Raw genomic sequence first — 110,307 nt, forward strand, 5'->3', positions numbered from 1 at the left:
CCCTCCAGCGCCGATGGTACTTGAACCGCAGGGTTCTGGGAGAGTAGGACGTCGCCAAGCAAACTGAAGAAGCACTACTGATATTTAATATATCGGTGGTGCTTTTTTTTATTTCGAATGATTTAACATAGAGTAACACTGAAATTAACTATGGAGAAGAGCCGTTTACTGTTTTTTTACCCAGTCCATCATATAATGGCAAAAGTGCGCTGTTGTGAGGAGTCATAGGGGCTCTTCTTTGTTAGTGAACATCAAGTTAGCAGATTAACAAACGATTTCACAGTTATGGGGGCCTACGGAACAGCTGCCTAGATGATAGTATATGAACTAATCTGTGCACTAAATGTTGTGTAAACGCATTAATTGTGGCGCTTAGGAGCTGCCAATGTCTTGCACAACGCTAAATTAAGCTTGGTTTGGAGGAACTGGACAGACATGAAGGAAATTCTGTTGAATGATCTGAAATGGGAAGTCAAAGGCTACTGGCCCTGGGTGCCACTCAAGGGCACAAGTATGGAACTGGGACAGGAATTGATGGGCGTTACGGAATGGATGTCGGCTACTGTACCTGGAGGCGTCCATTATGACCTTTATAAACATGGGTGGATTTCCCATCCATATTTTGATCTGAATAGTCTGCACTGTGAATGGGTGGAGAATCGATGGTGGGTATACCGAACGACGATAACCCGGCCTGATCAAAGCGGTACTCGCATCGAACTGGTTTTTAAGGGCTTGGATTATGAGGCAGCAGTGTACGCCGATCATATACTTTTGGGCGAGCACAAAGGGATGTATACGCCTGCCGTATTTGATGTAACGGATTTGCTGGCTCAGAGAGAAACAGTGGAAATTTCCGTGCTGCTGAAGCAAGCGCCTGATGAAATGGGCCAAATCGGCAAAACATCCGCTACCTTTACACAAAAAAGCCGGTTTAATTATAAATGGGATTTTTCTACCCGGCTGGTTAACGTCGGGATCTGGGATGATGTCATGCTGCGCGTCCACCAGGATTTCTCTTTTGGAGAAATATCGGTTACGGCGGATGTAAAGGTGGATGAACAGAAGCCTGAAGAGATCATCGGTTTAATTCACGTTCAGGCTGAAATTAACACGCATGTAAATCGTAATGAAGAGCAGATGCTAACAGCACAAATGATCTGCAGTAACCCGGACGGAAGCGTTCAGTTAATAAAGTTGATTCCTGTCCATAACACTGTGTATAACGGAGAAGCTCTGCAGGCAGAATTATGCATACCACAGCCGCGGCTATGGTATCCGAATGGATATGGCGAACATCCCCTGTATAACCTTGAATTGAAGCTGCTTACAGAGGACGGAACGGAGCTGGATTCCCGTCAATATAGGACGGGTATCCGTAGTCTAGAGTATAGACATAATGAGGGAAGTCCTTCGGACGCCTTGCCTTATACCATAGTTATTAATGGGGAGCGTATTTACATGAAAGGAGTAAATATGACACCGCTGGATCATCTTTATGGCAATGTGACTGTTGAGCAATATGAAATGATGATTCGTTTAATGAAGGCTGCCCATATTAATCTCGTTCGGATTTGGGGTGGCGGTATTATTGAGAAAAAGGCTTTTTACGATCTGTGCGACGAGAATGGCATTATGGTTTGGCAGGAATTTATCCAATCCAGCTCCGGCGTAGACAACATACCATCCAAGCTGCCGGAGTTCCTTGAATTGCTGGGCAAGACTGCCCGTACTGCACTTTGTGATAAGCGCAATCATGTCTCGTTAACCATTTGGAGCGGCGGCAACGAATTGATGAGTGAACCTAATAAGCCCTCGGACTATAGCGATTCCAATTTGGCGATGCTAAAGGAACTCGTTGAACAGTATGATCCGGCACGCCTGTTCCTGCCCACCTCTGCCTCGGGACCGGTAGAGTATATCACAGAGGAGAAGGGCTTGGGACATGATGTTCATGGACATTGGAAATATATGGGGAATCCAACTCATTATGAGCTCTACGGCAGCAATGACAATATGCTGCATAGTGAGTTTGGCGTTGACGGCCTCAGTTCTATCAAAAGCCTTGCAAAATTTCTTAATGAAGACAATCTGAGACCTGTTTCGATGGAGGACAGTGCCGTTTGGCGGCATCACGGGGAATGGTGGGATACGCTCAGCCGCGATGAGGAGCTGTTCGGCAGCATGAAGGAGGTTAGGCAGTTTTCCGCCTGCAGCCAGTGGATTCAGGCGGAAGGGATCCGTTTCGTCCTGGAAGCCAACCTTCGCCGCAAGTTCCAGAACAGCGGCAGCATCATATGGCAGCTCAATGAGCCATGGCCAAATGTATCATGCACGAATCTCGTCGATTATTATGGGGAGACGAAAATGGCCTACCATTGGGTCAAGCAAGCGTTTCGTCCACTTCATGTTTCGCTGGATTACCGCAGTTTGCAGGCTTGTCCTGGAACAAGATTTCAAGGAAACGTTTATGTGCATAGCCGGGGTGCTGAGCATAACGAAATCAATGCCGAGATACTAAATGCGCAAGGACAGGTCTTGCATCGTCAGGTTTTTGAGGTGGAAGGAAACGATGACAGAGCAGTTAACGTCGGAATGCTGGAGTTTACAGTACCTGAGCTTGAAGATGCTCTGCTGTTCATTAGGTTCTCCTTCCTCGATGCTGAAGGAAGACATCAGGAGAATCTTTACGTGTTTTCTACTTCCAAGGAGCAGCCTTATGCTCCCGCACTTGCAATTGAAGGCGGCAGTCTGAACGTACAGCTTGAGGAGCCATGGCAGGCGATCGGCAATTTGCAAGGAGCTTGGAAGTCATGTTACAAGATTACCAATACGGGAAGTGAAGCTGTGCTTCACATTCATCCGGAAGAGATCACGGACAAGTATTGGATGGAAGCCGACGAGCAGTTCTTCACCTTATTTCCGGGCGAATCAAGGATGGTATCTGTATCCTGTTTCCCCAAACGAGCCGGTGGATTTCTAGCGCAAGAGAATTATCAAATAAATGACGGACAGCCGCAAATCAGGTTTCTTTCCTTCCTGACTGACTAAAATGGAGAGAAAGTATAGGAGTGTTGCATGATGAGCAAGTTGCTATGCTTTGTGCCGGGTCACTTTGTTCCTTTGAGCATCTTCGTCAGGGAGGCGGCATCCGCATCGATTGCCTTGCCCGTAAACAGAGGGATTGCCGAGTATTTAAGGAAGCATCAGGCGGAACTGCAGATTGCTTGCTTTATAAACGGAAATGTGACTTATCGGGATGCGGTATGGTCTTCTGTACTTGAGGATACAGTTGAGGTAAAGGTTCAAATGGGGATCCAAGGAGCGGAAGGAGACACAGAATCCACAGAAGCCACAGAAGCCACAGAAGCCACAGAAGCCACAGAAGCCACAGAAGACATAGAAGACATAGAGGGTGTATTCACGCTTGTTAGTCCGCTGCTCATCAATGATTTCCCTATAGTGACGCATTGGGACAATGATCTTGAGACAGGGATGGGAGGCTTTCGATATGGAGGCACCGATGGCATCGGGAGGATACGGATGAATGAATCCGGCGAAGATGTCGTCACAGAGCATGAAGAATTGTTTAACCCAGATAAGAGCAGCCCTTATGTATACAATACTAAGAAGTTTGATCTGTTCGGCAGCAGGCCGGAGAAGGAGCGCTTGAAGGCTCCGGCATATGAGAGCTATATCGGTGACCGGTACAGCCTGCACGCTGTCGACGATTTGGTCGCTGTGTCGTTAAGTGACCGGATACTCCGCTCCTTCGGTTATCCCGTTGTCTTTCATAATGACTCAACGGAGGGCAGGGATTTTGTGAGCGATGCTCCTGTCATCCAAGTGGTCAATAGCAGTCTGCTGCAGACCGATACGGGCTGCTATAGTCTCGCTTCTTACATCCTGCCGCCTTATTGGAATGCGGATCTGGATGGGTATCCTCTATTGTTCAACGGTTATTACGATGCCAATGAGAATATGTTCAGTACCGTCGGGCCTTCCTTTATCGAAATCATATGCAATACGCTGGCCAGAACCGGCAAAGGGCTGGTCGGGGTTATTTGGAACGGAGGAGGCTCGATTGGAAGCCGTTCATTACAGGAGTCAGCATATGGAGGAATAGCCGCAGCAATAGATAAAGCCCGGATAAAATATGGCGTGGACGCCGAAAAGGTAGTCACGGTAGGAGGGTCGCGCGGAGGTTTGACTGCACTGCGGGCCGCTGCCAATCCTCAGCGCTTTCCTTACCGGGTGCGCTATGCCTTATGCTATGCGCCGCCGCTCATTTTGAATGATCCTGCCCAGGAATACGCCGACGGATCCTGTCCTTTGGTTTGGCATGTCGCGGTGACGGATACCGGTTATCATGATGCTTGGCACAAAGATTGGAGAGAACCGGGGACTGGCAGGACGGGGATCGAAGCCTTGATGCATATTTTGGCCGGGGAGAGCGCCCCGGATGTTATCGCTGAAAAGATCAGCACGGAGTCGGAATTTTTCCTTACCGCACTTCAAGAGAGCGGTGCGAATGTCCTGCTGAATCATGGCACGCATGACGCTTTTACACTTAGCCGCTTCAGCTTCTCCTTTGCTGCTTTGGCCCGGAGCTACGGTATTCCGCTGCGTCACGAGATTGGGTACCGCTTCGGCCATAACAATTGCACCAATCTCTATCAGCAAGCGGGGCAATGTCTGGAGGCGCTGCTGGAGGAACGGGAGCTCGTCTTCTCCGGTACGGTGCATTATCGCAGACGCGGGCCGGCGGAAGCGGATTGGGAGAAGGCGGAGCGTTTTGCCCCCTTGCTTCAGCCGGTGTTCCTGGAAGCGCCAAAATTTCTAATCAAGGAAGGCTCGGTCTTCTGGACGCTGTATGGTGAACCGGGAATGGAATTCCGTCTGGAATTGACTAGCCTTCAGGACAATGTCTGGGAGCGGGAACAGAAGGCACTATGCCAAGAGACATATTTGCTTGCAGCAGGTGTCTTGCCAAGCCGTGAGCATCCTCTGAGCATCTGTTCCTGGCTTGATGGCTGGAGCCGGCTTCCTGCCGGATTAAGCCGAGGTTATTATTTGTACGAGCTGCATTATAGATTGGCAGGAGAGCAGGACTGGATAAAGATATCCCCGAGCAGAGTTCCGCAGCCTGGGGTGGAGCCATTAGCTGTAGTGCGTATTTTGGATGAGCAGCCCGACCCGGCAGGGGAAGAATGGAGGGCACAGAGTGCTGCCCGCTGTATTAGTTGGGGGCTCAGCGAGGCGTAGAGAATAGTTAGAGCTATATAAGTTGAACAGGGGCGATGTCCGCCATGATTGATGAGCGGGCACTCGCTTCTTTTTCATTATTCGGAGCAAAGCAAGTAGCTTTACAAACGCTTTCGCAGGGTTACCGGATTTCAGCATCTAACCGGAAACGCTATCATTTTAGGTGATACAAATAGATGCTGTTTTGCCGAAGTAATCAGTTGCTTTGGAGGAAGGATGGATAGGAATGACAAGGAAGAACAACTTCGTAAGACAAATGCTCAGGGACTGGTCGTCCTGGGTCTTGATTCTGCCAACGCTTTTTGCATTTTTCTTTTTCTCCTGGCAGCCGCTCGTCAAAGGGATTTTTCTCTCTTTTTTCAAGACAGAGGGCTATGAGGCCGTAAGCTTTATCGGGTTGCAGAACTATAGAGATGTTATACAAAATTCGGCGTTTCAGCAGACTCTGCTTAACTCGTTCATGTATGTACTCTGGTCGCTCATTATCGGATTTGTCGTTCCGATTATCGTGGCTGTACTGATCAATGAATTGCGGCATGGGAAATCCTTCTTCCGGTTCGCTGTCTTTTTTCCCTGTATGGTTCCTGGTATAGCGGCCTCTATGCTGTGGATGTTCCTGTTTGAACCGGGAAAAGGAGGCGTCCTGAACATGCTGCTAAGTGCTGTAGGCTTGCCTATACAGCAGTGGCTGCAGAACCCCAATATGACGATTATGCTCATTATTTTTACGATTACATGGCGCAACTTCGGCGGTACCGTTCTGTTGTATCTAGCCAGCCTGCAGAGTATTAACAGCGATCTCTACGAGGCGGCTTCGCTGGACGGTGCGAACGTGTGGCGGAGATTCCGTAGTATTACCCTTCCGCAAATATCCGGCATGATCGGGCTGATGTTAATCCTCCAGGTTAGCGGCGTGTTCCAAATCTTCAATGAACCTCTGGTCATGACCGAGGGAGGCCCTAACAATGCTTCCATGACATTAATGCTGCAAAGCTATTATTATGCATTCCGCAGCTTCCAGGCGGGCCATTCGATGGCGCTGGGCGTTATTACTTTTCTTATCTTGATGGTATTGACGGTTGTCTACTTCAAGATGGATAAGAAATTAAACAGGGAGTAGAGTCTATATGAAAACAAAAGAGAATCTCGGCATTATCGGCAATATAGAGTATAAATCCCCTGGGATTCGCGTGTTGTACTGGAGCATATTCGTATTGATGGTTGCGATCGCCGCCATCTGTATTTTGCCTCCGGTATGGATCATGGTATCGAGTCTCAAGGACATCAAGGAGTTCTACTCCATCCCTCCTACGCTGATTCCAAGGACGTTCAACATCGGCAAGCTATGGGATACGTGGCAGGAATTCAACTTTTTGAACTATTATTTGAACACGGGATATCTTGCGCTCGGTTCGATTATCTTCTGCCTTACCTTCAACGGTTTGGCCGGATATTTCTTCTCCAAGCTGAAGCCGAGAGGGAGCACTTTGCTGTTCGTCCTGATCGTATGGACGGTGATGATTCCGAATACGGTAGGTATGGTTCCGCTGTTTAGCAACATTATCGATTTTCCGATACTGCATCTCAATTTAACGAATACATTTTGGCCGATGTGGTTTATGGCTGCGGTTAACCCGGTCGTAATCCTTATTTTCAAGAACTTCTTCGATGCGATTCCGCAGTCGCTGCTGGAGGCGGCAAAAATTGACGGGGCTACGACCATCGGCATCTTTATTCGTGTCATTCTTCCGCTCAGCACACCGGTTATGGGCACGATCACGATCTTGACGATGAACAGTGTCTGGCAGGATTTCTTCTGGCCGTTTATGGTGCTGAAGGAGCAATCGACCTGGTCCGTCATTGTCGCAATTTATAATTTGAAGGCATCCTTGCCGCAGGACATACAATTTATCGCTTTGACCTTTGCTATTTTGCCGCCTATCATTTTATTTATCTTCTTCCAGAAGTACATTATGACGGGCCAATCGATGGGGGGCAGCATCAAGGGTTAACATGACCCGATTTCAAACCATTTCACAGCATTGCCCCGTAGGGCGTGAAGCGGCTTCATGATAAGATGTTCTCAGCTTGAAAGAAAGCGCTTTATAAAGATTTTTGCAATTTACATTAAGACAGGGGGATTTACATTGAAAAAAGGATATGCCAAAAAGCTGATTGGAACGCTAGCTCTCACCTTGGTTCTTACCACGGCTCTTGCCGGCTGCGGCGGCTCTAACGCCAAAGAGGCCAATAACGGAAATGCGGGCAGCGATAAGGGGAACGCATCGGAAACCAAGCAAGTCACGATCAAGGTAAGTAACTGGCCAAAGCCAAACGAGGAAGCCAAGATCAAGCAGTATGAGCAAATCATGGCGCAGATGAGTACCAATTATCCGGAGATTACGGTGGAGAAGGATGAATGGGGCTATGATGTCAGCTCCTTCCTCCCGAAAGCGGCCAGCGGACAGCTGCCAACTCTGTATGAAACCTACTTTACAGAGACAAGCAAAATCATTAATGCGAATTACGCAGCCGATATTACGGACATGATGAAGGAATACGGCTATGACAAGGCGATTAACCCTGATTTGCTGAAGCTGGTCACCAAGGATGGCAAGTATTACGGCATTCCTAAAGACGGCTACAACATTGCTATGATGTACAACATCAACCTGTTCAAAGAAGCAGGGTTGGTGGATGAGAACGGAGTGCCTAAATTCCCGAAAACGTATGAGGAGCTGGCAACGACCGCCCAGACCATCAAGGAGAAGACAGGGAAGGCGGGAATGTTCCTTCCAACCAAGAGCGGACAAGGCGGCTGGATGTTCATGAACATCGCATGGGCCTACGGTGCGGAATTTGAGAAGCAGGTTGACGGCAAATGGCAGGCCGTATTCAATTCGCCGGAAGCGGTAGCGGCACTGCAATATGTGAAGGATTTGAAGTGGAAGTATGATGTGCTGCCGGATAACAATCTGGTAGACGTTACTAACGACATGTTCCGCATGTTTGGCACAGATCAGGTAGCTATGAGCTTCGGCAATATCGACTGGCTGCCGATGATTCAGCAGCAGACGAAGATGTCTAAGGACAATGTTGCCATGTCTGCTCTTCCGATCGGACCGATCGGGGAACCGGTCACATTGCTGGGCGGCGGTCTGTACATGTTCTCACCGAATGCAACGCCTGAGCAAATCGATGCCGGATTTAAATGGCTGAAGACCTATGGCTTTACCCCTGAGTCGAGCGAAGAGGCGCTTAGCGGCTGGGACATCGAGAAGAAGACCCTGGCTGACCAGGATCTGATCGTAGGACCGCATGGCCTCCGTATTTGGACCGATGAGAAACGGATTGCGGAAGAGGATAAAATCCTAGGTAAATACAGCAATGTGAACCTGGACTTGTTCCGTGATTATATGGACAACGGCAGTAAAGGAATGCGGGCAGAAGAGCCGGTGAATGCCCAGGAACTGTATCAGAAGCTGGATATTGCCCTGCAGACCGTACTGACCGATAAAAATGCCGATCCGCAGAAAATTCTTGATAAGGCTGTTGAGGAATTCCAACGCGACTATCTCGACAAGGTGCAATAATAATGAAGTAAACCGTATACCGCTGCGCCTCAAGGCTTTCTTGAGGCGCGCTTTGCATATAACTACATTTAACTTAAGGAGTGCTGGCATTCATGGCAATCAAGGAATGGGATGATTGGAGCGGTGGGTGGATTTGGCCACCCGCGAACCAGGGCTTGGCTGCTAAAGAGCAGCGGCATGAGCTGGTGTATTTCCGTAAAGTCTTTCATCTGCCGGAACAGGGAGTATACCAATTGAAGCTGGCGTTGACGGCTGACAGCCGCTACAGGCTTTATATAAATGGACAGCGCCTTTGGGCAGGTCCTTGTAAAGGGCATGCCCATGTACAGTATTATGAGCAGTTATGTCTTGAAGAGCATTTACGGCCGGGAGTGAACGTGCTAGCTGTTGCGGTTGTACATTATGCAGGAACCGCTCCCTTTGAGATGGGCGAGGACGGGCCATTATCGATCTGGCGCTCTCAGCAGGGCGGTTTGCTGCTGGAGGCGGAGGTGACGGATGAAGCCGGCCGGGTGGTGGAGCGGCTGCACAGCGATCCTTCATGGAAATGCCAGCGCCACCAAGGCTACCGGCTGCAGCCGTTTCCTATTATGCGCTGGATGGGCGGATTGGAGCGGGTTGTTAACGACATCGCTTATCGGGAGTGGACGCAGCCGGAATATGATGATAGTGCGTGGACAGCCGCCGAAACGGTTTCGCCTATTAGGGATGAATATGGCCAGTTAACGCCATGGCAGCTAGAACGGCGGCCTATTCCGCTTTTGTATGAGGAAGAGCGATTATTTCAACATGTAATCCGTTCCGGCAAGGGAGAAGATAATGCTATGCCCACAGGTGACTGGCCTGAAGCGCTTGAACTCTTCTTGGATCGTCCTGCAGCTCCGGTAGAGGGAATCCATGTCCATGCAGGAGAGCGGATATGGCTGGAACTGGATGCAGGCGAGCTGACGACAGGATATTTGCAGCTTATGCTGCAGGGTGGCGCCGGCAGCCGGATTACCTTGCTGTATGCGGAATGCTATGAGGAAGACACGGGGGAGGACGAAATCCGCCGTAAGGGAGTCCGCGATCATTTCAAAGGCCGCGTGCTGCGCGGGGGATATGATACGTTCTTCCCGGCAGGTTATGGAACGGCCGCACATCAGGAAATCTACGAACCGTTCTGGTTCCGCACCTTCCGCTATGTGAGGCTGGAGGTGCAGGCCGGGGCGGAGCCGTTGACGGTTGCAGGGATAAGCTATAGGGAGACAGGATACCCTATGCAGCTGCAAGCAAGCTTCCACTGCTCGGACGAAAGATATAACCGGCTATGGGAACTGAGCGTACGTACTTTGCAGCGCTGTATGCATGAAACTTATGAGGATACGCCTTATTATGAGCAGCTGCAGTATACGATGGATACCCGGCTGATGATGAAATTTACGTATTTGCTGTCAGGAGACGACCGGCTTGCCAGGAGGAGCATGGATGATTACAGGGCATCGCAGCTTCCGGACGGGATGCTGCAAAGCAGGTATCCATCTGTTCTTCCGCAGGTCATCCCCTCCTTCTCGCTGTATTGGATCGGCATGATTTATGATCATTATCAATATTTTGGCGATATAGATTTAGTAAGACGATATCGGCCGGCAATGCTGTCCGTGTTGGACTGGTTCGGGCAGCGTTTGACGCCGCAAGGCCTTGTAGGAAGGACGCCGCGGCAATATTGGCATTATTTCGACTGGGTAGAGGAATGGGATTTGGGGGCACCCTCATGTACGGAGAGCTCTCCGGCAACGCTGCTCAGTTTGATGTATGCTGCTGCGCTAGGAACCGCAGCCGAGCTGTTCGCAGCGGGGGGCTGGACACAGATTGCTGAGGAGATGCTTGAACGGAAGGCTGCTGTTAACGAGGCAGTAAGATCCTATTGCCGCTCGGAAAATGACCTTCTGTTCCGCGATAGCCCGGAGGCGGGAGAAGAGTCGCAATTCAGCCAGCATACGCAGGTATGGGCTATTCTTGCAGGCACGGTAGATGAGGCGGAGGCTGGGAAGCTGCTGGAGGCCGTTCTAAATGACCGCTCATTAGCCAGACTTTCTCTGCCGATGAGTTATTATCTGTTCCGCGCGTTGGAGCGAAGCGGACAATATGACAGCTCCTTCATACTGTGGGAGCGCTGGATGAAGCAGCTCGAGCTAGGTCTGACTACCTTGCCTGAGATCGATTCCGTCGCAACAAGGAGTGATTGCCATGCATGGAGCGCACTGCCGCTGTCTGAATTTAGCACAGGGATATTGGGGGTAAAGTCAGGAAGAAACGGGATTACCGTGGAGCCTCATTGCGGATCTTTACATCAGGCCAGCGGAGCCGTCATGACGGGATCCGGGCTCGTCTCCGTAAGCTGGAAGCTTCATTCCAGTCAGGAAAAGGAATCTAATACATTCTGGCTTAGAGCAGACTGGAGCCCTGGAGTGGCAATTACGTTCATACTTCCGAATGGAGAAATTCATCTTAATGATCGCGGAGCCTTTGAGAGAACGATCGCCATTGCTCGCACGGGCTGATATGATAATGATAACGCACAGCATGATCGCGGAGGGGAAGAGATAATCGATGTTTAGATCGTTCGGCCGCAACATCCGTATAGTTCTGATCCTGTTTATTACCGTCTATATTATCGTGTCCAGCCTGATCTTGTTCCGAACGATGGAGAAGCGAAGCCTGGGGATGCTGCGCCAGTTCTCGGTTCAATATACGGGGCAGCAGCATAAAAATGCGCTGCTATTTATGAATTGGCTGGAGGAGACCTCCAAGCTGATCTCCAACAATCAAGTCGTTCAGACCGCTCTCGGGAAAGAGGCTTATGATCCGGTGGTTTCTCCGATTTTGGAGGGGATACGCTCCTCCAGCGGTGATATACTCGGGATCTATGTCTGGGGAGAGGCCGGCGGCACATACTCATCGATAAACGTCTCCGGGCTGCTTTCATTTCAGGAGATGAAGCAGGAACGGGGGATGGAGCAGTTTTTGCAGAATAAACAGAGAACTGCACGCTGGATCGTGGAGAACAGGAGCAAGCTAATGAGCTCAGCCACGGATCTCCGCGACAGGCTGCTGCTGGAAGTAAAGATTCAAAATTCCGATGGCGCTGTACTCGGCTTGCTCTGTCTGGAAGTAGATCTAAACAAGCTGTACGATTTCTATCTCTCCGGCGACAACACGATCTACGGAGGCAATGAGGTATATCTGCTGACGGAAACGGGCGAGCTGCTGAGCCCGATCGATCCAGGGAAGGAGCGTATGCAGGAGATTAGAGCAGCGCTTATGTCACCGGTAACTCCGGCTGAGGAAGAGGTTCAGGAACTGGCAATCGACAGCATTCAGGAAAATAATGCCCAGGTACACAAGGCAGGAGAAGGCTTGATCCTGCTGTACAATTTGCCGGATTCCGCTGACAGAATCGCAACCTATATATCCGCAGCGAGCATGAACGCCGAGCTGCGCACGCTTAAATATATATTAGTAGGACTGAATATCGCTATTTTTGCTGCTTTCTGTGTGCTTATCTTCATGCTGAGCGGGAGTATAACCGTGCCTATGAAGCAGTTGCTGCAGAAGATCAACTCTACGATGAAAAACTAAAGGGTTCTCCCCTAGCAGACAAGTCTGCTTATGGGAAAACCCTCCCCAAGCTGATCAAAACCGTGGTTCCCTGACCGGGGGTGCTGGAAATACGCAAACCGTATTGGGAACCATATTCCAATTTGATCCGCTCATCAACATTGCGCAATCCATAACCGCTCTGGAACAGGACATCCTGCGCAGACTTAACGAGCGCATTGCCTGTCTCAAATCCTACCCCATCGTCCGTAACCGTGAAGCGGACTTCATCATTAAGCAGCTCACCCCTGATCCAGATCCGTCCCTTTCCACGCTTCTCGCTGATGCCATGCTTGATGGCATTCTCGGCAATCGGCTGGAGAATCAGCTTCAGAATCCGAACCTTTAAGAGCGCTTCATCGATTTCGTATTCGATCTCGAATTTATCCGGGAAGCGCATTTGTTCAATGGTGACAAAGCTCTGCACGAGGCGGATTTCTTCTTCTACGGTTACGAATTTTGCCCCTTTATGCAGGCTGATCCGGAAGAATGTAGCCAGGGAAGAAATAAGCCGCTCAATATCAGGCTGCTTCTTCAGCCGGGCGATCCAGGAGATCGCATCCAAGGTATTGTATAAGAAATGCGGGTTGATTTGCGATTGCAGCGCGGTCAGCTCTGCCTTGCGCTGCTTCTCTTTTTCTTCGTCCTTCTCCAGCATCAATTGGTTGATCCGCTCGACCATCTGGTAGTAGCTGTTCTCTAGCTGGCTGATTTCATCAGCCTGCTGCTTCTGCTCGGCCACCACGGCCAAATCCTTTTTGCCGAATAGACTCAGCTTCTTCTTCAATTTCAGCAGCGGTTTAGTAATCCTGGCTGCGAGATAGAAAGAGAGAATCAGCATGACGACAAAGGTTATGCTGGCGAAAGCAAGCGCGTTACGATTGCTCTTCGTAATTCCCGAGAACAGCTTCTGGCTCGAAATTACGCTTATGAATTCCCAGTCGACCCCAAGCGTCTTCAGTCTGGCATTTAGGGGATACGTAGCAATGACATAGGAACTCCCGTTGTCCGAATAGGTTCGATAGCCTTCCTTCTTCTCGCTCCGCAGAGGCTCGTCCTCAGCGAGAAAGTTGCCCAGCAGCCGCTTGTCGGGATGGGAAATGATCCGATGATTTGAGGTCAGGAAGGAATAACCGATTCCCGAAAAGCTGGAGGAGTAGAGAGCGGCCAGAGATTCCTCCCGGACATAGATAATAACTACTCCGATATTTTGCCCCGTGTTGAAGTTGCGGAACTGCTGTCCGAAAGGGATATAGGCTTTTCCGCTGCCGTCGCGTTTAATCTCGCCAACGACCGGTACAGGGCTCTCCTTAATCCTTTTTATAAACAGTGGATCAGGCACTTCCAGCATCTGTTCCTTCGACTTATGCGAATAGAGCATACCGTCATGGGTGCTGATGATGACATTTCCCGCGAGCTCGTTCTGCGAGAGCATATGATCGATGATAGTTCCGATCCGGGCTTCTTTATCCGGTTCCGGCAGGGCATTGTCATTAATGACTTCATAGATTTCACTGTTCACAAGAAAGCGGAGAAACAGCATTTGAATATCGTCGACCATCAGTTCCACACTAAGGCCAACCTCGCGTTGGGTTTGCACGACGTGGCGGTACAGATCCTTCTTCAAATAGGAGTAGGAATATACATTGAAAATGATCAGCATGAGAATAAGATGAAGCGACAGTCCGGTCAGCAGGACAAAGACGATGCGGCCTTTGATTTTCAATCTGCGCATCAAGGCGTAAATTCGCTCTGTAATTGTAGGTTTATCCATAGGTTTTGGCATATTCACTTGGCGGCATCCCCGTCATTCTCTTAAATATTTGGCTGAAATATTTAGAATCGGTAAAGCCGACCTGGTTCCCTACTTCATAAACTCTGTACATCGGGTTGCGCAGAATCCGCTTGGCCTCCTCGATCCGGTATTCCGTCAGGCATTCATAGAACGTTTTGTTCAATTCCTTGCGGAATAGATGCATCAGATGGGTGGGACTGACAAATACCGCATTTGCCACCATTTCTACGGTAATATTCTCTGAATAATGTTCTCTAATATAAGCCAGAGCTTCTCTGACTTCACGCCGGCATCGGGCGCCGGCATCTTCATCGCCGTAGAGTACGCGCTCGATACCGGAGGATGCCCGCTGCGCTGCAGCCATGGATTGTCTGTATGCCCCTTCCAAATCAGTCCATTGGCAGGCCGGCTGGCCGATACCGACACTAACGCTTTGGCCGATATGCTGTATGCACCATTCGTACAATTGCTGTCCTAATTTCCGGACGGATGCTACTGTATCCTCCATCTCTTTGGCCCGAATAACAATTACCCAGTGAAGATTGTGGTCGTAGAACAGGCTTAACAGCTCGAAGGAATACTCCTGCAAGAAACTCATAGCGGCGGCCTCCAAGGCTGATATTTCAATAGAAGCTTCTGATCGCTGGTTGTCAGGGGAGATGGCTATGGTCAAAGGGATGATCGCATCGTCTGGCTCCAGTTTAAGCTCCAGGAGAACCGCTTTCTCGGCAATGATGCTCTCTCCTATCAGCTGTCCGTGCAATAAATCTTGCCAGAATTGTTTGGAGATGGAGTCAATCTCTTTGCTAAGCTGCGTGTATCGGCGGGTATGAAGCTTTTTCTCCATAATTTCATTGCCGACGCTTTGTACAGTTGCTGCAAGTTCTTCTATATTAATAGGCTTCAACAGATAGGTGGAAGCGCCATAACGAAGCGCTGCCTGCGCATATTGAAATTCATCATAGCCGCTAAGCACAACGATGCCGACGAGAGGATCCTTCTCTCTGATTTTCTCGATGAATTCCAGCCCATTCATATAAGGCATACGGACATCCGTGATGATCACGTCAGGATGGTGCAGAAGCGCAAGCTCCAGTCCTTCTTCACCATTGCTGGCTTCGCCGACAATTTCCACATTGTAATCCGCCCAGTCAATCGTTTGAATAATACCCATGCGTACCAGATATTCATCATCTACTACAAGCGCTTTCAACATGTCTCTCACCTCTGGTTTGTTCGTCGGTATTACAGCTATTATAAACTCTTATCGCAAGGATTAGGAGTGGAAACTCCAGAGGCTGCAGGATCACAAACCAAATCACAGGATATCCCCCCGATCGCGGACATGAGCAAGCTTTTCGGGAGTCCCGCAGTTCCCTTCAAACTCCATATGATAGGCTAGGTCGTGTGTCTGGCAATCGGCCAGCTTCACAAACCGTTTCATAGGATTCCATCCTAACCTCCAAGAATAGCCTTGTGATAGACTGTAACCGTGTCAAAGGCGTAAGCGCTTTTACACTTTTATTTTCATACTGATTATCAGGATTCAGGAGGGGTTTCGATTGATACAGGATACATTCATACCGTTCGGGTTTCAATATTACCGTTCGCCAACGCCATTTAAGGATCAGTGGGAGAACGATTTGCGCAGCATTGCAGAGCAGGGCTTCAATTGTGTGAAGTATTGGGTACAATGGCGATCCAGCGGTGCGAAGGAGGGAGTCTACCAGTTTGATGATATTCAGGAACTAATGGATATCGCGCATCGTAACGGATTAAAGATGGTATTAAACGTTATTTTCGATGTGGCTCCGGCCTGGTTCTTCAGAAAATACCCTGATTCCAAGATGATTGCTGCCGACGGCTCTATCGTTGAGCCGAGAGCGATTAACTGCCGCCAGATCGGCGGGGCTCCGGGACCGTGTTATCATCACGACATCGCTGCAAAGGAAAAGGGAAAATTTCTGTCGGAGGCGGTAAAGGCCTTCAAGGATCATCCGGCTCTATGGGTTTGGGACTTATGGAACGAGCCGGAGTTGACCACTTCCATCAAACGTAAGCTGTCCTTTGATAACCAGGTTTGTTATTGCGACAATTCACTGCTTGCATTTCAAGCGTGGCTGAAGAATAAATACGGGACACTAACGGCCTTCAACGAGGCCTGGCAGCGGAATTACCGAGCCTGGGAAGAGGTCGAGGCGCCGCGTGGACAGGCAGTGTTTAATGATCTGGTGGACTGGCGCCTATTCATGTCCGATACGCTGACAGAGGAATTGCGGAACCGCGTGGATATCGTAAAGGAACTGGATCCGGTGCATCCGGTCATGGTGCATACCGTGCCGGCTCCTATTTTCAATATGATTACGGCGGGCTCGGATGATTTCAAGCTGGCGGAGCCCTGCGATCTGATGGGCAATAGTCTCGGCTCCTCGGCCTGGTCCGCGGATTTGCTCATTTCTGCGGCCAAAGGCAAGCCAGTTATCAATTCGGAAATTCATGCCCTTCCAGGGAATACGGCAATGAAGCCGGGCAAACCGGACTTGCAGGAGATGAAGCGGCATATTCTGATTCCGTTAGCCCGCGGCATCGCGGGATATTTGTTCTGGCAGTACCGGCCGGAAATATTGGGACAGGAGGCTCCGGCCTGGGGAAGTGTATATCTGGACGGCAGTCCGACTCCTTGGTACGAAGATATGGGCGAGCTGAACAGGCTTATACAGGCCAATAAGGAAGAATTGCTGCTCGCGCAGCGGCGCAGTGACGGGATGGCCATCCTCTATAGCCCGCAGAATCAGATTGCTAACTTTGCGGCCCATGATCATCTGGATACTTATAATCATTCGGTGCAAGGCGTTCACAAGCTGCTGCACGAGCTTAATTATAATGTCGAATTTCTGCATGAGTCGGATATTACGAAGGAGACGCTGGCGAAGTACCGCTGCCTATGGATGCCATATCCGCTGTATTTAAATCAAAGTATGTGTGACGCTCTCCGCCAATGGGTGGATCAGGGCGGCATCCTTATCTCCGAATGCTCCTTCGGGGCGCTGCAGGCAGAGAACGGCTGTCACAGCTACACCGTGCCCGGCTACGGCTATGATAAGGTATTCGGTGTGCGGGAATCGTGGATTCATTCCGTGGAGAATCTTGATCATAGCTACCACCAGGTCGCATTCGCATCAAGTGCAGCCATTCCGCTTCGGAATATGATGGCCGACGGGCAGGAGGAAGGGCTGGCAGCAGGTACCAGAACAGCGCATGGCTCTTACTATATTTCCGATCTCGAGCTGGAGAGCCATGTGAAGGTGCTGGCAGAATATAGCGACAGCAGCCTGCCCGCGGTAACCAGAGCGGCTTACGGCAGCGGCCATGCGGTATATATAGGCACTTTGCTGGCCGCTTCCTATTGGCAGGATAGCCATACGGGAACGCTGCAGCTGGTTCGTGATTTGCTGCAGAGCGAGCTGAGGCTTCTTCCTCAGGTCAATGTCAGCGTCAATGTCAGCGGCGGGGTTCGGGCCGATTTGGCCAAATGGGAAGATAAAGAGGGGGCAGGCGCGTTTCTTTATGTTCATAACGAAGGGCAGAAGGCGGCTTCGGCCGTGATTATGCTGCCTGATGTCTATACTTTTGTAGAGCCATGGTTTGAGGACGGCAGCGCTACATTGCGGAGAGACTCAAGCGATTTGTACAAGACTTGCCTTGATGCTTATATCGAGCCCGGGGATGTGCAAGTGTTCCGTTTGTCTTAAAGAGGTTGTTTAAAAAGTCCCCCTTTGATAAGAAAACCTCTAACGAGGCCATTCAAGGATGAGCGACCGCGATTCAAAGGTAGGTTTTCTTGCGATATAGAATTTCATCAGCGCAGCAAGATAACTTATAAATTCTATATCTAACACGAAGTAGCACAGGTAGCTTAATCGACATCGAATCTTGAATTCAGCCGGGCCTAAGCAAATGCTTACGAAGTATGTTTCCTCCGGAAACATCTCAGGTGCTCACGTACCCAAAACAAGCATATGCTTTCGAAGTCGTTTTCTGCGAAAACGTGTAGCTCCGCTCCTCAGCCCCTAGCTTCATCCAACTGAAGCGTTTGGAAAAAACGCACATCGGGAGCATAAGCTTCGGTACTGAAAGTCTGACTTTTTAAACACGCACTTAAATCATTTGTCTTATTAAGACATTTGAACAACCTCTAAAAGGAGCGATTGCTTTGGCTTTATTGAACTATGTGAATACATTGCAGGGGACGGACTCCGATTTCCGTTATTCCGGCGGCAATACTTTGCCGCTCGTCTCGATGCCCTTTGGCATGGCGGCATGGAGCCCGCAGACGAATGAGGAAGGCGGCGGATGGTTCTTCCATCCCCGCCATCGGCATTTTGAAGGATTAAGGCTGACGCATCAACCGAGCCCGTGGATTGGGGACTACGGTCACTTGACCATTTTGCCGCAGACCGGTCCTCTGGCATTGCGCCCTCAAGCACGTTCTTCCTCCTTCAAGCCGGAAGATATGACAGTCTCGCCTCACTATTTCAGCGTATTCCTGCAGCGTTACCGTACTACGCTGGAACTGACGCCAACGGAGCGCTGTGCGGCAGTGAGAATGGCGTTTGAGGATGGCCGGCAGGCAAGGCTGATCATTTCTCCCTTGAAGGGGGAGTCCTATATTTCGATACAGCCTGAAAGCCGAAAAATAACCGGCTTTACCAGGGGGAACACGGGCGGTGTGCCTGACAATTTTGCTATGTATTTTGTGTTTCAGTTTGATACGGACTTCGATATGGAGGAATCAGGGATATTTGATCGGGATTTCGCCCTTACCGGACGCTGTGAGGACATCGGTGAGCGGCTGGGGGCCTGCGTTGGGCTTCGCGTTCCGGCTTCAGGCTTGGTCGAAGTCAGATGCGGAACCTCCTTTATTAGCGAGGAGCAAGCACTGCTTAATCTGGAGCAGGAGATAGCAGGAAGCAGCTTTGACGATGTCCAGCGCCAGGCAGCAATAAGCTGGGAGAACCGGTTAGGACGGATTGAGGTTGAGGGTGGAAGCGAAGAGGAGATGCGCACCTTCTACAGCTGTATGTACCGTATTTGCCTGTTTCCAAGAATCTGGCATGAGTATAATGCAGAGGGAGAACGGGTGCATTTCAGTCCGTTTAATGGAGAGATCTGTAAGGGCCCGATGTATTCGGATATGGGGCTATGGGATATATACCGTACGAGCCTGCCGTTATATAGCGTGCTGTTTCCTTCCCTGCTCGGAGAAATGATGGAGGCTTGGGGAAATGCCTACCGGGAAAGCGGATGGCTTCCGAAGTGGCTGTCTCCGGGAGAACGAAGCGCCATGCCGGGCACGCTGATCGATGCTGCAATCGCTGACGCCGTAGTGAAGGGAATTGGAGGCTTCGACGTTAATTTGCTGTATGAAGGGCTGCTGAAGCATGCGGATCAGTCCGCTGACAACGAGAAGCTGGGCAGACGAGGGCTGGAAATGTACAAGCGGTATGGTTACTTGCCGCATGATCATTTCTCGGAAAGTGTGAGTAATACACTGGATTATATTTACGGGGATTTCTGTATTGCCCAGATCGCCAGAGCGCTTGGCAAGCAGGATGATTATGAGCGCTTTATGGCCCGCGCACAGAACTATAAGCTGTTGTTCGATCAGTCCAGCGGATTTATGAGGGGACGTCATGCGGATGGGACGTGGCAGGAAAATTTCGATCCGCTGGAATGGGGGGATCCGTTCTGTGAAGGCGGTGCCTGGCAGGGAAGCTGGGCAGTTCCTCATGATTTCGAAGGATTAGCGGAATTAATGGGAGGAGAAGCAGCTTTTGCCGAGCGGCTTGATCAATTGATGTCTAGCGAGCCAGTGTTCAAGGTGGGCTCCTATGGCATGGAGATCCACGAAATGTCGGAAATGGCGGCGGCCGGCTTTGGACAATTCGCCATCAGCAATCAGCCTAGCTTTCATATCCCTTATATTTATGCGAGATTAGGAGACTTAAGCAAAACTCAGCTATGGGTTCGCAGAGCGATGGCCGAGCTGTTCAACAGCAGTCCAGGCGGCTTTCCGGGGGATGAGGATAACGGCAGCATGGGAGCCTGGTACATTTGGAGCGCGGTAGGCCTTTATCCGCTCAGTCCGGGCATTCCGGAGTATATTATCGGCAGCCCGCTGTTTGGCAAGGCCACCATCCATCTGGAGGATGGGCGCCAAATGGTCGTTGAAGCGGAGAATAATAGCCCTTCGCATATGTTCAGTGAGTCGATTCGCTGGAACGGGTCACTGTGGCGGCATCACTCTTTGCCGCATGAGGAGCTGGTAGGCGGGGGAGTTCTGAATTTCAGAATGTCAGGCGAACCTTCCTGATCATAAATGAATTGATGCAGCGGCCCGGACATGCTCCGGGCTGTTTTGATGTAAATGGGAATGATTGATGGTCTGCCCGCTCCAAATCATGAAATGACAAACCATTTCACAGCATTGCCGCCTGTTATTTTTAGCTGAGGATGTCTAATATCGAGTCATGGAAGCGCTTAATCCTCGTTGGGAAGGAGGCTATTAGATTTTGCCAGAGTATGCGGATTCCTTTTTCGTATGATTCAAACTGAAAATTATCCATATTTAGGGGGGATTTAAGTGTCAAAAAAGTATGCGAGCAGAACGATTCTTGCATTTCTAATAGGGCTGCTCATGATTCCATCCGTCTCAGCATCGGCTGCCACAGATCAAATCAACGATGAATTTGCAAATTCGGATTTGCTGTATTCTTCAACGGCCGGATGGACATTCGATGGCAGCAACCCGGCTTATTTTTCCGGTGATAGCACGAGAATGGTCAGGACATCGACCGCGACTGAGAGCATCGTCTATCATTTGAGCGATATTCAGTCGTATGCTGTCCGGGTTCACTATTTCATAGGAGCAACTGCGGAAATTAAATTTTACGGTTCAGGGGATGCCGCCGAATGGACGGAGATATCCTCTGTTCATGATCAGGCTACAGCTGTAAGCAATGGCTGGTACAAGACGACTTACTCACCGGCGGCAGCTATTCCGGCAGGGATCCATTATCTCAAGATCGAGGTCAGCGGAGATACCAGCGAATGGGCGCTGCAGCTCGGGGCTGCTGCCATCACTAAACAGCCTGATGCGAATGAACCTGACAGCATGACCGATAGCGCTGATGATTGGAGCAGATCTTATTCTCATTCATCCAACATGGTCATCGATATGAGCAATCCCGAGTATTTTAACGGGGATCAATCCAGGTTTACTAGAAGCTCAACTGCAGCCGGAGAAGTTGTTTATTTCATGGAGAGCTTGTCTCAGTTTAAGGCTAAAGTTTACTTATTCGGCGAGGCCGATGTTGACAAGGTGAAATTCTATTCTTCAGCAGACGGGACATCCTGGGGGCTTGCAGGGACGAGCAGGTCGAATCCTCAGCCGACGCTGTATGGATGGAACCTGATGGAGTACAGATCGGCTTCTTCACTGCCCTCCGGTACAAAATATCTCAAGGTCGAGTTTACTGATTCAACGGACGGATGGGCTACCCAGCTTGGGGAAATTACTTTGAGCACGGATTCTGAAGTCGTTAATCCTGATTCCGAAATTCAATCGTTGGCGATAAACAGCGCTGCATTGGGCAAAGAGATGAGATTGAACGTATATCTTCCTCCTGGCTACAGCGCGAACCAGTCGTACCCAACCTTGTACTTGTTTCACGGATTTCAGGGGAATGAGAACGGCTGGATTAACGGATTGCAGGTGCGGGAGACGGCTGATGCATTGCTAAGCCAGGGCCTCATTTCCCCGATGATTATTATTTCACCGCAAATGGACAACAGCTTCGGTATTAATTCGGCCGCGGAATATTCGTTGGAAAACCCGAGTGATCCAGTCAATTCTCTGTATAACGGCAGGTATGAGGACTATATTTTTCAGGATTTGATCCCTTATATTGATTCTCATTACTCAACAATAGCGACGAAGGAGAGCCGGTATGTCGGCGGGCTGTCGATGGGAGGTTTTATTGCCCTGCATTCTGCGTTTACGCATCCGGATATGATCAGCAAAGTAGGCGGGACCAGCGCGGCAGTCGTGATCAACGACGGCTCCCTTACCCAGCAGCAATATTCATGGCTGTATCCTGATGAAGCGACACGTCTTGCCCGTGATCCGCTGGCCCTCGCTCAGAGTCAGGATCTGGCGGGGATGAAGGTGTATCTGGATTGCGGCAGCTCGGATTCCTACCACTTCTATCGCGGCAATGAGCAGTTGGCCCAGATTTTAGACCAGCGCGGCATTTCGAATGAATACCATCTCTATCCTGGCGGTCATACGTATGAATATTGGCTGAGCAATGTTCGCGCTCTGCTGTTGTTCTTTGGCGGTAGTTCGACGTGAGAGAGGCAATGATTGGCAATAAAAAAAGATTATTTACCCTAATTGCTGTCTTTGCCGGTATTGCAGCAAGTCTCTTGCTGACCAGGGCGGTGATCGTAAAAGGTTCGTCCTCCCAGACCGTTCTCTTATCGGTGAATAGCCGGGAAATCAGCGCTGAGGAGTTTAGCTGGCATTTGAATCTGAACCGGGCGCTTGTAGCTGATTATTTCAGACAGACCTACGGGGCAGAGTATTCCGATGAGTTCTGGACCACCCCGTATTCTGGCGAAACTCCGCTGCAGAAGCTGGTAGACGAGACCAAGACGCAGTTAATAAGACAGCAGATTGAACAGCAGTTGGCCCAGCGGGCCGGGCTTGCCGTAAGCAGCAGCTTCGAGGAGTTCCTGCAAGGAATGGACGATGAGAATGCCAGACGCAGCAAAGCGGCAGCAAGCAATGAAGTCGTGTACGGTCCTGTTCATTTGGAAGCTCAGGCTTACTACAGCTATTACATGAGCAATTTGGAGAACGCGACCATAGAGGCGATGATCCGTAACCAGATGATTGCACTTACAGAGGAACAGTTGGTGCAGGAGTATGAGAGAAATAAAGCGGCGAAATACACTTTTCGCGGGGCAATTCATCTGGAATGGGCGACTCTATCCTATGGATCAGGAACGGAGTATAAGGATAAGCAGAGCGCAGTAGAAAGGATGAAGCTCCTGCAGGACGCAGTTTCCAAAGGAGCGGTTTTCCGTCAAAAGGCGGAAGAGCTGGGATTAAATATTGGCGAGGCACAGGTGACGAATGCTTCACGCCGGACAGCCATGCTGGAAAATCCGTTCATTTTACAGACGGCAGAACAGCTGAGCCAAGGGCAAATAAGCGGCATTATCGAAGAGAACGGAGCCGTGCATCTGCTTCATTGTACAGGGGTAGGGGAAGACATTGTTCAGCCGTTTGAGCAGGTGAAGGATCAAATCGCTCTCCAGCTGGCGCAGAAGGAGTTCCAGTCGACCATCGAACGGGGAACTGACGAAGCTGCAATCGAGTGGAATAATTCATTAGCCATGCGTCTGGCATACAAGGTTAGGTAAGCTGCGTTTCATATCTTTCAAAGGGGAATAGGATAACGATGTTAAAAAAAATGAAGATAGCGATGCTTGCGGTAATCATACTCTGCACGATAGGATTTCCGCCTATGAATGTATCCGCGCATCCGGAGGTAACGGTTACTGAAGATTTCTCCGTTTTGCCTGAAGAAGGATACCGTTCTGAGAATTGGATTGTTGACAGCAGCAACCCTCAATTTTTTGACAGTGATGATACGAGGTTGGTAAGGACGTCAACCAATACGGAATATGTTGTGCTTCATATGGATGATATACAATCATTTGAGCTTCAAGCCTACTATTTCTCAGGGTCGACGGGGGTGGTCAAGTTCTATGGATCGCCTGACGCAGTGTCATGGAGTGATATTCCCAATCAATCTGACAACCCGGCGGCAACAGACTCAGGATGGTACGGAATTGTATACACGCCTTCAGAGGCGCTGCCAGCGGATACGAATTATTTGAAAATTGAGCTTAGCGGAGATATCGAAGCCTGGATGATGCAGCTTGGCAGCATATTGCTATCTAACATATCGAAGGCGGAGCAAACGCTCCATGACGAGCTTGCAGACTTCTCGCAAATGGATTCATATAGCGGGAATTGGACAATAGCCGATAGTGACCAGGAATTTTTCGGCGGCGATAGCACCAGACTGGTAAGAACGTCCGTAAATGAGGAATATATCATATACCATTTGCACAATATACGGAATTTTTCCGCCCGCTTGCATTCTTTTTCGGGATCTACCGGGACTATGAAATTTTACGGGTCTTCGGATGCATCGAATTGGACGGAGCTGGCGGCAGGTCATGATCATCCGGAGTCTACCGGTGATCTTGCCTGGGCGGGGGCAAATTATTCGCCTGCTGAAGCGCTGCCGGCAGATATTCATTATTTGAAAGTAGAGTTGAGCGGAGATAGTGAGAACTGGCTGATGCAGCTTGGTTCAGTTATGCTCTCGAACGTTCCGCCCAGTGGCGGAGGCACCGGAGGATTAGGAGATTATTATATCGATTCAGTAGGCGGAAGCGATAGTAATGACGGCCGGACAGAAGCCACTGCCTGGAGAACTTTCGCCAACGTGAACAATACAACCTTTGCTGCCGGGGACCGGATCTTATTGAAAAAGGGCGGAATTTGGAACGAGCAATTGTTCCCAAAAGGGAGCGGAACAAGTGAAGCGCCTATCACCATCTCTTCCTACGGGAGCGGAAACAGGCCGATTATTAACGGCGGAGGGATGGCCGGCGCCGCCGTATACCTGCGCAACTCATCATATTGGGTAATTAAGGATCTGGAAGTAACCAATTCCGCGCCGGAACGGGGAAATACTTATCGAGAAGGGATTATGGTTGAGAATGCAAATGGCGGCACATTAAGCGGCATTCAAATTTTAGATAACTATGTACATGATGTATCCAGCAGCTTCAGATATCCTACAGTTTCGGGTGCTGAAGGAGGGCCTCATGCTTTTGGCGGCATTTCCGTCTATGTCGGGGGAACGATGCCAACCGATAAGTTCGATGGCGTCCTCATTCAGGGCAATATGGTCGAGCGGATCGGCCGCACTGGGATCGTAGTATGGGATCAGCGCTTTAACGGTACCGACTATGCCTCTACGAATGTGATCATCCGTGAGAATTATGTGAAACAGGCGGATAGCGATGGCATCTTAACCTTCGGTGTTGATGGGGGCCTGATCGAGCATAATGTCGCGGAGGGCGGCGGCAACTATTCGGAGCCGGGTGAGTTTAACGGTTCCGCGGCGATTTGGCCAACGCGGGGCAAGAATAATGTTGTCCAGTTCAATGAATCGTTTAATACCAATAAACCGGAAGGGGACGGCCAGGGATTCAATCTGGATATCGATTCGACGGACAGTATCGTGCAGTATAACTACAGCCATGACAACAAAGGCGGATTCATGCTGTTTGTTGACGCCAGCTTGACGCCCGATGTTCTGGTCGGCTCCTCGAATAGCGTAGTCAGGTACAACATTAGTCAGAATGATTTGACTCATACCTTTAATTTCGCAGGCGGAGTTACGCCGGGTACACAAATTTATAACAATACGATATATATCGGCACCGGACAGAATACAAAAATTATCGACCATGAATGGGATGAAGCCGGGAATATAAATGCTCCGTACTCATTTAAGAACAATCTTGTGTATAACCTGGGTCAGGGCAGCTACAATCTGCCGGGAGTGAATGGTGTATTTGAACACAATTTGCTGTACGGCAATCACCCTGCCAATGAACCGGAGGATCCTTATAAAATTACGGCAAATCCGCTGCTGGTCGCCCAAGGAACCGGAGCTATTGGAATCAACTCGGTGGACGGCTACAAGCTAAGAGAAGGCTCGCCTGCACTTGGCGCCGGCGTTGTCATTGATAATAATGGAGGCCAGGACTATTGGGGCAATCCGGTATCCGCTGCGGAAGCGCCAAATATCGGTGCCTATAATGGTCCCGGTCTCGATCCGGCGACATTGCCGGAACCGCCGATCGATGATTTGAAATTATATTACCAGGGCTTAAATGTTGTACCTTATATGGCTGATGGGAGCGGTCTGGACAAATCGCTTCAGCTTAAGTTCACGAACAGCTCTGATACGGACGAGTTGATGATTACGAATATCACCTGGTCTGTCGGTGAAGGGAGCAGCGTACTAAGCGGCACAGACACGAATGTACCTTCGGTTGCTCCCAGGTCACAATCGTCCTACTCCATCCCTTTGAAGGGATTGGAGGAAGGCGTCAAATATCCATTGGAGCTGAAGATTGACATTGCCGGATATGAGCCGGTTCATATGGAACGCGATATTGATTTTAACCGCATTTTGCATCAAACCGATGAACAGCAGCCGGTCATGATTAATCTGGCTGATGGCTACAACCTGATTACCGGCTATAACGGAGAACATGATCTGAGCGGTCAGGTACAGCTGCGTTGGGATTCAGTTAATTTCTACCTTACAGCAGCTATCCAGGACGATGTTTTCAGCTATAATTCCTCGGACATGAATATTTGGCAGAATGACAGCATTCAGTTCAGCCTTGCTCCAGGAGTTCCCGGAGACAGCCAGTCCTGGTTTGAATACGGCATTTCGCAGACTCCAGAGGGTTCCCAGATTTACCGCTGGATTTCCATGCAGGGTGGAGCGACCGGCTTGGTCTCAAAAGGGACGCTGAACGTAACAAGAGACGAAACTAGTAAAATTACATTGTATGAGCTTGCTCTGCCCTGGAGCGAAGTATATCCGATTCGAGCTGCAGTCAACCAGACATTAAGCTTCTCGATGCTTGTGAATGACAATGACGGGGCTGGCCGTAAAGGCTATATTGAGTGGGGATCCGGGATTGGCGGTGCGAAGGACTCGTCCCTCTTCCGTACTTTTCAGCTGATGAGCCCAGATCATGGGACGGGGCTTGACAGCAACGCCGATTTAACTGCCCTCAGTATTGATGGCGTGATGCTGCCGGATTTCGATCCTAAAACATTGACCTATAAATTTACTGTGCCTTATACCAAGACAAAGGTATCTGTAACAGGAATAACGTCTGATCCTAGGGCAGCTATGAAAGTGTCAGGCGGCAGTAATCTGGATGTCGGCAGCAATCCAATAACAGTAACCGTTACATCCAGTGACGGTACGGTGACCAAGACCTACACTGTGAATGTGGTGCGGGAAGTAAGTGGTGGCGGTACTGGCGGCAATGGAGGTGGTACCGGAGGTAATAATTCAGTCGGGAATAATGGTGGTACAAACAGTGGAAATAATAGTGGAAAAAACAGTGGTAGCAACAGTGGCGGTAACAGCAGCACCGCAAATGGTCCGAACCGAATCGAGCCCGGCAGCATCCAGATTCAAGCGCCATCCAGCGCAGACGATGCAGACGGTATGGTGCATGTGAATGTTCCTAGCGAGGAGATGAAGGCAGCGCTCGAACATTCGCAGGATGGCTCATTAATGATTCAAGTTCTGGATACAAAAGGGGAGGCGCGAAATACTGCCGTTCATATTCCTGCAGACCAACTGATGAATAAGGTTACATCCCTTGGGGTGAGGGCAAATGGCGTAACGGTATCTTTTCCGGTCGACTCTCTGGCGGGCAAGCTTCGTGCGGACTCGAAGCAGCTTGATCTATCCATCGTCAGAGTAGAATCCTCCCAATTGCCAGGAAGTATAGCTGATAAACTGCAGGGTCATCCCGTATATTTGATCAAACTCGCGGTTGATGGAGAGGAAATAGACTACATTAATGACAATGGCGCATCTATAATGAAGGTGGCGATAGAATATGAGCCAAAGCCTGGCGAGGCCCCACATCAAATTGTTATCTACTCTAGCGGGGATAACGGCCGGCTGGAAGTCATCCAACATGCAAAATATGATTCCCGAACGGGAGTGATTACATTCCAGACTAAAGGCTTCGGCCAATATGCTGTAGCCTATTCTGGAATTCGCTTCTCTGATCTGAATCCAGGCTCTGCTGCAATGATCGAGGCATTGGCATCCCGCGAAATTGTAAGAGGGGTCGGCGGCGATAAGTTTGAGCCTAATCGGCACATTAGAAGAGGTGAGTTTGCGCAATTGCTTGCTTCGGTAATGGAATTGCCGGTACTGGCCAAGGAGGAGGTTTCTGCGAGAACCTTTAAGGATGTTAATCCGGAGCACTGGTATTTTCAAATCGTCTCATCGTTGCAGCGTTTAGGGGTAATCCAGGGGAGAAGCGACGACACATTTGGTGCGCTGGATCCAGTTACCCGGGAAGAGATGGCGGCCATTGTCTATCGCGCATTGGATCACATTGCATACAGACCGGGGCAGGGCAATAGTGAGTTCACCTTCAAGGATGAAGGACAAATCGCAGATTATTCTTTCGAGGCTGTAAAAGGGCTGCAGCAAGCCGGGATTATTCATGGGTATGCCGACGGCTCCTTTAAACCTAAAGGATTAACGACGCGTATGGAAGCGGCCACGATGATCTACAATTTAACGGGACTGCAGTTTTAAATACTTTTAAAAAGTAATATAGTTAATTTTTAATGGGATAAAGAGTGCATTTCTGCATAAATTTGCGGGATGTGCTCTTTTTTCACTTCCGAATGCTGCCGAACCGGGGAAGGGAGGAAGTGAGCGTGCAAAGGGATGCAACTGTAATAGTTTGCCTCTTTATAAAAGATACGTGTACTAAATATAAATCATACAGTTAGTTTTTCTAAATATGCCTGAATCCTTGTAATAGCTGCAAACTAAATGTAGGTTCTCCAGTTAGCTCCCCTCCATACGATAAAAAACCGTCAACTAACTGCAAATACATCTAGATCATCCTTACGATAGAACCGCTCCCCTCCATCCAATCAGCGAAGACTTCATTAGCTGCGTGAGAGGGAGAGCAAACTCTACTAATCTGCCTGCGTGAGAAGAGGAGTAAGCTTTTCTAATCTGCGTTATTCACAAAAGCCCTACGGCTTTACTCACAACTAGCTTGTCATTTACCAATACCTGGTTCACCTAAGGCTTCCTGAGTGATCCCGTATATGTTAATGATAAATATCCCGCACATGTTTAGAAATAACGTTTTGCCCCTGCATATGCGGCACCATAATAGTCATCCCCGAAGATGTATTCCAGCTGGACTCCGTCCCTCGGATCCGTATCGGCGTTAATCATTAAATCGTTTCCTATATATATCGCAACGTGAGTGATTGTTTTTGAGCCATGCTCTTTAAAAAATACGAGATCCCCTTTTCTTAATTGATCTTTTGGTACATAGGTTCCATATTGGTATTGCCAATTGGACGTACGGGGCAACTTGATACCGGCTTTGCCATACACGTATTGAGTGAATGACGAACAATCCAATGCAGCCCACGGTTTTTCCGCGCCCCAAACATAAGGAACATCAAACTGATCTCTTGCTACGGCGATAATGTAATCTGCTTTTTCCTCCCAACTCGCCTTCGGGGATATCGAGGGTGGGGCGGTGGGGATATTGATCACTAGACCGGGAAAAATGTGTTGTGGATTTTCTACTTTGGGATTGGCTTCAAGCAAATAGGAAAGCGGAATCCCATTTTTCTGGGCAATGTTCCAAAACGTATCGCCAGCTTGTATCCTATAAGTGGTTCGGGACACCTCGCTCGCTGGGATTAATCCGGGCGCCGATTTATGACCGTGAGGAAGGCTGATCAATAAACCTCTCCAAATATTTTTCGGATTAACTAGGGAATTGATCTTTTGCAACTCGGACACATCTACATGAAATTCCTTGGCGATCGACGAAAACGTCTCGTTACCCTTAGCCGTGTATTGATCGTATGGAACCGCAAAGCAGGTTTGTGGGAGGACTGTACTTGCAAATACAGCTGTGGCGATAATTAGCTTTTTCAAATGAACTCCTCCGTTTATTTTTTTATAGAATTTCCTGATCTATGTTGCTTATCCAGAGAATTCTCTACGAATTAAGTAAAAGAGGGCTTATGACGAAAATGGCCACAAATTGCCGCTTTAACGATCGGGGCGAGTTATACGATCCGGGAAAGAAGGGAAGTGCCGTCGACATTATTTTGATGGGAGCCAGTACAGCTTTAGTCGTCAGTGTTCCTCTTGGAATGCACCTTTTCAGAACGCTTTCTTGAATAACTTCGCCTCCTCAGGTTAAACTGAAAGTATAAGGCACCTCTTGGCAAAGCTTAAAAATGTGTTATAATAAAGTCAAAGTCAAAGAAAGTCAAAGTCAACAAACGGTAGCCATAAACGAATTATACGGATAACTTTGCCGGATGAGGCGGCATTTCGTGTCGGCTTCACGTTTGAGCATGGGAGGGATGGTGGATTGCGTAATATCTCTGATATTATCGAACGATATCTAAAGGGTATTTTGCATGAAAGTCCTGAAGGAACCGTTGAAATTCAACGCAATGATCTGGCTGACCAGTTTTCCTGTGTTCCATCGCAAATTAATTACGTAATCAGTACAAGGTTTACTTTGGAGAAAGGATACCTGGTGGAAAGTAAGCGAGGTGGCGGTGGTTACATCAGAATCCGGCGGATCGAGCTGCCTGGCCCGATTAGCCTGCACACACATCTACATCAGACGATTGGCGATGAGATGGGTCAAACGGCTGCAGAAGGGCTAATATATCAATTGGAGGAAGCCCGTTTCTTGAACAGCCGGGAGGCAGCACTCATGCGAGCAGCCGTTTCCAGAGAAGTATTAATGATTAAACTGCCTGAACGCGATCGAGTCCGGGCAAGGTTAATGAAGGCCATGTTGATATCACTATTAGGTTAATGAGTCTATCCGTAAGGGAGGGGACGTTCTATGCATTGTCAGGAATGCGGCAAACGACCTGCAACACTGCATTTTACCAAGATTGTGAACGGTGAGAAAACTGAATTTCACATTTGTGAAGCCTGTGCCAGAGAGAAGGGAGAGCTTATCCCAGGAACATCGGGTGGATTTTCCATCCATAACCTGTTATCCGGGCTGCTTGATTTCACTCCCGGCAACCATGCTCAAGGCAGCAAAGCTCCTGAGAACCTTCGTTGCGAAGAGTGCGGGCTGACCTATTCCCAATTTAGTAAAATTGGGCGCTTTGGATGCAGCTCCTGTTATAAATATTTCAATGACCGTCTTGATCCGCTATTCAAAAGAGTGCACGGCAACACGGTACATGTGGGCAAAGTTCCTAAAAGAGTGGGCAGCCACATTCAAGTCAAACGTAAGCTCGATGATCTTCGCAAGGAGCTGCAGTATCGGATTCATCAGGAAGAGTTCGAGGAAGCGGCAGCCCTTCGGGATCAAATCCGCGAGCTTGAGAAGAACATTTCCGCAGAGTAGGAGGAGTGGGCAATGGCAAATCTTCGGTTTACAGAACAACCGCTTAGCGAATGGATGAGAAGCGGAGGCAAGGAGTCCGAAATCGTCATTAGCAGCCGTGTCCGAATTGCGCGAAATTTGCTGAACAGACCGTTTCCTATGCTGGCCACCAACCAGCAGTCTGAGGATGTGCTGAATCAGCTGGAAAGCGTATTGGAAGACGAGCGGATGCAGCAATTCGGGCAATTGTCGCCGATCCTTCTCGCGGATTTGGATGAACTGGATAAAAAAGTGCTTGTAGAGAAGCACCTCATTAGTCCGAATTTGGCTAACGAGTCCAGAAGCGGCGCCGTATTTATAAGTGAAGACGAAAGCTTAAGCATCATGGTGAATGAAGAGGATCACCTGAGAATCCAGTGTCTTTTTCCTGGGCTCCAGATCGATGAAGCTTGGGAGAAAGCGACCTCGGTGGATGATATTTTTGAAGCGCATGTCGATTATGCCTTTGATGATAATCGCGGCTTTCTTACCAGCTGCCCGACGAATGTGGGAACAGGGCTAAGGGCTTCCGTTATGATGCATTTGCCGGCGCTTGTCCTGACCCAGCAAATTAATCGGATCCTTTCCGCCGTATCCCAGGTTGGTTTGACGGTTCGCGGCATTTATGGCGAAGGCAGCGAAGCAACGGGGAACTTGTTTCAAATCTCAAATCAGATTACACTGGGACAAAGCGAATCTGAAATTATTGAAAATTTGTACAGCGTCGTCATGCAAATTATTGAGCATGAGAAGTCGGCCAGAGAGAGGTTGCTGTCAGAATCCCGCCTGCGGATGAACGATCGCGTCATGCGTTCCTATGGCATATTGTTATATGCAGCGATCATGGATTCCAAAGAAGCGGCGCAGCGGCTGTCCGATGTCAGACTCGGTGTGGATCTGGGGTTGATCGATACGTTGTCTGTACAGGTACTGAATGAATTGAATGTCATGACCCAGCCTGGTTTTTTACAGAAAAAATTTCAGGTCAGCATGTCTCCGGGCGAACGCGATATGTATCGCGCTAAGCTGATCCGGGAGAAATTGGGTAAATAAGAAACAACATTCATGGAGGTGTAGGAGTATGATGTTTGGAAGATTTACGGAGCGTGCCCAGAAGGTATTGGCACTTGCCCAAGAAGAAGCCGTACGGCTTGGGCATAACAATATTGGAACAGAGCATATTTTGCTTGGATTGATTCGTGAGGGTGAAGGAATCGCAGCTAAAGCTTTAATCGGTCTCGGACTCGGTCTGGAGAAAATTCAGGATGAAGTAGAGACTTTAATCGGACGCGGCCAAGAGCAGCCAGCGAATATTGCATATACACCGAGAGCCAAGAAGGTCATTGAACTATCCATGGATGAGGCGCGTAAGCTAGGCCATACCTATGTAGGTACAGAGCACATTCTGCTCGGCCTGATTCGCGAGGGTGAGGGCGTCGCTGCACGTGTGCTGAACAATTTGGGCATCAGCCTGAACAAAGCCCGCCAGCAAGTGCTGCAGCTGCTTGGTAGCAGCGAGGCGGTATCCAGCCATCATGGTACTCCGGCCAATGTAAATACGCCAACGCTAGACAGCTTGGCTCGCGATTTGACGGAGTCGGCCAAAGAGAGCAACCTTGACCCGGTTATCGGCAGAAGCAAAGAAATCGAACGAGTCATTCAGGTACTCAGCCGCCGGACGAAGAACAATCCGGTGCTGATCGGTGAGCCTGGTGTCGGTAAGACTGCAATAGCCGAGGGCTTGGCCCAGAAAATCATTAATAACGAAATCCCTGAGACCCTGCGCGATAAAAGAGTAATGACGCTCGATATGGGCTCTGTCGTAGCAGGCACCAAATATCGCGGTGAATTTGAAGACCGTTTGAAGAAAATTATGGACGAAATCCGCCAAGCCGGGAATATCATCCTGTTTATTGACGAGCTGCACACTTTGATCGGCGCAGGCGGAGCGGAAGGCGCCATTGATGCCTCCAACATCCTGAAGCCGGCGCTTGCCCGCGGTGAGCTGCAATGCATCGGGGCGACGACATTGGATGAGTATCGTAAGTACATCGAGAAGGATGCTGCGCTTGAGCGCCGGTTCCAGCCGATTACGGTCGATCAGCCGTCCGTAGATGAAGCGATTCAAATTTTGCACGGACTTCGCGATCGTTATGAGGCCCATCACCGTGTGAAAATTACCGACGAGGCGATTGAACAGGCGGTTAAGCTGTCTGATCGGTATATTCAGGATCGGTTCCTGCCGGATAAAGCCATCGACTTGATCGATGAGGCCGGTTCGAAGGTAAGGCTCAATTCTTACACGGTACCGCCTAACTTGAAGCAGCTGGAGAACCGTCTTGAAGATATTCGCAAAGAGAAGGACGCAGCCGTGCAAAGCCAGGAATTCGAGAAAGCTGCGGCGCTGCGCGATACGGAACAGAAAATCCGCGAAGAGCTGGATGTAACGAAGAACCAATGGAAAGAGAAGCAAGGCCGCACGGATTCCGAGGTAACGCCGGAGGATATCGCACAGGTTGTAGCCAGCTGGACCGGCATTCCGGTAAGCAAGCTGAAGGAAGAAGAGACGGAAAGATTGCTCAATATGGAGCAAATTCTGCATGAACGCGTCATTGGGCAGGACGAAGCGGTGAAGGCGGTCAGCCGAGCGATTCGCCGGGCACGTGCCGGATTGAAGGATCCGAAGCGTCCGATGGGCTCCTTTATCTTCCTAGGCCCTACAGGGGTCGGTAAAACGGAGCTGGCGCGCGCGCTCGCCGAAGCGATGTTCGGTGATGAGAATGCCGTTATTCGGATCGACATGTCGGAGTATATGGAGAAGCACTCCACCGCTCGTCTCGTAGGTGCGCCTCCAGGATATGTAGGTTACGAAGAAGGGGGACAACTCACGGAGAAAGTCCGCCGCAAACCTTACTCCGTCGTTCTTTTGGATGAAATAGAGAAGGCCCACCCAGAAGTGTTCAATATCCTGCTGCAGGTGCTTGAGGATGGTCGATTGACAGATTCCAAGGGGCGCGTAGTGGACTTCCGCAATACATTAATCATCCTTACCTCGAACGTCGGGGCCGAGGCGATTAAACGCAATACGCGGCTTGGATTCACTGCCGTAGAAGACTCCGGCGCGGATTATGACAACATGAAGGGCAAAGTGATGGAAGAGCTCAAGAAGAGCTTCCGTCCGGAATTCCTCAACCGGATCGACGAAATCATCGTCTTCCATTCACTGGAGCAAACGCATATCGGCGAAATCGTTACCCTGATGGCCGAAGAGCTGCGTAAACGGCTGCATGAATTCGATGTGGACTTCGTCTTGACGGATCAGGCGAAGGAGTTCCTCGCCAAAGAGGGCTTCGATCCGGCTTATGGGGCGCGTCCGCTTCGCCGGGCCATTCAGAAGCATATCGAGGATCGCTTATCCGAAGAGCTCTTGACTGGGAACGTCAAGAAAGGCGACTCGCTAACGATTGATGTCGAGAATGGCGGCTTGTCCGTGAAGAAGTCGGGGGCTTTTTCTAAAAGCGCCAAATAATATATTGAATAGGCATGTCAATCGTCAATCATGCTTATGAATATGCTAGACAGCTTGGGAAACTGATGTTTCTCAAGCTGTCTTTTCGTTATTATTCCCATATTTACGCAAACCGCCCGAAAAACCTTTACGTTAAATCTGAAACAATGGTAAACTTTGAGTGTTACCCTTAGTGGTTTGGGCTGCAAGGTTTGTTAAATTTTGCAGATATTTTAAGGAGAGAGAAATGGTTAAAGTAAAAACGAAGTTTTTTTGCACGGAGTGCGGATATGAATCGCCGAAATGGTACGGGAAATGTCCAGGGTGCGGTTCATGGAACTCTATGGTCGAAGAAACGGAGAAAGTCGTAAAGACGCAGGGCATGTCCTCTGGTCTATTTCATACGAAAGAAAAGCCGCTCCCCATCATAAATATAGAGAGCGGCAAGGAACCTCGCATCGTCACCGGAATCGGAGAGCTTAACCGTGTTCTCGGGGGCGGAGTTGTCCCTGGCTCACTCGTCCTGGTCGGCGGCGACCCGGGGATTGGTAAATCGACGCTGCTGCTTCAAACGTCGCACGAGATGGCTAAAGCCGGGCTGAAAGTCCTGTATATATCCGGAGAGGAATCGATCCGTCAGACGAAGCTAAGAGCGGAAAGGCTTGGCGCCTTGTCGCAGGAGCTGTATGTGCTCTGTGAGAGCGATATGGAGTCCATCGAAGCGGCGATCGATGAGTTGAAGCCGAATTTCCTCGTCATCGACTCGATTCAAACCGTATACCTGCCGGAAGTAACCAGTGCGCCGGGGAGCGTATCTCAGGTTCGCGAATGTACGGCACGCTTCATGCGCATTGCTAAAGGGCAGGGCATTGCCACTGTACTGGTCGGGCATGTGACGAAGGAAGGAGCCATTGCCGGGCCTCGCCTGTTAGAGCATATGGTGGATTGCGTGCTGTACTTTGAAGGAGAGAGACATCATTCTTATCGCCTGCTGCGGGCGGTGAAGAACCGTTTTGGCTCCACGAACGAAATCGGCATATTCGAAATGAATGAATCCGGCCTGACGGAAGTCACCAATCCTTCGGAGCTGTTTCTCTCCGAACGGCCGCTTGGCGTTGCAGGCTCTACCGTAGTAGCGAGCATGGAAGGTACTCGTCCGATGCTGGTGGAGCTGCAGGCTCTGATTGCCTCGACGCATTTCCCATCGCCGCGAAGGATGGCTACAGGGGTTGACCATCACCGGATGGGACTGATTATCGCGGTGTTGGAGAAGCGGATGGGGATGTTCCTGCAAAACCAGGACGCGTACGTTAACCTGGCTGGCGGTGTGAAGCTCGATGAGCCAGCTGTCGATTTAGCGATCGCCGTAAGCATTGCCTCCAGTTTTCGCGATGTCCCAACCAAGCCGGATGATGTCATTTTCGGTGAGGTAGGGCTCACCGGGGAAGTTCGAGCCGTCTCCCGGGCGGAGCAAAGGGTAAGGGAAGCCGCAAAGCTGGGCTTCAAACGCGTTATTCTGCCCGAGAAAAGCATGAAGGGCTGGCAGAGTCCCGCGGGAATCCAATTGATTGGTGTAAATACTGTTGCAGATGCGCTAGCTGTTGCGTTAGATTAGGGGGCATTAATTCGATGAAAGAAAATACCCATGCGGAGAAAATGAATGATTTGCTCAGGCTCGTTGCGCCCGGCACCGCTTTTCGCGACGGACTAGAGAATGTGCTCCGGGCAAAAACAGGTGGCTTGATCGTAGTGGGGTACAGCCCGGAAGTCATGGAAGTCGTTGAAGGGGGCTTCTCCATTAACTGCGATTTCTCACCGAACTATTTATATGAGCTGGCGAAGATGGACGGGGCCATCATTATGAGCGAGGACTTGAAGCGAATTTTGTATGCGAACACGCAGCTTATTCCCGATTCCTCGATTTCCTCGTCGGAAACCGGGATCCGTCACCGGACGGCGGAACGCGTAGCGAAGCAGACGGGCAAGCTCGTCGTATCGATCTCCCAGCGCCGTAATATCATTACATTATATCAAGGCGCCCTCCGCTATTCCCTCAAGGAAATCGGAGTTATCCTGACGAAAGCGAACCAGGCGATCCAGACGCTGGAAAAATACAGGGCCGTTCTGAATCAGGCCCTAACCAATTTGACGGCTTCCGAGTTTGAAGAGCTGGTAACGGTGCCTGAGGTCGTTAATGTCATCCAGCGCGTCGAAATGGTCATTCGGATCAAGATGGAGATCAAGCGATTCATTAACGAGCTTGGCTCAGAGGGCCGCTTGATTAGTATGCAAATGGAAGAACTGGTTAGCAATATGGAGGAAGAGGCGTGGCTTTTATACAAAGACTATGCCAAGGAAGATAACGATGAAGCCATTCGCGAAATTATCCTTGGATTGAAGCGGTCCAGTGACGATGAGCTTCTCGAAATGAGCCACATCACAAGGCTGCTCGGCTATCCAGCCTCTGCAGCAATGTCCGAAGATTTAGTGTCTCCGCGCGGCTACCGTGTGTTGAACAAAATTCCGCGCTTGCCTAACGTCATTATCCATAATCTGGTTGAGCGTTTCCGGCAGCTTCCAGGGGTGCTGATGGCGACGATCGACGAGCTGGACGAAGTAGACGGCATCGGGGAAGTCAGAGCCAGAACGATTAAAGAAGGCCTGAAACGCCTGCAGGAGCAAGCTTTTATCGATAGACAAATCTAAAGGAAGCCCTAACCGGGCTGGGGAGTTAAAGTAATTTGGTTCATGATCCGATAACAGGATTATCGGAAATTTATACGAGGTGAAGAGATGATCACAAAATCACTTCCAAATGTATTTACCCTGGGGAATTTATTTCTCGGGATGCTGGCCATTATATTTGCATTTGACGGGAAATACAGCATGTCCGCGATCATGGTCATTGTCGCGATGCTGCTCGATGGCTTGGATGGACGTGTTGCAAGGGCGCTTAATGCCCAAAGTGAATTTGGCAAGGAGCTCGACTCATTGTCGGATATCATTTCATTTGGCGTAGCCCCTGCACTTTTGATGTATTCGATTGCTTTTAGCGGCATACATCCCGGCATCGCTTGGGCGGTAACGGCTATCTTCCCGATGTGCGGAGCACTCAGATTGGCCCGTTTTAATGTACGGAAGGGAATACCCGGATATTTCATCGGCTTGCCGATCCCCGCTGCGGGCGGAGTCATTGCGACCTTATCCTTGTTCCATAAAAATATCACGGCACCCTACTTCATCTGCGGTATTCTTCTCGTTTCGTACTTGATGATCAGCTCTGTAAAGTATCCGAATTTTAAGAAGATCGGTCTTCCTAAGAAGGGAATTATTTTGGCGCCGTTCGTTATCCTATTTGCGGTCATTGTCGCGGTTCTTTTTCCGGAGGAATTATCCAAACTTATCTTTATCCCGTTAGTCCTCTATGCCGCATATGGACTTAAGCAGAACATCGACAGACTGCTCCGCCGGAGCAAGCAAACAGATGAGGATGAAGCAGAAGAGGCTTACCACAACCGTTGATGCAAATCATAAAGTTTCAAAAAGAAAAATTAAAAAGCATGAATGCCCATAATACGGCGTTCATGCTTTTTTAGATATGAGATCACGCACATAGCTTCCCGGGTGCACCAAAAGTAGAAGCACTCTGCAAGCATGTTTCCAGCCAGCCCGGGTGCTCCAAATGTTAGACGTACCCAAGGGGGAAAACGTCCCTACGCACAACCTAAGCGCAGCCCGCAAGGGAACAGCATGCAGGAATTTCACGCCTCCAAGGTTATTCCTATTTGGGGAATCCAGAGGGCACAGCCCTTGGGGCCCTCCCTAGGCAGGGAGGGCTAGGGAGAGTGCGAAATCCCCGTTTATGACAGATTAAACAATCCCAAAGTAGAGCACTTCTGTGATTCGCGTTTGACGACTTCATCCATGTCGATCTCAAGCAAATTACAGAGCGCTGACATATAGAAGAGATTACGACCTAATTCATTGGTGATCGCGTCCCGGCAGTTCTCGCACAGCTCTCCATGAACATGCTTGCGGAGTGTTTCCTTTGCTTGCAGCAAATCTGTACCGGGTTCGAATTGTTGTTTCGTGGCGTGAAGCTCAATGCAACCGCATTCAGTCACAGACTTGGTGACAGAGCGGACGACGGACGCGTTGGTTTGTCCCATCTTGGACAGGACGTCGAGTAAACTGCGGTGACGGAGTAACAAATCGGAAACTTGTTCTTGAAAAGATTGAAGGCTTTGAGCGCTCATTTTTCCATCCACCTCAAATTATTATGAATTGAGTTCATTATATGCCACATTTTCCCCTGATATCAAGCCGGAATTCGCATAATGGTGGGGATTGCAGCATTTTTCATTCGTGAGGTGGTTGTGAATTTGCTATTGATTATGGTCAAGCAGCCCCAAAAAGAAAGTGCAATCATTGGATAATTTGAGCAGAAAAATAAGCTTTGAAGAAATTGCTGTATTTTTATCGTGAAAAAAAAGTTCCCCATCCGAAGATTACGCCTCCATAAATTGGATCATACTGGATAAAGAACAGACTTTATTTGGAGGTGAAGAGGGACATGGTAAAAAGATGGTTAATGGTCGTGTCCGCATTGAGCGGAGCGTGGCTCGGGTATACGATGGACGGGCTGATCGGCTTATTTCCAGAGCCGCTGCGTACTTGGTTTAGCGGGATGAATCCTCTGATGTCGCATTTGCTGTTGGCGGCTGTGGGGGCTATTTTGTGCGTATTCATGTTCTCCCTTGTTGCGGATATCGTATCTGCAAAAATTAGACGGTGGATCGAAGTGATTACAGAAATACCGATGAGTGAAATGACGGCCGGTGCGGCCGGATTAACTGCAGGACTACTACTTTCTTTAATGGTCTACCCTGTCTTGTCCCTGCTGGGTTCTATGGAGAGCTTTGCACAGTTCGCGATATCGGCATTGTTAGGCTATATGGGGCTGAGAGTTGGTCTCGCAAAGAAGGAAGAGCTGTCCTCATTCTGGAAATCGGGAAAATGGGGCAACGGCGGACAGGGGGAAGAACGGAAGCTCGAGGAGCATAAAATTCTTGACACGAGCGTCATTATCGATGGACGGATCGCCGACATTTGCAAGACAGGTTTTATCGAAGGAACGATCGTCATTCCCGAATTCGTGCTGGAGGAGCTGCAGCATATCGCCGATTCGTCGGATTTGCTCAAACGCAATCGGGGGCGGCGCGGACTGGATATTTTGAATAAAATCCAAAAAGAGCTCGATGTCAAAGTCATGATCTACGAAGGTGATTTCGAGGAGATATCCGAGGTGGACAGCAAGCTGGTTAAGCTGGCTAAGGTACTGCAGGGCAAGGTAGTCACGAATGACTTTAACTTGAACAAGGTATGTGAGCTGCAAGGCGTGTCCGTGCTCAATATTAATGATTTAGCAAACGCCGTTAAGCCGGTCGTGCTGCCAGGGGAAGAAATTATGGTTCAGGTGATCAAGGACGGCAAGGAGCATGGTCAGGGAGTCGCCTATTTGGATGATGGCACCATGATCGTCGTCGAAGGAGGCCGGGATTATATCGGCACAATTACCGAGGTGCTTGTAACGAGTGTGCTCCAGACTTCAGCTGGCCGGATGATCTTCGCCAAACCGAAACTGTTGGAAAAAGCCCAGTAAAAGCGTTATGATGGGAGTAGCTGCGTCAAGCTTCTAATCCTTTATGATGGTCAGTATTTTATCTTTCATCTAGGTTTAGGAGAACACGCAATTCTAACGGATGAGGCAGGGAAACATGGTGGTACAAACGAACAGTGTCGGTGCTGTCATTGTGGCGGCTGGCCGCGGTACGCGCATGGGTACGAAGGAAAGCAAGCAGTATCTCATGCTGCAGGACAAGCCGATCGTCATTCACACGCTAGAGGTGTTTGACCGCCATCCTTTGATTACCGAGATCGTACTGGTCACCGGTGAGCAGGATGTGGAGCGAGCCAAAGCGTGGATCGATGAATACGGCATCACAACTCAAATCAAAATCATTCCGGGCGGCGCCGAGCGTCAGCACTCCGTATACCAAGGGCTGCTTCAAATGAGCTCAGCTTGGGTACTGGTGCATGACGGCGTCCGCCCTTTTGTCACGCAAGAGCAGGTGACTGCCTGTTATGAAGCGGCTGTGGCGCATGGAGCATCCGTGCTGGCTGTTCCGGTGAAGGATACCGTCAAACAGGTGGACGAGCAGGGCTGGGTGACCGCTACGCCGGATCGCCGCAGTCTGTGGGCCATTCAGACACCGCAAGCTTTTCGCCGTTCGGATCTTTTGGAGGCTCATGTTCAGGCAGAGAGGGACGGGTTTGTAGGTACGGACGACTCGATGCTCGTGGAGCGGCTGGGAGTTTCGGTTCGCGTCGTAGAGGGGGCATACGGCAACCTTAAAATTACGACGCCGGATGATTTGGACTACGCCGAGTTTATCCGTGCACAGAAGGAAGCTAGGGGGAGAAAATAACGCATGATTAGAATTGGACAAGGGTTTGACGTGCACCAGCTCGTCGAAGACAGACCGTGCATTATCGGGGGGGTTACAATTCCTTTTGAGAAGGGACTTCTTGGACATTCCGATGCGGACGTGCTGCTGCATGCGGTAACTGACGCGGTGCTGGGCGCACTGGGGCTCGGAGATATCGGCAGACATTTTCCCGATACGGATCCGGCCTTCAAGGACGCGGATAGCTTGAAGCTTCTTCAGCAGGTATGGGCTATGGCTGTAGAGCGCGACTACCGTCTCGGCAATCTGGATGCGACTATTATCGCCCAGCGCCCCAAGATGGCGCCTTACATTCCGCAAATGGTCGAGGTTATTGCCGGGGCACTGCAAGCGGAGCCGGAGCTGGTGAACGTTAAGGCAAGCACGACAGAGCAGCTTGGATTCAATGGGCGGGGAGAAGGAATTACCGCCTTGTGTGTTGTGTGCCTGAGTAAAGATATGCTATCATCTTAAAATCATTTTTGAAGATTGGATTTGCTTATTCATTCCAGGAGGGGATTAATTATGACGGAGGTTCGTGTGCGCTATGCTCCAAGTCCTACAGGGCATTTACATATCGGCAATGCGAGAACCGCGCTGTTCAATTATTTATTTGCGAGACATCACAGTGGCAAGCTGATTATTCGGATCGAGGATACCGATGTGAAGCGGAATGTCGCCGGCGGGGAAGAGAATCAGCTGACTTATTTGAAGTGGCTCGGCATCGATTGGGACGAGAGCATCGACGTTGGCGGAGACTACGGCCCGTATCGCCAGACCGAGCGGCTGGGGCTATACCGCAAATATTGGGAGGAGCTCCTTGACAAGGGGCTGGCCTACCGCTGTTATTGCACGGAAGAGGAGCTTGAGCAGGAACGCGAGGAGCAGATTGCCCGCGGGGAGACACCTCGTTATTCCGGGAAGCATCGGGACTTGACGCCGGAGCAGTGTGCGGCCTTTGAAGCTGAGGGGCGTCAGGCAAGCATCCGTTTCCGCGTGCCGGAGGGCCGCACGTATACGTTCGATGATCTGGTCAAAGGGCAGATTACGTTCCAATCCGAGACGAGCGGCGATTTTGTCATCGTGAAAAAAGACGGCATCCCTACCTACAACTTTGCGGTGGTGCTTGATGACCACTTGATGAAGATTAGTCACGTGCTCCGCGGGGAGGATCACGTATCCAATACCCCTCGCCAATTAATGATTTATGAGGCGTTTGGCTGGGAGCCGCCGGTGTTCGGCCATATGACATTGATCGTCGGCGAGAATCACAAGAAGCTGAGCAAGCGCGACGAATCGGTCATTCAATTCATCGAGCAGTATGATAATCTGGGCTACTTGCCTGAAGCGATGTTCAACTTTATTACGCTGCTTGGTTGGTCGCCTGAGGGGGAGGAAGAGATCTTCTCCAAAGAGGAATTAATTTCGATCTTTGATACGAAGCGGCTGTCTCGCAGCCCGGCCGTATTTGATAAGAACAAACTGGCCCACCTGAACAATCATTACATCAAGAACGCCGATCCTGACTACATTGCCCGGCTGGCAATTCCGCATCTGCAGAAGGCTTCGCGCCTGCCTGCTGAGCTGTCGCCGGAGCAGGAGGCCTGGGCTAAGGCTCTCGTTGCCCTGTACCAGGAGCAAATGACCGCAGCCTCGGATATTGTGGAGCTGTCGGATCTTTTCTTCCGTACGCATTTGGAGTTGGACGCTGACGCGGCTGCTGTCCTGTCCGGGGAGCAAGTGCCGGAAGTGCTCAGCGCTTTTCTCGCAAAGGTAGAGGCACTGGCTGATTATACAGCGGAGAATATTGCTGCACTGATCAAAGAGGTGCAGAAAGAGACCGGACATAAGGGCAAAAATCTGTTTATGCCAATCCGTGTCGCCCTAACGGGTCAGACGCATGGCCGCGATTTGAATCAGACGATTTATTTGCTCGGCCAGGATCGCACGATCGACCGGCTCAAGGCGCAAATCCGCGGCGCTTAGGCTGGGCTTGCAAAACAAGCCTGATTTGGGAGTTTAAATCAAATGTTGTCAGTTTTGGCGTCTTTCGGGTAATATAAAGACAGATGAGTGAATTCAAGATTCGATGTCGAATTACTGCTAGGACTACATCGTGATCCAAAGGTGTCTTTTTGAATACCCCTATAGCTTGAAATGCATAGATCGGGAGAAGTACGTAGACAATTGTATTGTCCAGAGAGGATAACCGAGGAGCCGACGGCGGCACCGGGGTGGAAGTTATCTCAATACATGCGCGGAAATGCACCCGGGAGCAGTGAAGTTGAGCGCGACATGTGCAGGTAGACTTTACCGCATCGTCCCCGTTAAGGACGCCATGAGGGATGGATAGAGCGTTATGCCTGTGATTGGCAAAGGTGTCTTATTTCCGTCCGAAGCAGAGTGGAACCGCGCTTAAGGCGTCTCTGCAGCTAAGGCTGCAGGGACGCCTTTATTTTATTTAAATATTGGGGGCTCGTATCCGTATATCGCAAGAAAAGAGAGCAGTACGAAAGACCGGGAGAGAAAAGAGGGAAGCATGATGTTCAAAAGGATGAAATCAGATATTCAAGCCGTTTTTGATAACGACCCGGCTGCGAGAAGCTGGTTCGAGGTAATCTTCACCTATTCCGGGCTGCATGCCATATGGAGCCACCGGATGGCGCATGCTTTCTATCGTCGGCGGTGGTTCACGATCGCAAGAGTCATATCCCAAACCAGCCGCTTTTTTACAGGAATCGAAATTCATCCAGGGGCGCGGATCGGCAACCGGCTGTTCATTGACCACGGTATGGGCGTAGTCATTGGGGAAACTTGCGAAATCGGGGATGATGTGGTTATCTATCAAGGAGTTACCCTGGGCGGAAGCGGCAAGGAGAAGGGCAAGCGCCATCCGACCATAGGGAATAATGTCGTCATTGGTTCTGGAGCCAAAATTCTCGGTTCATTTAAAATCGGAGATCAATCGAATATCGGGGCCAATTCCGTTGTACTGAAGGAAGTGCCGCCGGAAAGCACGGTGGTCGGAATCCCCGGCAAAGTGGTACGGCTTCGCGGGAAGCCGCTTGACCGGCTTAGCCATCAGCTTCCGGATCCGGTGATCGATTCGATGAAGGCGCTGCAGGCTGAGATCGAGCGGCTGCAGTCTGAAATTGCCGAGCTGAGGCAGCAGCGTCAGGAGCAGGTGACAGAGAGCAAATCATAACATCAACAATAGTGGCGAAAGGAATGTGAGTATGGGACTGCAAATATATAACACATTAACCCGGATGAAGGAGACCTTTGTGAGCCAGAAGCCGGGAAAGGCCAACATCTACGTGTGCGGTCCAACCGTATATGGTTATATCCATATTGGGAACGCGCGCCCGATGATCTTCTTTGACATCGTAAGAAGCTACTTGGAGAATCAGCAATATGAGGTCAACTATGTAGTCAACTTTACGGATGTCGATGATAAGCTGATTCGCAAAGCCGAAGAAATGAACACGACGGTGCCTGAAGTAGCCGAAATGTTTATCAAAGCGTATTACGAGGATTTGGATGGGCTGAATATACCTCGAGCAACGGCCAATCCGCGCGTGACGGACAGCATGGAGATCATTATTGATTTTATCAAGGATTTGGAGCAAAAGGGCTTCGCATACGCCAGCGGAGGAGACGTCTTCTTCCGGACGAAAAAGTTCCAGGATTACGGCAAGCTGTCCGGCCAGAATATTTCGGAGCTGCAATTCGGCATTCGGATTGACGTCGATGAGCGCAAGGAGAGCCCGGAGGATTTCGTGCTTTGGAAGGCGGCCAAGCCGGGGGAAATTCACTGGGCAAGTCCTTGGGGCGAAGGCAGACCAGGCTGGCATATCGAATGCTCGGCGATGTCCCGTCAGCTGCTCGGCGATACACTGGATATTCACGGCGGGGGGCAGGATCTGCAATTCCCGCATCACGAATGCGAGATCGCCCAATCCGAGGCGGCAACGGGCAAGCCGCTTGCAAGGTATTGGATGCATAATGGTTATATTAATATAGACGGCGAAAAAATGTCGAAGTCGCTCGGCAACGGCGTCCTTGTGAAGGATCTTCGTGCCGAATACAAATGTGAGGCCATTCGTTATTTCATGCTATCTACGCATTATCGGAATCCGCTTAACTTCTCGGAGAAAATTATGGAGCAGGCGGAGCGGAGCGTGGAGCGCATTGCGAACACCGTGAGCAATTTGCGCCATCGTTTGCAGACGGCATCTGCTGGCTCGGAAGAAGTGACCCCGGCATGGGAGGCGAAGCTGCGTGAAATTTGGACGGCGTTCCATGCGAAGATGCAGGATGACTTCAATACGCCGGACGCAATCACCGCGGTATTTGAATGGGTGAATGAAGTGAATTCCTTGCTTCAACGACCGATTGTCAGCCGGGCTGATCTTGAGGCCGCGCAGGCGCTGTTCTCCGAAATGAACGGTGTGCTGCGCATAGCCAAAGAGGAAGAAGCGGATTTGCTGGACGGTGACGTAGAAGCATTGATCGCAGAGCGCAATGAAGCACGCAAAGCCAAGAATTGGGCTCGAGCCGACGAAATTCGCGATCTTCTTGACGCCAAAGGCATCATTCTCGAGGACACCCCGCAGGGCATGAGATGGCGGCGGAAATGAGCGGGCATGAAGAGCTGAAGGATAAGGTGTGCGATAAAGTGCGCGATACGGGAGGCGATGAGGTGCTAGCCAAGGGGGAGGCTCCTAGAGAGACTCTGGGCGCGGATGTCGCCAAGCCCGAATCAGCCCAAGAGGCAGCAGGCGGGCTGCCGACGGTGCCTGGCGAAGTCTCGGCACCCCTCTGGTTTCCCGAGCTGCCATCCAAGCCGGCTAGACTGCTGCCGCCGCTGGCGCTGGCTTATATTGGCGACGCTGTATTCGAGGTCGCCGTTCGCCAGCATGTGATAGCCCGGCCGAACCTTCGCCCGCATCATCTTCATATCCAGGCGACGAAATTTGTCTCTGCCAAGGCGCAGGCGCGTATGCTTGCGCTTATAGAGCCGCAGCTCACGGAACAGGAGCAGGACGTGGTAAGGCAAGGAAGGAACGCCAAATCCGGAACGGTTCCCAAGAATGCGAATGTGCTCGATTACCGTCATGCGACGGCCTTTGAGAGCTTGATCGGCTACCTTTACTATACAGGGGCGCACGATCGTCTCCGGGGACTTATTTTGCAAGGCTTTGAACTGCTGGAGCAGGAATAAAGCAAACCTATGAAATTATATTACAACAAGGGAATAGAGGCGTTTTTGCCCGAAATCCCCGGGAGGATGTCATATGGACGATCAAGAATGGATCGGCGGGAAGCATTCGCTGCTGGAAGCGATGCGTGCCGGACGGACGATCAATAAAATATGGGTTGCGGAAGGCGCCCAAAAGCATTTGACCCAGCCGATTATCGCTGAGGCCAAAAAACACGGGGTTATCGTGCAATTTGTCGATAAACGCAAGCTGGATCAGATGGCTCCCGGCCTCCAGCATCAAGGGGTCGTGGCTCAGGTTGCTCCCTATGCTTATGTGGAGATCGAGGATCTCCTGCAGAAGGCGGAGGAGCGGGGAGAGCCTCCATTCCTGCTTATTTTGGATGAAATCGAGGATCCTCATAATTTAGGCTCCATTTTGCGTACTGCGGAATGCACCGGCGTTCACGGGGTTATTATCCCTAAACGCCGATCCGCATCCATAACAGCTACGGTATCGAAGACGTCGGCAGGTGCCGTCGAATACGTACCGGTAGCCAGGGTAACCAATTTGGCCCAGACGATGGAACTGCTGAAGGAATCCGGGGTATGGATTGTCGGTACGGACGTGGATGCCCAGCAGGAGATGTATGCCGCCGGTCAGGTGCTTACCGGGGCTGTCGCCATCGTGATCGGCAATGAGAATAAAGGAATGGGGCGGCTTGTTCGCGAGAAATGCGATGTCTTGCTGAAACTGCCTATGGCGGGTCGGCTTAATTCCTTGAACGCTTCGGTCGCGGCGGGCGTTATGATGTACGAAGTGCTGCGCAAACGCCGCGCCGAAGGTTAAGCAGCGGCATGCGCGAAATGCGCGACGTTCTTCTGGTCGACGGCTACAACATGATTGGCGGATGGCCTGAGCTTGCCGCACTGTCCAAGGTAGGAATGCAAGAGGCCCGCGACCGGCTATTGGAAAGGCTGGCCAATCATCAGGCCTTCTCCGGACGAAAAGTAATCGTGGTATTCGATGCCTATCGGGTGCCCGGTCTGGGGAAGTCCTTCAACCAGAATCAGGTTGAGGTTCATTTTACAAAAGAGAAAGAAACGGCGGATGAATGCATCGAGCGCCTGGTGCGCGAGTTAACGCACCGGCGCAGGCAAATCTATGTCGCGACGAGCGATACCGTAGAGCAGCATGTTATATTTGGACAAGGAGCACTCCGTGTTTCAGCGCGAGAATTGCTGAACCAGGTCGAGGAGAATGAGAGAGAGATTCAATCGAAAATTGCCGAACGCAGCTCCAAATCGAGTCGAAATAGTATTGATGCGAAGCTTAGCCCAGAGGTACGGATGATGTTTGAGCGTTGGCGCAGGGAATGAACGGACATTATTCGTTATCCTTCCAAATGCCCTTGACAAAGTTCGACTTTACATCTTTTGGTACTTTTATAGTTGACGCTGATATGCGCCATCATATATACTGATCGTATTACTTGATTGAGTGACGGGGCACCGTGCGTTGCAGCCGGAGGGATTTGTGGTGAGTGTCAATCTCGAGACGTGGGTTAGGTTTGACTATGAGATCCAAAGTGACGAAGACATTGTCGAAGCGGTCCGCGAAGGCGACAGTGAAGCGCTGGAGTACTTGATTAACAAGTACCGAAGCTTCGTGCGTGCAAAGGCCAGATCCTATTTTCTGATTGGCGCTGACCGGGAGGATATTATCCAGGAAGGGATGATTGGCCTATATAAGGCCATCCGGGACTTTCGGGGGGATAAGCTTGCATCGTTCAAGGCATTCGCCGAGTTGTGCATAACGCGGCAGATCATTACAGCGATCAAGACGGCAACGCGGCAGAAGCACATTCCGCTGAATTCGTATGTTTCTTTGGACAAGCCGATCTATGATGAGGAATCGGATCGGACGTTGTTGGATGTGATTTGTGGTTCCCAGGTATGTGATCCGGAAGAATTGATCATTAACCAGGAAGAATTCGTGGGTTTGGAAGATAAAATGTCGGAAATTCTTAGCGATTTGGAACGCAAAGTGTTGATGCTGTATTTGGATGGACGCTCTTATCAGGAAATTGCAGTGGATTTAGATCGTCATGTTAAGTCGATCGATAACGCCCTGCAGCGAGTAAAACGCAAATTGGAAAGATACTTGGAAGTTCGTGACGGAGCGATGTAGCGGTTATGTCGGAATATACAGGTGCCATAATTTAGAATAGCTAGTGCAAAGACGACTATGACTATAGTCGTTCTTTTTACGTTTACGGGCCTTTCTCAGTAAGCGGCTTAAAAGAATAAAGGCCTTGACTTGAAATTTATGACAGCCATAAAGGCGTCAACCTACTACTAATTGTTGAGACAATTCATATGATAAGTGCGGATAAGGGTTTATCTTGGAAAATGATGTGCTATACTGTTAATAATCAAATAAAGAGAAGCTCGAAGTCTCGTTGACATGGATATGGCCTTATGATAAAGTGTTTTAGGTAGGCCTAAATTTGCGTTTTTTGGATGTTTAGGTTCAATTAAGAGACTTCTCAATTTGATGAAGGTCTTCGGGAGGTGCACATCATGCGGGTAATTATTACGTTAGCTTGTACGAATTGCAAACAAAGAAACTATACAACGACAAAGAACAAGCGTAACCACCCCGACCGCATGGAGATGAAGAAATTTTGCAAGTTTTGTAACGAGCAAGTTCCTCATCGCGAAACCAGATAGTCTTTGGAGGTGTAGTCGCGTATGAAACGCAGTTTCAAATCGTTGTTCTCTTTTTTCTCTGAAAGCTGGGCTGAGCTTAAAAAGGTTCGCTGGCCTAATCGTAAAGAGCTGACCAATTATACGATGATTGTCCTCGGTACAATTGTAGTAGTCGCGATTTATTTTTGGGTACTTGATATCGGCATCTCCGCTGTGATCGAAGCGATAATTTAAGAAGGGTCCTTAGGTGGCTTGATATGGAGAAAAGATGGTATGTAGTACATACCTATTCCGGGTATGAGAACAAGGTCAAAGCCAATTTGGAGAAACGCGTTGAGTCGATGGGCATGGAAGACAAGATATTCCGCGTGCTTGTTCCTATGGAAGAAGAAGTGGTGAACAAAGACGGTAAGAAGAAGACCGTTATGCGTAAAGTTTACCCCGGATATGTCTTGGTTGAAATGATCCAGACCGATGATTCTTGGTATGTTGTCCGCAACACGCCGGGGGTTACGGGATTCGTTGGCTCGACAGGTTCCGGTTCCAAACCAACTGCGCTGCTTCCTGAAGAAGTGGATCAGATATTGCGGCATATGGGTATGGAAGAACCGAAGCCGGTCATCGATTTCGAGGTCAAAGAATCCGTACGTATCAAAGTTGGCCCGTTTGCTAATTTTGTCGGATCCATTGAAGAGATTCTGGTCGACAAGAGCAAGCTGAAGGTTCACGTCAACATGTTTGGACGAGAAACCCCGCTTGAACTGGATTACACTCAAGTGGAGAAAATATAGGTTTCTTAGGTTTCATGTGGGAGGGGAGAAATTCCCGTCTACCACTATCAGGGCAAGGAGGTGTTTTACATGGCAAAAAAAGTTATCAAAATGGTAAAACTGCAAATTCCTGCGGGGAAAGCGAATCCTGCACCTCCGGTAGGTCCGGCGCTGGGTCAAGCAGGTGTCAACATCATGGCATTCTGTAAAGAGTTTAACGCACGTACTGCCGATCAAGCAGGTTTGATTATTCCGGTTGAAATCTCGGTGTTTGAAGACCGTTCCTTTACTTTCATCACTAAGACTCCACCAGCTGCCGTTCTGCTTCGCGTTGCTGCGAAGATTGAGAAAGGTTCCGGTGAGCCGAATAAGAAAAAAGTAGCTACCGTGAAACGCGACGCAGTTCGTCAAATCGCGGAGCAAAAAATGCAAGACCTGAACGCAGCTTCTGTTGAGGCGGCTATGCGTATGGTCGAAGGTACTGCTCGCAGTATGGGTATCGCCATCCAAGACTAATTCTTGGGGCGTGCAAGCAACGGAGTTGCATGTGCAACAGAAGTTGCCTCTAAATTACATGTTGGCCTTAGGAAAACGATGTGATTTAGAGATCAGTGGGAGGAATTTCCGCTAACACCACAAAGGAGGAAGATTTTCATGGCTAAACACGGTAAGAAATACCTTGAAGCTGCTAAGCTGATTGACAGCGAAGCGACATATGAGCCTTCAGAAGCCGTTGAACTGGTGAAAAAGGCAGCAAGCGCTAAATTCGACGAAACTGTCGAAGTAGCCGTTCGTTTGGGTGTAGACCCTCGTAAACAAGACCAAGCCGTACGCGGTATCGTTGTCCTGCCTCACGGCACGGGTAAAACGCAACGCGTATTGGTATTCGCCAAAGGCGAGAAAGTGAAGGAAGCGGAAGCTGCTGGAGCGGACTACGTTGGCGATCAAGACATGATCAACAAAATTCAACAAGGCTGGTTCGACTTCGATGTTTGCGTAGCGACACCAGACATGATGAGTGAAGTTGGTAAATTGGGACGCTTGCTCGGTGGTAAAGGCCTTATGCCTAACCCTAAAGCCGGCACAGTTACGTTTGACGTAGCTAAAGCGGTTCAAGAAATCAAAGCGGGTAAAATCGAATACCGTTTGGATAAAGCGGGTCAAATTCATGCGCCAATCGGCAAAGTGTCTTTCAGCGCCGAGCAATTGAACGAGAACCTTCAGGCTCTCATTGACGCATTGAACCGGGCTAAACCGGCTGCTGCAAAGGGTGTTTACTTGAAGAACATCGCGGTTTCTTCTACGATGGGACCAAGTGCTCGCGTAAATGCAGCTGCATTCAGATAATACCGCTCACGTTTCGTGAGAAAGGGTTTGACATACGTTCGTTCCCTTGGTATACTGAACGAGTTGTTTTGGTTATTAATTAAATTTGAATATGCTTACCGTAGACAGTAGGTGCCCCGCAAGGCTTAATTTCCTACCGAGGTGTTGTGATAGAACGTCAACATGCTGCAGGATGACTGCAGATGATGATTCATCAGGCCTTCGTGATTCTACGGAGGCTTTTTTAATGAACGAATGACGGTCGAGGTGATCCTTGCCGGACAGGTTCTTTAAAAGTCTTTCTAGAGCGAGGTTGAGTTTCGCTTCGGAGGGGGACGTAAGTCGGAGAGATCTGGCTCGTACCCAGCATATCTATCAGGAGGTGTACAGTTTGGCAAACGCAAAAGTGATTCAAGCAAAGCAGGAAGCCGTTGACGTGGTAACAGCGAAGCTTCGCGAGAGCGCAACAACTGTTGTTGCTGACTATCGTGGACTTAACGTTACTCAAGTTACGGAACTGCGTAAACAGCTTCGTGAAGCTGGCGTAGAATTCCAAGTACTGAAAAATACGCTCGTTCGCCGTGCAACAGCGGCTGCGGAACTTAGTGAACTGGACGAAGTATTGACTGGTCCTACAGCAATCGCGTTCAGTGCTGATGATGCAGTAGCTCCGGCTAAAATCATCAGCGAGTTCGCAAAGAAGAACGATGCACTTAAAGTAAAAGGCGGCGTGGTCGAAGGCCGTGTAGTTGGCGTCGATCAAATCAAAGCGCTCGCGGATCTTCCTTCCCGCGAAGGTCTTCTTTCGATGCTCCTCAGCGTGCTTCAAGCTCCAGTTCGCAACTTTGCACTGGCAGTCAAAGCCGTTGCAGAAAAAGAAGAAGGCAGCGCAAGCGCATAAGCTTGGCTCTCGAGCAGTGAGTTAACGAATTTAAACCATAATGAATATAAAATGGAGGTTCCAACATGAGTAAAGAAACAATTTTAGAAGAAATCAAAGGTATGTCCGTTCTTGAACTTAACGAACTGGTTAAAGCAATCGAAGAAGAATTCGGCGTAACTGCAGCAGCTCCAGTTGTTGTTGCTGGCGGTGGCGGCGGCGGCGCTGAAGCTGCTGAGCAATCCGAATTTGATGTAGTTCTGACTAGCGCAGGCGCATCCAAAATCAACGTTATCAAAGTTGTTCGCGAAATCACAGGTCTTGGCCTGAAAGAAGCGAAAGAACTCGTTGACAACGCTCCAAAACCACTGAAAGAAAAAGTGGGCAAAGAAGAAGCAGAAGCAGTAAAAGCAAAATTGGAAGAAGCAGGCGCAGCTGTAGAATTGAAATAGTTCGCCGTTCTCCTGTGACAACCCCCTTGAACCAAGTTCAAGGGGGTTGTTTGTAAGTGCCTCGATATTTTCATAGGGCTCGTTGTTCGAGGATTGTAGTGGTTAGCTCGTTCGATGATTCATAGAGTGGACGCAGATGAAGCTTTTCTTAGTCAGTCTTTTAGGTGGGGGGAAGCTGAACGTAAGCGGGAATGCTGCTATGTATTACGGGCGGGCTGTTGAGCAAGACTGAAGATAATGAGCGTTTAAGCGGATTTAGAAATGAAACATTAGTATTTACAGCTGTTATGCTTAGTTTTTGATTGTTCGATATCTAGCTAAAAGCATTGATGTGGAGGTAGCCAAAATGGCAGATCACTATTATACCAATCAACCTTCTACGGCTCATGACCGGAAAATCTGGGATACTCAATTGCGTGAACAGAAATTTCGCTTCGTTAGTGATGCCGGGGTCTTCGCAAAAGGTGGCGTAGATTATGGAAGCAGGGTGCTGATTGAAGTGATGGATATTCCAGCAGAAGCGCAGGTGCTTGATGTCGGATGCGGCTACGGCCCCATTGGGCTTACGGCTGCTAGGCTTGCGAGCCGCGGTCACGTGACGATGATCGACGTCAACCGCCGGGCGGTAGAACTGGCGCAGGAGAATGCTAGCAACAACAAGGTAGCCAATGTTACGATCCTGGAAAGCGATCTGTTCTCTGCCTTAGGTGATCGGCAATTCGATGTCGTTCTAACTAACCCGCCCATTCGAGCAGGCAAAGAAACCGTTCATGCCATTTTTGAGGGGGCATATGATCGGCTGCAGGATGGCGGAGCTTTGTGGATCGTGATTCAGAAGAAGCAGGGAGCGCCGTCGGCCAAACAGAAGCTGGAGTCGTTGTTTCGAGAGGTCGAGGAAGTGACGAAGGATAAGGGATACAGGGTGTATCGAGCAATTAAATGAAGACTTGGCAGTGCGTAAAGAAAAAAAGGTTGACTCGTAATATTGGTTGTGATATTATTATAAAATGTCAGTATTAGGATGCCCTATGTGACTTTAGTTTGCTGAAATGTCAAGGTTTTTTTCGACACAATGAATAAAATCACGTTCTTTAACGTATAATGTGTACATTTTAGGCAAATCTACTGAATACGGGGGATGTTTAAGGCAGAAACGACACGGATAATGGTGCTCTTTTTTCGAAAGCATTCGATAAGGGCTTTTCTTTATTTGTGCAGCACGCTGTAATCCGTCTTGAACCTATTATATAGGTGCAAACACGGGTTCGCAATGTATTTTTTTAAAGTGAGTAGACATGAGGGGTGAGTAAAAGTTGGCAGGACATCTTGTTCAATATGGTCGACGCACTCGGCGAAGTTATGCACGAATTAACGAGGTACTCGAAGTTCCGAACCTGATCGAAATCCAACAGAAATCCTACGATTGGTTCTTGGAGGAAGGTCTTCGGGAGATGTTCCAGGACATTTCGCCAATTCAGGATTTTACTGGAAATCTAGTGTTGGAATTTATCGATTATAGCCTTGGTGAACCGAAGTATACGGTTGACGATGCGAAGGAACGTGATGTGACGTATGCGGCTCCGCTTCGGGTTAAAGTCCGGCTAATTAACAAAGAAACCGGCGAAGTCAAAGAGCAGGAAGTATTTATGGGAGATTTCCCGCTGATGACGGAAACCGGCACCTTTATCATTAACGGTGCGGAACGGGTTATTGTCAGCCAGTTGGTTCGCTCTCCTAGCGTCTATTTCAGTACGAAAATCGATAAGAACGGGAAGAAAACGTATACCGCTACAGTAATTCCAAACCGCGGTGCATGGCTGGAGCTTGAGATGGATGCGAAGGACATTATCTATGTCCGGATCGACCGTACTCGTAAAATTCCAGTAACCGTATTGCTTCGCGCGCTTGGCTTCGGTACAGATGCTGAGATTTTGGATTTGCTGGGTAATGACGAATATATCCGCAACACGCTGGACAAAGACAACACGGACTCTACGGAAAAAGCGTTGATTGAGATTTATGAACGTCTCCGTCCGGGTGAACCGCCGACGCTTGATAATGCGAAGAGCTTGCTGGTGGCTCGTTTCTTTGATCCGAAACGCTATGACCTGGCCAATGTCGGCCGTTACAAAATTAATAAAAAGCTTCACATCAAAAACCGCCTTTTCAATCAGCGTCTTGCTGAGAGCTTGATTGATACGAATACAGGCGAAATTATTGCTGAAGCAGGTCAAATGGTTGACCGTCGTCTGTTGGACGAGATCCTTCCTTATCTGGAAGAAAGCGTAGGCTTCAAAAACTATCATGTAGCTAACGGCGTTCTCGATGCGAACGATGTGCCGCTTCAAACGATTGATATTTTCTCTCCGATTGAGGATGGCAAAGTCGTAAAGGTTATCGCGAACCGCAATATCGACAAATCGGTCAAGCACATTACGCCGGCCGACATTATTTCGTCGATCAGCTATTTCCTGAACCTGCTGCACGGCATCGGCAGCACGGATGATATCGACCATCTTGGCAACCGCCGTCTGCGTTCTGTCGGCGAGCTTCTGCAGAACCAATTCCGTATCGGCTTGTCCCGGATGGAACGCGTCGTTCGCGAGAGAATGTCGATTCAGGATGCGAATGTCATCACACCGCAGGCGCTTATTAATATCCGCCCGGTAATCGCATCGATTAAAGAGTTTTTCGGAAGCTCCCAGCTGTCCCAGTTTATGGACCAGACGAATCCGCTCGCAGAGCTGACGCACAAACGCCGTCTGTCTGCTCTTGGACCGGGTGGTTTGACGCGTGAGCGCGCGGGCTTTGAAGTGCGTGACGTTCACCACAGTCACTACGGCCGGATGTGTCCGATCGAGACGCCGGAAGGACCGAATATCGGTCTCATCAACTCCCTATCTACGTTTGCCCGTATTAACGAGTACGGATTCATCGAGGCTCCGTATCGTTGGGTTGATCCGAAGACCGGGAAAGTTACCGATCAAATCGCTTATTTGACAGCAGATGAGGAAGATAACTACATCATTGCGCAAGCGAACGCGATTCTTAATGAAGACAATACGTTCCAGGACGAGAACGTCATTGTCCGTTATAACAAGCAGTCGGATAACATTCTGACGATGCCGAGCGACCGTGTAGACTACATGGACGTATCGCCGAAACAGGTTGTATCCGTAGCTACCGCATTGATTCCGTTCCTGGAGAACGATGACTCCAACCGTGCGCTTATGGGCTCGAACATGCAGCGGCAAGCTGTCCCGCTTTTGATTCCTAAAGCTCCTCTAGTAGGAACGGGCATGGAGCACAAGGCTGCCAAAGATTCCGGTGTATGTATTGTGTCCAAATACGACGGAATTATCGAGCGTTCCGCAGCGAATGAAATTTGGCTGCGCCGCGTCGAGGAAGTGGACGGGAAGGAAGTCCGCGGCGACCTTGTTAAATATAAATTACACAAATTTATGCGTTCGAACCAAGGAACTTGTATTAACCAGCGTCCAATCGTTAAGCGCGGGGATGTCATCAAGAAGGGCGATATCCTGGCTGACGGGCCGTCCACAGAAATGGGCGAATTGGCGCTCGGCCGCAACGTCGTCGTTGCCTTCATGACTTGGGAAGGCTATAACTACGAGGATGCGATCTTGCTTAGCGAGAAACTGGTGAAGGAAGATGTGTACACTTCCATCCACATTGAAGAATATGAGTCCGAAGCGCGTGATACGAAGCTTGGGCCAGAAGAAATTACACGCGACATACCGAACGTAGGGGAAGAAGCGCTTCGCAATCTGGATGAGCGCGGAATTATCCGCGTAGGTGCAGAGATTAGCGCTGGCGACATTCTTGTCGGTAAAGTAACGCCGAAGGGTGTTACGGAGCTGACGGCGGAAGAACGCTTGCTGCATGCGATCTTCGGTGAGAAGGCGCGTGAAGTCCGCGACACCTCCTTGCGTGTTCCTCACGGAACGGACGGGATCGTTGTTGACGTGAAGGTGTTTACCCGCGAGAATGGCGATGAATTGCCACCGGGCGTGAATCAGCTCGTCCGCGTTTACATTGCACAGAAACGTAAAATCTCCGAAGGCGATAAAATGGCCGGACGTCACGGTAACAAAGGTGTCGTAGCCCGTATTCTGCCAGAGGAAGATATGCCGTTCATGCCGGATGGCACACCGGTTCAAGTCGTACTGAATCCGCTTGGGGTTCCTTCACGGATGAACATCGGTCAGGTGCTGGAGATCCACCTTGGTATGGCAGCACTTCATCTTGGAATTCACGTCGCCACGCCGGTATTTGACGGCGCGAATGAATATGACGTGTTCGATACGATGGAAGAAGCCGGTATGCAGCGCAACGGTAAAACGGTTCTCTATGATGGCCGGACTGGTGAAAGATTTGAACGTGAAGTAACCGTTGGTGTCATGCATATGATCAAGCTGGCGCACATGGTTGACGATAAAATTCATGCTCGCTCCACGGGTCCTTACTCCCTGGTTACACAGCAGCCTCTCGGCGGTAAAGCCCAGTTCGGCGGACAGCGGTTCGGGGAGATGGAAGTGTGGGCGCTTGAGGCCTATGGCGCAGCTTACACGCTTCAAGAAATCCTTACCGTTAAGTCCGATGACGTTGTCGGTCGGGTGAAAACCTATGAATCGATCGTCAAAGGCGAGAACGTGCCGGAACCTGGCGTGCCTGAATCGTTCAAGGTCTTGATCAAAGAACTTCAAAGCTTGGGTATGGATGTTAAAATCCTGACCGAAAACGAAGAAGAGATCGAGATGAAAGAAATCGACGATGAAGATGACGCGGCTGGAGATAAACTGAGCCTGAACCTGGAAGGCGCGGAAGTCGGCGTAGAATAACACCTGGCGAAAATGACGCCGTGTGATAATGATAACCGCAGCGGAAGCTGCCTGCCTGGATTATCGGCCTACCTTTGGGAGGCCGATATTTCCCTAGACAGATAGATCGAATAGACGGACGTATTCAGTGTATTTTGATCTGTGTAGAATGCTAAAATCAGGACTTGGTTAAGGAGGGATGCTCCTTGTTGGACGTCAACAACTTCGAGTTTATGAAAATTGGGCTTGCTTCCCCAGATAAAATTCGTTCTTGGTCCCGCGGAGAAGTGAAGAAACCGGAAACGATCAACTACCGTACGTTGAAACCGGAAAAGGAAGGGCTGTTCTGTGAGAAAATTTTCGGCCCGACCAAAGACTGGGAATGTCATTGCGGTAAGTATAAGCGTGTCCGTTATAAAGGCGTTGTCTGCGATCGCTGCGGCGTCGAAGTGACAAGAGCCAAAGTTCGTCGTGAGCGTATGGGTCACATTGAGCTGGCTGCCCCGGTATCCCACATCTGGTATTTCAAAGGGATTCCAAGCCGTATGGGTCTGGCGCTCGATATGTCGCCTCGTTCATTGGAAGAGATTATTTACTTTGCATCTTATGTCGTTACCGATCCAGGTGAAACTCCGCTGGAGAAAAAGCAGCTCCTGTCCGAGAAGGAATACCGCAGCTATCGCGAGAAATATGGCTACGGCTTCCAAGCCGGCATGGGTGCTGAAGCGGTTAAGAAACTGCTCCAGGATCTCGACATCGACAAAGAGCTTGAGTTTTTGAAAGAAGAGCTGCGCACGGCTCAAGGCCAACGCCGTAATCGTGCGATCAAACGTCTGGAAGTGATCGAAGCTTTCCGCAACTCTGGCAATGAGCCGGAGTGGATGATTCTCGACGTGCTTCCGGTTATTCCGCCAGAGCTTCGTCCGATGGTACAGCTGGATGGCGGTCGTTTTGCGACATCTGACCTGAACGACTTATATCGTCGTGTAATTAACCGCAACAACCGTTTGAAACGTCTGCTTGATCTCGGTGCACCGGATATTATTGTGCAAAACGAGAAACGTATGCTGCAGGAAGCGGTTGACGCCTTGATTGACAACGGTCGTCGCGGACGTCCGGTAACAGGTCCTGGTAACCGTCCTCTGAAATCCCTCAGCCATATGCTGAAAGGGAAGCAAGGACGCTTCCGTCAGAACCTGCTCGGCAAACGGGTTGACTATTCCGGTCGTTCCGTTATCGTCGTAGGTCCTTACTTGAAGATGTATCAATGCGGTCTGCCGAAGGAAATGGCGCTAGAGCTGTTTAAACCGTTCGTGATGAAGGAACTGGTCAATAAAGGCCTGGCTCACAACATCAAGAGCGCGAAACGCAAAGTTGAACGCGTCAGCCCTGAGGTATGGGACGTACTTGAAGAGGTCATTAGAGAGCATCCGGTTCTGCTTAACCGTGCGCCTACGCTTCACCGTTTGGGGATTCAGGCGTTTGAGCCGATTCTTGTCGAAGGTCGCGCAATCCGTCTGCATCCGCTCGTATGTACCGCTTATAATGCGGACTTTGACGGTGACCAAATGGCTGTGCACGTACCGCTCAGCGCAGAAGCTCAAGCTGAAGCGCGGATTCTGATGCTTGCCTCTGGCAACATTCTGAACCCGAAAGACGGTAAGCCGGTTGTTACCCCTTCACAGGATATGGTTCTCGGCTCCTTCTATTTGACGATGGACAATAAAGAAGCGAAGGGAACGGGAATGATTCTCGGTTCGACTCATGAAGCAATCTCCGCATACCAGCGGGGCACGGTTTCCCTGCATGCGCGTGTAGCTATTCCGGCTAAAGCGCTTGGCAAAACAGGATTTACCGAAGCTCAGCAAAATGCGCTGCTCGTGACGACCATTGGCCGGATTATTTTCAACGAAATTTTCCCAGCCAGCTTCCCGTACATTAATGAGCCTTCGCGCAGCAATCTGTTCCAAGGAACGCCGGATCATTACTTTATTTATGACAAAGGCGCCAACGTGGCTGAACGCATTATGGCCATACCGCAAACCGGGGGAATCGGTAAAGAGTACCTTGGAGAAATCATCGGCCGCTGCTTTGAAATTTACCATACGACGGAAACGTCGGTTATTCTCGATAATATCAAGCAAACCGGCTTCACCTATTCTACTCGTGCGGGCGTAAGTATTGCTGTCTCGGACGTTGTCGTTCCGGACGCCAAGCAAGAAATCCTGCGTGAATCGGATGAGAAGGTTCGCGTTGTTACGAATCAGTACCGCCGCGGTCTGATTACGAACGAAGAGCGTTACGACCGTGTTATCGATATCTGGTCTAAATCGAAGGATCAAATTACCGATGTGCTCATGAAATCGATGGATCGCTTCAACTCCATTATGCTCATGGTCGACTCTAAAGCACGGGGTAACAAATCCCAGATTACACAGCTTGGCGGAATGCGGGGTCTGATGGCTAACCCATCCGGCCGGATCATCGAGCTTCCGATCAAGTCGAACTTCCGTGAAGGTCTGACGGTTCTCGAGTACTTCCTGTCGACACACGGTGCCCGTAAAGGTCTGGCGGATACCGCGCTGCGAACCGCTGACTCCGGTTATTTGACCCGTCGTCTCGTCGACGTTGCACAGGACGTTATCGTTCGCGAGGAGGATTGCGGTACGGATAAAGGCTTTACCGTCGGCGTTATCCAAGATGGTAAAGAGGTTATTGAGGATCTGTACGACCGTATTGAAGGACGTTATTCCTTTGAGACGATCAAGCATCCTAAGACAGGTGAGATTATCGTTCACCGCAATGAGCTGATCGATTCCGATAAAGCGCATGAAGTGGTGGATGCTGGCGTTACTAAGCTGCAAATCCGCTCTGTACTGAGCTGTCGTGCACGCCATGGCGTTTGTAAGAAATGTTATGGCCGCAACCTGGCAACAGGCAAGCATGTGGAAATCGGTGAGGCAGTTGGTATCATCGCCGCGCAATCTATCGGTGAGCCGGGAACACAGCTCACGATGCGTACGTTCCATACCGGGGGCGTTGCCGGAGACGATATTACTCAAGGTTTGCCGCGTATTCAGGAGCTGTTCGAGGCCCGTAACCCGAAAGGTCAGGCAACGATCAGTGAAATCGACGGCGTAATCAAGGAAATCCGCGAAGCCAAAGACCGTCGCGAAATCGAGGTACAAGGCGAAGCCGAAACGAAAGTATATTCCGTGACCTACGGTTCCCGCCTGCGCGTCAGCGAAGGCCAGGAAATCGAAGCGGGCGACGAGCTGACAGACGGTTCGATTGACCCGAAAGAGATCCTGCGCATCAAAGGGATCCGTGGCGTACAGAATTATATTCTTCAAGAAGTTCAACGCGTTTATCGTAACCAGGGCGTTGAGATCAATGACAAGCACATCGAGGTTATGATCAAGCAAATGCTTCGTAAGATCCGTATCGTAGATGCAGGGGATACCCCTCTTCTGCCAGGAGCCTTCGTCGATCTCTATGAGTATGAGATGGCGAACAAGGAAGCGATCCTGTCCGGGCAAGAACCGGCAGTTGCTAAACCTGTCCTCCTAGGGATTACAAAAGCATCGCTCGAAACGGATTCCTTCCTGTCGGCCGCTTCCTTCCAGGAGACGACGCGGGTACTTACCGATGCCGCTATTAAGGGCAAAGTAGATAAACTGCTTGGCCTGAAAGAGAACGTGATTATCGGTAAGCTGATCCCAGCTGGAACAGGTATGAACCGTTATCGGAGCGTACAGTTTGAAGAACCGGAGAATGCTGAAGCTACCGAGGAAAGCCTCGAGCAGCCGGTATCGGTTGAATAAATCTTGTTAGAGCACTGGCGCAGCCTAGATGGTATTTTACCTGAAGGGATCTGCGCCGGTGTTTTTTACCCAAGGATTTCTAAAGCTCCTCGATTTCACCTCCGTCCGATTTTGAAGAGATCCTGCTGCACCTGGATTGTCTTTGAAGATGGAGGGCATATGATGGGTCGGCCATGAGGAGAGATCGAACAGGCTCCTGATGCGTTTATCCAGTCGAATAAGCAATAGATAGAGGGGATTTCCGAATAAGTTATATTATAGAGAGCAAAATGTCTTCCAAACTCACTTCTCTATAGGCTGTCATTTAAGAGAAATACAAGCATGAGCGGGACGGATATACCGATGCGAAAACGGATTTTATTAAGAAGTATTCGGTGTTAGCTAAGCAAGAATTCGCTTGCGGTATGGGAAATAAGCCTAGTTAAATATATGTTTTGGGAGCTGTTATGTATAATTCAACAAATTGCTTGACATCGCCTATAGCAAAATGATAATATATCAAAGTGCGTGAGTACGGTGAATCCCTGTAAATTGGAGGACTACAAGATGTCTAACGATAGAGGGCTACAGGACGCTCATGTCAAAATCGGTACGAAGCAAACGATGCGAATGGTTGAGCTCGGTCGTGCCGAAGAAGTTTATGTGGCTGAAGATGCAGATCCGCGCCTTACATCGAAGATTATCGCTCTATGTAATCAACATGGAGTCAAATTGACTTATGTGGATACCATGGACGATCTCGGCAAAGCTTGCGGGATTGAAGTGGGAGCAGCGATGGCTGCGATTGTAAAGAGATAGCTTAAGTAATCGTTTTTGCTGATTTAGGGCAATCCTCTCGGCAAAAACTTTTCCTTTGTTCTTTTATGAACCGCCTGGGTCTGTGGGCTTAAAACAAAGGTTTATAAAGAAACATCCATTACTGAGGAAGGGGGTGGCAACAACATGCCAACAATTAACCAATTGGTACGTAAAGGTCGTCAAGACAAAGTTTACAAATCCAAATCACCAGCATTGCACAGAGGGTTTAACGCACTCAAACGCGAAGCTACTGAATTGAATTCTCCTCAAAAACGTGGGGTGTGCACTCGGGTAGGAACTATGACTCCTAAGAAACCGAACTCCGCACTTCGTAAATACGCGCGTGTTCGCTTAACGAACCGTGTTGAGGTGACTGCTTATATCCCAGGGATCGGACATAACCTGCAAGAGCACAGTGTCGTGCTGATTCGCGGTGGCCGGGTCAAAGACCTTCCGGGGGTACGTTATCATATCGTTCGCGGAGCGCTGGATACGGCTGGAGTGAACAACCGTATGCAAGCTCGTTCCAAATACGGCGCGAAACGTCCAAAAGCTAAAAAGTAATTAGCTAGCTATTAAAGCTTTACATGTTTGAACTAACACTGAAAGGGGGATAACTATGCCACGCAAAGGTCCAGTTGCCAAAAGAGACGTATTGCCGGATCCGGTGTATAACAGCAAGCTTGTTACTCGCTTGATCAACCGCATTATGCTCGACGGTAAACGCGGCGTTGCTCAAAGCATCCTATATAACGCATTTAACATCATTCAAGAGCGTACGGGGAATGACCCGATGGAAGTATTTGAAGCAGCGATCAAGAACATCATGCCGGTATTGGAAGTTAAAGCTCGTCGTGTGGGCGGATCCAACTACCAAGTGCCTATCGAAGTAAAACCAGAGAGACGTACAGCTCTGGGACTACGTTGGCTCGTAAACTACTCCCGCAACCGCGGAGAGAAAACGATGGAAGAGCGTTTGGCTGCCGAGATTATCGACGCATCCAACAACACGGGTGCTTCCGTTAAGAAACGCGAAGACACACACAAAATGGCTGAAGCGAACAAAGCGTTCGCACACTACCGCTGGTAGGATTCGGTTCAATCAATCTTATAAATTTATAATTCGAAGGGAGAAAATTTCATGACAAGAGAGTTCTCCTTGAAGAATACACGTAATATCGGGATCATGGCGCATATTGACGCCGGTAAGACAACGACAACGGAACGGATTTTGTTCTACACAGGCCGTACGCATAAAATCGGTGAAACCCATGAGGGTTCCGCTACGATGGACTGGATGGAGCAAGAGCAGGAGCGCGGAATTACCATTACTTCTGCCGCTACAACCGCTTCTTGGAAAGGTCACCGCGTTAATATCATTGATACCCCGGGACACGTCGACTTCACCGTTGAAGTCGAACGTTCTCTTCGTGTATTGGACGGGGCAGTAGGCGTTTTCAGTGCGAAGGAAGGTGTTGAGCCTCAGTCTGAAACCGTTTGGAGACAGGCAGATCGCTACGGCGTTCCACGGATCGCTTACGTCAACAAAATGGACATCATCGGTGCTGATTACCTCAACGTTGTAAAAGATATGCGCGAGCGTCTGCAAGCGAACGCAGTTGCAATCCAACTGCCGATCGGTGCAGAAGACAACTTCGTCGGTATCATCGACATTGTTGCTGAAAAAGCGTACATCTATAAAGACAACATGGGCCAAAACATCGAAGAGACCGAAATTCCTGAGGACTACAAAGCTCAAGTAGAGGAGCTTCGCGCTGAGCTGGTTGAGAAGGTTGCAGAACTGGATGAAGAGTTGACAATGAAATACCTCGAAGGTGAGGAAATCAGTGTCGATGAAATTAAAGCAGCACTTCGTAAAGGTGTTGTTGAAGTTAAAATCTTCCCGGTCATTTGCGGATCTTCTTATCGTAACAAAGGTGTTCAGCTGATGCTGGATGCTGTTATCGATTACTTGCCAGCTCCGATCGATGTACCGAGCATTGTAGGACATCTTGAAGACGGTACTGAGGTTGAGCGTCATTCTTCTGATGAAGAGCCGTTTGCGGCATTGGCGTTCAAAATTATGACTGACCCTTACGTTGGTAAGCTGACGTTCTTCCGCGTATATTCCGGTGTTCTTCAATCCGGTTCTTACGTGCTGAATGCAACGAAAGGCAAACGTGAGCGGATCGGCCGTATTCTGCAAATGCATGCGAACAGCCGCCAAGAGATCACTGAAGTTTACTCCGGTGACATCGCGTCTGCTGTTGGTTTGAAAGATACGGGTACAGGTGATACACTGTGTGATGAGAAGAATCCAGTTATTCTGGAGTCCATGAACTTCCCTGATCCGGTTATCGAAATCGCAGTCGAACCTAAGACTAAAGCTGACCAAGATAAACTTGGTGTAGCTCTTGGGAAATTGACTGAGGAAGACCCAACGCTTCGCGCTCATACAGACGAAGAAACGGGTCAAACGATTCTTGCTGGTATGGGTGAGCTTCACCTGGATATCATCATCGAGCGTATGCGTCGTGAATTCAAGGTTGAAACCAACGTGGGTAAACCACAGGTTGCATACCGTGAGACATTCAAGGTTCCTGCGCGCGTTGAAGGTAAGTTCGTACGTCAATCCGGTGGTCGTGGACAATACGGTCACGTTTGGGTTGAATTCGAACCGCTGGAAGCAGGTTCAGGCAACCAATTCGACAGCAAAATCGTCGGTGGTGCTGTACCGAGAGAGTATATCGCTCCGGCACAACAAGGTATTGAAGAAGCTATGAAAAATGGTGTTCTTGCAGGCTTCCCGCTTGTAGACGTTAAAGCCACAATCGTAGACGGTTCATACCATGATGTTGACTCCAGTGAGATGGCGTTTAAAATCGCCGGCTCTATGGCTTTGAAAGCAGCTAAGGACAAATGTCAAGCTGTTCTCCTTGAGCCAATCATGAAAGTTGAAGTTACCGTTCCGGAAGAGTACATGGGTGACGTTATGGGGATGCTGAACTCCCGTCGCGGACGTATCGAAGGTATGGATTCGCGCGGTAGCGCGCAAATCATTCGTGCCAAAGTACCTCTTTCCGAAATGTTCGGATATTCAACAACGCTTCGTTCCGGTACGCAAGGACGCGGTGTGTTCTCCATGGAGCTTTCCCACTACGAAGAAGTTCCTAAGAACATTTCCGAAGAAATCGTATCGAAACACAAAGGCGAAGAATAATTTTTGTATCTGCTGATCGGAGGGATTTCCTTCATGGAAGCCCCTCCGATCAGTCCAACATAACAATCCATATTTAAGGAGGAACTGTTTAAAATGGCAAAGGCTAAATTTGAACGTACAAAACCGCACGTTAATATCGGTACAATCGGTCACGTTGACCATGGTAAAACTACGCTGACTGCAGCAATCACTACCGTTTTGACTAAAACTTACGGTGGAGGTAGCGCGATCGCATACGACCAAATCGACAAAGCTCCAGAAGAGCGCGAGCGCGGTATCACTATCTCTACTTCCCACGTTGAGTATGAGTCGGCTAACCGCCACTACGCTCACGTTGACTGCCCAGGTCACGCCGACTATGTTAAAAACATGATCACTGGCGCGGCTCAAATGGACGGCGCTATCCTGGTTGTATCCGCAGCTGACGGCCCAATGCCGCAAACTCGCGAGCACATCCTGTTGTCCCGTAACGTAGGCGTTCCTTACATCGTTGTATTCTTGAACAAATGCGACATGGTTGAGGACGAAGAGCTTCTTGAACTGGTTGAAATGGAAGTTCGCGACCTGCTTAACGAATACGAGTTCCCTGGCGATGACACTCCAGTTATCCGTGGTTCCGCTCGTGAAGCTTTGCAAAACCCAGATGGCGACTATGCTAAGAAAATCATCGAAATGTTCGAAATCATCGACGAGTACATTCCACTTCCAGAGCGTCCGGTTGACAAGCCATTCTTGATGCCAGTTGAGGACGTATTCTCCATCACTGGTCGTGGTACGGTTGCTACAGGCCGCGTTGAGCGTGGTACTGTTAAAGTCGGCGACGAGGTTGAAATCGTTGGTATTTCCGAAGAAACTAAAAAATCCGTTGTTACGGGCGTTGAAATGTTCCGTAAATTGCTTGATTCCGCTGAAGCGGGCGACAACATCGGTGCATTGCTCCGTGGTGTAGACCGTTCCCAAATCGAGCGCGGTCAAGTTCTTGCAAAGCCAGCTTCCGTTAATCCGCATACTGAGTTCACTGCTCAAGTATACGTATTGACTAAAGAAGAGGGCGGACGTCACAAACCTTTCTTCACAGGTTACCGTCCACAATTCTATTTCCGTACAACTGACGTAACAGGTATCATCAACCTGCCAGAAGGTACTGAAATGGTTATGCCTGGCGACAACATCGAAGTTACTGTATCCCTGATCGCTCCAATCGCGATTGAAGAAGGAACTCGCTTCTCCATTCGTGAAGGCGGACGTACAGTTGGATCCGGTGCGGTTGTTTCCATCCAAAAATAATAAGGTTTCTTAACCTTATATCAAGAGCTGCCCTGAAGGTCTTAGGATCTTCAGGGCAGTTTTTTGTCATTGGGCTGATCGGCAGCACCTATCACTGTCGGTAACCAGTAGCATCTCAATTAAGCTGAAAACAGGCCAATCAAGCAAGCTTGATACGGCCTGTTTCTGTTGTTTAAGAAAGAGAAATGTCATCCACATATAATATGGCTGTTCCCGTTGTGCCTAGTATTGGTTCAATTTTTAAACCCACCGATTTAACTTGGTCAGGATGGGCTACTTGGGACAGATCGATGCTTAACGTTGTGAAGTCAGCTGAAGAGGAGTCCACGAGGGTAACGCCGCTGTCATGCCAAGTCCAGCTATTGCTGGTCTTCACATACAAATATACATGGGCAGAGCCGGCGGAAAGCTTAACTTTTGCATTCAAGGACTGCAGCCTGCTCAAGTCGAGATCTTCGTACTTGGCCAATTCAAAAGAGGCGCCTTCGAGCTTGAAGCTCGTTTGCAGTGATTTGACTCCTTCAGCATAGACATCGGCGGTCACCGTGGGTGTGGTGGCATTTGCATAGTTCTGGCTAGCTTCGATAATCCATCCCTCGGTATCCTTTTCAAATCCATACAATGTGCCTGACGGGATTCCTTCGCCATTCCCCGGATCCTCGCCCGATCCATCTCCAATCGGTATATCTCCAGCATCTCCTGGAATAACATGAATGCTATCGATATAGAGCGAGCTGTTGAATGGATTGTCTTTCGTATAAGAATCGTTATCCAGCGCATTTACATAGATCGAGAAGGCCTGCACTTTTTTCGCGTTGACCGTATCCAGCTTTTTGCCCTGATTACCTGAATCCCAAGGAGCAATCGTGAAATCCTTAAACGGAATCTCTACCCACCCCGGCGTCGTATCCGCTAACGAAGGATAGTACTCAAAAGAGATGTCGTTTGCCTTAACCTGAACAACCAATTTCTTGCCGCTGCCATCCGGTTCTAACCAGAATTTCAGTTTGCCCGTCTGCGACCAATCCCGGCTGCCCAGATTTTTCGTAATACCCGTGTAGCCCTGGCCTGCAAGGGTGTAATCGAGTTTTAATCCGAATTCACCGCTATTCTTATGATCAGCATCCAGCGAAAACGAATTGGAATCTCCATTCGGGCTATAGCCCGCCCGCAGTAAGTCATTGCTTCCTTTATAGCTCTCAAAATCGTCGACTAGAGCAGGATCGTTGCTCTCTCCCTTATAGGCATTGAGCAAGCGGATATTGTCCACATAGATTGGGCCGTTATAATCCAGTCCACTGCCAATGAGAGCAAGCTGTAAACCTTCCGCCTTGGCGATTTCAGCGGGATCGGTCAAGTCGATCTTAGCGTTATAAGTGATATACTCTGTACCATTGATCGTCGTTCTGCCCAGCGCATTCCAGTTCGTTACGGTGTCCGTTTCAAATTTAGTGCTGCTTGGCGGAAGCTCTACCGCAGCACGGAGACTTGCTTGAGCAGGGTTCTGAGCTCCGGCGGATGCCGGAATCCAGACGTCGAAGGAAACGCGATTCACATGCTGAAGGGCCACTTGCTCGGCAATGACTGGAAAGCCTATTTTAAGCTCCTGCCAGCTATCGGTATGCACTAGGCCGTTTACATTGATTCTCAATTTACCGTCGCTATCAAGCAGACTATGCTCATACTGGGTATCGATCGTTTCGGGCCAGTTCCCATTGCTTTCCACGCCGATAATATCGTGGTCGAACGTGAACTGCTTCAACACCTTCTCTTGGATACCGATGTAAACGGTAATGGTCTCGGACATGATGGAATGATCCTTGCCATAGGTTTTGACTGTTAATGTCGTACCTTTGCCGTTCAGCTCCGCGGCGGGCTGCCACTCGGCTGCATAGAAGCCTTTATCGTTTAAGGTCATCTCATGCTCGACAGTAGAGTCGCCAACAAGATACGCCACCTTTTCTACATGATCATTTAAGACTTTGGCCCGAATCGTCGTCGCCTCAGTTCTTACTGTCTCCTGACTCGTAGGGGACACAATGTGCATGAATGGTTTTTCTTTTGCCGTGCTTAGCTTCTTGTCGTATACCCCGCTTAAATCCCGACTAAAATACGTATACGGATCTTCGTAATATCGCTCGAAATCAGGGAGAAGCTCATGATCGCCATACTGAGCTGAGTTGCGATAAGGAACAAAAATAGAATCATAATTGAAATTAGCCCAAGTCAGCATATAAGCCATACGTCTTGCATCCGGATCGGATTGCAGTGCGGCAATTAACTTGGTGAAGAACTGTAAATCCGCTGTTCCGGTCGGTTTGACGTTGGAATATCCAAATTCCGTAAAAGCAGCCACTTTGCCGCGGGCGTCGGCGATCTTGGAGATGAGCTTGGCATCATCAATCACCGTTTCGAACCAGCCCTGGTTCGTTCCATCGTAATAGGTGTCGAAGCCGAGAATATCGACGTAATCATCGCCCGGATATGTCTTTAAGAAGGCAGCCTCCGTGTTATTGAACGGACTCCCTGGAGAGAAAGCATAGAGGAAGTTGCGTACGCCTTTTTCATCCCGTAGATATTCTACGGTATAACGATAGATTTCAATATACTGCTCCTTAGTCGTATAGGGAGCTCCCCACCAGAACCAGCCGCCATTTTGCTCATGGAACGGGCGGAAAATGACGGGAATCAGATTGCCGTTATCGTCCTTGAGATGATGTGCAAAATCAGCGATTTGATCCAGGAAGGCATTATAGTCCGCGTGTTTGTCACCCCCAGGCAGAATATGTGACACTACATTACCGCTCGTATCATAGAAATCGCCGTCGGTTACAAAGTTAGGCATATGAGCGCTTAAAGCCAGTACGCCGCCTATTTCATAGGCTTCTTTCATAGAGACCACCAGCTTGTCGCGATTTTGCACCGGCGTGTTAGAGAGGGAGCCCGGCTTCTCGTATCCTTCGAGGCTCAGCGTATCCCAGCCGAACATCGCAGGGTAATCGCCAACTGCGCTGTAGGTTTCGGATTTTGGTTCGCCTGGTGCGGTCGTGGACAGCACCTCATCCGTTGGATGCTGATGGCCGAAGAGGATATGCTTCCCGCGGATATCCTGCAGGTAAGCGAACAGGGAACGGGTTTCGGCTGTAGCCTTCGCATCAACTAAATCAATGATAGGGAAATGCTCGCCTTCTCCGGGATGGGTGCCAGGATAAGACCCGGAATTGCTGCCCCCGCTTGAACTGCCGGATACGCTGGTTGCTGCGCCTGGTTTATGAGTAGGGGAAGCTACGGAGCCCCCAATGATTTTAGCTGTACCGACCGCAAGCGGCTGGCCGTTGAGCGTAACGCCATTTACTTGAACATCAACCTGCTCGATATCGCCCTCTCCCGTAATAGAAGTATTAGCCCCGTCCGAGTGGATGGTCAGCTTTTTAATTTTAGAGCCCTTCGGAATAATGATTGCCGACGCACGATTAACGATAAGATGGTCTATCGTTACGTTCTTGCTCAGCTCTATAGTTCCTGGACTGTTGACGGTGAGATTAGCAATCGTTGTCGTTCCTGCTGCAAGCAGCCGTACATGTCCATCTATCCGCTCTATTTGCACGTCCGCCAGTTCAGAGCTGGTTGCCGTGATTGTATTATCGCCCCTTCCCCAAATGAAAGTCGTTCCTTTTACCTGAACCTCATGAAGGTGAACATCACCATTGTGGGTGCCTAGGGTGAGATAAAGATTACGAGATAGAACTGAACGCTCTAACGTAACACCTGGTTTGCTGATTATGGCATGTGAGGCAATTTGGCCGCCAGTATATTCACCCTCTGCGTTATAGTAGGCAGCAATCAACTTATCGATTAACGTTACGAGTTCAGCCCGGGTAACCCCCTGTTGCGGACGAAATGTTCCGTCAGCATATCCAGAGATGATATGATCTGCAGCAAGGGTCTGAATTGCATCTTTCGCATAGGAGCTGATTGAGGAGTCGTCGGCAAACTTTGAAGCGGAAGGAGGAGCATCTCTCGTATTCAGCATGAAAGCTCTTGCTAGAAGCGCTGCTGCATCCTGCCGGCTGATGCTTGCCTGAGGTTGGCCTAAATTAGTAGGGAAGCCTTTATAGTAACCTGCAGCTTTGGCGCTGGCCATTTGAGCTGTGAACCAAGCATTAGCGGGCACATCGGAGAAGTTGTCATCCCCGCTTGCCGAGTAACCGAAAAGCTTATTTACAACAGTGACGAGCTCGGCGCGTGTTATTTTCTCATTCGGTCTGAAAGAGCCATCCTTATACCCGTTCACGATACCATGGGATTTCCAGCGATCAATCTGGGTGGAAGCCCAATGATCGGAGGTATCCTTGGAAGCAGCCCCAAATACAGGTGGAATCATTGAGAAAATCAAAATGAGTGCTAAAGAGAAGGAAAAATAACACGGACTCTTTTTCATGTTCACCCTCCTAAATTTAAATCAGATATCAGATTAGGAATCAAGCCTTCATATATCTATGAAAGCAGCTGCGTACGATCACCTCCTCGGAAATTTGAAAAGAAATGGTCATCAATAATGTAAGCGCTTAGCAAAAAATTATATCAGGAGTCTCCAGGCTGTTATATGTACTGTATTTGTTTTTATATTCCTCAATTGTTGTTTTACGGCCCCGAAGAAACGAGTTTCTTCCATATATATGTGCCATTAAAATTCCGAGAAAAATGTATAATATTTTGCTTGCATTACATCTACCTTTTCTATATAATAGTGAATGTTGTTCTGTGACTGTGCGATGATGTGAGAGGTTACTGACACACCCGGCCCCTTTGCCATGGGAGGGGTGTTGGAAAATTTTCACGGAGTATGTCCGATAATAAATTGGGCGATAGAAGGAGGGACTAAAATGGCAAAGCAAAAAATTCGTATTCGTTTGAAAGCTTATGATCACAGAATTCTTGATCAATCCGCAGAGAAAATCGTTGAAACGGCAAAACGTTCTGGTGCTGGTGTATCCGGACCGATTCCGCTTCCAACCGAGAAACAAATCATTACTGTTCTCCGTGCGGTACACAAGTACAAGGATTCCCGGGAGCAATTCGAAATGCGGACGCACAAACGTCTGATCGACATTGTGAACCCGACTCCACAAACTGTGGATGCCTTGATGCGCTTGGACCTGCCGTCCGGTGTAGATATCGAAATCAAATTGTAATATCAATCGTAAGTCGATTAGGAAAGGAAAAGAGGTGTCAACATGAAAGGTATCTTAGGGAAAAAACTCGGAATGACTCAAGTGTTTACCCCGGAGGGAATTGTTATTCCTGTAACGGTAATCGAGGCTGAGTCCAACATCGTTTTGCAGAAGAAAGATGCAGACAACGATGGTTATGAAGCAATCCAAATCGGTTATGCCGATAAGAAAGAAAGCAGAGCTACCAAACCTGAAGTAGGTCATGCTAAAAAGGCGAATACAGCACCTAAGCGCTACGTTCGTGAAATTCGCGGTGTTGATTTGGCAGGATATGAAGTTGGCCAAGAGGTCAAAGTTGATATTTTTGCTGAAGGCGAATTTGTTGACGTAACAGGTATTTCTAAAGGTAAAGGATTCCAAGGTAATATCAAACGCTGGGGTCAAAGTCGCGGGCCTATGTCTCACGGTTCCCGTTACCATCGTGGGCCGGGTTCCATGGGTTCCATCCAAGCCAACCGTGTTCCTAAAGGCAAAAAACTGCCAGGACATATGGGTAGTGAAACAGTGACGATTCAAAATCTTGAAGTCGTTCGCGTGGATGCTGAGCGCAACGTATTGCTGATTAAAGGATCCATTCCAGGTCCTAAAAATAGCGTAGTGAAAATCAAACAAGCGGTTAAAAAATAATCGCCTTTAAAGAAAGGAGGAACAAGAAATGCCTAAAGTAGCACTTTATAATGTCAGTGGTAGCCAAGTGGGCGAAGTCGAATTGAATGACGCGGTATTCGGTATTGAGCCGAACGTTCACGTTCTTCATGACGCAGTTGTTATGCAGCGCGCTTCCCTGCGTTTGGGTACTCATAAAGTAAAAGGACGCTCCGAAGTACGCGGAGGCGGCCGTAAACCATGGAAACAAAAAGGCACAGGTCGTGCTCGTCAAGGTTCGATCCGCTCCCCGCAATGGGTTGGCGGTGGAATCGTGTTTGGTCCGACTCCACGCAGCTATGCGTACAAATTGCCTAAGAAAGTTCGTCGTTTGGCGATCAAATCGGCTCTTTCTTCGAAAGTGATCGATCAAGACATTATCGTACTGGATGCGCTCAGCCTGAACGCTCCTAAGACGAAAGAGTTTGCAGCGATTCTGAACAACCTGAAAGTAGATCGCAAAGCATTGATCGTAGCTCCTAGCTATGATGATAATGTGGCGTTGTCCGCACGCAACATCCCAGGTGTTAAATTCGTTGCAGCTGACGGCATTAATGTTCTTGACGTGCTGACGCACGACAAACTGATCATTACGAAAGAAGCAGTTCAGAAGGTAGAGGAGGTGCTCGCGTAATGAAGGATCCTCGTGATATAATTAAACGTCCAGTGATTACGGAACGTACGGCTGATTACATGGGAGAGAACAAATATGTTTTCGAAGTAGACATTCGTGCGAACAAGACCGAAATCAAACAAGCTGTAGAAGCGATCTTTAATGTAAAAGTGAGCAATGTGAATACGTTGCGTGTTCCTGGTAAGCCGAAACGTTACGGACGCCACTTCGGGTATACTCCTGAATGGAAAAAAGCATTCGTTACGCTGACAGCTGACAGCAAACCGCTTGAATTTTTTGAATCGGTATAATAGAACGTTAGAGCAAGGAGGGAAAAACAGTGCCAATTAAAAAGTATAAACCGACATCTCCGGCTAGACGGAATATGTCTGTATCCACTTTTGAAGAAATTACTACGGATCGTCCGGAGAAATCGTTGCTTGCTCCACTGAGCAAAACGGCTGGACGCAACAACCACGGTAAAATTACGGTTCGCCACCACGGTGGAGGACATAAACGTAACTATCGTATCATCGACTTCAAACGCAATAAAGATGGAATTCCAGGTCGCGTTGCTACAATCGAGTATGACCCGAATCGGACTTCCAACATCGCTCTGATCCACTATGTTGACGGCGAGAAACGCTACATTTTGGCTCCGAAAGGACTGAAAGTAGGCGACATGATCGAGTCAGGACCTGGGTCTGACATCAAAATCGGTAATGCTCTTCCTTTGGAGAACATTCCAGTAGGTACAGTTATCCACAACATTGAACTTCAACCAGGCAAAGGCGGACAACTCGTTCGTGCTGCGGGTACAGAAGGTCAATTGCTCGGTAAAGAAGAGAAATACGTATCCGTTCGCTTGTCTTCAGGCGAAGTTCGTAAAATCCTTAAAGTTTGCCGTGCAACTATTGGATCTGTAGGTAACCAAGACCATGAATTGATCAAGATCGGTAAAGCCGGTCGCGGTCGTTGGCTCGGCAAGCGTCCTTCCGTACGCGGTGTCGTCATGAACCCTAACGATCACCCACACGGTGGTGGTGAAGGTCGCGCGCCAATCGGACGTAAGTCTCCGCTTTCTCCATGGGGCAAACCGACGCTTGGTTACAAAACGCGTAAAAAAGGCAAAGCTTCTGATAAATATATCGTTCGCGGCCGCACGAAGTAATCCGCTGCTAGCGGATCACTTCCTGGTCACGATAATAGAGGATATCAACAGCTGGCATAAGCCGGCTTATGCCCGAAAGAGATGAAGTCATTTTCAAAGTGGCGAAGGGAGGAAAAATACATGAGTCGCAGTCTGAAAAAGGGGCCATTCGTAGATGGTTACCTGCTAAAGAAAGTGGAAGAAGCGAGCGCATCGAACAAAAAGGTAGTTATCAAAACTTGGTCCCGTCGCTCCACGATTTTCCCGCAATTCATTGGGCAAACGTTCGGTGTATATGATGGCCGCAAGCATGTTCCGGTATATGTTACTGAGGATATGGTCGGACATAAACTCGGCGAGTTTGCTCCAACCCGTACCTATAAAGGTCATACGGACGACGATAAGAAAACGAGACGTTAAGGGATAAGTTCTTCGTTTGAGAGGAGGTAACACACTATGGAAGCTAAAGCACATGCAAGGTCCATCCGTATTGCTCCGCGGAAAGCAAAATTGGTTATCGATTTGATCCGTGGCAAGCAAGTTGGCGATGCTATCGCGATTCTCCGCCACACGCCAAAGGCGGCTTCCCCGATCGTGGAGAAGCTTTTGAATTCGGCAATTGCGAACGCTGAGCATAACTATTCTCTGGATGTAAATAAATTGGTTGTTACGGAAGCGTACGTAAACCAAGGTCCTACAATGAAACGTTTCCGCCCGCGGGCAATGGGACGTGCAAGTCGGATCAACAAACGCACCAGTCACATTACTTTGGTGGTATCCGAAAAATAAGGAGGGAAAACGCGTGGGCCAAAAAGTAAATCCGGTCGGACTACGAGTAGGGATTATCCGTGATTGGGAATCCAAATGGTACGCAGGCAAAGATTTCGGTGATCTTTTGCTTGAAGACGTGAAAATTCGTGAGCACCTGAAAAATAAACTGAAAGACTCCGCGGTATCTCGGATCGAAATCGAGAGAGCGGCTAATCGTGTGAATGTAACGATCCATACTGCCAAGCCGGGCATGGTTATCGGTAAAGGCGGTTCGGAAGTTGAAAACCTGCGTAATCAAATTACGAAAATCGCAGGCGGCAAAAAAGTTCACATCAATATCTCTGAAATCAAAAACCCTGATCTTGACGCGATTCTAGTCGCTGAAAGCATCGCACAACAATTGGAGCGTCGTGTTTCTTTCCGTCGTGCGCTGAAACAAGCGATTCAAAGAACAATGCGTTCCGGTGCAAAAGGGATCAAAACAGCAGTCAGCGGTCGTCTTGGCGGTGCTGAGATTGCTCGTTCAGAAGGCTACAGTGAAGGAACTGTTCCACTTCATACGCTTCGTGCTGACATCGACTACGGTACGGCTGAAGCTCATACGACCTATGGACGTCTTGGCGTAAAAGTATGGATCTATCGTGGAGAGGTTCTTCCTACGGCTAAGAAACAACAAGCTGCCCAGGAAGGAGGCAATTAATCATGTTGGTACCTAAACGTGTAAAACACCGCAAGCAACAGCGCGGTAGTTTGAGAGGTCAAGCTAAAGGCGGAACTGAACTGAACTTCGGTGAATACGGCCTGCAAGCTCTTGAGCCTACATGGATTACGAACCGCCAAATCGAGGCTGCGCGTATTGCGATGACTCGTTACATCAAACGGGGCGGTAAAGTATGGATCAAAATTTTCCCTGACAAGCCAATCACTCAAAAGCCTCTTGAAGTGCGGATGGGTAGCGGTAAAGGTAACGTTGAAAAATGGGTTGCAGTTGTGAAACCAGGCAAAATCATGTTTGAGCTTGCTGGTGTACCCGAGGAAATCGCTCGTGAAGCTATGCGGCTTGCCGCTCACAAACTGCCAATCAAAACAAAGTTTGTGAAACGTGAAGAATTGGGTGGTGAAGCAAATGAAAGCTAATGAACTTCGCAACTTAACCACTGCTGAAATCGAACAAAAAATCGCGGGTTTTAAGGAAGAGCTTTTCAACCTCCGTTTTCAATTGGCCACCGGCCAGCTCGATAACCCGACTCGGATCCGTGACGTGCGGAAAGATATAGCTCGTGCTAAAACCATTTTACATGAAAGAGAACTTGGTATTACTAGCTAATACTGCGCTCCACGTAAGCGAAGCGCCTAAGTCCAGGAAGGAGGCTAACCATGAGCGAACGCAATGCCCGTAAAGTTCAAGTTGGTAAAGTTGTCAGTGACAAAATGGATAAAACCATCGTTGTAGCTGTTGAGACTTACAAGAAGCATGATTTGTACCATAAACGCATTAAATATACGAAAAAATTTAAAGCGCATGATGAGAACAATACTGCAAAAATTGGTGATACGGTTAGAATCGTCGAAACTCGTCCGCTGTCCAAAGACAAGCGTTGGAGACTCGCAGAAATCATCGAAGCAGCGATTATTATCTAACAGCATGGCAGCTTAAACTGAAAGGAGGAAATAACCATGATTCAAGCATTCTCACGATTGCATGTAGCCGACAACTCCGGTGCGAAGGAATTGATGTGTATCCGCGTTCTAGGTGGTACTGGTCGTCGTTCAGCGCATATTGGAGATCTGATCGTTTGTTCCGTAAAACAAGCAACACCAGGCGGCGTTGTCAAAAAAGGTGACATCGTTAGAGCGGTAATCGTTCGTACAAAACGTTCCGTTCGTCGTAAAGACGGTTCTTACATCTCGTTTGACGAAAATGCAGCGGTTGTTGTTAAAGACGACAAAAGCCCACGCGGCACACGTATTTTCGGACCTGTTGCTCGTGAACTTCGCGATAAAGATTTCATGAAAATCATTTCCTTGGCTCCGGAAGTTATCTAGTACGTATGTGAAACAGGAAGTTCGACGAAACAGGAGGTGTAAAGAATGCCTAGACTGAAAAAGATTCTGGAATCCCATAACAATAAACTGCACGTCAAAAAAGACGACACGGTCATCGTGATTACCGGTAAAGACAAAGGCAAGAAAGGCCGCGTCATCGCTGCGTATCCTCGCGAAAACCGAGTGCTTGTGGAAGGCGTGAACATGGTTAAGAAGCACCAAAAACCTAATCAGCTGAACCCGCAAGGCGGAATTATTGAGAAGGAAGCTCCGATTCACGTTTCGAACGTTATGCACGTTGATCCTAAGAGCGGAAGCGTAACCCGTATCGGTTACAAAGTATTGGACAACGGCAAGAAAGTTCGTATCGCTAAAAAATCGGGTGAAGTGATCGACTAATCCAGTAACGCAAAGAAAGGAGGTCCATGATTCATGGCAGCAAGATTGAAAGAACGCTTTTTGAATGAAGTAACGCCTGCTTTGATTCAAAAATTCAACTATACGACGGTAATGCAAGTGCCTAAAGTCGAGAAGGTTGTAATCAACATGGGTGTTGGTGAAGCTGTAGCTAACTCGAAAATACTTGATTCCGCGGTTAACGATATGCAACTGATCTCCGGACAAAAACCGGTTATCACTCGTGCGAAGAAATCCATCGCTGGATTTAAACTTCGTGAGAACATGCCAATCGGAGTGAAGGTAACCCTTCGCGGCGAGCGCATGTACCATTTCCTCGACAAACTGTTCAACGTAACGCTTCCGCGTGTACGTGACTTCCACGGTGTGTCCAACAAAGCGTTTGACGGACGTGGTAACTACACGCTTGGCCTTAAAGAACAATTGATTTTCCCTGAGATCGAATACGATCAAGTGGATAAAGTTCGCGGTATGGACATCGTTATTGTAACGACGGCTAAAACGGATGAAGAGTCTCGTGAATTGCTCACTGGACTGGGAATGCCTTTTGTAAAGTAAGATAGATCGTAATGAATTCTCCGAAACTATTTAGGAGGTGTCAGGCTAAGTGGCAAAAACTTCGATGAAAGTTAAACAACAACGCGCACCAAAATTTAAAGTACGGGCGTATACCCGTTGTGAGCGTTGCGGTCGTCCACATTCGGTACTGCAAAAGTTTAAAATATGCAGAATTTGTTTCCGTGAATTAGCTTATAAAGGCCAGATTCCTGGCGTGAAAAAAGCAAGCTGGTAAACAATCAACAACGGGAAGGAGGTTTACACGTATGACTATGTCAGATCCAATTGCAGATATGCTTACTCGTATTCGTAACGCGAACACGGTTCGTCACGAAACGGTGGAACTGCCTGCCTCAACGATCAAGAAACAAATCGCCGAGATTTTGAAGCGTGAAGGCTTTATCCGCGATGCAGAATATATCGATGACAACAAACAAGGGATGATCCGTCTTTTCCTGAAATACGGTTCTAACAATGAGCGCGTCATTACTGGCTTGAAGAGAATCAGTAAACCAGGTCTTCGCGTATACACGAAGAGCAACGAAGTTCCTCGTGTGCTAGGCGGATTGGGAATCGCGATTATTTCCACTTCCAAAGGAGTTATGACCGACAAAGAAGCACGTCAGTCTAAAGCCGGCGGCGAAGTTGTCTGCTACGTTTGGTAATTAACGTCACAAAACAAGGAGGTGCAGCAAATGTCTCGAATTGGTCGTAAACCAATTACAGTACCAAGTGGTGTGGATATCACACTCGATAATAGCGTAATTACGGTAAAAGGACCGAAAGGTACTTTGACTCGTGAGCTTCATAAGGACATGAAAGTAACCGTTGAGAACAATGAAATTACGGTTGAGCGTCCTTCTGATCATAAAACACATCGTTCCCTGCACGGTACGACACGCAGTGTAGTGAGCAACATGGTGAGCGGAGTAACTGAAGGTTTCACCAGAAATCTTGAGCTGGTTGGGGTCGGATACCGCGCAAGCAAATCCGGAGAGAAGCTCGTACTCAACGTAGGGTACTCCCATCCGGTAGAGATTACTCCAGAACCAGGCATTACGTTTGAAGTTCCTTCTAACACGAAAATCATCGTTAGCGGAATTAACAAAGAGCGCGTTGGAGAATACGCTGCTAAAATTCGTTCCGTACGCGAGCCTGAGCCGTATAAAGGCAAAGGGATTAAGTATGAAGGTGAACGTATTATTCGTAAAGAGGGTAAAGCCGGTAAGAAGAAATAACTTTCTTCTTAGCGGACCAATCCTTCTGGCGAGTTGAACGATATGTGTGTGTTTAGGTAAACCGAAGGGAGTGAAATGGAAGTCATGATTACTAAAGCTGATAAGAACAAAGCTCGTCTGAAAAGACATTTGCGCGTACGGAGAAAAATCGAGGGAACGGCTGTTCGTCCGAGATTGAACGTATTCCGTTCTTCCAAACATATTTATGCACAGCTTATCGATGATGTGGCTGGGGTAACTCTCGCATCGGCATCGACGCTTGACAAAGAATTGAGCGAAGGCATCAGCAACGGCGGCAACGTGGAGTCTGCTCGTAAAGTTGGCGAACTGATCGCTAAACGCGCTCAAGATAAAGGCTTCAAGAACGTCGTGTTTGACCGCGGAGGATATTTGTATCATGGACGTGTTCAGGCGCTGGCTGATGCAGCTCGCGAAGCAGGCCTTGAATTCTAAAATAATGACTAAAAGGAGGTTAACGACTTGCGTGTAGATCCGAATACTTTAGAACTGACTGAAAGAGTTGTAAATATTAATCGCGTAGCTAAAGTAGTAAAAGGCGGACGCCGTTTTAGTTTCAGTGCGCTAGTAGTTGTCGGGGACGGCAAAGGCTGGGTTGGCGCTGGGATCGGTAAGGCAGGCGAAGTTCCTGATGCGATTCGCAAAGGAATTGAAGATGCCAAGAAAAACCTTGTATTCGTTCCACTCGTAGGAACGACAGTCCCTCACCAAGTGATCGGGCATTTCGGCGCTGGCCGCGTGCTTCTGAAACCGGCATCCGAAGGTACCGGGGTTATCGCAGGCGGACCAGTTCGTGCAGTGCTTGAACTTGCTGGCGTAGGCGACATTCTAACAAAATCTTTAGGTTCTTCGAATTCTATCAACATGGTTAACGCGACTTTGGAGGGCTTATCCCGTCTGAAACGCGCTGAAGATGTTGCGAAATTACGCGGTAAATCCGTCGAAGAACTTCTCGGTTAAGGAGGGAATCTCATGGCAAAGCTGCAAATTACCCTCGTACGTAGTTTGATCGGCACATCGGAGAAACAACGCACGACCGTTCAAACGTTGGGACTTCGTAAAATCAACCAATCCGTGGTTCAACAAGACAATCCTGCCATTCGTGGTATGATTAATCATGTAAGCCATCTGGTATCCGTTGAAGAAATCCAAGGATAACTCCCTGACAAGTATTAGCGGATTTCGCTATTGAATTATAATGGTGAACCCTCGGGTTACTGTTATTCGCAAGTGAAACAATAAATAAGGAGGTGCAACGAACGATGAAGTTACATGAGCTTTCCCCTGCTCCAGGTTCCCGCAAAGAACGCAAACGCGTTGGACGCGGTACAGGAAGTGGTATGGGTAAAACATCAACTCGTGGTCACAAAGGTCAAAATGCTCGTTCCGGCGGCGGTGTCCGTCCGGGCTTCGAAGGCGGTCAAAACCCGTTGTATCGTCGCTTGCCTAAACGCGGATTTACGAATCCAACGCGGAAAGAGTATGCGATTGTGAACACCCAGGAATTGAACAACTTTGCGGCGGATACAGAGGTTACTCCTGAGCTGTTGTTTGAACAAGGAATCGTGAAGAACGCAAAAAGCGGTATCAAGATTCTTGGCAACGGTGAAATTACTGTCAAACTGACGGTTAAAGCGAATAAGTTCTCTCAATCCGCGGTAGAGAAAATCGAGGCTGCCGGCGGTAAAACCGAGGTGATCTAATGTTTAAAACGATGAAGAACATATGGCACGTTAAAGATCTGCGTACCCGTATTTTGTTCACTCTCTTCGTATTTATTATTTATCGGATCGGTACGTTTGTTCCGGTTCCGGGTGTTAATAAGGAAGTGTTTGAACAAACGAACGCGGCGGGGAGCGATTTGCTCGGGCTATTGAACACCTTCTCGGGCGGCGCGCTGCAGAATTTCTCGATTTTTGCAATCGGGATTTTCCCTTATATCACAGCCTCCATTATCATGCAGCTTCTAGCTATGGACGTTGTTCCTAAGCTGGCAGAATGGGCGAAACAAGGCGAGCATGGCAAAAGAAAAACGGCTCAAGTCACTCGTTATGCAACGGTTGTCTTGGCCATCATTCAAGCCTTTGCGACTTCGATCGGTTTCAACCGTTTGTATGGTACTGAGATGGTGCCCAACGCCACGTTTGGGGATTATATGTTAATCGCGATTGTATTGACTGCGGGTACGTCATTCCTGATGTGGCTTGGTGAGCAAATCACGGAAAAAGGGATCGGCAACGGTATTTCGCTGATTATTTTTGCGGGTATCGTCGCTTCGATGCCTACTCATATCCAAACGATCGCGATGTCTGATTTCATTGTTCCAGGCCAACTGTTCATGAACATCGTCAAAGCGATTGCGATTGTGATCGTGTTCGTGCTGATTGTGATCGGTGTTATTTACATCCAACAAGCGATACGCAAAATTCCGGTGCAATACGCTAAGCGGGTTGTCGGAAATAAAATGTATGGCGGGCAGAACACGCATATTCCGCTCAAAATCAACGCAGCGGGCGTTATTCCAGTTATCTTCGCTTCATCCCTGTTGCAGTTTCCAGTAGTCATTGCAAGCTTCTGGTCAACACATGCTTGGGCACAATGGATCAGCAGCAATATGAACATTGACCGTCCGCTGGGTATCGTGTTGTATGTCGTCATGATTATTGGATTCACGTTCTTCTATACTTTCGTACAGATGAACCCGCAGCAAATGGCAGATAACATGAAGAAGAATGGCGGCTACATTCCGGGGATTCGTCCGGGGAAAACGACGGCCACTTATCTGACTCGGGTTCTGTCCCGATTGACGATGACGGGTGCTCTCTTCCTCGCCTTTATCTCCGTATTACCGGTTATTCTCGGCGCATTGGCTGGATTGCCGCGCAGTGTTCAAATCGGTGGTACGTCCATTCTGATCGTTATCGGTGTTGCGCTTGATACGATGAAGACGATTGAAGGGCAATTGATTAAACGTCACTATAAAGGCTTCATTAATAAATAGGGGATAGGTTCCAGGATTGAGCTTGGTTAACGAACTCTCCTGGCGCCTATTGTTCTGTTTTCTTAGCGAAGTGAACCAGTCTCGAAGGGAGTGCTTGACATGAACATTTTATTCATGGGACCTCCTGGAGCGGGAAAAGGAACACAAGCAGAGGCGATCGTTAACGAATTTGGCATTCCCCATATTTCAACAGGCGATGCATTTCGTCTGGCGATCAAGCAGGGAACACCTGTTGGGCTAAAAGCCAAGGAGTATATCGATCAAGGCCTGCTGGTACCTGATGACGTAACGGTTGGTATCGTTCGCGAGCGACTTCAGCAGTCCGATTGCGAAAAAGGTTTCTTATTGGACGGATTTCCAAGAACCCTTTCGCAAGCGGAAGCGCTGGAGGAGCTGCTTAGCGAATTGAACCGGAAGCTTACGCACGTCATCAACCTGAAAGTGGATCGTAACAAATTGCTGGCTCGTCTTACGGGACGACGGATTTGCAAATCTTGCGGCTCTACTTATCATGTGATCTTTAATCCTCCTAAACAGGAAGGTGTTTGCGATAAGTGCGGCGGAGAATTGTACCAACGTTCTGACGATAATGAAGAGAGCGTAGGCACACGGCTGGACGAATATATCAATAAGACGGCGCCACTTCTTCAGTTCTATGAAGAGAAGGGGCTGCTGCGCGAAATTGATGGAGAACAGGAAATCGATACGGTAACGAAAGAAATCGTATCTTTACTGCGAGGTTAAGTAATGATCATTTGTAAATCCGAAACGGAACTAGGCTTTATGAGAGAAGCAGGGCGGATCGTCGCGGAGACGCACAGGCTCATGGCACAATCGATTGAGCCCGGGATTACGACGGGGGAACTCGATCAGATTGCTGATAAGTACATTCGCAGTCAAGGCGCGGTGCCGTCTTTCAAAGATTACAACGGCTTTCCTTACAGCATTTGCGCTTCGGTTAACGAAGAATTGGTACATGGATTTCCCGGCAAACGCAAACTGAATGAAGGCGACATTATCAGTCTTGATATCGGTGCGGAGTATCGTGGCTATCATGGAGACTCGGCATGGACTTATCCGGTTGGCGAGATTTCCGATGAGGCGAAGAAGCTTCTCGAAGTCACTGAAGGATCTCTCTTTGCTGGACTTGAGCTCGTCAAACCAGATGTTCGCTTATTCACGATATCGCATGCTATACAGCGTTACATTGAAGATGCAGGATTCTCGGTCGTTCGGGAATATGTCGGTCACGGCATTGGAGCGAAACTTCACGAGGAGCCACAAATTCCGAATTACGGTATTCCAGATCGTGGGCCGCGCCTGAAGCCAGGTATGGTTCTAGCTATCGAACCGATGGTCAACGTGGGTAAGCGGTATGTAAGAACGCTGGAAGATAATTGGACAGTCGTTACAGTTGACGGCTCGCTCTGCGCTCACTTTGAGCATACCGTAGCAGTTACGGCTGACGGTATGGAAATTCTCACTAAGCTGGACGTGTAGGCGATGAAGGTGGATCACCGCTCAGAAGCCAAGGTCGGCCAAATGGTGAGAGTATTGAAGGGCAAGGATGCCGGGACGGTTGCTGTTGTTGTAGCGATTGTGGACACCAAGTTCGTACTTATCGCCGATGGGAACAAACGAAAGTTTGATCAGCCCAAACGGAAGAATGTACAGCATCTCGAACTTTCGCCAATCATTAGCAGCGAGGTTGTTCACAGTTTGCAGGAAAGCGGACGGGTAACTAACGCAAAGCTGCGTCACGCAGTGCATGCATTTGTTAAATCCGCCAATTTAAATGCTGAAGAGAAAGGAGACTGACTGTGGCTAAGGAAGATGTCATTGAAGTCGAAGGTGTAGTTATAGAACCACTGCCGAATGCTACTTTCAAAGTTGAGCTTGAGAACGGTCATCAAATTCTCGCTCATGTTTCCGGTAAGCTGCGGATGCATTTCATCCGTATTCTGACGGGAGATAAAGTGGTTGTTCAACTATCACCGTACGATCTAACAAAAGGTCGTATTACTTACCGTAAATAGATACCATACCAATTATAACAATTGTGTGGTATGATATTCAGGTTGAGTAAGTTTATCATCGCAAAGAGTTTTTGCGATGATCTGTGGAACGAAGTTTTCTCAAACCAGTTTTACATTCGTAAAACTAAGCTAATCCTTACGAAGAGAGTTTTGCTTCGCAAAACTTTAGGGAGGTAATCAACATGAAGGTAAGACCTTCTGTGAAGCCTATTTGCGAGAAATGCAAAGTCATTCGTCGCAAAGGCAATGTTATGGTAATCTGTGAAAATCCTAAGCACAAACAAAAACAAGGTTAATAGAAGGGGGTGTAGCGTAAAATGGCTCGTATAGCTGGTGTGGATTTACCACGTGACAAACGCGTTGAGATCGCCTTGACTTACATTTTCGGAATCGGTAAAACGACTTCCCAGAAAATCCTGAGCACAACAGGCATCAATCCGGACACTCGTGTTCGTGATTTGACGGAAGATGAGGTTAGCAAACTACGCGAAACGATCGACAAAGAGGTTAAGGTAGAAGGTGACCTGCGTCGTGAAATTTCCTTAAATATTAAACGTTTGATCGAAATTGGCTGCTACCGTGGTGTACGTCATCGTCGTGGCCTGCCTGTTCGCGGACAACGTACGAAAACGAATGCCCGTACTCGTAAGGGTCCTCGTCGTACAGTAGCGAACAAGAAGAAATAAGAAGGGAGGATAACAGACAATGGCTAAACCAAAAAAAGTCGTACGTACTAAACGTCGTGACCGTAAAAATATTGAGACCGGTGTGGCACATATTCGCTCCACCTTCAACAATACGATTGTAACGATTACGGATCCGCATGGTAATGCGATCTCTTGGGCCAGCTCCGGCGGCCAAGGGTTCAAAGGTTCCCGTAAATCTACTCCATTTGCTGCTCAAATGGCTGCAGAAACAGCTGCTAAAGCGGCAATGGAACACGGCATGAAATCTGTCGAGGTTATGGTTAAAGGTCCTGGAGCCGGCCGTGAAGCCGCTATCCGTTCCCTGCAAGCGGCAGGCCTCGAAGTCAACATGATCAAAGACGTGACTCCAATCCCGCATAACGGTTGCCGTCCTCCAAAACGCCGTCGTGTTTAATGAAGTTGCATAAAGTGTGGTATAACAACATTGCAACTTGGTAACAATGGTTGTTTAGGCATACTACATGATACACTTCAGGAGACATGGCTGTTTTTAGGAACGACGTTTTGAAGGAGGGGTAATTTCGTGATAGAAATCGAAAAGCCGAAAATTGAGACCGTAGAAGTTAACGATGATGGCACCTATGGGAAATTTGTAGTAGAACCACTTGAGCGTGGGTATGGCACCACTCTGGGTAACTCGCTGCGTCGGATTTTGCTCTCTTCTCTACCGGGTGCAGCGGTAACCTCGGTCCAGATCGATGGCGTTCTGCATGAATTTTCGACCGTTCCGGGTGTAATGGAAGACGTTACGGAGATCATTCTGAATCTGAAAGCTCTCTCTCTCAAAATCCATTCGGACGAGGAGAAAATCCTTGAGATCGATGCGGAAGGCGAAGGAGTTATTACGGCAGGTGATATCCGTGCGGATAGCGATGTAGAAATTCTGAATCCCGATTTGCATATAGCTACGCTAGAGCCGGGATCCAGACTTCACATGCGCATATTTGCAGGCCGGGGCCGCGGTTACGTTCAGGCAGATCGGAATAAACGAGATGATCAACCAATTGGTGTCATTCCTGTTGATTCGATCTATACCCCGATTGCACGTGTCAACTACGTTGTAGAGAATACGCGGGTTGGCCAAGTGACCAACTACGACAAGCTGACGCTTGAAGTGTGGACAGACGGCAGTATCAAACCAGAAGAAGCGGTAAGCCTCGGAGCCAAAATTTTAACTGAGCACCTCTATTTGTTCGTGGGTCTCACGGACGAAGCGAAGGACGCGGAAATCATGGTTGAGAAGGAAGAAGATAAGAAAGAGAAAGTGCTTGAGATGACCATCGAAGAGCTGGATCTTTCTGTTCGTTCTTACAACTGCCTCAAACGTGCCGGTATCAATACGGTGCAAGAGCTGACGACGAAAACCGAAGAAGATATGATGAAGGTTCGTAACCTCGGACGCAAATCTTTGGAGGAAGTTCAAGAGAAGCTGGATGAGCTTGGGCTCGGACTTCGTACGGAAGAATAGATTGCTTGAATCGTTTTAGCGAAGGAGGGAAAACACATGGCATACCAAAAGTTGGGACGTAACTCTAGTGCGCGTAAAGCTTTGTTTCGTGACCTGGTAACTGACCTGTTCTTGTACGAGCGTATCCAAACGACAGAAGCGAAAGCGAAAGAAGTTCGTTCTATTGCTGAGAAGCTCATTACAAAAGCAAAGCGCGGAGATTTGCATGCCCGTCGTCAAGTAGCAGCGTTCGTTCGCCGCGAATCGATCGATGGAGAGCAAGATGCAATCCAAAAGCTGTTCACTGAAATTGCAACTCGTTACTCCGAGCGTCCAGGCGGATACACTCGTATCCTAAAACTGGGACCTCGCCGTGGCGACTCTGCCCCTATGGTTTATCTTGAGCTGGTAGACCGGGCTTAGTTCTTCGTGAATGGTCTCTATTTTCCCGCAAGGGATTTAGCTTATTCATAAAGAGAGCGACTGCGTGAAGGAGCCAAACTCCGTTTCTGCGGCTTTCAGCCCCGAACGAGCCAGGCTGGCTTGAGCGGGGCTTTGCTCTTATAAGAGGACAGTTTCGCGCCGAAAACGGCGCGCCCTGCTCTCTATAATATGTGATGCAAAACTCTCTGTATGCAAGCCTAAATTTGGCTAATTCGCGCGGAGAGTTTTTGATTTTTTGCAAAATGGACAGGGAGTAAGGGCTCAGGAAGGTGGCAGAGTTGTGCGTAATTTACTCATGACAGTCTGTTATGACGGAAGTAATTATTATGGCTTTCAGACGCAACCGGGCGGAAACACAATCCAAGACTGTTTGGAGACGGCTATACGGAATTTAACAGGCGAGGTAGTCAAAATCCATGGATCAGGCCGCACTGATGCGGGGGTTCACGCCCGCGAGCAGCCGTTTCATTTTATGACTTCATCGCAAATCCCGGTAGAACGTTGGTGTCTTGCATTAAACGCGCGCTTGCCTGCAGATATTCGCGTAACGGGGGCGGAAGAGGTCGATCTTGATTTTCATGCGAGACGCTCGGCCAAACGGAAAACTTACCGTTATACGATTAATGCGAACCGTGTTCCTGATGTATTCCAAAGAAGCTACCAGCTCCACCATCCGGGGAAGCTCGATATTCCGGCGATGCAGCAAGGCTTGAGCTATCTCCTAGGCACGCATGATTATACGTCGTTTGCTTCCCGGCATTCAACTAAGGCAAGCCATATTCGAACGATCGATGAAGCTAGAATCGAGGTAGATACCTCCTTCGCAAGGTTGGGCTCCCGGGATCAGGGTGTGATCCATCTCTATATTAGCGGCAACGGCTTCCTGCAGCATATGGTCAGAATTATTGTAGGCACGCTGCTGGAAGTAGGCCAGGGTAAGCGTCCTCCAGAGCAGATGAAGCAGATCCTTGAAGCACAGAATCGCAAGGCAGCAGGGCCAACAGCGGAGAGCAAAGGGCTTATGCTGTGGAGCGTAGAGTATGAATAAGGGTGGGACATCGCACCAGATTTTCAATGAAACCATCTTGTCTATGAAACGTATCATACTCAACCAATTTTCTAGGAGGGGTACATTTTTATGAAATGTCCTGTATGTAATGACGTTCGTATGAGGGAAGTAGAGAAGGATGGCGTCATGATCGATGTTTGCCCAGATTGCAAAGGGGTATGGCTGGATCGTGGTGAGCTGGAGAAGCTGCTTGGCGAAATTCGTGAGCTACGGCCGGCATTTGATGAATGGTATGAGAGTCGAGAAGGCGGACAAGCCTATAATCGTGGGGAGCAGCAATATCGCCAGCCTGGGCCTGGATCGGGACAAGGCTATAATCCTGGGTATGGCTCCCATCCGCCGCAGCAAGGCTACGACCCTCGTTATGGAGATAAATATAATAAAAACCACTATAAATATAAAAAGAAGAAGTCTGTTTTGGACGTTTTTGGAGACTTATTCGATTAATGTGCATATATTAGACCTACTCTTTAAAAAAGACTTGCGTAATAAATTTGCATCCTGTAAAATATAAGTTGTGTTTTCTTATGGCTATCCCACAGCCCCCAATAAGAAAACGATACATCCATGAAAATTAAAATGCTTATAAGCATACGAACGAAGATAAATTTACCAGTGTCGTTCTGCGCCCAAAGAGCATGAACCAACGCTGGTATCTATGAACCATTTCGGACGAGAATGAAGGAGGATCTTTACATGCGTACCACCTATATGGCTAAGCCAAGCGAAGTAGAACGCAAATGGCATATTATCGATGCCGAAGGCAAAACGCTGGGCCGTTTGGCGAGCGAAGCTGCTGCACTCATTCGCGGCAAACACAAACCAGGATTTACCCCTCATGTTGACGGCGGTGATTTCGTTATCGTCATCAATGCTGAGAAAATTTTTCTTAGCGGCAACAAAATGGAAAGCAAGAAATACTATCGTCACTCCCAGCATACAGGTGGTCTTAAAGTGACGGTTGCTCAAGACCTCTTGAAGACAAGACCTGAGCGCATGATCGAATCTGCGGTTCACGGCATGCTTCCTAAAACTCGCCAAGGCGAGAAAATGAAGCTGAGATTGAAAGCATATGCGGGTACTGAGCACCCACATGCAGCACAAAAACCTGAAGTTTACGAACTTCGCGGATAATTAAAAGGGAGGACAGTTTCATGGCACAAGTACAATACTATGGGACAGGTCGTCGTAAACATTCGGTAGCTCGTGTTCGCCTTGTACCGGGTGAAGGACGCATTGTCATCAATAAACGTGATATCAATGACTACTTCGGTTTGGAAACACTCAAACTGATCGTTAAACAACCACTTAATTTGACTGAAACAACTTCAAGCTACGACGTGATCGTTATTGCTCACGGTGGAGGTATTTCTGGTCAAGCCGGAGCAATCCGCCACGGTATTTCCCGCGCTCTGCTCAAAGCAGATCCGGAATTCCGTCCTGCGCTGAAGAAAGCAGGCTTCTTGACTCGTGACCCACGCATGAAAGAACGTAAGAAATACGGTCTTAAAGCGGCTCGTCGTGCGCCACAATTCTCCAAACGTTAATATCCTTGTGTATCAAGGGATTCAAGCCTCTGGCCTTCAATGGTCGGGGGCTTTTTAATTTGCCTGTCTGGGTTGCGTGACCATATTGGAAATCAGGAATTATAGCTCCATGAACTTCTCAAAGCGGTCAGCAGTCTCTCCTTTGCAGCCGTGGTAACATGTGTGTAGATATTCATTATCATCTAGATATCGGAGTGTCTCAGGCGTTCCTGGACCTCTTTGATTGTAGCTCCAGATTCTTTGAGCAGAGAAGCGTGAGTATGCCGTATTCCATGTATAATGATCGGATGCAAGTTATACGTTTTGATGATTTCGGATAGTTTGTCATTGGGATAAGCAAGCCGAATGGGAGTACCGTCATATTCACGGGTAAAATCATGTCCGATTCACTTGCTTTTCCACTACCTTCAGCTAGAAGGCTCTTCTTCTCGCTTGTGGGACGCTTTTTGATAAGTCCTAGTAAGGTAATCATCCAAACTAAGAACGCGCCTATAAGCGGCTGTTTTGGACGTCAGAGACACATAGTTCATCTTTAAAGCTTCTAAAAACCTCTTAATTTCAGATTTTCCCAATGCATATCAATAGTGTGTTACTAAATCAAATCGCGCATTTATGAAAAGTCAACGGCTCGATCCTTATGATGAAATGGGCGTAGTGGAACTAATTCAAAAAGTATTAGATACGTCTAAAGTTGAATATATGGATTCTTACAGCTTTATTACAATCCGCCAGAATTAAAAGACAAAGGACAAATCGAATACTTTCACGTCAATTTCCTCTGATTGGTTTAGAGTTAAATAATTCGCGTATGACCTATATTAGCCTGTAATTGGGATTTTTAGTCATTTCCTGTTTTCAGTACGCCCCCTGTTAGAACACAGGGCTTTGTGTGGCAGCAAGCTACCACGGCATATAAAAAAACAAAAGGACGGATGGGCATGCGTTGCAGCCACCGACCTTTTGTTTTTTTTTGGCCTGCATTATGAGGATCTTTAGCTTACGCGAGACTTTATTATCGAAACACGTAAAGATGTCTATAGAAATTAGAAGCAATGAATTATCAATTATTATTCTCTCGATTAACAAAGGTAACCAACACTACTGCGTGTTATTAATTTGAAACTGTGGAAACATCACGGATCAGCATGTTCTCGTGAGCATTTAATGCATTCACGACATTAAGCAGTATTTGTGTTGAGGAGAAACCATTATTCAGCCCATCTATAATGGTTGATCCAAGCAAATTCTCCAGTTGTATAGTATTGATCAATTTCTTTTCATTTAATAACTGAAGCCTTTTGCCTAAGGAAAAATTATCACTTGAATATGATAGAAAAGGATATTTTCTGAAAATGTCCCTTTCCTTATAAAGGTGTGTCCTTGGTACACAAACTCCAAGACTTGCTAGTTCTTCCTGGATATTATATTGATACAACCATTGGAAGAACAAAACAGCAGATTCAGTGTTTTGTGAATGTTTGGATATACCAAAAACTCCCCCACCCAAGGCTGGTTTGCTACCAGGAACTGAGCTGTATCCATAAGGAACATGGCTTATTTGATTTAGATGATTTGTGTATCCAATAATGATGGAAGTTTCATTGTGGTTAAATGATGATATTTCTGTATCCCACCATTCTTCATTAGTTAGTTTTGCATAATTGCGCAGCTTACGGTAAGTATCCAGTGTGGATACAAATTTGTCCGAATCTAATGAGATTTGATTTTCTTCGTACTTGAATGAGCCGCCTTCAGCAAAGAAATAGGGAAGGAATTCAGAGGCTATCAATACACCAGAATTGCCAATCATCTCAAGAGGATACTCGGTAGTTTTTTCCGGAATATCTAGTTCCGTGTAAAACTCACAAAATTCCAGTAATTCTTCATATGTTTTCGGTGGTGTCAAATTACGATTGTATTTTGAAGAATAAGATTTTTGAATAATTGGATTTTCGAAAATATCTTTCCGATATAGCATCATTTGAATAGATGGATCTACAGGAAGACCATAAATGCAATCATTAACATACATATAATGTCTCCAGTCATCCATTACTTGGGATATATCAAATATCACCTGAATGTCTGTGATGTTCTTGAATAGACGTGGACCGTACCATGGGAAATAACTCACGTCTAATCGAATTAAATCGTAGTTGTGGACTTTTTCAGAGTGTAGGACTCTATTCAGCTTTTCAAAAGGAAGAGAATCTATTTTACAATGTACTCCGGTTACCGTTGAAAAGTTTGTGATCAGTTTTTGCAACGCATTTGAAAATGGGTTTTCTAACATAAGAATATTCAGATCAGAAGGGGAGTCCGTAGTTTCTAGTTTTTGATAAGTAGTTGAATAAATTTTTATACTAGAAATTAGGTTGTTACTTGAAAAGTCTTCCGATGTAACCATGTTTATAATTTTCAAAGCTAACTCGTTGCTTGAGTAATAGTAAGTATGAATGTTTTCTTTCCCAAAATTAAACCGTTTTTGATTTGAAATAAAGGTGATAATCGGTAATTCCAATTTCAATAGTTGATAAATGTTCAGGACTCGTTCTAACACTTCTGAAGAAAAAATCATTAGATGTGTCGGCGCATCGTCCAGAATTAGTCTATATAGATCCTCACTATTTGTTTTTACGGTTTGTATAACAAATTGTGGAGCTCTATGTTTTATCATGCTTGACAATCCAAAAATGGATTCTTCACCAATGATAGTAAATGAGTTTTCTTTATTGTTTTCGAGATAAGCCTCCATATTTAAACTAATGTGATTAGTCTGCTTCTCATAGGTTGAATGGCCAAGTGTAATCAATCTTTCTGGTGGGATGGCATCAAGTAATGTTTTATTTGTAATGGAGGATAAATAAATTATTGCCTTATATTTATTACTTCTGACGAGATTAACTACTGAAGTAGTATCTGAACTGTTATCAACTTCAATAACCTTTAACTCCATGTCATGAATCTTCAACATGTGTAATAGATCAGTAATTAATGGACTGGTTGTTTCTTCTAAGTCTGACACTAACAAAAGAATAGTAGAAGAGTCTTTTTTTCTAATAGAGAGGGCACTTTCATCTGGGAAGTAACCCATTTTTTTTGCTGTTTCTTCTACCTTTCTAATCGTATCAATTTTGGCATTACCTTTATTGTTTAAGACATTGGAAACCGTGCCAATGCTAACACCAGCTGCTTTAGCTATATCAGATATAGTTACTTTTTTCATTATCCTCACTCACTCCAATTTTTTATTGGCGTTTACATTTTTTTATTGACGCTTAACATTTGTATGGTATATTAATTTTAGCATTTAAATTAAAACGTTTCAATATTAAAATGGAAATTAAATGAAACGTTATACAGGGAGGAAACATTTATGAAGTTAGGTATGAAGATTGCAGCACTTGGTTTGATATCATTAATGGTTTTAGCTGGATGTGGAAGCTCTGGAGATAGGAAAAGCGGAAATGATAGTGGTGGAAAGAAAGATGAGAAAATTATAGTCTACTCAAACTCTGTCAGTAACGGCCGTGGTGATTTCTTAAAAGAAAAAGCTGAGGAAAAAGGCTTCAAACTTGAAATCGTCGATCTAGGGGGGAACGAACTCCTGAACCGGATTATTGCTGAAAAAGACTCTCCAATTGCCGATGTCGTGTTTGGAATGAACCAAATGATGTTCAGTAAGGTTGAAAAGGAAGGGATATTTGAAACCTATAAGCCTAAATGGTTGGATAAAGTTGATTCTTCACTAGTTGATAAAGATAATAAATATTCCCCATTACAAGAACAACGAGTATTCATGATCTACGATGCTAACAAAATTAAACCTGAAAATGCTGTAAGGGATTGGCAAGATCTAGCTAGCAAATCTGATCTAAAGGATAAATACATTGTTCCTAAAGGTTTAGGTGGCGCCACTGCTAATGCTGTTGTTTATAACATTTTAATGAATTATCAGGACGAAAAAGGCGACAATGGAATCTCTAAGGAAGGATGGGACGAAGTTAAGAAATTTTTCAAAAATGGTATCGCTCCATCAGAAGGACAATCTGAAGTTGCAGAATTAGCAAATGGAAAAGTAGATTACTCTTTTACTTGGTTGAGTAACATACCAATTGTTGAAGAAAGTTTAGGTATTAAACTTGGTGTGGTAAATCCTTCATATGGTGTGCCACAAACAGTTGAACAAGTTGGAATCATCAAGAAAGATAAGATGAACGCAAAAGTCAAAGAATTTGTTGATTTTCTTGGTAGTGCAGAAGTGCAATCAGAATGGGCGGAAAAATTTGGTTCAGCTCCAGTAAATAAAGATGCTCAAGGATCAGTGAACTCTCGGATTGCTGAAATTCTGAATGAAACGACTCCTCAAGACAATGATTACGACTTCATCAACAAACATATTGATGAATGGGTTGAGTACATTGAATTGAATGTTTTAGGAAACTAACAACGAATAGAGGGAAATACAATGATTACATTCAAAAATGTTGAGATTAGGTACGGCGACTTTGTCGCTGTACCTGAATTGAATTTTGAAGTAAATGAAGGAGAGTTCTTTACTTTTCTGGGACCATCAGGGTGTGGGAAGACTACCACACTTCGGGCTTTAGCAGGGTTTCTAGAACCAAGCAAAGGTAGGATTGAAGTCGATGGCGTTAATATTACCAATACTCCAATAGATAAGCGTCAAGTAGGTATGGTTTTTCAGAGTTACGCATTGTTTCCAACCATGACGGCATACGACAATATTGCTTTTGGCTTGAAAATCGAAAAGAAGTCCAAAGATTATATTGAAAAGCGTGTCCTAGAATTAGCTAAGATGGTTGATTTGAGCCCTGAACAATTGGAGAAAAATGTATCAAACATGTCTGGGGGGCAACAACAGCGTGTCGCCATCGCACGTGCTCTAGCCAAAAAACCAAAAATTCTAGTAATGGATGAACCTTTATCCAATCTCGATGCTAAACTAAGAAAGTCTCTCAGGAAAGATATTCGAGAATTTCAAAAGTCCTTTGGCATTACAACTGTTTATGTAACTCACGATCAAGAGGAAGCACTGATGCTATCTGATCGGATTGCAGTTTTTAATAATGGCCAAATTGAACAGATTGGGAATCCAGAACAAATCTATAATGAATCAGCAACTGAGTTTGTATGTAACTTTATCGGTGAAGCAAATCCATTGACCAGTGAAGATTTGCGTAAGCTGGGTATCGACCCAACGAATTTCCAGGCGGACAATCGCTTTTATCTTCGCCCTGAAAAAGTTACTTTTTCTCGGACTAAGGGTGAAAATACGCATTTAGTCGCAGAAATTATTAGCAAAGAATTTTATGGTATGTATGGGTATTATCAACTTGATGTTGATGGAGTCAAGCTAATTTCTTTCCAAAGGGAGTCAAAGGCTGAGCAACATCAGATTGGAGAAACGGTTTATGTAGACATAAATAAAGAAAATGTATTGAGCTATTTGGCAGAAAATGATTAGGAGGCTTATAAAATGGAGTCTAAATTAAAGAAGAGTCCCATGAGGCTTCCAAAAAAATTCAACATTGGATTGATTGGTTACCTAGTTATTCTAGGGTGGTTTATTATTGCTTTTATGATTATTCCAAACTTGGACATATTGAAAACAGTTTTCTTCTCTGATGGCGGATTTTCAAGTGAAACCATAAGTAAGATTTTTAATTCAGAGCGCGCAATGAGAGGGATCAAGAATTCTTTCTTGCTGGCGTTTACCTTGACAATTACAACTTCAATTATAGGTATTTTAGAAGTGCTATTTTTGGACTACTTTAAAATCAAGGGAAAATGGTTTTTGACATTATGCTATATGATTCCATTGATCTTTGGTGGAATCATGCTGGCCAACGGGTACCTTTTCACCTATGGATCTCGTGGCTTTGTCACTAAATTTTTGGTAGAACTATTTCCCAATCTGCCTGTCAATTGGTTTAGTGGATATGGGGCAGTACTTTTCTTGATGACCTTTGCTTGCACAACGAATTACATGATATTTTTCCGTAATTCGTTCAAGAGTATCGATTATCAGACGATTGAAGCTGCCAAAGGATTAGGAGCATCCAACTTCACAGTATTAATAAAAGTGGTTTTACCAGCACTAAAACCTATCTTATTAACATGTATCATTTTGTTGTTTCAAACGGGATTAATAGCGATGTCTGCACCACTAATGGTTGGTGGCCAAGAGTTTGAGACGATCGGTCCACTCATTCTGACATTTACCGAAAGACCAACCTCCCGAGCATTGGCGGCTGTTCTTTCCTTATTCTTGGGACTGTTCCAGTTGGTGTTACTTTTTGTGATTCAACGAAACGAAAAAAAAGGGAACTATCTTTCCGTTTCTAAGGTGAAAACACGGATTCAACCGATGAAGATCAATAGTAAGATTTGGAATGTCTTTGCTCATGTCATGGCATATGCATTTGCTGTAATCAACCTGCTTCCGTTGGTAGTAGTTGTTCTTTTCTCTTTCACCAATTTCCAAACGATCTCGACGAGAAACTTGACTTTGAGTAGTTTTAGTTTGCAAAACTACGCCACAATATTGACTGATAGTTCTGCGTATCGTCCTTTCGTAACGAGTGTAGTTTACTCCGCAATCGCTGCAATCATCGCAGTAGTACTAATGACGATCGCTGCTCGTATTGTCTTTAAGCATCGGAATAAATTTACAGAACTACTTGAGCTTCTACTTCACATTCCTTGGGTATTGCCAGGGTTAATGTTTGCGCTAGGGTTAGTTTTATCATACTCCAAACCAAAATGGATTATGTTTAATCAACCACTCACAGGTACATTAGTTATCATGCTGGTTGCGTATATCGTAGTGATGTTACCTAATACATTTAGATTTTTGAAAGCTTCCTATTTTTCTGTTGACCAGAACTTAGAAGATGCTGCGAAGAATTTGGGAGCAAAACCTATTTACTCGTTTGTGAAGATTGTTTTGCCAATCATTTTACCGACGGTTCTTGCAATGCTCGTTATCAATTTCAATGGGAAACTGGGCGATTATGATCTATCAGTCTTCTTGTATAATCCTGCGGCAAAACCGGTCGGAGTTGTCATTCGGAGTAATTCCAATCCTGAAGCAGGCATCGAGGGAATTGCAATTAACTTTGTATACTCCGTATTACTTATGATCATCAATGCATTAGTATTCTTCTTCGTGTATGCGGATGGGAAAGAGAAAATCGCAAGTCTATTTAAAAGAAAGAAGGAAATTAAACAATGAGTCAATTAAAGTCGAAATTTTTGGAACTACTCAAGAGTAAAGATTTCTTGATTTTGCTGCACCGTGGTGCGCATGGAGGAAATATTGTAGAAAATACAGCAAACGCAGTGAATATTGCATTGCGAGAAGGTGCAGATATAGTAGAAATTGATATTTCAATGTCTACAGACGGGGATTTCTTTGTGTTCCATGACGGTGGTGAGAAACGATTATTGGACGACAGTCGTAATATCAATACTCTGAGTACAACGGAAATTGAGGAGAAATATTACTATAACGAACTCGGTCACGTTCTGCACAAGAAAGTTGAACGATTTTCTAAACTTCTCGAAAACATCCAACAGGATGTATTTCTAAATATTGACAGATCCTGGGACTATTGGGAAACATTTATTCCTTATCTGGATCAGTTTGTAGACTGCCATCCGTATTTTATGTTGAAATCTCCAGTGAAGAAAGAATTCTTAGATATTCTCGACAAACATCCTATTAAGTATATGTACTTCCCAATAATTTATAATACAGACGAATTGGATTTGTTGGAAACCTATGAAAACATTAATTTCGTAGGATTTGAAGTCATTGAGAAAGATGAATCTTTTGAATTCATTAATTCGCAAAGATTTGATAAATACAAGCAATCTGACTATATGTTTTTAGCTAATGCCATCAATCTTGACGATGATACATTGTTGTTTGGATCGTTGACTGATGAGGTAGCAATAACAAGAGATCCTGATGAAGCATGGGGAGCAATGCTTAAGATGGGTATCAATGCAATACAGACTGATTGGGTCGATTTATTGTTGAGATACAGAGATGCTCGTGATAAAAAGTGATGCTTTATAGTGTCACTTTTTTAATTAATAGGAAATAGGCTCGAGCTTATAATCGACCTTCACTCGCTTGTTGGAATGCTCGATGGAGGTGCGGCGTTTTCGGAAACAGCCTAGGATCATCGCTCGTTTTCGTGTACCTCCACTTGCGGCGATGGAGCTTTCGGTAATGCCCTGATGTTTCGCTACATTCAGCTATACCGCGGGCACGACAATCGCAAGTGGATTTGCTCCGGGGATAGGCTGCGGTGACGACCGGTGTACCATCACCCACGGCGCTGAGGCAAGTCAAATCCCCGAGCAATCCGAGTTCTGCCGACACGGAAAGATTTGTGACTGAAAGAGGTCAACAGTCGATCCGAAGGCAAAGCCGATCAGAATGGCATAGATCGGCGTATGTCTAATCTCGTTGATCCATTCGGTTATTCCCATCGTCGGGTTGGTCATGTTGATGAGAACAATGCCGGATCCGTACGAAGTTGCTGGAGAACAAAAGCTTGATAGTCTGAATGAGGAATGAAAATAGGCTTCATGAGGATAACACTCCAATCGTAAGAGTTAGGGTCATAACCCTTCACGCGATTTTTGAGAATTTTAGAAAATATAAAGTGTTATTATAGGAAATCTGCCAAAATTCACAAATGTTTTTTCCAATAAGATTTGTGGCTGAAATAAACAATCCCTACGAACGAAGGAGGAAGACGAGTTTGATGGAACAAGGAAACACTTGTCCCATCTGCCTCGGCTATTAAATTTGAGAGAGGAGATATTATGACAACTCTGTCATTCGTTGAAATATTATCTAGATTATTACTATCGATTGTTATCGGAGGAGTCATTGGATATGAACGTGAGCAAAAAAATCGTCCTGCAGGAATGCGGACACATATGCTAGTTTGTATTGGTGCTGCCATAATCGCATTGATCCAACAATCAATTGCGGAAGAAGCTTTTACCATTGTTAAGGCATATCCGCACTTTAGTAATATCGTTAAGTATGATCAAGCGAGATTAATTGCTCAAGTCGTCAGCGGGATTGGTTTTCTAGGCGCTGGAACCATTATTATTACACGTCAAAGAGTTTTAGGCCTGACAACTGCTGCATCTTTGTGGGCAAGTGCTGCAGTAGGTATAGGTGTTGGTATGGGGTATTATAAGGTTGCAGTCCTAGGTTTTGCGGCAATAATGTTTTCACTTTCTATTGTTAAGAAGATAATCAAAGTACCGAAAATCAATAATCTTGAAATTCAGTACGTTCATAGAAAGGAAACAAAGGAATATATCAATAATTATTTTGAAAAACATAATATTGAAATCGAAGATGTGACCTTTGAAGTACAAATCCGTGACGGAGATAAATACTATAAGAATACTTTTACCATCGATTTGCCAAGACTTTTATCTTATGCAGATGTAATTGAGGAACTTTCAATGTATTCAAATATCAGAGAGATTCGGTTGGTTTCAGTAACCGACTGAAGATAAGTATAAAACAGTCAATTATGATGTTTTTGCTACCAGCCGTTCGATAATTATGATAGTTTTTTGGCTGAAGTTTGTTCTTTCTGAAGAATGTTTTCTTTTGTATGATATTATTTTCTACTAGGTGATAAGTTATAATCTAACCATAATATTTTATTTTTATTATTCTTATTTAATGTTCCACTGAATAATTCGGCAGCGGATTTTTATATTTATTAATGGTATTAGCGGATATGGCTGGCGATATGGGGAAGGAAAAAGAAAGAATATCCTTATACGGGATGGAATTCCGATAATATTTTTTCGAGTAGATGAGTTAAGGAAGTTTCTTGATGGTAAGAATTTATATGCCATGATAAAAGAAAAAGTTAGAAATTTTTACGATGAGATTGATGATGACTCACCAGATATTCCTGATCCCCACAATATGAATATTCAAAAAGAATGCATGAGATAGCTTCCCATTTTGAAAAAATGCACTATTATTACCTTTGCTGAAGCTAATGAAGTTAGAAAAAAAAGATTGACTGAAATGTATGGAGAAATAGTTTGGAAAATTAACAGGACAATCTGTTTTCCACTGAAGTAATTGACCTGTTAATCTGTAGCTAAACAATCTATGACTTGGTTGATCCTTATGAAGTTATTTATATCAACGCATCCTAACCAATCTGGTCTGAAATAATTACTTCCTTTATATATCGCGTATATCGCGAAAATCGGAACTTGTCCGAATATGAAATTTACGGACGTAAGAAATACGGTCTCAAAGCCGCTCGTCGCGCACCACAATTCTCGAAGGTTAATATCAATAAAATCAAGCCCGTGGCCCTTATTGGTCAAGCCCCAAATTTGTAGACATTGAAAAAATCCCTCAGGCAGAAAGCTGGCGTCGGTACTCTATCGGCGTCAGCTTGTTTAATTTTTTTGAATCCTTTCATGGTTATAAACGCTTTGATTCGCTCTTTCGTCTCGTAGTCCTTGTCGTTAGCTTGCCGGTTTAGATAGAAATAATATCCACTTCTAGATACATCTAAGAGGCTACAGAGCTCCGTTACGGGATACTGTTCTGCGGCTAATTGAATGATGTGGTACTTGCCTTATGCACCTCCTGCTTCCATGTTTTCAAACACTTTTTTAAGGCTTCGTTCTCCTGTTTGAGTTGCTTCACATGCCGATCCTGATCGAGGTACTGCTCCCGACGTCCTCGTTGATCCAAGAGTCCAAACTCGCCAAGCTCCCTATACTTACGTATCCACTTCTTGACTCTATCCTTATCCTGAATCCACAAGTGTTCAGTTATTTGCCTGTATGTCCAATTTTCCTAAATGTGTAAGCGGATCTCCTCCTTCTTGTCTTCCTCCGTATATGATTTAAACTTCTGTCCTTTAATCGCCATAAAAAATGCACGCCCTAGAACTCATCGGATTAACCAGGGGTTTTTCCAATGTCTATTCTAAGGGGGGCACCTCACCCCTTATTAACCAGGGGCTTTTTTCTTTGGTTCATATTGACTTATTGTTAAAAAGTTCTATACTTTAAATTATAATTCAAATCTGTTTAGTAGGAATATTTCCTTGTTTTTGTAAGTTACCGTGAGGGGGACAAAATCATGAATTTATTGGAAAAGGAACAGTTAATTCAGACTAAGGCGGAAGAATTCGAGAATGCATCAGCTGAAGAGGTTATAGCTTGGGCAATTCAGACATTTCCGAATATCACGTTTGCGTGCAGCTTTGGTGCGGAGGATGTAGTTCTAGTCGATATGGTGCAAAAAATCAGCCCATCAACGGATATTTTTTACTTGGATACGGACTTCCATTTTAAGGAGACCTATGAAACGCGCGATAAAATGGCTTCCAAGTATAATCTTGAATTTGTTCGGGTATCTCCGTTAATTACGCCGGAGGAGCAGGCTGCTGAGCATGGGGAGGAGCTATGGAAAAGCGACCCGAACGCATGCTGCAACATCCGGAAAGTGGAGCCGCTAACTCGGGTATTGTCCGGATACGATGCCTGGATTACGGGAATTCGCCGCGACCAAGCTCCTACGCGAGCCAATGCGAAGAAGATGGAGTACGATACTAAATTCGGCCTAGTTAAATTTAATCCGATAGCAAGCTGGACTTCTGAGGATGTTTGGAACTACATCCGGGCTAACGATGTGTTGTACAATCCGCTGCATGACCAGAATTTCCCAAGTATAGGTTGTGAGTATTGCACAAGACCAGTTATGCCGGGAGAAGACCCGCGGGCAGGGCGCTGGGCAGGATCTGACAAAACGGAATGCGGACTTCATAAATAATATGAATACAGTTTAGACACGGGGAGAGATGGAAATGACAGCAATTTTACCGCACGGTGGCAAGCTGGTGAACCGGGTTGTCACAGGTGAGGAGAGGAAGAAGCTGCTGGCGTCTGCTAAGGAGCTGCCAACGATTTTAATTAATGGATGGACGATTTCCGATTTGGATCTGATCGGTGTGGGCGCATTCTCTCCACTAGAGGGATTCCTGAATAAAGAAGATTACGAATCTGTTGTCCATCGGATGAGACTGGCGGACGGTACAGTGTGGAGCATTCCGATTACATTATCGGTAACCGAAGAACAGGCTCAGCAACTAGAAGTCTCTAAACGCGTAGCCTTGGTAGGTGAACAGGATGGCATCGTATATGGCCTGCTGGATGTGCAGAGTGTCTACAAGATCGATCAAATCGAAGAAGCCAGAAATGTATTTAAGACGGAAGATACGGAGCATCCGGGTGTAGCCAAACTGTTCGAGCGATCGCCTTATTATGTAGGTGGGCCGGTACAGGTGCTGAATCGACCGCAACCGGAGCGTTTCGGCGAGTTTTACTTCGATCCGGCGGAAACGCGGCGCTTATTTGCCGAGAAGGGATGGCGAACCGTGGTTGGTTTCCAGACGCGCAACCCGGTGCATCGTGCGCATGAATATATCCAGAAGAGCGCGATGGAAATCGTTGATGCGTTGTTCCTGAACCCGTTAGTGGGAGAGACGAAGTCGGATGACGTTCCAGCCGATGTACGAATGAAGAGCTATCTCACATTGCTGAAGAATTACTATCCTGCTGACCGTACTTTCCTCGGAGTGTTCCCGGCAGCTATGCGTTATGCGGGGCCTCGTGAAGCGATATTCCATGCGATGGTTCGTAAAAACTACGGCTGCACGCATTTTATCGTTGGCCGCGACCATGCGGGTGTTGGTGATTATTACGGAACTTATGAAGCCCAGGAAATATTTTTGAATTTCACGGCGGAGGAGTTGGGGATTTCGCCATTATTCTTCGAGCATAGCTTCTTTTGCACGACATGCGGCAATATGGCTTCCAGTAAAACATGCCCGCATCCGAAGGAAGCCCATTTAACTCTGTCCGGCACAAAGGTAAGAGCTTTACTGCGTGACGGCGTATGTCCGCCGCCGGAATTTACTAGACCGGAAGTAGCTAAAGTATTGATCGAAGGCATGAGCCACCAGGTTGTAATTTAATAATATACAGGTATATTTGTCCACCTCGTCCCATATAGATGATTAGAATCATTATGGGTGCGGAGGTGGCTTTTTATGGGCTCACGAGATAAAGTGACGCTTTGGATACCCTTAAGTCATATCAAAAAGCTATTGCTCGGCCTTGGTTTGCTGGGCGTCCTGTGGGGGATTGCGGTCTATGAAGTCCCGGCGAAGAATGCCTTGAATTATTGGAATTTGCCCTTAGCCGGGGTGACCATCGCTTTGGATGCCGGCCATGGCGGGCCGGATGGGGGAGCGGTGAGTCGGCAGGGCCTGATCGAGAAGGATATCAATTTGGCCGTGGCTCTCTATTTACGAGATTATTTGCAGCAGGCCGGTGCTATTGTAGTTATGACTAGAGAAGATGACCGGGATTTGGCCGACGAAGGGACAAAGGGTTATAGCAAACGAAAAACGGAGGATTTGAAGCGTCGTGTCCGTTTTATAGAGGAGAAGCAGGCAAAGCTGCTGATCAGTATTCATATGAACAGCGTGCCGTCCAGCAGATGGAGCGGGGCACAAACCTTCTTTACCTCGGCGAATGAGAAAAGCTATGATTTAGCTTATCTCATTCAGGAGGAGCTCATACGGAATTTAGAGAATAGCGATCGCGTCGCGAAGCGAAACGACAAGACCGTCTACTTGCTGGAGGCCTTGAAAATTCCTTCTGCACTCGTTGAGGTTGGCTTTCTGTCGCATCCCGGGGAAGCGGCAATGCTCGGGAATGAACAATATCAGCGTAAGGTGGCTGCATCCATTTATCAGGGGATTTTAAGATATAGCTCTGGAGAGACGGGAAAAAGGGCAAATGAGAGCGGAGAGTGATATAATATACATATATTGAATCAAGCAACACGATATGATACGAAGTCGAGGTGCTGTCATTGTTATCCAAGGAGCATATTCAAGCGGCCTTGCGCCCTATTGCCGAGCCCACGCTAAAACGAAGCTTGGTTGAGCTGCAATGGATTCGCGATATGATGGTCAAAGAAGATCGTGTCTCTCTGACGGTAGTTTGCCTGAAGAAGGATGAAGAAACACAGAAGCGGTTAGAGCAGGAGATTCGGGATCGTCTAGCCGATGCTGGAGTCAACCATGTTCATATGAGATTCCGGGAGGCATCCGAGCGGGAACGCGGGGAGGCCATTGGCGAACAGGGAACGGGAGAGGGTAAAGATGCCGGAGAACCCTCTAATGAAGAAGTACTGCGAAAGGGGCATGCCGCAGGCCTGGAAAAATTGCCGATTCTTGATCCAAAGGCCGGCGTGAAGTTCATTGCTATAGCAAGCGGCAAGGGCGGCGTAGGGAAATCTACCGTTACCGTGAATTTGGCGGCAGCGCTTGCGAGGCTTGGACAACGTGTCGGGTTAATTGATGCGGATATATATGGCTTCAGCGTTCCCGATATGATGGGGATCGAGGAAGTGCCTAACATCGACGAGGGTGCCATCGTCCCTGTTGAACGTTTTGGCGTCAAGGTTATGTCTATGGGCTTCTTTATTCGCGAGAATAATCCGGTCATTTGGCGCGGCCCTATGCTGGGAAAAATGCTCCGGCAATTTTTCGTTGATGTGGATTGGGGTGAGCTCGATTACGTGCTGCTTGATCTGCCGCCGGGAACCGGAGACGTAGCGCTTGATGTTCACCAAATGATTCCGCATAGCAGCGAAATTATTGTAACTACGCCGCATGCTACTGCAGCTTTTGTAGCTGCTCGCGCAGGAGCGATGGCACTGAAGACGAATCACGAGATCTTGGGCGTGGTCGAGAATATGGCCTACTATGAATGCTCAAGCTGCGGACAAAAGGATTATATTTTTGGACGAGGCGGCGGGGCGCGTCTCGCAGAAACGCTGCACACCGGATTGCTGGCACAGATTCCATTGGGCGCACCGGACAACCATCCCGCAGAGCCTGACTTCTCGCCTTGCGTATACAAGCAAGACAGCCCAATCGGCCAAATATATGATGAGATGGCTCAGCAGGTAATTGATAAATATACGAAAGACTGACCGGTGCCGGTCAGTCTTTTTTTAGGTATCTATACTGAACATTCTGACCCAAGCTGAGGGGAAAATTAGCTGCTGCTTAGGATCCTCCGCCACTGCCGCCATCTCCGCCTTGCTCTCCTCCGGAGCCGCCGCCTTGACTGCCGCCGTCGCCACCTTGTTCGGATTTTGGTTCCTTCTCGAGCTTAGGCTGCAGTTGCTCCTGTACTACTGTTTTTAGCAGTTCCATCACTTGCATTTTAAATAAAGGGCTTTGCATCGCCTCTTGCATGACTGTCATCGATTGCTTGCGGAAGTCGGAGGTTTGGGTGAGATCAAGGAACATCTTCATGACCTCGGGTGATTTCATGATTTCGCTAATCGATTTTTGGTACGTAGGGTCTTTGATTAGCTGCATGTGCAGCTCTTTGTTCTGCGAATTGATCGCCTTGGCGAAATCACCGGCGAATTTAGGATCGGTCATAATTTTTTCAAACTCTTTTTTGTATTCCGGAGACGTGATGGTTTCCTTTACTGCCATGCGAACCTGTTCGGAGGTCTGAGTAGGCAGGATCATTTTGATCCCCATGCTGCCGCCGGAACCGCCGCCAGAGCCGCCAGAGCCGCCAGAATCTGATCCGCCCGCTCCGCTAGATCCAGAGCTGCTTCCTCCGCCCCCGCCAGATTCCGAGCCTGACCCTCCCGATTGTCCGCCACCGCTGCTATCGGATGGCGGTGAGCTCAGTGCTTCGTAAATGGCTTTTTTTCCTTCATCGGTCTTAAGTATATCAATAATCATGGACTTGGTTTCTTTATATCCCCCGCCTTGGGAAGAAGAGGAGCTTTGCTCAGAACCGCAAGCCGTCAGCGGAAGTGTACAGGTACATATAAGGCATATCATCCATCGGTAATTCAACCACTTCATGGTTCCTTCCTCCTTCATCATCATCACTGTTTGTAGTATGCGGACGTGAAATAGGAATTATCCCCTTGAAAAGCATGGTGTTTTACCGGAATCGTTGGTAAAATAATTCGTTAGTGGGGGTGTGAGGTCTTGAATTTGAAAAGTTGGCTGTATTTGTTCTGGACCACGTTGCTGGTTGGAGCAGTTGGATCACTGGCCGTGGGTTTGATCCTGCAATGGACGGATACCGTTCAGTTGAACGGTGCAGTTGATCTTTTGGTGAATGTCGGCATTTTGCTTGGAGTAGGCATAATGGTCAGCGTATATTCCCAAATGGGCTTTTTTGCTTATTTGATGATGAACTATATGGGAACGGGCGTATTCTCCAGAAGAACCTGGCAGTATGTGCAGCTCGTGCTCACCGCGCTTGCGCTGCTTGAGCTGATGTTCTTCCGTACATTCGTCGGAGAGGGGCAAGGCGGCGGCTCAGATATTATTCTTAGCGTCGTTATACTTATTGTGGCTTTTGCTGTAGCCTTTTATAAGGCCAAGCTGACCAATGGAACGGCCTGGATACCAACTTTATTCTTCATGATTGCCGTTACGATTGTAGAAATGATCGGCGTGCTCAAAATTGGGGTCAATGCGGCAACGGCTTGGATTGTTGCTCCGTTGATGGCCTGCAATGCCTACCAGATACTTATTCTCCATAAGGTATTAAAGCCTGCTGAACCTGCTGCATCTGCACAAAGCTCGCAATAAAGAAGACTCGAAAGAGGCTGTCCCAGAAGGTCATAACTGACCTGAGGGGCAGCCCTTTTTTCTCATTAGAGAGCAAAAGAAACCATCTTGGTAAAATAGAGGATTTACCATCCAACCATTTACAAAGGTAAATGAGCGATCCGAATCTCAGGTGAAAATAAAGTTAGTGAGCGAGCTGAAGGTAACGACCAAATACAACAAAACCCGCAGCAGATTTAAAGGCAGGATTGATGGGAAATTGCCCGAAGTTACGCATTTGCAACCGCAAATGGCGCAAACGCAACTTCAAGCATATAGCATCGGCTCCATTGTTTTTCTATAATCCAGGTAACAAATAGCAAAGGAGTGTAAGCCTATGTCATTTAGCGAAAAATTGTTGCGGCTAAGAAAAGAAAAGGGTTATTCCCAGGAAGCGCTGGCCGAAAAGCTGTGCACAACCAGACAGGCAGTTAGCAAGTGGGAAAACGGACAAGGGTTTCCCGAAACCGAAAAGCTGCTTATGATCGGCAATTTGTTCGAGGTATCCATCGATTATTTGCTGAAGGAGACCGAGGAGAAGAGCGGCCGTGAAGAGCGTGGGTATTATGTCAGCCAAGAGATGGCGGAAGGGTATTTGAGTTATCAGCAGAAGTTATCCAATCGCATTGCGACAGGCGTATGCCTGCTAATTCTGGCTTGCTTGCCGTATTTGATGTTTCGTCAGGAGCCAGTTGTTTATTCCTTCCTTATCATTTTGTTGGCGGCAGCGGGCATCGTTGTCCTCGTGTCCGCCATACTGAGGGATGAGGAGCGGTACCATGTGCTGCAGAAAGAAGCTCTTATACTGGATCAGAGTTATGTGAAGCAATTGGCGGAACGTTTGAATCGATTGAAGAGGAAGTACGCAGCCGTGATCATCGTCGGGGCTGGCATGGTGGCGACAGGCGGAATGGCTTTTTTTCTGGAGAAAAAGGGGATCGCCGAGGGCGCATTGATCCCTTATTATCCAGTCTGCGTCGTTTTGATCGCCATAGGCGCATATGTAATCATTCGCGCATCTACGCTGTGGTCTTCCTATGATCTGCTGATTTACAATGAGAAGCATGTTAATCGCAGGAATGCGGGCTTCTGGAAAAAAATCAGGAAAAAGCTGGCCGACTAAACAGCCTGGCACTTAAACGGGGGAGTCCGGCGTTTTCTGCTTCACGGTTTGCGGAAGGTAAGTTTCAAGGTCGGATGGCTTTTGCCCATAATTTGCTCAGGAAGGCGACAATCGATCAAAAACACTATTTATTCTTTATCGGGCTGTTTTCTAAAGTAGTTGAAACTTACTTTTGGGACAGCCTGGTTTTTTAATTTAGGTGGAAGAAAGAAAAAGACTCCCGTCAAACGGAAGTCCAGTCGGAGCCCCATTCCTACTCATCGCTCACATGCCTGCAGCCGAATTGATTTGCTCCTGGATCCAGGCCTGATCCCTTACCTGGGCACCTTTGACGCCAGCTTCCTGAAGGAGGTCGGAGACGGTCACGAATTCGTATCCCTTTTTACGCAGCTCGTCGATAATAATAGGAAGAGCTTCGTGGGTTTGTTTAACGGAATCGCTGGCATGCAGCAGGACGATATCTCCCGGATGCGCTTTGCTGACGACGCGATTTACGATCGTTTCGACTCCCTTGTTCATCCAATCCTGAGAATCGGTATCCCATTGGATTACTTTGTAGCCGAGCTGGCTTGCGATGCTTAACACGCGTTTGTCAAAATCCCCGTTCGGCAGCCGGAGCAGGGTGGGTGCTTTTCCGGTTAAATCGGTTAAAATAGAATGAGCTGTTGTGATCTGTCGCTTAATTTCTTCCTCATCAAGATCGCTGTAGTTGACGTGCTTGTGACCGTGGCTGCCAATTTCAAAGCCCTGCTGCTGGATGGCTTTAACGATTTCCGGATGGCTTTTGCTCCACGGGGAGGAGAGGAAGAAGGTTGCTTTTTGAACATTTTTGTCTTTGAGCACTTGAAGTATCGGTTCTGTTCTCTTATCCCCCCAACTAATATCAAAAGTCAGGGCAATGACCTTTTTGTCCGTGGATACACTGTAAATGGCCGAAGTATTGCTCTCTTCTGAGAATACCGTAATATTCCCTTTTTCCACATAGATCACACCGGCCGCAAACAGGGCTGCGGCGAATACAAACAAAAAGCGTTTGATCTTTTTCCCGTTGAGGACGTAGAAGAAATTATTCATAAGTTAAGCTCCTCTCGTATCAAAATAAATTTGTCCGCTGTTATAGCGTATGCTCGTACCTTTAGGGAATATTACCGTTCTTGTCCGCAAGAGAGGAATCATCAATGACTTTATATAGGAGGAACTTATGTCATTTCGTCGATTTATTCAGGATTTGGTGCTTTATCGGAAGATGATGCTTATTTCACTTGGACTCTTTGTTGCAGGAATTATTATGGGGAATGTACTTACGAGTTTTCTGAGCGCACTGTTAGAACCGCAAATTGAGGCGTTGCAGGAAGTAAGCGGGAATTTATCGCAGTCTGCTTCACCGGAGCTGAGCTTCTTTATATTTATCTTTTTGAATAATGCCGTAAAAAGCTTGCTTGTTATTGGGCTAGGCGCGCTCTTTGGTTTTATGCCGATTGTATTCTTAGTCATGAACGGGATGGTTTTGGGTTACTTGGTCCAGGCAGCGTCGTCACAAGGGGCTGACATGTTCGATTTGATTGTGAAAGGTTTATTGCCGCACGGCATAATAGAAATACCGGCTATTTTGATTGCCGCGGCTTATGGATTGCAGTTCGGTTATTTGGTGATGAAAAGCTTGGGGAAGCTTGGAGCGAGAGAACGTCATGAGCGCAGTGTGAAGTGGGGAGAATATTTTCGATCGGCGGGAAGGGCAGCCATTTGGATCACGGTGGCCTTATTTGTAGCGGCTATTATCGAGAGTACGATTACGTTTCATTTGGTTCAAACATAAAAATTATAATAGCATTCATATTTTTCATAAAAGTTGTGCATACCATTAAAGCGGTCCAAAAGACCGAGTTTCTTAATTTGCTAAAAAGGTTAATCATCGTTAACCAACAGAGATGGATTTCAATTTTTTGAATATTTAGGGAAAGGCTTGAAATTCATCTTGGTCAAAAAAGGGGCTAGGAGCATAGTGCCATCATTCCCTGCACCAATCGTAATTTAGACGAAAGAGGAGCTGTGAGCCATGTTGGGTATGTTATTTAATGAAAAAGAATGCAAAGAACTGGATTATGTCCTACGCAAGGAACTGGATGAAATGCTTTTGGATATGAGCGATAATCGCTTGGATCAGGATATTAGACATGCTATTGCAAATCGATACAAGACCGTATTTCGAATGTATGCCCGGTTTGCCCCCTCGAAAGAACTCTCCAAATATGCACGAAGAGCCCGTTTCCCTCAAGCAAGGCAATAAGTTTACAATGGGTGTTGACTTAAGGGCGAAGGATGTGATAAATTATCATTCGTGCCGCTTTTGGGGCCGGAAGCAGGAAAGACAAGAGTTTATAAATGGAATAAAAAAACTTTTAAAAAACTCTTGCAAAAACCTAGCTGACTATGGTATATTATAAAAGTCGCCGCTGAAATTAAGCGACGCACG

At 47.6% G+C, this 110,307-nt stretch carries 103 protein-coding genes, 1 pseudogene and 1 other annotated feature; of the genes and pseudogenes, 93 read left to right on the forward strand and 11 right to left on the reverse strand.

Features of this window, described 5'->3' with window-relative positions; translation table 11 throughout:
• Window positions 1-435: 435 nt before the first annotated feature.
• The 7 genes from ACE3MQ_RS24050 to ACE3MQ_RS24080 all read left to right on the forward strand — a co-directional run bounded on the left by ACE3MQ_RS24050 (window position 436) and on the right by ACE3MQ_RS24080 (window position 12,479).
• Window positions 436-3,051, forward strand: coding sequence for a glycoside hydrolase family 2 protein (locus ACE3MQ_RS24050; protein WP_379397565.1), 2,616 nt, complete (start codon window positions 436-438; stop codon window positions 3,049-3,051).
• A gap of 30 nt (window positions 3,052-3,081) precedes the next feature.
• Window positions 3,082-5,265, forward strand: a complete 2,184-nt coding sequence (locus ACE3MQ_RS24055; protein ID WP_379397567.1) for an alpha/beta hydrolase family protein — start codon at window positions 3,082-3,084, stop codon at window positions 5,263-5,265.
• A 226-nt stretch (window positions 5,266-5,491) separates the two neighbouring features.
• A complete protein-coding gene (locus tag ACE3MQ_RS24060) occupies window positions 5,492-6,385 on the forward strand; it encodes a carbohydrate ABC transporter permease (protein WP_379397569.1) in 894 nt (297 codons plus the stop codon).
• Window positions 6,386-6,392: 7 nt separating this feature from the next.
• Window positions 6,393-7,277: a carbohydrate ABC transporter permease gene (locus tag ACE3MQ_RS24065; protein ID WP_379397571.1), complete on the forward strand. Its 885-nt coding sequence runs from the start codon at window positions 6,393-6,395 to the stop codon at window positions 7,275-7,277.
• A 135-nt stretch (window positions 7,278-7,412) separates the two neighbouring features.
• Window positions 7,413-8,858 (forward strand): ABC transporter substrate-binding protein, encoded by a 1,446-nt coding sequence (locus ACE3MQ_RS24070; RefSeq protein WP_379397573.1) that lies wholly within the window; start codon window positions 7,413-7,415, stop codon window positions 8,856-8,858.
• A gap of 92 nt (window positions 8,859-8,950) precedes the next feature.
• A complete protein-coding gene (locus ACE3MQ_RS24075) occupies window positions 8,951-11,401 on the forward strand; it encodes an alpha-L-rhamnosidase-related protein (protein WP_379397575.1) in 2,451 nt (816 codons plus the stop codon).
• Between the two features lie 49 nt (window positions 11,402-11,450).
• Window positions 11,451-12,479, forward strand: a complete 1,029-nt coding sequence (locus ACE3MQ_RS24080; RefSeq protein WP_379397577.1) for a cache domain-containing protein — start codon at window positions 11,451-11,453, stop codon at window positions 12,477-12,479.
• Between the two features lie 28 nt (window positions 12,480-12,507).
• Here ACE3MQ_RS24080 and ACE3MQ_RS24085 read toward each other — a convergent pair whose 3' ends face one another.
• The 3 genes from ACE3MQ_RS24085 to ACE3MQ_RS24095 all read right to left on the reverse strand — a co-directional run bounded on the left by ACE3MQ_RS24085 (window position 12,508) and on the right by ACE3MQ_RS24095 (window position 15,736).
• Window positions 12,508-14,283 carry a cache domain-containing sensor histidine kinase gene (locus tag ACE3MQ_RS24085; RefSeq protein WP_379397725.1) on the reverse strand — a complete coding sequence of 592 codons (1,776 nt, stop codon included), beginning with the start codon at window positions 14,281-14,283 and terminating at the stop codon, window positions 12,508-12,510.
• Complete coding sequence (locus ACE3MQ_RS24090; protein ID WP_379397579.1) at window positions 14,264-15,508, reverse strand: response regulator; 1,245 nt, start codon at window positions 15,506-15,508, stop codon at window positions 14,264-14,266. The genes ACE3MQ_RS24085 and ACE3MQ_RS24090 overlap by 20 nt, the downstream gene beginning before the upstream one ends.
• Before the next feature lie 102 nt (window positions 15,509-15,610).
• Entirely contained in the window at window positions 15,611-15,736 is a 126-nt protein-coding gene (locus tag ACE3MQ_RS24095) for a hypothetical protein (protein WP_379397581.1), read from the reverse strand.
• A 118-nt stretch (window positions 15,737-15,854) separates the two neighbouring features.
• Here ACE3MQ_RS24095 and ACE3MQ_RS24100 point away from each other — a divergent pair, with 118 nt between their 5' ends.
• From ACE3MQ_RS24100 to ACE3MQ_RS24120, 5 genes are all read left to right on the forward strand, one after another.
• The gene (locus ACE3MQ_RS24100; RefSeq protein WP_379397583.1) at window positions 15,855-18,044 is read left to right on the forward strand and encodes a beta-galactosidase; all 2,190 of its coding nucleotides are present in this window, start codon (window positions 15,855-15,857) and stop codon (window positions 18,042-18,044) included.
• 455 nt (window positions 18,045-18,499) lie between these two features.
• On the forward strand, window positions 18,500-20,665 hold the full coding sequence (locus ACE3MQ_RS24105) for a GH92 family glycosyl hydrolase (RefSeq protein WP_379397727.1): 2,166 nt from the start codon (window positions 18,500-18,502) through the stop codon (window positions 20,663-20,665).
• 270 nt (window positions 20,666-20,935) lie between these two features.
• A complete protein-coding gene (locus ACE3MQ_RS24110) occupies window positions 20,936-22,705 on the forward strand; it encodes an alpha/beta hydrolase (RefSeq protein WP_379397586.1) in 1,770 nt (589 codons plus the stop codon).
• A complete protein-coding gene (locus tag ACE3MQ_RS24115; protein WP_379397588.1) occupies window positions 22,702-23,781 on the forward strand; it encodes a hypothetical protein in 1,080 nt (359 codons plus the stop codon). The genes ACE3MQ_RS24110 and ACE3MQ_RS24115 overlap by 4 nt, the downstream gene beginning before the upstream one ends.
• Window positions 23,782-23,819: 38 nt before the next feature.
• On the forward strand, window positions 23,820-28,820 hold the full coding sequence (locus tag ACE3MQ_RS24120; RefSeq protein ID WP_379397590.1) for an S-layer homology domain-containing protein: 5,001 nt from the start codon (window positions 23,820-23,822) through the stop codon (window positions 28,818-28,820).
• A gap of 555 nt (window positions 28,821-29,375) precedes the next feature.
• On the opposite strand, the gene ACE3MQ_RS24125 is transcribed toward ACE3MQ_RS24120, so the two are convergent.
• Window positions 29,376-30,200 carry an NlpC/P60 family protein gene (locus ACE3MQ_RS24125; protein ID WP_379397592.1) on the reverse strand — a complete coding sequence of 275 codons (825 nt, stop codon included), beginning with the start codon at window positions 30,198-30,200 and terminating at the stop codon, window positions 29,376-29,378.
• 445 nt (window positions 30,201-30,645) lie between these two features.
• Between ACE3MQ_RS24125 and ACE3MQ_RS24130 the strand changes: the two genes are divergently transcribed.
• The 7 genes from ACE3MQ_RS24130 to pssA all read left to right on the forward strand — a co-directional run bounded on the left by ACE3MQ_RS24130 (window position 30,646) and on the right by pssA (window position 38,701).
• Window positions 30,646-31,104 carry a CtsR family transcriptional regulator gene (locus tag ACE3MQ_RS24130; protein WP_379397595.1) on the forward strand — a complete coding sequence of 153 codons (459 nt, stop codon included), beginning with the start codon at window positions 30,646-30,648 and terminating at the stop codon, window positions 31,102-31,104.
• A 30-nt stretch (window positions 31,105-31,134) separates the two neighbouring features.
• A complete protein-coding gene (locus ACE3MQ_RS24135; protein WP_379397597.1) occupies window positions 31,135-31,653 on the forward strand; it encodes a UvrB/UvrC motif-containing protein in 519 nt (172 codons plus the stop codon).
• Between the two features lie 12 nt (window positions 31,654-31,665).
• Window positions 31,666-32,724, forward strand: coding sequence for a protein arginine kinase (locus ACE3MQ_RS24140; protein WP_379397599.1), 1,059 nt, complete (start codon window positions 31,666-31,668; stop codon window positions 32,722-32,724).
• 28 nt (window positions 32,725-32,752) lie between these two features.
• Window positions 32,753-35,200 carry an ATP-dependent protease ATP-binding subunit ClpC gene (gene clpC / locus ACE3MQ_RS24145; protein ID WP_379397601.1) on the forward strand — a complete coding sequence of 816 codons (2,448 nt, stop codon included), beginning with the start codon at window positions 32,753-32,755 and terminating at the stop codon, window positions 35,198-35,200.
• Between the two features lie 226 nt (window positions 35,201-35,426).
• Window positions 35,427-36,794 (forward strand): DNA repair protein RadA, encoded by a 1,368-nt coding sequence (gene radA / locus ACE3MQ_RS24150; protein WP_379397603.1) that lies wholly within the window; start codon window positions 35,427-35,429, stop codon window positions 36,792-36,794.
• A 14-nt stretch (window positions 36,795-36,808) separates the two neighbouring features.
• The gene (gene disA, locus ACE3MQ_RS24155; protein ID WP_379397605.1) at window positions 36,809-37,885 is read left to right on the forward strand and encodes a DNA integrity scanning diadenylate cyclase DisA; all 1,077 of its coding nucleotides are present in this window, start codon (window positions 36,809-36,811) and stop codon (window positions 37,883-37,885) included.
• Between the two features lie 87 nt (window positions 37,886-37,972).
• Entirely contained in the window at window positions 37,973-38,701 is a 729-nt protein-coding gene (gene pssA / locus ACE3MQ_RS24160; RefSeq protein WP_379397607.1) for a CDP-diacylglycerol--serine O-phosphatidyltransferase, read from the forward strand.
• A 338-nt stretch (window positions 38,702-39,039) separates the two neighbouring features.
• Here the strand turns inward: pssA and ACE3MQ_RS24165 are convergent, their stop codons facing one another.
• Window positions 39,040-39,435, reverse strand: coding sequence for a nucleoside triphosphate pyrophosphohydrolase family protein (locus tag ACE3MQ_RS24165; RefSeq protein WP_379397609.1), 396 nt, complete (start codon window positions 39,433-39,435; stop codon window positions 39,040-39,042).
• A gap of 317 nt (window positions 39,436-39,752) precedes the next feature.
• Between ACE3MQ_RS24165 and ACE3MQ_RS24170 the strand changes: the two genes are divergently transcribed.
• The 25 genes from ACE3MQ_RS24170 to tuf all read left to right on the forward strand — a co-directional run bounded on the left by ACE3MQ_RS24170 (window position 39,753) and on the right by tuf (window position 66,992).
• Entirely contained in the window at window positions 39,753-40,841 is a 1,089-nt protein-coding gene (locus tag ACE3MQ_RS24170) for a PIN/TRAM domain-containing protein (RefSeq protein ID WP_379397611.1), read from the forward strand.
• Window positions 40,842-40,956: 115 nt separating this feature from the next.
• Complete coding sequence (ispD, locus tag ACE3MQ_RS24175) at window positions 40,957-41,667, forward strand: 2-C-methyl-D-erythritol 4-phosphate cytidylyltransferase (protein WP_379397613.1); 711 nt, start codon at window positions 40,957-40,959, stop codon at window positions 41,665-41,667.
• A 3-nt stretch (window positions 41,668-41,670) separates the two neighbouring features.
• Complete coding sequence (gene ispF / locus ACE3MQ_RS24180; RefSeq protein WP_379397615.1) at window positions 41,671-42,159, forward strand: 2-C-methyl-D-erythritol 2,4-cyclodiphosphate synthase; 489 nt, start codon at window positions 41,671-41,673, stop codon at window positions 42,157-42,159.
• Window positions 42,160-42,207: 48 nt separating this feature from the next.
• Window positions 42,208-43,671 carry a glutamate--tRNA ligase gene (gene gltX, locus ACE3MQ_RS24185; RefSeq protein WP_379397729.1) on the forward strand — a complete coding sequence of 488 codons (1,464 nt, stop codon included), beginning with the start codon at window positions 42,208-42,210 and terminating at the stop codon, window positions 43,669-43,671.
• A gap of 556 nt (window positions 43,672-44,227) precedes the next feature.
• Window positions 44,228-44,890: a serine O-acetyltransferase gene (gene cysE / locus ACE3MQ_RS24190; RefSeq protein ID WP_379397731.1), complete on the forward strand. Its 663-nt coding sequence runs from the start codon at window positions 44,228-44,230 to the stop codon at window positions 44,888-44,890.
• 31 nt (window positions 44,891-44,921) lie between these two features.
• Entirely contained in the window at window positions 44,922-46,325 is a 1,404-nt protein-coding gene (cysS, locus tag ACE3MQ_RS24195) for a cysteine--tRNA ligase (RefSeq protein ID WP_379397617.1), read from the forward strand.
• A 218-nt stretch (window positions 46,326-46,543) separates the two neighbouring features.
• Window positions 46,544-46,909: a Mini-ribonuclease 3 gene (locus ACE3MQ_RS24200; RefSeq protein ID WP_379397733.1), complete on the forward strand. Its 366-nt coding sequence runs from the start codon at window positions 46,544-46,546 to the stop codon at window positions 46,907-46,909.
• A gap of 73 nt (window positions 46,910-46,982) precedes the next feature.
• Complete coding sequence (rlmB, locus tag ACE3MQ_RS24205) at window positions 46,983-47,735, forward strand: 23S rRNA (guanosine(2251)-2'-O)-methyltransferase RlmB (RefSeq protein WP_379397620.1); 753 nt, start codon at window positions 46,983-46,985, stop codon at window positions 47,733-47,735.
• An 8-nt stretch (window positions 47,736-47,743) separates the two neighbouring features.
• The gene (locus ACE3MQ_RS24210) at window positions 47,744-48,265 is read left to right on the forward strand and encodes an NYN domain-containing protein (RefSeq protein WP_379397622.1); all 522 of its coding nucleotides are present in this window, start codon (window positions 47,744-47,746) and stop codon (window positions 48,263-48,265) included.
• Window positions 48,266-48,422: 157 nt separating this feature from the next.
• Window positions 48,423-49,076: an RNA polymerase sporulation sigma factor SigH gene (gene sigH, locus ACE3MQ_RS24215; RefSeq protein WP_379397624.1), complete on the forward strand. Its 654-nt coding sequence runs from the start codon at window positions 48,423-48,425 to the stop codon at window positions 49,074-49,076.
• A gap of 392 nt (window positions 49,077-49,468) precedes the next feature.
• A complete protein-coding gene (gene rpmG / locus ACE3MQ_RS24220; RefSeq protein WP_071784256.1) occupies window positions 49,469-49,618 on the forward strand; it encodes a 50S ribosomal protein L33 in 150 nt (49 codons plus the stop codon).
• A gap of 21 nt (window positions 49,619-49,639) precedes the next feature.
• The gene (secE, locus tag ACE3MQ_RS24225) at window positions 49,640-49,831 is read left to right on the forward strand and encodes a preprotein translocase subunit SecE (RefSeq protein ID WP_055105057.1); all 192 of its coding nucleotides are present in this window, start codon (window positions 49,640-49,642) and stop codon (window positions 49,829-49,831) included.
• A gap of 23 nt (window positions 49,832-49,854) precedes the next feature.
• Window positions 49,855-50,388: a transcription termination/antitermination protein NusG gene (gene nusG / locus ACE3MQ_RS24230; protein WP_379397627.1), complete on the forward strand. Its 534-nt coding sequence runs from the start codon at window positions 49,855-49,857 to the stop codon at window positions 50,386-50,388.
• Between the two features lie 69 nt (window positions 50,389-50,457).
• A complete protein-coding gene (gene rplK, locus ACE3MQ_RS24235) occupies window positions 50,458-50,883 on the forward strand; it encodes a 50S ribosomal protein L11 (RefSeq protein ID WP_379397629.1) in 426 nt (141 codons plus the stop codon).
• 138 nt (window positions 50,884-51,021) lie between these two features.
• Entirely contained in the window at window positions 51,022-51,714 is a 693-nt protein-coding gene (gene rplA, locus ACE3MQ_RS24240) for a 50S ribosomal protein L1 (protein WP_379397631.1), read from the forward strand.
• Between the two features lie 80 nt (window positions 51,715-51,794).
• Window positions 51,795-51,948: a sequence feature (ribosomal protein L10 leader region), on the forward strand.
• Window positions 51,949-52,084: 136 nt separating this feature from the next.
• Window positions 52,085-52,594, forward strand: a complete 510-nt coding sequence (rplJ, locus tag ACE3MQ_RS24245; RefSeq protein ID WP_379397735.1) for a 50S ribosomal protein L10 — start codon at window positions 52,085-52,087, stop codon at window positions 52,592-52,594.
• Between the two features lie 65 nt (window positions 52,595-52,659).
• Window positions 52,660-53,025: a 50S ribosomal protein L7/L12 gene (rplL, locus tag ACE3MQ_RS24250; protein ID WP_379397633.1), complete on the forward strand. Its 366-nt coding sequence runs from the start codon at window positions 52,660-52,662 to the stop codon at window positions 53,023-53,025.
• Between the two features lie 346 nt (window positions 53,026-53,371).
• Complete coding sequence (locus tag ACE3MQ_RS24255; protein WP_379397635.1) at window positions 53,372-53,968, forward strand: class I SAM-dependent methyltransferase; 597 nt, start codon at window positions 53,372-53,374, stop codon at window positions 53,966-53,968.
• 370 nt (window positions 53,969-54,338) lie between these two features.
• The gene (gene rpoB, locus ACE3MQ_RS24260; protein WP_379397637.1) at window positions 54,339-57,884 is read left to right on the forward strand and encodes a DNA-directed RNA polymerase subunit beta; all 3,546 of its coding nucleotides are present in this window, start codon (window positions 54,339-54,341) and stop codon (window positions 57,882-57,884) included.
• A 185-nt stretch (window positions 57,885-58,069) separates the two neighbouring features.
• The gene (gene rpoC, locus ACE3MQ_RS24265; protein WP_379397639.1) at window positions 58,070-61,687 is read left to right on the forward strand and encodes a DNA-directed RNA polymerase subunit beta'; all 3,618 of its coding nucleotides are present in this window, start codon (window positions 58,070-58,072) and stop codon (window positions 61,685-61,687) included.
• A gap of 546 nt (window positions 61,688-62,233) precedes the next feature.
• Window positions 62,234-62,485, forward strand: a complete 252-nt coding sequence (locus ACE3MQ_RS24270) for a ribosomal L7Ae/L30e/S12e/Gadd45 family protein (protein WP_379397641.1) — start codon at window positions 62,234-62,236, stop codon at window positions 62,483-62,485.
• A 144-nt stretch (window positions 62,486-62,629) separates the two neighbouring features.
• Window positions 62,630-63,049 (forward strand): 30S ribosomal protein S12, encoded by a 420-nt coding sequence (rpsL, locus tag ACE3MQ_RS24275; RefSeq protein WP_055105067.1) that lies wholly within the window; start codon window positions 62,630-62,632, stop codon window positions 63,047-63,049.
• Window positions 63,050-63,104: 55 nt separating this feature from the next.
• The gene (gene rpsG, locus ACE3MQ_RS24280) at window positions 63,105-63,575 is read left to right on the forward strand and encodes a 30S ribosomal protein S7 (RefSeq protein WP_110931213.1); all 471 of its coding nucleotides are present in this window, start codon (window positions 63,105-63,107) and stop codon (window positions 63,573-63,575) included.
• A gap of 51 nt (window positions 63,576-63,626) precedes the next feature.
• Window positions 63,627-65,705: an elongation factor G gene (gene fusA, locus ACE3MQ_RS24285; RefSeq protein ID WP_379397644.1), complete on the forward strand. Its 2,079-nt coding sequence runs from the start codon at window positions 63,627-63,629 to the stop codon at window positions 65,703-65,705.
• A gap of 93 nt (window positions 65,706-65,798) precedes the next feature.
• Entirely contained in the window at window positions 65,799-66,992 is a 1,194-nt protein-coding gene (gene tuf / locus ACE3MQ_RS24290) for an elongation factor Tu (protein ID WP_379397646.1), read from the forward strand.
• A 172-nt stretch (window positions 66,993-67,164) separates the two neighbouring features.
• On the opposite strand, the gene ACE3MQ_RS24295 is transcribed toward tuf, so the two are convergent.
• Window positions 67,165-71,433: a glycosyl hydrolase gene (locus ACE3MQ_RS24295; protein ID WP_379397648.1), complete on the reverse strand. Its 4,269-nt coding sequence runs from the start codon at window positions 71,431-71,433 to the stop codon at window positions 67,165-67,167.
• A gap of 445 nt (window positions 71,434-71,878) precedes the next feature.
• Between ACE3MQ_RS24295 and rpsJ the strand changes: the two genes are divergently transcribed.
• From rpsJ to rpsI, 35 genes are all read left to right on the forward strand, one after another.
• The gene (rpsJ, locus tag ACE3MQ_RS24300; protein WP_006037947.1) at window positions 71,879-72,187 is read left to right on the forward strand and encodes a 30S ribosomal protein S10; all 309 of its coding nucleotides are present in this window, start codon (window positions 71,879-71,881) and stop codon (window positions 72,185-72,187) included.
• A 42-nt stretch (window positions 72,188-72,229) separates the two neighbouring features.
• A complete protein-coding gene (rplC, locus tag ACE3MQ_RS24305) occupies window positions 72,230-72,853 on the forward strand; it encodes a 50S ribosomal protein L3 (protein WP_379397650.1) in 624 nt (207 codons plus the stop codon).
• Window positions 72,854-72,881: 28 nt separating this feature from the next.
• Window positions 72,882-73,505: a 50S ribosomal protein L4 gene (gene rplD, locus ACE3MQ_RS24310; RefSeq protein ID WP_155613352.1), complete on the forward strand. Its 624-nt coding sequence runs from the start codon at window positions 72,882-72,884 to the stop codon at window positions 73,503-73,505.
• Window positions 73,505-73,795 carry a 50S ribosomal protein L23 gene (gene rplW, locus ACE3MQ_RS24315; protein WP_379397652.1) on the forward strand — a complete coding sequence of 97 codons (291 nt, stop codon included), beginning with the start codon at window positions 73,505-73,507 and terminating at the stop codon, window positions 73,793-73,795. Before rplD ends, rplW begins: the two co-directional genes overlap by 1 nt.
• A gap of 29 nt (window positions 73,796-73,824) precedes the next feature.
• On the forward strand, window positions 73,825-74,655 hold the full coding sequence (rplB, locus tag ACE3MQ_RS24320) for a 50S ribosomal protein L2 (protein ID WP_379397654.1): 831 nt from the start codon (window positions 73,825-73,827) through the stop codon (window positions 74,653-74,655).
• 120 nt (window positions 74,656-74,775) lie between these two features.
• Window positions 74,776-75,054 carry a 30S ribosomal protein S19 gene (gene rpsS / locus ACE3MQ_RS24325; protein ID WP_379397656.1) on the forward strand — a complete coding sequence of 93 codons (279 nt, stop codon included), beginning with the start codon at window positions 74,776-74,778 and terminating at the stop codon, window positions 75,052-75,054.
• 36 nt (window positions 75,055-75,090) lie between these two features.
• Window positions 75,091-75,423 carry a 50S ribosomal protein L22 gene (gene rplV / locus ACE3MQ_RS24330; protein WP_019635773.1) on the forward strand — a complete coding sequence of 111 codons (333 nt, stop codon included), beginning with the start codon at window positions 75,091-75,093 and terminating at the stop codon, window positions 75,421-75,423.
• Window positions 75,424-75,436: 13 nt separating this feature from the next.
• Window positions 75,437-76,105: a 30S ribosomal protein S3 gene (gene rpsC, locus ACE3MQ_RS24335; RefSeq protein ID WP_110931221.1), complete on the forward strand. Its 669-nt coding sequence runs from the start codon at window positions 75,437-75,439 to the stop codon at window positions 76,103-76,105.
• Between the two features lie 2 nt (window positions 76,106-76,107).
• A complete protein-coding gene (rplP, locus tag ACE3MQ_RS24340) occupies window positions 76,108-76,542 on the forward strand; it encodes a 50S ribosomal protein L16 (RefSeq protein ID WP_110931222.1) in 435 nt (144 codons plus the stop codon).
• A complete protein-coding gene (gene rpmC, locus ACE3MQ_RS24345; RefSeq protein WP_019635776.1) occupies window positions 76,532-76,732 on the forward strand; it encodes a 50S ribosomal protein L29 in 201 nt (66 codons plus the stop codon). Before rplP ends, rpmC begins: the two co-directional genes overlap by 11 nt.
• Before the next feature lie 50 nt (window positions 76,733-76,782).
• Window positions 76,783-77,046, forward strand: coding sequence for a 30S ribosomal protein S17 (gene rpsQ / locus ACE3MQ_RS24350; RefSeq protein ID WP_110931223.1), 264 nt, complete (start codon window positions 76,783-76,785; stop codon window positions 77,044-77,046).
• A gap of 36 nt (window positions 77,047-77,082) precedes the next feature.
• A complete protein-coding gene (gene rplN / locus ACE3MQ_RS24355) occupies window positions 77,083-77,451 on the forward strand; it encodes a 50S ribosomal protein L14 (protein WP_110931224.1) in 369 nt (122 codons plus the stop codon).
• Window positions 77,452-77,496: 45 nt separating this feature from the next.
• Window positions 77,497-77,850 carry a 50S ribosomal protein L24 gene (gene rplX, locus ACE3MQ_RS24360; protein WP_110931225.1) on the forward strand — a complete coding sequence of 118 codons (354 nt, stop codon included), beginning with the start codon at window positions 77,497-77,499 and terminating at the stop codon, window positions 77,848-77,850.
• Between the two features lie 33 nt (window positions 77,851-77,883).
• Complete coding sequence (gene rplE, locus ACE3MQ_RS24365) at window positions 77,884-78,426, forward strand: 50S ribosomal protein L5 (protein WP_379397662.1); 543 nt, start codon at window positions 77,884-77,886, stop codon at window positions 78,424-78,426.
• A gap of 49 nt (window positions 78,427-78,475) precedes the next feature.
• Window positions 78,476-78,661, forward strand: a complete 186-nt coding sequence (locus ACE3MQ_RS24370; protein WP_010348808.1) for a type Z 30S ribosomal protein S14 — start codon at window positions 78,476-78,478, stop codon at window positions 78,659-78,661.
• A gap of 31 nt (window positions 78,662-78,692) precedes the next feature.
• A complete protein-coding gene (gene rpsH, locus ACE3MQ_RS24375) occupies window positions 78,693-79,091 on the forward strand; it encodes a 30S ribosomal protein S8 (RefSeq protein ID WP_379397664.1) in 399 nt (132 codons plus the stop codon).
• Between the two features lie 30 nt (window positions 79,092-79,121).
• Window positions 79,122-79,664 carry a 50S ribosomal protein L6 gene (gene rplF / locus ACE3MQ_RS24380; protein ID WP_379397666.1) on the forward strand — a complete coding sequence of 181 codons (543 nt, stop codon included), beginning with the start codon at window positions 79,122-79,124 and terminating at the stop codon, window positions 79,662-79,664.
• 84 nt (window positions 79,665-79,748) lie between these two features.
• Entirely contained in the window at window positions 79,749-80,117 is a 369-nt protein-coding gene (rplR, locus tag ACE3MQ_RS24385) for a 50S ribosomal protein L18 (protein WP_379397668.1), read from the forward strand.
• A 27-nt stretch (window positions 80,118-80,144) separates the two neighbouring features.
• Window positions 80,145-80,642, forward strand: coding sequence for a 30S ribosomal protein S5 (rpsE, locus tag ACE3MQ_RS24390; protein WP_110931228.1), 498 nt, complete (start codon window positions 80,145-80,147; stop codon window positions 80,640-80,642).
• A gap of 12 nt (window positions 80,643-80,654) precedes the next feature.
• Window positions 80,655-80,840 carry a 50S ribosomal protein L30 gene (gene rpmD / locus ACE3MQ_RS24395; protein ID WP_110931229.1) on the forward strand — a complete coding sequence of 62 codons (186 nt, stop codon included), beginning with the start codon at window positions 80,655-80,657 and terminating at the stop codon, window positions 80,838-80,840.
• Between the two features lie 104 nt (window positions 80,841-80,944).
• Window positions 80,945-81,385 (forward strand): 50S ribosomal protein L15, encoded by a 441-nt coding sequence (gene rplO, locus ACE3MQ_RS24400; protein ID WP_110931230.1) that lies wholly within the window; start codon window positions 80,945-80,947, stop codon window positions 81,383-81,385.
• Window positions 81,385-82,683, forward strand: coding sequence for a preprotein translocase subunit SecY (gene secY, locus ACE3MQ_RS24405; protein ID WP_379397672.1), 1,299 nt, complete (start codon window positions 81,385-81,387; stop codon window positions 82,681-82,683). The genes rplO and secY overlap by 1 nt, the downstream gene beginning before the upstream one ends.
• Before the next feature lie 99 nt (window positions 82,684-82,782).
• Window positions 82,783-83,427, forward strand: a complete 645-nt coding sequence (locus tag ACE3MQ_RS24410) for an adenylate kinase (protein WP_379397674.1) — start codon at window positions 82,783-82,785, stop codon at window positions 83,425-83,427.
• A gap of 3 nt (window positions 83,428-83,430) precedes the next feature.
• Window positions 83,431-84,183: a type I methionyl aminopeptidase gene (map, locus tag ACE3MQ_RS24415; RefSeq protein WP_379397676.1), complete on the forward strand. Its 753-nt coding sequence runs from the start codon at window positions 83,431-83,433 to the stop codon at window positions 84,181-84,183.
• Window positions 84,184-84,186: 3 nt separating this feature from the next.
• Window positions 84,187-84,501: a KOW motif-containing protein gene (locus ACE3MQ_RS24420; protein WP_379397678.1), complete on the forward strand. Its 315-nt coding sequence runs from the start codon at window positions 84,187-84,189 to the stop codon at window positions 84,499-84,501.
• A 2-nt stretch (window positions 84,502-84,503) separates the two neighbouring features.
• Complete coding sequence (gene infA / locus ACE3MQ_RS24425; RefSeq protein ID WP_059040336.1) at window positions 84,504-84,719, forward strand: translation initiation factor IF-1; 216 nt, start codon at window positions 84,504-84,506, stop codon at window positions 84,717-84,719.
• A 182-nt stretch (window positions 84,720-84,901) separates the two neighbouring features.
• The gene (rpmJ, locus tag ACE3MQ_RS24430) at window positions 84,902-85,015 is read left to right on the forward strand and encodes a 50S ribosomal protein L36 (RefSeq protein ID WP_003333770.1); all 114 of its coding nucleotides are present in this window, start codon (window positions 84,902-84,904) and stop codon (window positions 85,013-85,015) included.
• 21 nt (window positions 85,016-85,036) lie between these two features.
• Entirely contained in the window at window positions 85,037-85,405 is a 369-nt protein-coding gene (gene rpsM, locus ACE3MQ_RS24435) for a 30S ribosomal protein S13 (protein ID WP_108467033.1), read from the forward strand.
• A gap of 19 nt (window positions 85,406-85,424) precedes the next feature.
• Window positions 85,425-85,820 carry a 30S ribosomal protein S11 gene (gene rpsK, locus ACE3MQ_RS24440; protein WP_110931236.1) on the forward strand — a complete coding sequence of 132 codons (396 nt, stop codon included), beginning with the start codon at window positions 85,425-85,427 and terminating at the stop codon, window positions 85,818-85,820.
• Between the two features lie 129 nt (window positions 85,821-85,949).
• Window positions 85,950-86,894, forward strand: coding sequence for a DNA-directed RNA polymerase subunit alpha (locus tag ACE3MQ_RS24445; RefSeq protein ID WP_125082124.1), 945 nt, complete (start codon window positions 85,950-85,952; stop codon window positions 86,892-86,894).
• Window positions 86,895-86,930: 36 nt separating this feature from the next.
• A complete protein-coding gene (rplQ, locus tag ACE3MQ_RS24450) occupies window positions 86,931-87,296 on the forward strand; it encodes a 50S ribosomal protein L17 (RefSeq protein WP_019635795.1) in 366 nt (121 codons plus the stop codon).
• 301 nt (window positions 87,297-87,597) lie between these two features.
• Window positions 87,598-88,365, forward strand: a complete 768-nt coding sequence (gene truA / locus ACE3MQ_RS24455; RefSeq protein WP_379397682.1) for a tRNA pseudouridine(38-40) synthase TruA — start codon at window positions 87,598-87,600, stop codon at window positions 88,363-88,365.
• 90 nt (window positions 88,366-88,455) lie between these two features.
• Window positions 88,456-88,833 carry a TFIIB-type zinc ribbon-containing protein gene (locus ACE3MQ_RS24460; RefSeq protein WP_379397684.1) on the forward strand — a complete coding sequence of 126 codons (378 nt, stop codon included), beginning with the start codon at window positions 88,456-88,458 and terminating at the stop codon, window positions 88,831-88,833.
• 249 nt (window positions 88,834-89,082) lie between these two features.
• Complete coding sequence (rplM, locus tag ACE3MQ_RS24465) at window positions 89,083-89,520, forward strand: 50S ribosomal protein L13 (protein ID WP_379397686.1); 438 nt, start codon at window positions 89,083-89,085, stop codon at window positions 89,518-89,520.
• A 20-nt stretch (window positions 89,521-89,540) separates the two neighbouring features.
• A complete protein-coding gene (rpsI, locus tag ACE3MQ_RS24470) occupies window positions 89,541-89,933 on the forward strand; it encodes a 30S ribosomal protein S9 (RefSeq protein ID WP_019635799.1) in 393 nt (130 codons plus the stop codon).
• A 182-nt stretch (window positions 89,934-90,115) separates the two neighbouring features.
• Here the strand turns inward: rpsI and ACE3MQ_RS24475 are convergent, their stop codons facing one another.
• Window positions 90,116-90,226: a site-specific integrase gene (locus ACE3MQ_RS24475; protein WP_379397689.1), complete on the reverse strand. Its 111-nt coding sequence runs from the start codon at window positions 90,224-90,226 to the stop codon at window positions 90,116-90,118.
• Window positions 90,227-91,044: 818 nt separating this feature from the next.
• Window positions 91,045-93,159 (reverse strand): extracellular solute-binding protein, encoded by a 2,115-nt coding sequence (locus tag ACE3MQ_RS24480; protein ID WP_379397691.1) that lies wholly within the window; start codon window positions 93,157-93,159, stop codon window positions 91,045-91,047.
• A gap of 150 nt (window positions 93,160-93,309) precedes the next feature.
• On the opposite strand from ACE3MQ_RS24480, the gene ACE3MQ_RS24485 reads away from it, so the two are divergent.
• The 5 genes from ACE3MQ_RS24485 (at window position 93,310) to ACE3MQ_RS24505 (ending at window position 99,506) form a co-directional block, all read left to right on the forward strand.
• Complete coding sequence (locus ACE3MQ_RS24485) at window positions 93,310-94,380, forward strand: extracellular solute-binding protein (RefSeq protein WP_379397693.1); 1,071 nt, start codon at window positions 93,310-93,312, stop codon at window positions 94,378-94,380.
• Between the two features lie 21 nt (window positions 94,381-94,401).
• Window positions 94,402-95,421 carry an ABC transporter ATP-binding protein gene (locus ACE3MQ_RS24490; protein WP_379397695.1) on the forward strand — a complete coding sequence of 340 codons (1,020 nt, stop codon included), beginning with the start codon at window positions 94,402-94,404 and terminating at the stop codon, window positions 95,419-95,421.
• 12 nt (window positions 95,422-95,433) lie between these two features.
• Complete coding sequence (locus tag ACE3MQ_RS24495; protein ID WP_379397697.1) at window positions 95,434-97,191, forward strand: ABC transporter permease; 1,758 nt, start codon at window positions 95,434-95,436, stop codon at window positions 97,189-97,191.
• Entirely contained in the window at window positions 97,188-98,030 is an 843-nt protein-coding gene (locus ACE3MQ_RS24500; RefSeq protein ID WP_379397699.1) for a glycerophosphodiester phosphodiesterase family protein, read from the forward strand. Before ACE3MQ_RS24495 ends, ACE3MQ_RS24500 begins: the two co-directional genes overlap by 4 nt.
• Window positions 98,031-98,798: 768 nt before the next feature.
• Complete coding sequence (locus ACE3MQ_RS24505; protein WP_379397701.1) at window positions 98,799-99,506, forward strand: MgtC/SapB family protein; 708 nt, start codon at window positions 98,799-98,801, stop codon at window positions 99,504-99,506.
• Window positions 99,507-100,584: 1,078 nt separating this feature from the next.
• On the opposite strand, the pseudogene ACE3MQ_RS24510 reads toward ACE3MQ_RS24505, so the two are convergent.
• Window positions 100,585-100,818, reverse strand: a pseudogene (locus tag ACE3MQ_RS24510) (helix-turn-helix domain-containing protein); the annotation flags it as partial.
• A 303-nt stretch (window positions 100,819-101,121) separates the two neighbouring features.
• Between ACE3MQ_RS24510 and ACE3MQ_RS24515 the strand changes: the two are divergent.
• The 4 genes from ACE3MQ_RS24515 to ACE3MQ_RS24530 all read left to right on the forward strand — a co-directional run bounded on the left by ACE3MQ_RS24515 (window position 101,122) and on the right by ACE3MQ_RS24530 (window position 105,051).
• Window positions 101,122-101,814, forward strand: a complete 693-nt coding sequence (locus ACE3MQ_RS24515) for a phosphoadenylyl-sulfate reductase (RefSeq protein ID WP_379397703.1) — start codon at window positions 101,122-101,124, stop codon at window positions 101,812-101,814.
• Window positions 101,815-101,848: 34 nt separating this feature from the next.
• Complete coding sequence (gene sat / locus ACE3MQ_RS24520) at window positions 101,849-103,018, forward strand: sulfate adenylyltransferase (protein WP_379397705.1); 1,170 nt, start codon at window positions 101,849-101,851, stop codon at window positions 103,016-103,018.
• Window positions 103,019-103,093: 75 nt separating this feature from the next.
• On the forward strand, window positions 103,094-103,864 hold the full coding sequence (cwlD, locus tag ACE3MQ_RS24525; RefSeq protein WP_379397707.1) for an N-acetylmuramoyl-L-alanine amidase CwlD: 771 nt from the start codon (window positions 103,094-103,096) through the stop codon (window positions 103,862-103,864).
• Between the two features lie 59 nt (window positions 103,865-103,923).
• The gene (locus tag ACE3MQ_RS24530; protein WP_379397709.1) at window positions 103,924-105,051 is read left to right on the forward strand and encodes an Mrp/NBP35 family ATP-binding protein; all 1,128 of its coding nucleotides are present in this window, start codon (window positions 103,924-103,926) and stop codon (window positions 105,049-105,051) included.
• 76 nt (window positions 105,052-105,127) lie between these two features.
• Here ACE3MQ_RS24530 and gerD read toward each other — a convergent pair whose 3' ends face one another.
• Entirely contained in the window at window positions 105,128-105,952 is an 825-nt protein-coding gene (gene gerD / locus ACE3MQ_RS24535) for a spore germination lipoprotein GerD (RefSeq protein WP_379397711.1), read from the reverse strand.
• 129 nt (window positions 105,953-106,081) lie between these two features.
• Between gerD and ACE3MQ_RS24540 the strand changes: the two genes are divergently transcribed.
• The 3 genes from ACE3MQ_RS24540 to ACE3MQ_RS24550 all read left to right on the forward strand — a co-directional run bounded on the left by ACE3MQ_RS24540 (window position 106,082) and on the right by ACE3MQ_RS24550 (window position 107,834).
• Window positions 106,082-106,693, forward strand: coding sequence for a KinB-signaling pathway activation protein (locus tag ACE3MQ_RS24540; protein WP_379397713.1), 612 nt, complete (start codon window positions 106,082-106,084; stop codon window positions 106,691-106,693).
• A 166-nt stretch (window positions 106,694-106,859) separates the two neighbouring features.
• A complete protein-coding gene (locus ACE3MQ_RS24545; RefSeq protein WP_379397715.1) occupies window positions 106,860-107,015 on the forward strand; it encodes a hypothetical protein in 156 nt (51 codons plus the stop codon).
• Window positions 107,016-107,048: 33 nt separating this feature from the next.
• The gene (locus ACE3MQ_RS24550) at window positions 107,049-107,834 is read left to right on the forward strand and encodes a helix-turn-helix domain-containing protein (protein WP_379397717.1); all 786 of its coding nucleotides are present in this window, start codon (window positions 107,049-107,051) and stop codon (window positions 107,832-107,834) included.
• 264 nt (window positions 107,835-108,098) lie between these two features.
• Here the strand turns inward: ACE3MQ_RS24550 and pdaB are convergent, their stop codons facing one another.
• Complete coding sequence (gene pdaB / locus ACE3MQ_RS24555) at window positions 108,099-108,908, reverse strand: polysaccharide deacetylase family sporulation protein PdaB (protein ID WP_379397719.1); 810 nt, start codon at window positions 108,906-108,908, stop codon at window positions 108,099-108,101.
• 127 nt (window positions 108,909-109,035) lie between these two features.
• Here pdaB and ACE3MQ_RS24560 point away from each other — a divergent pair, with 127 nt between their 5' ends.
• Both ACE3MQ_RS24560 and ACE3MQ_RS24565 read left to right on the forward strand, forming a co-directional pair.
• Window positions 109,036-109,650 carry a stage II sporulation protein M gene (locus ACE3MQ_RS24560; protein WP_379397721.1) on the forward strand — a complete coding sequence of 205 codons (615 nt, stop codon included), beginning with the start codon at window positions 109,036-109,038 and terminating at the stop codon, window positions 109,648-109,650.
• Between the two features lie 240 nt (window positions 109,651-109,890).
• Window positions 109,891-110,121 (forward strand): hypothetical protein, encoded by a 231-nt coding sequence (locus ACE3MQ_RS24565; RefSeq protein WP_379397723.1) that lies wholly within the window; start codon window positions 109,891-109,893, stop codon window positions 110,119-110,121.
• Window positions 110,122-110,307 lie beyond the last annotated feature (186 nt).

The sequence above is a fragment of the Paenibacillus lentus genome (assembly GCF_042714055.1).
Classification (GTDB): Bacteria; Bacillota; Bacilli; order Paenibacillales; family Paenibacillaceae; genus Fontibacillus; species Fontibacillus lentus_A.

Bases quoted from the DNA above. Each gene is read 5' to 3' on its own strand.
- rpsJ (WP_006037947.1), top strand. From the start codon at position 71,879: ATGGCAAAGCAAAAAATTCGTATTCGTTTGAAAGCTTATGATCACAGA.
- rplO (WP_110931230.1), top strand. From the start codon at position 80,945: ATGAAGTTACATGAGCTTTCCCCTGCTCCAGGTTCCCGCAAAGAACGC.
- rpmD (WP_110931229.1), top strand. From the start codon at position 80,655: ATGGCAAAGCTGCAAATTACCCTCGTACGTAGTTTGATCGGCACATCG.
- rplK (WP_379397629.1), top strand. From the start codon at position 50,458: ATGGCAAAAAAAGTTATCAAAATGGTAAAACTGCAAATTCCTGCGGGG.
- ispD (WP_379397613.1), top strand. From the start codon at position 40,957: ATGGTGGTACAAACGAACAGTGTCGGTGCTGTCATTGTGGCGGCTGGC.
- ACE3MQ_RS24085 (WP_379397725.1), bottom strand. From the start codon at position 14,283: ATGCCAAAACCTATGGATAAACCTACAATTACAGAGCGAATTTACGCC.
- pdaB (WP_379397719.1), bottom strand. From the start codon at position 108,908: ATGAATAATTTCTTCTACGTCCTCAACGGGAAAAAGATCAAACGCTTT.
- ACE3MQ_RS24120 (WP_379397590.1), top strand. From the start codon at position 23,820: ATGTTAAAAAAAATGAAGATAGCGATGCTTGCGGTAATCATACTCTGC.
- rplA (WP_379397631.1), top strand. From the start codon at position 51,022: ATGGCTAAACACGGTAAGAAATACCTTGAAGCTGCTAAGCTGATTGAC.
- rplM (WP_379397686.1), top strand. From the start codon at position 89,083: ATGCGTACCACCTATATGGCTAAGCCAAGCGAAGTAGAACGCAAATGG.
- ispF (WP_379397615.1), top strand. From the start codon at position 41,671: ATGATTAGAATTGGACAAGGGTTTGACGTGCACCAGCTCGTCGAAGAC.
- rplF (WP_379397666.1), top strand. From the start codon at position 79,122: ATGTCTCGAATTGGTCGTAAACCAATTACAGTACCAAGTGGTGTGGAT.
- secE (WP_055105057.1), top strand. From the start codon at position 49,640: ATGAAACGCAGTTTCAAATCGTTGTTCTCTTTTTTCTCTGAAAGCTGG.
- ACE3MQ_RS24165 (WP_379397609.1), bottom strand. From the start codon at position 39,435: ATGAGCGCTCAAAGCCTTCAATCTTTTCAAGAACAAGTTTCCGATTTG.
- ACE3MQ_RS24485 (WP_379397693.1), top strand. From the start codon at position 93,310: ATGAAGTTAGGTATGAAGATTGCAGCACTTGGTTTGATATCATTAATG.
- map (WP_379397676.1), top strand. From the start codon at position 83,431: ATGATCATTTGTAAATCCGAAACGGAACTAGGCTTTATGAGAGAAGCA.
- ACE3MQ_RS24295 (WP_379397648.1), bottom strand. From the start codon at position 71,433: ATGAAAAAGAGTCCGTGTTATTTTTCCTTCTCTTTAGCACTCATTTTG.
- rpsI (WP_019635799.1), top strand. From the start codon at position 89,541: ATGGCACAAGTACAATACTATGGGACAGGTCGTCGTAAACATTCGGTA.
- ACE3MQ_RS24495 (WP_379397697.1), top strand. From the start codon at position 95,434: ATGGAGTCTAAATTAAAGAAGAGTCCCATGAGGCTTCCAAAAAAATTC.
- fusA (WP_379397644.1), top strand. From the start codon at position 63,627: ATGACAAGAGAGTTCTCCTTGAAGAATACACGTAATATCGGGATCATG.
- rpsS (WP_379397656.1), top strand. From the start codon at position 74,776: ATGAGTCGCAGTCTGAAAAAGGGGCCATTCGTAGATGGTTACCTGCTA.
- ACE3MQ_RS24055 (WP_379397567.1), top strand. From the start codon at position 3,082: ATGAGCAAGTTGCTATGCTTTGTGCCGGGTCACTTTGTTCCTTTGAGC.
- pssA (WP_379397607.1), top strand. From the start codon at position 37,973: ATGATCACAAAATCACTTCCAAATGTATTTACCCTGGGGAATTTATTT.
- ACE3MQ_RS24565 (WP_379397723.1), top strand. From the start codon at position 109,891: ATGTTGGGTATGTTATTTAATGAAAAAGAATGCAAAGAACTGGATTAT.
- ACE3MQ_RS24560 (WP_379397721.1), top strand. From the start codon at position 109,036: ATGTCATTTCGTCGATTTATTCAGGATTTGGTGCTTTATCGGAAGATG.
- rplD (WP_155613352.1), top strand. From the start codon at position 72,882: ATGCCTAAAGTAGCACTTTATAATGTCAGTGGTAGCCAAGTGGGCGAA.
- ACE3MQ_RS24210 (WP_379397622.1), top strand. From the start codon at position 47,744: ATGCGCGAAATGCGCGACGTTCTTCTGGTCGACGGCTACAACATGATT.
- ACE3MQ_RS24090 (WP_379397579.1), bottom strand. From the start codon at position 15,508: ATGTTGAAAGCGCTTGTAGTAGATGATGAATATCTGGTACGCATGGGT.
- ACE3MQ_RS24060 (WP_379397569.1), top strand. From the start codon at position 5,492: ATGACAAGGAAGAACAACTTCGTAAGACAAATGCTCAGGGACTGGTCG.
- rpsQ (WP_110931223.1), top strand. From the start codon at position 76,783: ATGAGCGAACGCAATGCCCGTAAAGTTCAAGTTGGTAAAGTTGTCAGT.
- rplE (WP_379397662.1), top strand. From the start codon at position 77,884: ATGGCAGCAAGATTGAAAGAACGCTTTTTGAATGAAGTAACGCCTGCT.
- rplX (WP_110931225.1), top strand. From the start codon at position 77,497: ATGCCTAGACTGAAAAAGATTCTGGAATCCCATAACAATAAACTGCAC.
- ACE3MQ_RS24080 (WP_379397577.1), top strand. From the start codon at position 11,451: ATGTTTAGATCGTTCGGCCGCAACATCCGTATAGTTCTGATCCTGTTT.
- rpmC (WP_019635776.1), top strand. From the start codon at position 76,532: ATGAAAGCTAATGAACTTCGCAACTTAACCACTGCTGAAATCGAACAA.
- rplV (WP_019635773.1), top strand. From the start codon at position 75,091: ATGGAAGCTAAAGCACATGCAAGGTCCATCCGTATTGCTCCGCGGAAA.
- ACE3MQ_RS24490 (WP_379397695.1), top strand. From the start codon at position 94,402: ATGATTACATTCAAAAATGTTGAGATTAGGTACGGCGACTTTGTCGCT.
- rplC (WP_379397650.1), top strand. From the start codon at position 72,230: ATGAAAGGTATCTTAGGGAAAAAACTCGGAATGACTCAAGTGTTTACC.
- sat (WP_379397705.1), top strand. From the start codon at position 101,849: ATGACAGCAATTTTACCGCACGGTGGCAAGCTGGTGAACCGGGTTGTC.
- ACE3MQ_RS24140 (WP_379397599.1), top strand. From the start codon at position 31,666: ATGGCAAATCTTCGGTTTACAGAACAACCGCTTAGCGAATGGATGAGA.
- ACE3MQ_RS24505 (WP_379397701.1), top strand. From the start codon at position 98,799: ATGACAACTCTGTCATTCGTTGAAATATTATCTAGATTATTACTATCG.
- ACE3MQ_RS24550 (WP_379397717.1), top strand. From the start codon at position 107,049: ATGTCATTTAGCGAAAAATTGTTGCGGCTAAGAAAAGAAAAGGGTTAT.
- cysS (WP_379397617.1), top strand. From the start codon at position 44,922: ATGGGACTGCAAATATATAACACATTAACCCGGATGAAGGAGACCTTT.
- radA (WP_379397603.1), top strand. From the start codon at position 35,427: ATGGTTAAAGTAAAAACGAAGTTTTTTTGCACGGAGTGCGGATATGAA.
- rplW (WP_379397652.1), top strand. From the start codon at position 73,505: ATGAAGGATCCTCGTGATATAATTAAACGTCCAGTGATTACGGAACGT.
- clpC (WP_379397601.1), top strand. From the start codon at position 32,753: ATGATGTTTGGAAGATTTACGGAGCGTGCCCAGAAGGTATTGGCACTT.
- ACE3MQ_RS24410 (WP_379397674.1), top strand. From the start codon at position 82,783: ATGAACATTTTATTCATGGGACCTCCTGGAGCGGGAAAAGGAACACAA.
- ACE3MQ_RS24050 (WP_379397565.1), top strand. From the start codon at position 436: ATGAAGGAAATTCTGTTGAATGATCTGAAATGGGAAGTCAAAGGCTAC.
- ACE3MQ_RS24255 (WP_379397635.1), top strand. From the start codon at position 53,372: ATGGCAGATCACTATTATACCAATCAACCTTCTACGGCTCATGACCGG.
- rplP (WP_110931222.1), top strand. From the start codon at position 76,108: ATGTTGGTACCTAAACGTGTAAAACACCGCAAGCAACAGCGCGGTAGT.
- ACE3MQ_RS24500 (WP_379397699.1), top strand. From the start codon at position 97,188: ATGAGTCAATTAAAGTCGAAATTTTTGGAACTACTCAAGAGTAAAGAT.
- cysE (WP_379397731.1), top strand. From the start codon at position 44,228: ATGTTCAAAAGGATGAAATCAGATATTCAAGCCGTTTTTGATAACGAC.
- tuf (WP_379397646.1), top strand. From the start codon at position 65,799: ATGGCAAAGGCTAAATTTGAACGTACAAAACCGCACGTTAATATCGGT.
- rpsK (WP_110931236.1), top strand. From the start codon at position 85,425: ATGGCTAAACCAAAAAAAGTCGTACGTACTAAACGTCGTGACCGTAAA.
- ACE3MQ_RS24065 (WP_379397571.1), top strand. From the start codon at position 6,393: ATGAAAACAAAAGAGAATCTCGGCATTATCGGCAATATAGAGTATAAA.
- secY (WP_379397672.1), top strand. From the start codon at position 81,385: ATGTTTAAAACGATGAAGAACATATGGCACGTTAAAGATCTGCGTACC.
- ACE3MQ_RS24460 (WP_379397684.1), top strand. From the start codon at position 88,456: ATGAAATGTCCTGTATGTAATGACGTTCGTATGAGGGAAGTAGAGAAG.
- rlmB (WP_379397620.1), top strand. From the start codon at position 46,983: ATGGACGATCAAGAATGGATCGGCGGGAAGCATTCGCTGCTGGAAGCG.
- ACE3MQ_RS24270 (WP_379397641.1), top strand. From the start codon at position 62,234: ATGTCTAACGATAGAGGGCTACAGGACGCTCATGTCAAAATCGGTACG.
- rpsL (WP_055105067.1), top strand. From the start codon at position 62,630: ATGCCAACAATTAACCAATTGGTACGTAAAGGTCGTCAAGACAAAGTT.
- rpmJ (WP_003333770.1), top strand. From the start codon at position 84,902: ATGAAGGTAAGACCTTCTGTGAAGCCTATTTGCGAGAAATGCAAAGTC.
- ACE3MQ_RS24480 (WP_379397691.1), bottom strand. From the start codon at position 93,159: ATGAAAAAAGTAACTATATCTGATATAGCTAAAGCAGCTGGTGTTAGC.
- rpsG (WP_110931213.1), top strand. From the start codon at position 63,105: ATGCCACGCAAAGGTCCAGTTGCCAAAAGAGACGTATTGCCGGATCCG.
- ACE3MQ_RS24075 (WP_379397575.1), top strand. From the start codon at position 8,951: ATGGCAATCAAGGAATGGGATGATTGGAGCGGTGGGTGGATTTGGCCA.
- ACE3MQ_RS24135 (WP_379397597.1), top strand. From the start codon at position 31,135: ATGCATTGTCAGGAATGCGGCAAACGACCTGCAACACTGCATTTTACC.
- rpsH (WP_379397664.1), top strand. From the start codon at position 78,693: ATGACTATGTCAGATCCAATTGCAGATATGCTTACTCGTATTCGTAAC.
- rplN (WP_110931224.1), top strand. From the start codon at position 77,083: ATGATTCAAGCATTCTCACGATTGCATGTAGCCGACAACTCCGGTGCG.
- disA (WP_379397605.1), top strand. From the start codon at position 36,809: ATGAAAGAAAATACCCATGCGGAGAAAATGAATGATTTGCTCAGGCTC.
- cwlD (WP_379397707.1), top strand. From the start codon at position 103,094: ATGGGCTCACGAGATAAAGTGACGCTTTGGATACCCTTAAGTCATATC.
- rpmG (WP_071784256.1), top strand. From the start codon at position 49,469: ATGCGGGTAATTATTACGTTAGCTTGTACGAATTGCAAACAAAGAAAC.
- ACE3MQ_RS24095 (WP_379397581.1), bottom strand. From the start codon at position 15,736: ATGAAACGGTTTGTGAAGCTGGCCGATTGCCAGACACACGACCTAGCC.
- rplQ (WP_019635795.1), top strand. From the start codon at position 86,931: ATGGCATACCAAAAGTTGGGACGTAACTCTAGTGCGCGTAAAGCTTTG.
- gerD (WP_379397711.1), bottom strand. From the start codon at position 105,952: ATGAAGTGGTTGAATTACCGATGGATGATATGCCTTATATGTACCTGT.
- ACE3MQ_RS24420 (WP_379397678.1), top strand. From the start codon at position 84,187: ATGAAGGTGGATCACCGCTCAGAAGCCAAGGTCGGCCAAATGGTGAGA.
- nusG (WP_379397627.1), top strand. From the start codon at position 49,855: ATGGAGAAAAGATGGTATGTAGTACATACCTATTCCGGGTATGAGAAC.
- rplL (WP_379397633.1), top strand. From the start codon at position 52,660: ATGAGTAAAGAAACAATTTTAGAAGAAATCAAAGGTATGTCCGTTCTT.
- rplR (WP_379397668.1), top strand. From the start codon at position 79,749: ATGATTACTAAAGCTGATAAGAACAAAGCTCGTCTGAAAAGACATTTG.
- ACE3MQ_RS24170 (WP_379397611.1), top strand. From the start codon at position 39,753: ATGGTAAAAAGATGGTTAATGGTCGTGTCCGCATTGAGCGGAGCGTGG.
- rpsM (WP_108467033.1), top strand. From the start codon at position 85,037: ATGGCTCGTATAGCTGGTGTGGATTTACCACGTGACAAACGCGTTGAG.
- ACE3MQ_RS24515 (WP_379397703.1), top strand. From the start codon at position 101,122: ATGAATTTATTGGAAAAGGAACAGTTAATTCAGACTAAGGCGGAAGAA.